Annotated in this window: 101 protein-coding genes (2 of these 101 running past the window's edge); 41 read left to right on the top strand and 60 right to left on the bottom strand. The window is 29.3% G+C overall.

The window, feature by feature from the left end; all coding sequences use genetic code 11:
* Positions 1–179, top strand: partial view of a lysophospholipid acyltransferase family protein gene (locus SHK09_RS13650; RefSeq protein ID WP_319811344.1) — the end only. 898 nt of this gene lie to the left of the window's left edge; only the last 179 of its 1,077 coding nucleotides appear in the window; the start codon falls outside the window, past its left edge; it ends in the stop codon at positions 177–179.
* Between the two features lie 82 nt (positions 180–261).
* On the opposite strand, the gene SHK09_RS13645 is transcribed toward SHK09_RS13650, so the two are convergent.
* From SHK09_RS13645 to SHK09_RS13625, 5 genes are all read right to left on the bottom strand, one after another.
* Positions 262–3,180 carry a glycoside hydrolase family 3 N-terminal domain-containing protein gene (locus SHK09_RS13645; RefSeq protein ID WP_319811343.1) on the bottom strand — a complete coding sequence of 973 codons (2,919 nt, stop codon included), beginning with the start codon at positions 3,178–3,180 and terminating at the stop codon, positions 262–264.
* 150 nt (positions 3,181–3,330) lie between these two features.
* On the bottom strand, positions 3,331–3,816 hold the full coding sequence (locus tag SHK09_RS13640; RefSeq protein ID WP_319811342.1) for an ABC transporter ATPase: 486 nt from the start codon (positions 3,814–3,816) through the stop codon (positions 3,331–3,333).
* A 44-nt stretch (positions 3,817–3,860) separates the two neighbouring features.
* Positions 3,861–4,739: a carboxypeptidase-like regulatory domain-containing protein gene (locus SHK09_RS13635; RefSeq protein ID WP_319811341.1), complete on the bottom strand. Its 879-nt coding sequence runs from the start codon at positions 4,737–4,739 to the stop codon at positions 3,861–3,863.
* Positions 4,740–4,762: 23 nt separating this feature from the next.
* The gene (locus SHK09_RS13630; RefSeq protein ID WP_319811340.1) at positions 4,763–5,590 is read right to left on the bottom strand and encodes a 3'-5' exonuclease; all 828 of its coding nucleotides are present in this window, start codon (positions 5,588–5,590) and stop codon (positions 4,763–4,765) included.
* A gap of 46 nt (positions 5,591–5,636) precedes the next feature.
* A complete protein-coding gene (locus tag SHK09_RS13625; RefSeq protein WP_319811339.1) occupies positions 5,637–6,491 on the bottom strand; it encodes a PPK2 family polyphosphate kinase in 855 nt (284 codons plus the stop codon).
* A 174-nt stretch (positions 6,492–6,665) separates the two neighbouring features.
* On the opposite strand from SHK09_RS13625, the gene trmD reads away from it, so the two are divergent.
* The 9 genes from trmD (at position 6,666) to SHK09_RS13580 (ending at position 17,738) form a co-directional block, all read left to right on the top strand.
* A complete protein-coding gene (gene trmD, locus SHK09_RS13620) occupies positions 6,666–7,343 on the top strand; it encodes a tRNA (guanosine(37)-N1)-methyltransferase TrmD (protein WP_319811338.1) in 678 nt (225 codons plus the stop codon).
* A gap of 42 nt (positions 7,344–7,385) precedes the next feature.
* Entirely contained in the window at positions 7,386–8,864 is a 1,479-nt protein-coding gene (locus SHK09_RS13615) for a glycosyltransferase family 39 protein (RefSeq protein ID WP_319811337.1), read from the top strand.
* A 113-nt stretch (positions 8,865–8,977) separates the two neighbouring features.
* A complete protein-coding gene (gene rplS, locus SHK09_RS13610) occupies positions 8,978–9,328 on the top strand; it encodes a 50S ribosomal protein L19 (protein WP_319811336.1) in 351 nt (116 codons plus the stop codon).
* Between the two features lie 681 nt (positions 9,329–10,009).
* Positions 10,010–12,235, top strand: a complete 2,226-nt coding sequence (locus SHK09_RS13605) for an NADP-dependent isocitrate dehydrogenase (protein WP_319811335.1) — start codon at positions 10,010–10,012, stop codon at positions 12,233–12,235.
* A 195-nt stretch (positions 12,236–12,430) separates the two neighbouring features.
* Positions 12,431–14,770, top strand: coding sequence for a TonB-dependent receptor (locus SHK09_RS13600; protein WP_413774283.1), 2,340 nt, complete (start codon positions 12,431–12,433; stop codon positions 14,768–14,770).
* A gap of 33 nt (positions 14,771–14,803) precedes the next feature.
* Positions 14,804–15,634 carry a DUF4249 family protein gene (locus tag SHK09_RS13595; protein WP_319811333.1) on the top strand — a complete coding sequence of 277 codons (831 nt, stop codon included), beginning with the start codon at positions 14,804–14,806 and terminating at the stop codon, positions 15,632–15,634.
* A 53-nt stretch (positions 15,635–15,687) separates the two neighbouring features.
* Positions 15,688–16,500, top strand: coding sequence for an N-acetylmuramic acid 6-phosphate etherase (murQ, locus tag SHK09_RS13590; protein ID WP_319811391.1), 813 nt, complete (start codon positions 15,688–15,690; stop codon positions 16,498–16,500).
* Complete coding sequence (locus SHK09_RS13585) at positions 16,497–16,739, top strand: DUF6095 family protein (protein WP_319811332.1); 243 nt, start codon at positions 16,497–16,499, stop codon at positions 16,737–16,739. The genes murQ and SHK09_RS13585 overlap by 4 nt, the downstream gene beginning before the upstream one ends.
* A gap of 3 nt (positions 16,740–16,742) precedes the next feature.
* Positions 16,743–17,738: a DUF6695 family protein gene (locus SHK09_RS13580; RefSeq protein WP_319811331.1), complete on the top strand. Its 996-nt coding sequence runs from the start codon at positions 16,743–16,745 to the stop codon at positions 17,736–17,738.
* Here the strand turns inward: SHK09_RS13580 and SHK09_RS13575 are convergent.
* Positions 17,735–18,235, bottom strand: coding sequence for a DinB family protein (locus SHK09_RS13575; RefSeq protein ID WP_319811330.1), 501 nt, complete (start codon positions 18,233–18,235; stop codon positions 17,735–17,737). The genes SHK09_RS13580 and SHK09_RS13575 overlap by 4 nt on opposite strands.
* Before the next feature lie 231 nt (positions 18,236–18,466).
* Between SHK09_RS13575 and SHK09_RS13570 the strand changes: the two genes are divergently transcribed.
* Positions 18,467–19,390: a hypothetical protein gene (locus SHK09_RS13570; protein ID WP_319811329.1), complete on the top strand. Its 924-nt coding sequence runs from the start codon at positions 18,467–18,469 to the stop codon at positions 19,388–19,390.
* Positions 19,391–19,943: 553 nt separating this feature from the next.
* Here the strand turns inward: SHK09_RS13570 and ettA are convergent.
* From ettA to SHK09_RS13550, 4 genes are all read right to left on the bottom strand, one after another.
* The gene (gene ettA, locus SHK09_RS13565; protein WP_319811328.1) at positions 19,944–21,635 is read right to left on the bottom strand and encodes an energy-dependent translational throttle protein EttA; all 1,692 of its coding nucleotides are present in this window, start codon (positions 21,633–21,635) and stop codon (positions 19,944–19,946) included.
* 77 nt (positions 21,636–21,712) lie between these two features.
* The gene (locus tag SHK09_RS13560; RefSeq protein WP_319811327.1) at positions 21,713–21,895 is read right to left on the bottom strand and encodes a CAL67264 family membrane protein; all 183 of its coding nucleotides are present in this window, start codon (positions 21,893–21,895) and stop codon (positions 21,713–21,715) included.
* Positions 21,896–22,007: 112 nt separating this feature from the next.
* Positions 22,008–22,553 carry a hypothetical protein gene (locus SHK09_RS13555; RefSeq protein ID WP_319811326.1) on the bottom strand — a complete coding sequence of 182 codons (546 nt, stop codon included), beginning with the start codon at positions 22,551–22,553 and terminating at the stop codon, positions 22,008–22,010.
* Positions 22,554–22,587: 34 nt separating this feature from the next.
* Positions 22,588–24,612, bottom strand: coding sequence for an NADPH-dependent 2,4-dienoyl-CoA reductase (locus tag SHK09_RS13550; protein WP_319811325.1), 2,025 nt, complete (start codon positions 24,610–24,612; stop codon positions 22,588–22,590).
* A 222-nt stretch (positions 24,613–24,834) separates the two neighbouring features.
* Between SHK09_RS13550 and SHK09_RS13545 the strand changes: the two genes are divergently transcribed.
* Entirely contained in the window at positions 24,835–26,214 is a 1,380-nt protein-coding gene (locus SHK09_RS13545) for an NAD-dependent succinate-semialdehyde dehydrogenase (RefSeq protein ID WP_319811324.1), read from the top strand.
* Between the two features lie 57 nt (positions 26,215–26,271).
* On the opposite strand, the gene SHK09_RS13540 is transcribed toward SHK09_RS13545, so the two are convergent.
* The 14 genes from SHK09_RS13540 to SHK09_RS13475 all read right to left on the bottom strand — a co-directional run bounded on the left by SHK09_RS13540 (position 26,272) and on the right by SHK09_RS13475 (position 39,130).
* Complete coding sequence (locus tag SHK09_RS13540) at positions 26,272–26,982, bottom strand: pirin family protein (RefSeq protein ID WP_319811323.1); 711 nt, start codon at positions 26,980–26,982, stop codon at positions 26,272–26,274.
* Positions 26,983–27,150: 168 nt separating this feature from the next.
* On the bottom strand, positions 27,151–28,020 hold the full coding sequence (locus SHK09_RS13535; protein ID WP_319811322.1) for a pirin family protein: 870 nt from the start codon (positions 28,018–28,020) through the stop codon (positions 27,151–27,153).
* Positions 28,021–28,071: 51 nt separating this feature from the next.
* Positions 28,072–28,509 carry a MarR family winged helix-turn-helix transcriptional regulator gene (locus tag SHK09_RS13530; protein WP_319811321.1) on the bottom strand — a complete coding sequence of 146 codons (438 nt, stop codon included), beginning with the start codon at positions 28,507–28,509 and terminating at the stop codon, positions 28,072–28,074.
* A 2-nt stretch (positions 28,510–28,511) separates the two neighbouring features.
* A complete protein-coding gene (locus tag SHK09_RS13525; RefSeq protein WP_319811320.1) occupies positions 28,512–28,760 on the bottom strand; it encodes a glutaredoxin family protein in 249 nt (82 codons plus the stop codon).
* A 4-nt stretch (positions 28,761–28,764) separates the two neighbouring features.
* Positions 28,765–29,298: an NAD(P)H-dependent oxidoreductase gene (locus SHK09_RS13520; protein ID WP_319811319.1), complete on the bottom strand. Its 534-nt coding sequence runs from the start codon at positions 29,296–29,298 to the stop codon at positions 28,765–28,767.
* Between the two features lie 84 nt (positions 29,299–29,382).
* Positions 29,383–29,778, bottom strand: a complete 396-nt coding sequence (locus SHK09_RS13515) for an OsmC family protein (RefSeq protein ID WP_319811318.1) — start codon at positions 29,776–29,778, stop codon at positions 29,383–29,385.
* Entirely contained in the window at positions 29,765–30,130 is a 366-nt protein-coding gene (locus tag SHK09_RS13510) for a DoxX family protein (RefSeq protein WP_319811317.1), read from the bottom strand. The genes SHK09_RS13515 and SHK09_RS13510 overlap by 14 nt, the downstream gene beginning before the upstream one ends.
* A gap of 264 nt (positions 30,131–30,394) precedes the next feature.
* Complete coding sequence (locus tag SHK09_RS13505; protein ID WP_319811316.1) at positions 30,395–32,086, bottom strand: hypothetical protein; 1,692 nt, start codon at positions 32,084–32,086, stop codon at positions 30,395–30,397.
* A gap of 83 nt (positions 32,087–32,169) precedes the next feature.
* The gene (locus tag SHK09_RS13500) at positions 32,170–32,682 is read right to left on the bottom strand and encodes a hypothetical protein (protein ID WP_319811315.1); all 513 of its coding nucleotides are present in this window, start codon (positions 32,680–32,682) and stop codon (positions 32,170–32,172) included.
* 41 nt (positions 32,683–32,723) lie between these two features.
* Positions 32,724–33,959, bottom strand: coding sequence for a DUF6638 family protein (locus SHK09_RS13495; protein ID WP_319811314.1), 1,236 nt, complete (start codon positions 33,957–33,959; stop codon positions 32,724–32,726).
* Between the two features lies 1 nt (position 33,960).
* Positions 33,961–34,545 (bottom strand): NUDIX domain-containing protein, encoded by a 585-nt coding sequence (locus SHK09_RS13490; protein ID WP_319811313.1) that lies wholly within the window; start codon positions 34,543–34,545, stop codon positions 33,961–33,963.
* Complete coding sequence (locus SHK09_RS13485; RefSeq protein WP_319811312.1) at positions 34,538–36,496, bottom strand: AAA family ATPase; 1,959 nt, start codon at positions 36,494–36,496, stop codon at positions 34,538–34,540. The genes SHK09_RS13490 and SHK09_RS13485 overlap by 8 nt, the downstream gene beginning before the upstream one ends.
* A gap of 85 nt (positions 36,497–36,581) precedes the next feature.
* A complete protein-coding gene (locus tag SHK09_RS13480; RefSeq protein WP_319811311.1) occupies positions 36,582–37,625 on the bottom strand; it encodes a hypothetical protein in 1,044 nt (347 codons plus the stop codon).
* Between the two features lie 164 nt (positions 37,626–37,789).
* Complete coding sequence (locus tag SHK09_RS13475; protein WP_319811310.1) at positions 37,790–39,130, bottom strand: microtubule-binding protein; 1,341 nt, start codon at positions 39,128–39,130, stop codon at positions 37,790–37,792.
* Positions 39,131–39,314: 184 nt separating this feature from the next.
* Here SHK09_RS13475 and SHK09_RS13470 point away from each other — a divergent pair, with 184 nt between their 5' ends.
* The 5 genes from SHK09_RS13470 (at position 39,315) to SHK09_RS13450 (ending at position 50,265) form a co-directional block, all read left to right on the top strand.
* Complete coding sequence (locus SHK09_RS13470) at positions 39,315–43,952, top strand: T9SS type B sorting domain-containing protein (protein ID WP_319811309.1); 4,638 nt, start codon at positions 39,315–39,317, stop codon at positions 43,950–43,952.
* A 115-nt stretch (positions 43,953–44,067) separates the two neighbouring features.
* Positions 44,068–45,696 carry an acyl-CoA carboxylase subunit beta gene (locus SHK09_RS13465; protein ID WP_319811308.1) on the top strand — a complete coding sequence of 543 codons (1,629 nt, stop codon included), beginning with the start codon at positions 44,068–44,070 and terminating at the stop codon, positions 45,694–45,696.
* Positions 45,697–46,035: 339 nt separating this feature from the next.
* Positions 46,036–46,917 carry a hypothetical protein gene (locus SHK09_RS13460; protein WP_319811307.1) on the top strand — a complete coding sequence of 294 codons (882 nt, stop codon included), beginning with the start codon at positions 46,036–46,038 and terminating at the stop codon, positions 46,915–46,917.
* 68 nt (positions 46,918–46,985) lie between these two features.
* A complete protein-coding gene (pta, locus tag SHK09_RS13455; protein WP_319811306.1) occupies positions 46,986–49,079 on the top strand; it encodes a phosphate acetyltransferase in 2,094 nt (697 codons plus the stop codon).
* Between the two features lies 1 nt (position 49,080).
* Positions 49,081–50,265, top strand: coding sequence for an acetate kinase (locus tag SHK09_RS13450; protein ID WP_319811305.1), 1,185 nt, complete (start codon positions 49,081–49,083; stop codon positions 50,263–50,265).
* 59 nt (positions 50,266–50,324) lie between these two features.
* On the opposite strand, the gene SHK09_RS13445 is transcribed toward SHK09_RS13450, so the two are convergent.
* Positions 50,325–51,482, bottom strand: coding sequence for a T9SS type A sorting domain-containing protein (locus SHK09_RS13445; protein ID WP_319811304.1), 1,158 nt, complete (start codon positions 51,480–51,482; stop codon positions 50,325–50,327).
* Positions 51,483–51,644: 162 nt separating this feature from the next.
* Between SHK09_RS13445 and SHK09_RS13440 the strand changes: the two genes are divergently transcribed.
* Both SHK09_RS13440 and SHK09_RS13435 read left to right on the top strand, forming a co-directional pair.
* The gene (locus tag SHK09_RS13440; RefSeq protein ID WP_319811303.1) at positions 51,645–52,361 is read left to right on the top strand and encodes a YebC/PmpR family DNA-binding transcriptional regulator; all 717 of its coding nucleotides are present in this window, start codon (positions 51,645–51,647) and stop codon (positions 52,359–52,361) included.
* Positions 52,362–52,606: 245 nt separating this feature from the next.
* Positions 52,607–53,872, top strand: a complete 1,266-nt coding sequence (locus SHK09_RS13435; protein WP_319811302.1) for a hypothetical protein — start codon at positions 52,607–52,609, stop codon at positions 53,870–53,872.
* Here SHK09_RS13435 and SHK09_RS13430 read toward each other — a convergent pair.
* The 12 genes from SHK09_RS13430 to SHK09_RS13375 all read right to left on the bottom strand — a co-directional run bounded on the left by SHK09_RS13430 (position 53,869) and on the right by SHK09_RS13375 (position 65,120).
* Positions 53,869–54,960, bottom strand: coding sequence for an AMP-binding protein (locus SHK09_RS13430; protein WP_319811301.1), 1,092 nt, complete (start codon positions 54,958–54,960; stop codon positions 53,869–53,871). The two genes, SHK09_RS13435 and SHK09_RS13430, sit on opposite strands and share 4 nt — an antisense overlap.
* Positions 54,944–55,918 carry a CPBP family intramembrane glutamic endopeptidase gene (locus SHK09_RS13425; RefSeq protein ID WP_319811300.1) on the bottom strand — a complete coding sequence of 325 codons (975 nt, stop codon included), beginning with the start codon at positions 55,916–55,918 and terminating at the stop codon, positions 54,944–54,946. Before SHK09_RS13425 ends, SHK09_RS13430 begins: the two co-directional genes overlap by 17 nt.
* A 5-nt stretch (positions 55,919–55,923) precedes the next feature.
* On the bottom strand, positions 55,924–56,961 hold the full coding sequence (locus tag SHK09_RS13420) for an o-succinylbenzoate synthase (protein WP_319811299.1): 1,038 nt from the start codon (positions 56,959–56,961) through the stop codon (positions 55,924–55,926).
* Positions 56,962–56,973: 12 nt separating this feature from the next.
* Positions 56,974–57,489, bottom strand: coding sequence for an SRPBCC family protein (locus tag SHK09_RS13415; protein WP_319811298.1), 516 nt, complete (start codon positions 57,487–57,489; stop codon positions 56,974–56,976).
* A 9-nt stretch (positions 57,490–57,498) separates the two neighbouring features.
* On the bottom strand, positions 57,499–58,428 hold the full coding sequence (gene menA, locus SHK09_RS13410) for a 1,4-dihydroxy-2-naphthoate octaprenyltransferase (RefSeq protein WP_319811297.1): 930 nt from the start codon (positions 58,426–58,428) through the stop codon (positions 57,499–57,501).
* Complete coding sequence (locus SHK09_RS13405; RefSeq protein WP_319811296.1) at positions 58,419–59,924, bottom strand: PH domain-containing protein; 1,506 nt, start codon at positions 59,922–59,924, stop codon at positions 58,419–58,421. Before SHK09_RS13405 ends, menA begins: the two co-directional genes overlap by 10 nt.
* Positions 59,917–60,426 (bottom strand): PH domain-containing protein, encoded by a 510-nt coding sequence (locus tag SHK09_RS13400; RefSeq protein WP_319811295.1) that lies wholly within the window; start codon positions 60,424–60,426, stop codon positions 59,917–59,919. Before SHK09_RS13400 ends, SHK09_RS13405 begins: the two co-directional genes overlap by 8 nt.
* Entirely contained in the window at positions 60,423–60,806 is a 384-nt protein-coding gene (locus SHK09_RS13395) for a hypothetical protein (protein ID WP_319811294.1), read from the bottom strand. The genes SHK09_RS13400 and SHK09_RS13395 overlap by 4 nt, the downstream gene beginning before the upstream one ends.
* Before the next feature lies 1 nt (position 60,807).
* On the bottom strand, positions 60,808–61,587 hold the full coding sequence (locus SHK09_RS13390) for a (Fe-S)-binding protein (protein WP_319811293.1): 780 nt from the start codon (positions 61,585–61,587) through the stop codon (positions 60,808–60,810).
* A 105-nt stretch (positions 61,588–61,692) separates the two neighbouring features.
* The gene (locus SHK09_RS13385; RefSeq protein ID WP_319811292.1) at positions 61,693–63,009 is read right to left on the bottom strand and encodes a (Fe-S)-binding protein; all 1,317 of its coding nucleotides are present in this window, start codon (positions 63,007–63,009) and stop codon (positions 61,693–61,695) included.
* A gap of 23 nt (positions 63,010–63,032) precedes the next feature.
* Positions 63,033–63,980 carry an MlaD family protein gene (locus SHK09_RS13380; protein WP_319811291.1) on the bottom strand — a complete coding sequence of 316 codons (948 nt, stop codon included), beginning with the start codon at positions 63,978–63,980 and terminating at the stop codon, positions 63,033–63,035.
* 54 nt (positions 63,981–64,034) lie between these two features.
* Entirely contained in the window at positions 64,035–65,120 is a 1,086-nt protein-coding gene (locus SHK09_RS13375) for an N-acetylmuramoyl-L-alanine amidase family protein (RefSeq protein ID WP_413774282.1), read from the bottom strand.
* Positions 65,121–65,212: 92 nt separating this feature from the next.
* Here SHK09_RS13375 and SHK09_RS13370 point away from each other — a divergent pair, with 92 nt between their 5' ends.
* Together SHK09_RS13370 and SHK09_RS13365 are read left to right on the top strand one after the other, a co-directional pair.
* The gene (locus SHK09_RS13370) at positions 65,213–67,912 is read left to right on the top strand and encodes a putative LPS assembly protein LptD (RefSeq protein WP_319811289.1); all 2,700 of its coding nucleotides are present in this window, start codon (positions 65,213–65,215) and stop codon (positions 67,910–67,912) included.
* A gap of 63 nt (positions 67,913–67,975) precedes the next feature.
* Positions 67,976–68,356, top strand: a complete 381-nt coding sequence (locus SHK09_RS13365) for a RidA family protein (RefSeq protein ID WP_319811288.1) — start codon at positions 67,976–67,978, stop codon at positions 68,354–68,356.
* A 78-nt stretch (positions 68,357–68,434) separates the two neighbouring features.
* Here SHK09_RS13365 and gap read toward each other — a convergent pair whose 3' ends face one another.
* The 3 genes from gap to SHK09_RS13350 form a co-directional block, all read right to left on the bottom strand.
* Positions 68,435–69,436, bottom strand: coding sequence for a type I glyceraldehyde-3-phosphate dehydrogenase (gap, locus tag SHK09_RS13360; protein WP_319811287.1), 1,002 nt, complete (start codon positions 69,434–69,436; stop codon positions 68,435–68,437).
* Positions 69,437–69,463: 27 nt separating this feature from the next.
* Positions 69,464–70,447: a 6-phosphofructokinase gene (gene pfkA, locus SHK09_RS13355; RefSeq protein ID WP_319811286.1), complete on the bottom strand. Its 984-nt coding sequence runs from the start codon at positions 70,445–70,447 to the stop codon at positions 69,464–69,466.
* Positions 70,448–70,679: 232 nt separating this feature from the next.
* Positions 70,680–75,047, bottom strand: a complete 4,368-nt coding sequence (locus tag SHK09_RS13350) for a translocation/assembly module TamB domain-containing protein (protein WP_319811285.1) — start codon at positions 75,045–75,047, stop codon at positions 70,680–70,682.
* Between the two features lie 263 nt (positions 75,048–75,310).
* On the opposite strand from SHK09_RS13350, the gene tsaD reads away from it, so the two are divergent.
* The 7 genes from tsaD to SHK09_RS13315 all read left to right on the top strand — a co-directional run bounded on the left by tsaD (position 75,311) and on the right by SHK09_RS13315 (position 83,160).
* On the top strand, positions 75,311–76,336 hold the full coding sequence (tsaD, locus tag SHK09_RS13345; RefSeq protein WP_319811284.1) for a tRNA (adenosine(37)-N6)-threonylcarbamoyltransferase complex transferase subunit TsaD: 1,026 nt from the start codon (positions 75,311–75,313) through the stop codon (positions 76,334–76,336).
* A gap of 2 nt (positions 76,337–76,338) precedes the next feature.
* Complete coding sequence (locus SHK09_RS13340) at positions 76,339–78,195, top strand: LTA synthase family protein (RefSeq protein WP_319811283.1); 1,857 nt, start codon at positions 76,339–76,341, stop codon at positions 78,193–78,195.
* A 34-nt stretch (positions 78,196–78,229) separates the two neighbouring features.
* Positions 78,230–78,898: a M15 family metallopeptidase gene (locus SHK09_RS13335; protein WP_319811282.1), complete on the top strand. Its 669-nt coding sequence runs from the start codon at positions 78,230–78,232 to the stop codon at positions 78,896–78,898.
* 77 nt (positions 78,899–78,975) lie between these two features.
* Positions 78,976–79,647 (top strand): hypothetical protein, encoded by a 672-nt coding sequence (locus tag SHK09_RS13330; protein WP_319811281.1) that lies wholly within the window; start codon positions 78,976–78,978, stop codon positions 79,645–79,647.
* Positions 79,648–79,776: 129 nt separating this feature from the next.
* Positions 79,777–80,766, top strand: coding sequence for a pyruvate dehydrogenase (acetyl-transferring) E1 component subunit alpha (gene pdhA / locus SHK09_RS13325; protein WP_319811280.1), 990 nt, complete (start codon positions 79,777–79,779; stop codon positions 80,764–80,766).
* 3 nt (positions 80,767–80,769) lie between these two features.
* Entirely contained in the window at positions 80,770–82,407 is a 1,638-nt protein-coding gene (locus SHK09_RS13320) for a 2-oxo acid dehydrogenase subunit E2 (RefSeq protein WP_319811279.1), read from the top strand.
* 66 nt (positions 82,408–82,473) lie between these two features.
* Positions 82,474–83,160, top strand: a complete 687-nt coding sequence (locus tag SHK09_RS13315; protein ID WP_319811278.1) for a GNAT family N-acetyltransferase — start codon at positions 82,474–82,476, stop codon at positions 83,158–83,160.
* 74 nt (positions 83,161–83,234) lie between these two features.
* On the opposite strand, the gene SHK09_RS13310 is transcribed toward SHK09_RS13315, so the two are convergent.
* The 13 genes from SHK09_RS13310 to hemA form a co-directional block, all read right to left on the bottom strand.
* Positions 83,235–83,969 carry a DUF6263 family protein gene (locus tag SHK09_RS13310; RefSeq protein ID WP_319811277.1) on the bottom strand — a complete coding sequence of 245 codons (735 nt, stop codon included), beginning with the start codon at positions 83,967–83,969 and terminating at the stop codon, positions 83,235–83,237.
* Between the two features lie 100 nt (positions 83,970–84,069).
* Positions 84,070–85,383 carry a dihydrolipoamide acetyltransferase family protein gene (locus SHK09_RS13305; RefSeq protein WP_319811276.1) on the bottom strand — a complete coding sequence of 438 codons (1,314 nt, stop codon included), beginning with the start codon at positions 85,381–85,383 and terminating at the stop codon, positions 84,070–84,072.
* Between the two features lie 183 nt (positions 85,384–85,566).
* A complete protein-coding gene (locus SHK09_RS13300) occupies positions 85,567–86,139 on the bottom strand; it encodes a hypothetical protein (RefSeq protein ID WP_319811275.1) in 573 nt (190 codons plus the stop codon).
* A 105-nt stretch (positions 86,140–86,244) separates the two neighbouring features.
* Positions 86,245–86,940, bottom strand: a complete 696-nt coding sequence (locus SHK09_RS13295) for a response regulator transcription factor (protein ID WP_319811274.1) — start codon at positions 86,938–86,940, stop codon at positions 86,245–86,247.
* The gene (locus SHK09_RS13290; protein WP_319811273.1) at positions 86,940–88,337 is read right to left on the bottom strand and encodes a HAMP domain-containing sensor histidine kinase; all 1,398 of its coding nucleotides are present in this window, start codon (positions 88,335–88,337) and stop codon (positions 86,940–86,942) included. The genes SHK09_RS13295 and SHK09_RS13290 overlap by 1 nt, the downstream gene beginning before the upstream one ends.
* 108 nt (positions 88,338–88,445) lie before the next feature.
* Entirely contained in the window at positions 88,446–89,351 is a 906-nt protein-coding gene (gene hemF / locus SHK09_RS13285; RefSeq protein WP_319811272.1) for an oxygen-dependent coproporphyrinogen oxidase, read from the bottom strand.
* On the bottom strand, positions 89,332–90,087 hold the full coding sequence (locus tag SHK09_RS13280) for an EI24 domain-containing protein (RefSeq protein WP_319811271.1): 756 nt from the start codon (positions 90,085–90,087) through the stop codon (positions 89,332–89,334). The genes hemF and SHK09_RS13280 overlap by 20 nt, the downstream gene beginning before the upstream one ends.
* Before the next feature lie 9 nt (positions 90,088–90,096).
* On the bottom strand, positions 90,097–90,441 hold the full coding sequence (locus tag SHK09_RS13275) for a 5-carboxymethyl-2-hydroxymuconate Delta-isomerase (protein WP_319811270.1): 345 nt from the start codon (positions 90,439–90,441) through the stop codon (positions 90,097–90,099).
* 1 nt (position 90,442) lies between these two features.
* Positions 90,443–91,471: a uroporphyrinogen decarboxylase gene (gene hemE / locus SHK09_RS13270; protein WP_319811269.1), complete on the bottom strand. Its 1,029-nt coding sequence runs from the start codon at positions 91,469–91,471 to the stop codon at positions 90,443–90,445.
* A gap of 2 nt (positions 91,472–91,473) precedes the next feature.
* Positions 91,474–92,763: a glutamate-1-semialdehyde 2,1-aminomutase gene (hemL, locus tag SHK09_RS13265; protein WP_319811268.1), complete on the bottom strand. Its 1,290-nt coding sequence runs from the start codon at positions 92,761–92,763 to the stop codon at positions 91,474–91,476.
* Positions 92,764–92,842: 79 nt separating this feature from the next.
* A complete protein-coding gene (gene hemB / locus SHK09_RS13260) occupies positions 92,843–93,808 on the bottom strand; it encodes a porphobilinogen synthase (protein WP_319811267.1) in 966 nt (321 codons plus the stop codon).
* A 94-nt stretch (positions 93,809–93,902) separates the two neighbouring features.
* Positions 93,903–95,492, bottom strand: coding sequence for a hydroxymethylbilane synthase (hemC, locus tag SHK09_RS13255; protein ID WP_319811266.1), 1,590 nt, complete (start codon positions 95,490–95,492; stop codon positions 93,903–93,905).
* Between the two features lie 10 nt (positions 95,493–95,502).
* Entirely contained in the window at positions 95,503–96,738 is a 1,236-nt protein-coding gene (hemA, locus tag SHK09_RS13250) for a glutamyl-tRNA reductase (protein WP_319811265.1), read from the bottom strand.
* Between the two features lie 205 nt (positions 96,739–96,943).
* Here hemA and SHK09_RS13245 point away from each other — a divergent pair, with 205 nt between their 5' ends.
* From SHK09_RS13245 to SHK09_RS13230, 4 genes are all read left to right on the top strand, one after another.
* Positions 96,944–97,828 (top strand): AraC family transcriptional regulator, encoded by an 885-nt coding sequence (locus SHK09_RS13245; RefSeq protein WP_319811264.1) that lies wholly within the window; start codon positions 96,944–96,946, stop codon positions 97,826–97,828.
* A gap of 10 nt (positions 97,829–97,838) precedes the next feature.
* Entirely contained in the window at positions 97,839–98,351 is a 513-nt protein-coding gene (locus SHK09_RS13240; protein ID WP_319811263.1) for a TrmH family RNA methyltransferase, read from the top strand.
* A gap of 48 nt (positions 98,352–98,399) precedes the next feature.
* A complete protein-coding gene (gene hemH, locus SHK09_RS13235) occupies positions 98,400–99,416 on the top strand; it encodes a ferrochelatase (RefSeq protein WP_319811262.1) in 1,017 nt (338 codons plus the stop codon).
* Positions 99,417–99,542: 126 nt separating this feature from the next.
* A complete protein-coding gene (locus SHK09_RS13230; RefSeq protein WP_319811261.1) occupies positions 99,543–100,136 on the top strand; it encodes a CopD family protein in 594 nt (197 codons plus the stop codon).
* Between the two features lie 33 nt (positions 100,137–100,169).
* On the opposite strand, the gene recR is transcribed toward SHK09_RS13230, so the two are convergent.
* Positions 100,170–100,787, bottom strand: a complete 618-nt coding sequence (gene recR, locus SHK09_RS13225; protein WP_319811260.1) for a recombination mediator RecR — start codon at positions 100,785–100,787, stop codon at positions 100,170–100,172.
* A gap of 94 nt (positions 100,788–100,881) precedes the next feature.
* Between recR and SHK09_RS13220 the strand changes: the two genes are divergently transcribed.
* Positions 100,882–102,315, top strand: coding sequence for a sodium:solute symporter (locus SHK09_RS13220; protein ID WP_319811259.1), 1,434 nt, complete (start codon positions 100,882–100,884; stop codon positions 102,313–102,315).
* A 93-nt stretch (positions 102,316–102,408) separates the two neighbouring features.
* Here SHK09_RS13220 and SHK09_RS13215 read toward each other — a convergent pair whose 3' ends face one another.
* Entirely contained in the window at positions 102,409–103,209 is an 801-nt protein-coding gene (locus SHK09_RS13215; protein WP_319811258.1) for a DUF1338 domain-containing protein, read from the bottom strand.
* Between the two features lie 157 nt (positions 103,210–103,366).
* On the opposite strand from SHK09_RS13215, the gene SHK09_RS13210 reads away from it, so the two are divergent.
* The 6 genes from SHK09_RS13210 (at position 103,367) to SHK09_RS13185 (ending at position 108,449) form a co-directional block, all read left to right on the top strand.
* Complete coding sequence (locus tag SHK09_RS13210; RefSeq protein ID WP_319811257.1) at positions 103,367–103,825, top strand: Lrp/AsnC family transcriptional regulator; 459 nt, start codon at positions 103,367–103,369, stop codon at positions 103,823–103,825.
* A gap of 63 nt (positions 103,826–103,888) precedes the next feature.
* On the top strand, positions 103,889–105,076 hold the full coding sequence (locus SHK09_RS13205; RefSeq protein ID WP_319811256.1) for an NAD(P)-dependent oxidoreductase: 1,188 nt from the start codon (positions 103,889–103,891) through the stop codon (positions 105,074–105,076).
* A gap of 69 nt (positions 105,077–105,145) precedes the next feature.
* Positions 105,146–105,793: a pyridoxamine 5'-phosphate oxidase gene (gene pdxH / locus SHK09_RS13200; RefSeq protein WP_319811255.1), complete on the top strand. Its 648-nt coding sequence runs from the start codon at positions 105,146–105,148 to the stop codon at positions 105,791–105,793.
* A gap of 35 nt (positions 105,794–105,828) precedes the next feature.
* Entirely contained in the window at positions 105,829–106,317 is a 489-nt protein-coding gene (locus SHK09_RS13195) for a histidine phosphatase family protein (RefSeq protein ID WP_319811254.1), read from the top strand.
* Between the two features lie 6 nt (positions 106,318–106,323).
* Positions 106,324–107,223 carry an exopolyphosphatase gene (locus tag SHK09_RS13190; RefSeq protein WP_319811253.1) on the top strand — a complete coding sequence of 300 codons (900 nt, stop codon included), beginning with the start codon at positions 106,324–106,326 and terminating at the stop codon, positions 107,221–107,223.
* A gap of 125 nt (positions 107,224–107,348) precedes the next feature.
* Complete coding sequence (locus SHK09_RS13185; protein ID WP_319811252.1) at positions 107,349–108,449, top strand: OmpA family protein; 1,101 nt, start codon at positions 107,349–107,351, stop codon at positions 108,447–108,449.
* A gap of 372 nt (positions 108,450–108,821) precedes the next feature.
* On the opposite strand, the gene SHK09_RS13180 is transcribed toward SHK09_RS13185, so the two are convergent.
* Together SHK09_RS13180 and lpxK are read right to left on the bottom strand one after the other, a co-directional pair.
* Positions 108,822–109,298, bottom strand: a complete 477-nt coding sequence (locus tag SHK09_RS13180; RefSeq protein WP_319811251.1) for a thioredoxin family protein — start codon at positions 109,296–109,298, stop codon at positions 108,822–108,824.
* A gap of 49 nt (positions 109,299–109,347) precedes the next feature.
* Positions 109,348–110,361, bottom strand: coding sequence for a tetraacyldisaccharide 4'-kinase (gene lpxK / locus SHK09_RS13175; RefSeq protein ID WP_319811250.1), 1,014 nt, complete (start codon positions 110,359–110,361; stop codon positions 109,348–109,350).
* 53 nt (positions 110,362–110,414) lie between these two features.
* On the opposite strand from lpxK, the gene SHK09_RS13170 reads away from it, so the two are divergent.
* Entirely contained in the window at positions 110,415–111,509 is a 1,095-nt protein-coding gene (locus SHK09_RS13170; protein WP_319811249.1) for a Nif3-like dinuclear metal center hexameric protein, read from the top strand.
* Between the two features lie 2 nt (positions 111,510–111,511).
* Positions 111,512–112,285: a hypothetical protein gene (locus tag SHK09_RS13165; protein WP_319811248.1), complete on the top strand. Its 774-nt coding sequence runs from the start codon at positions 111,512–111,514 to the stop codon at positions 112,283–112,285.
* Between the two features lie 75 nt (positions 112,286–112,360).
* On the opposite strand, the gene SHK09_RS13160 is transcribed toward SHK09_RS13165, so the two are convergent.
* The 3 genes from SHK09_RS13160 to SHK09_RS13150 all read right to left on the bottom strand — a co-directional run.
* Positions 112,361–114,280: a DUF349 domain-containing protein gene (locus SHK09_RS13160; RefSeq protein ID WP_319811247.1), complete on the bottom strand. Its 1,920-nt coding sequence runs from the start codon at positions 114,278–114,280 to the stop codon at positions 112,361–112,363.
* Between the two features lie 97 nt (positions 114,281–114,377).
* On the bottom strand, positions 114,378–115,136 hold the full coding sequence (gene aroE / locus SHK09_RS13155; protein WP_319811246.1) for a shikimate dehydrogenase: 759 nt from the start codon (positions 115,134–115,136) through the stop codon (positions 114,378–114,380).
* Positions 115,117–115,343: the final stretch of a DUF368 domain-containing protein gene (locus SHK09_RS13150; protein ID WP_319811245.1), read on the bottom strand. It continues 781 nt past the right edge of the window; the window shows 227 of its 1,008 coding nt (coding positions 782–1,008); its start codon lies off the right edge, out of view; the stop codon is at positions 115,117–115,119. Before SHK09_RS13150 ends, aroE begins: the two co-directional genes overlap by 20 nt.

Here is a 115,343-nt window from a genome sequence, read left to right as displayed (position 1 = left end):
TAAATCTATTTTTATGTAGTTTCTTTTATTGTTTACAAGCACATGTTCTAAGCCTATATTACGGAAATATAGTTGGTTTATTTTACTTAACATTTTCTGCTTTGCTAATTCTTATTTATGTAAAACTAGCGCCTACAAATGCTAAAAAACATATAGAATTTGTAGAAGTTAGCAAATAAGTCTAGCCCTGATTGTAGCATTTGTTTGAGCTCTTTTTTGTCTTTTACAAAAAAAGCGAGTGCGAAAAGCAGGAAATAGCTTCTAATCTATAATAGCATCTTGAATTACTTGCTGTATTTTAGTTCTCATGTTACTTCTAATTAAACCTCTGTTGTTCATATTAGGGTACACTCTGTTTGATAGGAAAACGTATACCAAACCACTTTCTGGGTCTGCCCAAGTATAAGTTCCTGTAAAACCAGAATGCCCAAAACTCTCATCAGACACACAACCACAAGTAGCTTTTACACGTGGGTTTAATTGTGGCTTATCGAAACCTAAACCTCTTCTTACGTTTTTATCTGAAAAATACCTATGGTTAAATTTATCTAACGTTTCTGTTTTTAAGTAACGTTTACCACCATAAAAACCTTTCTGCAAATACATTTGCATGATCTTACCAACATCATTTGCGTTGGCAAATAAACCTGCATGACCACCAACACCACCTAACATGGCAGCACCCATATCATGCACATAACCTTGTAATAATTGGTTTCTATAATAATCGTCTCTTTCTGTTGGTACAATTTGGCTTTTATTAAATTTTTTAAGTGGTAAATAAGTTGTTCTATCGGCTCCTAAAGATTGGTAAAACTGCTCGTCTACCAAAGTTTCTAAAGGCTTTTGATATTTTAACTCTAACGCTTCTTTAAAAATATAATATCCTAAATCGCTGTATTTATAACCAACTCTTTCTCTTTGGTCTGCATCTTTTATATATTTATAAATACTGTCTTTGTAATTCTGATTTATAAATAGGTTTTCTGCAACCTTTATATTAAATTTATTTGTCTTTGTTTTTCTGTAAAATGTAGTTAAGTTTTTATGAGTAACGCTGTCTTGTGTTGCTATATAAAAAGGTATCCAAGCTTTTAATTGTCCGAAATGAGAAAGCACTTCTTTTACGGTTACTTTAGCCTTGTTAGAATTAGAAAAACTAGGTAAAATATCTCTTAAACTTGCAGATAAAGGAATCTTGTTTTCCTCTTCTGCCTTCATCATTAAAGGTAAAGATGCTAATATTTTAGTAAGAGAAGCTAAATCATAAATATCAGAATTTTTAACTTTTAGCTTTTTATCATGTGTATGATAACCATAACTTTTTTCTAAAACAACTTTACCATTTCTAGCTACAAAAATTTGTAAACCAGGTGCCATTTTTTGCTTAATAATAGTGTCTGCCATTTTATCTATCTCTGCTAATTTCTTAGAAGATAAACCTGCAGCTTCTGGTATTGTATATTCGAATCTACTTAAATTACTACTTGCAAGACCAAAACCTTCTCTATAATTAGCACCAATAGAAACGGGTAATTTTCCTTTTGCTGTAATTGCGCCAAATAATAGTTGTGCAGAAATTTCTTGTGCCAATTTACTGTTTTGGTAAGAGACAACTAAACCTTCTATATTGGCAAAACTTTTTATTTGCAATAAACTATAAGGACTTGTAAAAACATCTAAAATAACAGATTTTTCTCTCGAAATCTCTTGCAACCAAACCAATTCTTTATTAGAAAACTTATAACTTTTCCAAGGGTTTAAATTCGATTTATGAAAACCTATAATTACATAATTATAAGGTTTTAATTTAGAAATTAGTGCGTCTAAGTTTTTATCTGAAACAACATCTATCTTCGTATAATTCTTAAGCATATTTACATAAGAACTGTTATCTGCATCACCTAACTTTACGTAAGCAATTTTTTGTTTTTCTAGATCTCTAATTGGTAAATTACCATTAATATTTTTAACTAAAGTTAAAGAGTTTTTTACCAATTCTCTATGCAACAACTCATCTTCTACTCTATTTAAATCTGCTTCTATATTTTCTAAAACAATAGGTTGGTAATTATTTAAACCTGCCCAATATTTTGCTTTTAAAATTTTTCTAACAGAAAAATTTAAACGCTCTTCTGTTAATGTTTTTGTTTCTAAAGCTTTATTAATTAGTGCAACAGAACCTGGTACATCTTGCGGAATTAATAGCAAATCGTTACCTGCTTGTATAGCTGCTAAATCTATTGCTGCAGAAGTAGCATAATTACTAGCACCTTTCATATTTAAACCATCGGTAATAATTAACCCCTGAAACCCTAATTTTTCTTGCAGCAAATTAGTAACTACATTTTTAGAAAGTGATGTTGGTAAATTTACATCTGGCTCTAAACTTGGTATATTTAAATGGGCTGTCATTACACTTGCCAAACCAACATCGAACGTTTTTTTATAAGGATATAATTCTATAGAATCTAAACGTGCTTCATCAAACTCTAAAAGAGGTAATGTATGGTGTGAATCTGACGCGGTATCTCCATGACCAGGAAAATGTTTTCCATTTGCCAAAACACCTTCACTTTGCATTCCTTTAATAAAAGCAATCGCCTTCTCTGTTACATTTTCTTTATTTTCACCAAAAGATCTATTTCCAATAATAGGATTTTCTGGATTAACATTAATATCTATTACGGGGGCAAAATTCACATGAATTCCTATTCTTTTTGCATGTTGCCCAAGATGTTTTCCAAACTGTTCTATTAAAGAATCGTTTTGTATTGCTCCTAAAGTCATGTTCCAAGGAAAACGGTACGTATTTTTTAAACGCATATCTAAACCCCATTCACCATCAAAACCAATTAGCAAAGGTACTTTTGCAGAATCTTGATATCTGTTATTTAATGCTGCCTGTTTCCTTGGCGTTCCTTGCATAAAAATTAAATTACCAACATGGTATTTAGTAATCATTTTAACAACAAAATCTTCGTGTTTTTTATCTAGATTAGAATAGGCTTGTATCATAAATAACTGTCCTATTTTTTCATCTACAGACATAGAATTCATTATACTATCTACCCAAATTTCTTGCGCAGCAAAATCTTTAGTTCTTAACGGATCTAGTCTTTGCGCGCTTAAATTACAACTTAAGGCAATTATTAATAGTAATAATATTTTATTCTTCATACTAATTTTATAATATTTTTTTGGGCGTTTTAACAGGCTTTCGCTACTCGCTTTTTTATTTTTAAACAAAAATAAAAAGAGCTCAAACAAACCGCTCAATCCCTAACGCAGCGTAATTGCTATTTTAACTATCTAATTTAAAAACAATAGTTATACCAAAAAGCGTTTATGCCAGCTTTCTTTTGCAGGAACTTCCCAATTATTTTCGAAATCTTCTTTGGTAGCTACCATATTATTAAAAACAATAGTATCTGCAGTAACTTTTTGCTCTTTAGCAAACCTTTGAAAATCTGATAGTTTTACTAAATTAATATTCTCATTATCTTTAAAAGTAACATTCATTTTATTCATTAAATCTAAAGAAAGTTCTTTTTCTAAAGCTTGTACAAAACGAACAGAACTATCTATAGAACAACCAGAAACATTATTAAAACTTTCATCTACTGCCAGCACTAAAAACTGATTGTATTTTATGGTAAATGATCCTTTTAAATCGTCTCCATGGCGTGTCCATTGGTTTATAAAGTCTTCTGCTTTTAAAGTTATAAAGGCTATATCTTTATTTGTAAATTCTCTATCTGCTTGATAAATCCAAACACGAGAATTATTTGGTAAATTTTTATATTCTGTAAACATTTTTTAAATTCTTTTAATTGTACTTATTAATAAAAACAATCTTATTAATTTGTTAGCGTTACTGATATTGCAGGCGCATATTTTTTAAAATGCTTTATTTTAGTCAAAGGAGATTTTTGCCATTTTCCTTTAACATACAAATACAGCATATTTTCTTTCTTTTTAGGATATTTTGTAAAACCAACAACTGGCGAATAGTAAGTTTCAGCATCAATATTATTTACATCTTTTCCATATTCATTAAAAGGAATAAACAATTTTTCGAAAGCTACAAATAAACCATCTTTTGGCATTTCAATATCATATTCTTCTAAATTAACAATTAGTTTTAATTCTCCTTCTTTTAAAACTAATGGCAAATTCACTTTTAATAAATCGTTATTTGGTAAACCTGTCTCTTTATCTTCATCAAAAATTCTAAATCTAAATTTAGATTGTTTAGAATGTCTTTTAGAAAAATGAATTTCTATAGTAGAAATATAATTACAGCAAGTTGTTTTCTTAGAATTCGGAAAATATTTGGCTATCATTCTCATACCAGAAGTATGTACAGCTTCCACTTTCTTTTTTACAACATCTAACGTAACACTTCTATCTATTTTTTTTGTTAAAACAATTTCTTCTAAAACTTCTGAAATAGGATTTAAAAACAATGTGTTTTTATGTAAATCTTTTGCATTAACAATAGTGTCTCTATAATTTAAACAAGAAATATGAATTTTAGATTCTAAATACTTCTTATCTATTAATAAATTAAATGCACCATTTTCTTGTGATGATATTCCTTTGTTAGAATTTAAAAAACTAATATTTGCATAAACTATTGGTTCTTTAGTCTTAAAATCTAACAGTTTTCCGCTAAAATCTATTTTCTGACTAAATACTTGGGAACTTACCAGTAAAAAGAAAATTAGTTTTTTCATCTTATTTATTTTAATAAAGTAATCTATCGTAAATTAAACTTCTGTTGTAAAGCTTGTAATTTCTCCCCATCAGACATTTTCTTTTTTGGCACAGTCATTCTATCTTTAATTTCTTTTAATACTTTTTTAGTGTACAAAGGAAAATCTGCATTCTGCATCCAATTATTATAACCTGGGTTTTCTTTAAAAACTTCTTCTACAGTTCTCCCCTTATATTTTCCAAAAGAAAATGTTTCTTGGTTAGCATCATTCATTAAAATAAAACCAGCAAAATCTGCTCTAACACCATGTGTAGAATATTCACTTAAAGCATCTACAGAGTTTTCTATATCGTCGTATTTATCTAATTGAGCCAATAAAATTTCATACGTTGCGTTTGTATCTGCTTCTGCACCATGTGCGCCTTCTAATTCTTTACCGCAGTAAAATTGATATCCTGCACTTAAGGTTCTTTGTTCCTTTTTATGAAAGATAACTTGCACATCTATTGCTTTTCTATTTTTCATATCAAAATCGATTCCTGCACGCATTAATTCTTCTGCTAATAAAGGAATATCGAATCTATTAGAATTAAAACCAGCCAAATCGCAACCTGCAATCATTTCGCTAATTTGTATAGCTAATTCTTTAAAAGTAGGTTCTGTTGCTACTTTTTCGTTTGTAATACCATGCACATCAATAGAAACTTGTGGTATTTCTACTTCCGGATTTACCAACCATGTTTTACTTTCTTTATTTCCGTTAGGAAACACTTTTAAAATAGCTATTTCTACAATTTTATCTGTTGCAATATTTACACCTGTAGTTTCTAAATCGAAAAATACAATGGGTTTTGTTAAATTTAAGTTCATTTTTATTTTTTATAATGAGATTCCTAATAAAAAGGAATTATAGCTCTTATTCGTTATTTAATTCTGCTTTAAACTCTTCAATTTTTTCAGCTACTTTATTTGGTAATTCTGGTGCTTTAAAATTGTATTTATTTAATTCTTTTTGTAATATTTCTGCCAAAATAAATCTAGCAGAAGGTTTATTATCTGCAGGAATTATAAACCAAGGCGTATTTTCTTTAGAAGTTCTGTTTAATAAATCTTGATAACAAAATTGATATTTATCCCACAACTTGCGTTCTTTTAAATCGCCAGCAGAAAACTTCCAATTTTTTTCAGGAATATTTAATCTTCTCAACAACCTGTTTTTTTGTTCATCTTTAGACAGATTTAAAAAGAATTTTAAAACAATAGTTCCGTTTTTAACTAAATGACTCTCAAAATCATTTATTCTTTCCATTCTATCATGAAAAAAAGCATCATTTAAATCTTCAATTTTTTTAATTGTCGGAATATTTTCACCAAAAATATATTCTGGGTGTACTCTTGTAACCAAAACGTTTTCATAATGCGTTCTATTAAAAACACCTATTTTTCCTTTAGCAGGTAAAGCAATATAATGTCTCCACATAAAATCATGTTTCAACTCTAATTCTGTTGGCACCTTAAAACTATGTACTTCTACACCACGTGCATTAACATCTTTAAAAACCTCTCTTATTAAGCTATCCTTACCAGAAGTATCCATTCCTTGTAAGCAAATTAGCACACTATATTTGCCTTCGGCATACATAGTATCTTGTGTTTTGCTTAATTTCTTACGAAGCTTTTTTAGCTTTTTTTCAGCATCTTCTATAACTTCTTTTGTATTAAAATCTTTAAGATTAATACTTTTAGAAACTTTATATTTATCTAAATTCATACTAGTTCTATTGAACATTAAAGGTAAAAAAAATAAACTTTTTTTCACCTTTTTAAATTTAGTTTCTTAAAAGAAATTAATTCAATAAAAAATGATATCGTTTAAATGTTATACTTAGCAAATTCTATTAAAATCCATATTTTTATAATTCCGTAAAAAGCCTACATTTGTAGCATGCGAATAGATATTATTTCAGTAGCCCCAGATTTATTAGAAAGTCCGTTTAATCATTCGATAATTAAACGTGCAAAAGAAAAAGGTTTAGCAGAAATTATTATACACGACTTACGTGCATATGGTTTAGGCAATTATAAACAAATAGACGATACACAATTTGGTGGTGGCGCTGGAATGGTAATGATGATTGAACCAATTGCAAATTGCATAAGAAAATTACAATCTGAAAGAACCTATGATGAAGTTATTTACATGACTCCAGATGCAAAAACTTTAAACCAAGGAACTGCCAATACACTTTCTCTAAAAGAAAATATTCTAATTTTAACAGGCCATTATAAAGGTGTAGATCATAGAATTAGAGATCTTTTTATTACAAAAGAAATTTCTATTGGAGATTATGTTTTAACCGGCGGCGAATTAGCTGCAGCTGTTTTAGTAGACGCTATTGTGCGTTTAATACCTGGTGTTATTGGAGACGAACAATCTGCACTTACAGATTCTTTTCAAGATAATTTATTATCACCTCCTGTATTTACAAGACCTTCAGATTTCGAAGGAACTAAGGTTCCTGAAATATTACTGTCTGGTAATTTTCCAAAGATTGACGATTGGAGAAGTGACCAAGCATATGAAAGAACGCAGCTAATTAGACCAGATCTATTAGAAGAATAACCCTCTTAAAAGTTTTTAATATTAATTTCTGAATAAAAAAAATTGAAAACGATAACGAACCTTATAAAAAGTAACAAAGCCATTTCTTGGGTTTTAGGATTTCAATTATTTAGATTGATCTTATTACCATTTATGGGCTTAATGCCCCAAGACGCATATTATTATTTATACGGCCAAAACTTATCTCTTTCCTATTTCGACCACCCAGGAATGATTGGTTATATATTACGTTTTTTTACAGATATTTTTGGGACTTCAATATTTGTAGTAAAATTTGCAGATTTTTTTGTAACCACACTAACAATTCTTAGCTTCTATAAATTAGCCTCTTATTTCTTATCGAAACAAAAGCTACAAAGAGCAATTGTTTTATTAGCTTCTACAATATTTATTTCTATTTTATCATTTAATTCTACACCAGATGTACCTTTATTATTATGCTGGACACTCAGTTTAATTTGTTTGTACAAGGCAATTTTTGAAGAAAAAAAATGGTTTTTTATTTTAGGAGGAATTGCTATGGGATTAGCTTTCGATAGCAAATACACTGCAATTTTATTACAATTAGGTTTATTCGCTTTTCTTGTTTTCTCTAATAGATACAGAAAGTTATTGCAATCTCCTTGGTTATGGCTTTCTATAATAATTTCTGTAGCTATCACTTTTCCTGTTTGGTATTGGAATTACCAAAATGAATTTGCTTCTTTTGCATTTCAATCATCAGAAAGAACAAGTTCTATAACAGAATTTAAAATTTCACCCAAAAATTTCTTTGGCGCAATTGGGCATCAAATGTTTTTATTACTGCCCATTTTATTTTTAATATTTATCACCTTTACATTTAAATATATAAAAAGAGTTTTACTTAAATTTAAGCTTCCAAGTTCTAAAACCTTATTTCTATTAGCCTTCTTTATACCTACTTTTGTTGGTTTCTTTTTACTTACCCCTATTTATTGGGTAAAATTAAATTGGATGATGCCATCTTATATTACAGGTATTATTCTAGCAGGAATGTTTATAAATAAGAAATTATTAAAAATTCAAATATTATTTTCTATTGTTTTTCACTTGTTAGTTAGCTTGCAAATTATCTTTTATTTAGCACCTATTAAAAGTGATGATACTTGGGTTGGTTGGAAAGAATTAGCATGGGAAACAGAAAAATTACAAGAAAAATTTTCAGATACTTTTGTTTTTTCTAATGATAACTATAAAACATCTGCTTGTTTAAACTTTTTTATGGATAGTAAGGTATACGCTCAAAACATAATTGGACTACCTGCTTTACACTTTGATTATTTAGGTGACGATCTATTAAGTTTAAAAGGTAGAAATGCAATCTTTATAGATTCTGATAAACGTTTTAATGATAATAAAAAATTAGGAAAAATTGACTCTTTATTAATTACTCACTTTAAAAAAGTAACAGAATTAGAGCCAATCATCATTAAAATAAACGGAAAAGAAAGTAGAAAATTTTGGGTTTTCTATTGTACTGACTATCAACCAAAAAAATAGTTTGCTTTTAATTTTATCAACTAAAAAAAAGCACTACTTTTGCAACCGCTAATTTAACCTCTGACGAAGAAATCGTGAACGTTGTTTTACAAAATTAATTAAATTAAAAGAATATGGAAGCTTTAGTAAAGTTTGTACAAGACGAATTCGTAGCAAGAAAAGAATTTGCAGAATTTGCAGCTGGTGATACAATCACTGTTTATTACGAAATTAAAGAGGGAGATAAAGTACGTACTCAGTTTTTTAGAGGTGTAGTTATTCAAAGAAAAGGAGTTGCAGCTTCTGAAACATTTACAATCAGAAAAATGTCTGGTACTGTTGGTGTAGAAAGAATTTTTCCTGTAAACTTACCTTCTATTCAAAAAATTGAAGTAAACAAAAGAGGAAAAGTACGTAGAGCTCGTATTTTCTACTTTAGAGGTCTTACTGGTAAAAAAGCTAGAATTACTGAAAAAAGAAGATAATAATCTCTTTTTACATAAATTAAAAAAAAGCGTTGTGAGAAATTACAACGCTTTTTTTAATGAACAAATATTAACAACCTTAGTTCTTAAAATATTGACTACTAATTGATTAAACTCATGCTTATCATTCAAATAAAACTTCTATTTACAACAGCGTTTACTTTTTAAGTAGCTTAGTATTCAAATACTAAGAAATTAAAAGTTGACCAATAAAGTAACGTTCTTTATAAGTTGTTCCTCCTAAATATATATAGCTGTAGAAAGTTTTTTTTGGAAGTTTAAATTTTGAAGATTACAACAGAAGTATTCATAAGAATTTTAAAATTTTTACAAACTCTTTTAAAATTAAGGATGTTTCAAAAAATGAAATAGCAAGTATAATTTCTTCTAAATAGTTGAAATATAAGTGTATTCTTATTTATTTTGTAGCAATACAAAGTAGTTTCAATAACTATTTCAAAAAAGCCATATCACAACAAGAAATTGTTTGATATGGCTTTTATTTTGCTATAAAATGTTATTCGCATTAATATTGATATTTTATTACTAAATACCTATAAAAAACACATAATTAATAATAATTAATCAACAAAAGTATCGTAATAAATTCATAAATTTGTTCCACTTTTTTACGAAAAGCATTTCGTAAAGAATAAAATAACTTTTAAAATATAAGTCACAATGAGCAAAGTAGCTAAGATTATATATACAAAGACAGATGAAGCACCAGCTTTAGCAACACGTTCTTTTTTACCAATTGTAAAGGCTTTTACAAAAACATCTAATATAGAAATTGAAGTAAAAGATATTTCTCTTGCCTCAAGAATATTGGCAACTTTTTCTAATTATTTAAATGAAGATCAGAAAGTAGAAGATGCTTTAGCTCAATTAGGAGAATTAGCAAAACAACCAGATGCTAATATTATAAAATTACCAAACATTAGTGCTTCTGTACCTCAATTAAAAGAAGCAATTACAGAATTACAAGAAAATGGTTATGCACTTCCAAACTATCCTGAAGAAATAGCTACAGATGAAGACAAAGCAATTTTAGCTTTATATAACAAAGTTAAAGGTTCTGCTGTAAACCCTGTTTTACGTGAAGGAAATTCTGATAGAAGAGCACCAAAAGCAATAAAGAATTATGCTCGTAAAAACCCACATTCTATGGGTGCTTGGTCTGCAGATTCTAAAACGCATGTTGCAACAATGACAGAAGGAGATTTTGCTCATAATGAAAAATCAATCACTACAAAAAATGCAACTTCTGTAAGTATTGTTCATATAGCAGAAAATGGAACTAAGAAAGTTTTAAAAGACAACTTAGACCTTTTAGAAGGAGAAATTATTGATGCTACTGTAATGAGTAAAAAAGCATTAATTTCTTTTTTAGAAGAGCAATATGAAGATTCTTTAGATAAAAACGTATTGTTTTCATTACATATGAAAGCTACAATGATGAAAGTTAGTGATCCTATTATTTTTGGTCATGCAGTTCGTGTATTTTTTGACGATTTATTTAAAAAACATGGAAAAACTTTTAAGAAAATTGGTGCTGATGTAAATAATGGTTTAGGAAATCTTCTTGGAAAATTAAGTGAATTACCTAAAGAAAAACGTGATGAAATTAGAGAAGAAATTAGATATGCTCTAGATCATGGACCAGAATTAGCAATGGTAAATTCTGATAGAGGAATTACAAACTTACACGTACCATCTGATGTAATTATAGATGCTTCAATGCCAGCTATGATTAGAACATCTGGTAGAATGTATAATTCTGAAGGAAAATTACAAGATACAAAAGCAATTATACCTGATAGTTCTTATGCAGGAATTTACTCTGCAACTATAGATTTCTGTAAAAAACACGGTGCTTTCGATCCTACAACAATGGGAACTGTTCCTAATGTAGGTTTAATGGCACAAAAAGCAGAAGAATATGGTTCTCATGACAAAACTTTTGAAATTGCTACTAGTGGTAAAGTTCAAGTTTTAGATGTTAATGGAAAAGTTTTAATAGAACATACCGTAGAAGAAGGAGATATCTGGAGAATGTGTCAAGCTAAAGATTTACCAATTCAAGATTGGATTAAATTAGCAGTTACAAGAGCAAGAGCTTCTGAAACACCTGCAGTATTCTGGTTAGACAAAAACAGAGCACATGATGCAGAAATTATTAAAAAAGTAAAAAAATATTTACCAGAACATGATACTTCTGGTTTAGATATTAGAATATTATCTCCTATAAAAGCAACAGAATTCACTTTAGAAAGAATTGTAAAAGGAGAAGATACTATTTCTGTTTCTGGTAACGTATTAAGAGATTATTTAACAGATTTATTTCCAATATTAGAAGTTGGTACTTCTGCTAAAATGTTATCTATTGTTCCTTTAATGAATGGTGGTGGTTTATTTGAAACAGGTGCAGGAGGTTCTGCTCCTAAACACGTACAACAATTCTTAGAAGAAAACCACTTACGTTGGGATTCTTTAGGAGAGTTTTTAGCTTTAGCAGTTTCTTTAGAGCACTTAGGTACTTCTAATAACAACTCTAAAGCATTAATTTTAGCTGAAACATTAGATGATGCTACAGACAAATTCTTAGAGAACGACAAATCTCCTTCAAGAAAAGTTGGTGAATTAGACAATAGAGGAAGTCATTTATATTTAGCTACTTATTGGGCAGAAGGTTTAGCAAACCAAGATAAAGATGCAGAATTAAAAGCAGCCTTTACTAAAGTTGCAAATGACTTAAAAGCTAATGAAGATAAAATTGTATCTGAACTAAATGCAGACCAAGGAAACGCCAATGACATTGGAGGTTATTACCAACCAAAAGAAGATTTAGCAGATGCTGCAATGAGACCAAATACTACTTTAAATGCTATTTTAGAAAGTATCTAATCTTTACAACATACATAATTAAACAAAAGCCGGTATTTATATATCGGCTTTTGTTGTTTCTATAAGTTACTAAATAATACATATTTATATGTTTTAATATCATTATAGAATTGTACTTTTGTTGTAGTTATTTAGCTAATAATTAAACAAAATAAAATGCTACACCTTAAAAAATTGTTTTTATTGTTTTTTTTGATGAGTTTATCAATACTTAGTCAAGAAAAAATTACACTTAGCGGAACTGTTTATGACAATTCTAATAATGAAACCTTAATAGGAGTTTCTATTTACTTCCCTGAAATAAACTCTGGTACCACCACAAACGATTATGGTTTTTATTCGATTACAGTACCTAAAGGAACCTATAAATTACAGATAAGCTATTTAGGTTATAGTACACGTATCGAAAACATAAAGCTAATAGATAAAACTTCACAAAATTTTAAACTAACTGAAGAAACAGAAAGCTTAGATGAAATTATTATAGAAAGTAATGTTGAAAAATTAAATCTAAAAACGCCACAAATGAGCGTTAATAATTTAACATCTTCTACTATAAAACAGATTCCTGTTGTTTTAGGAGAAGCAGACATTATAAAATCTTTAATTCTTTTACCAGGAGTTACAAGTGCAGGTGAAGGTGCTTCTGGCTTTAATGTTAGAGGTGGTGCAGCAGATCAAAATTTAATTTTATTAGACGAAGCTATCGTTTTTAATTCTTCTCATTTATTTGGTTTTTTCTCCGTTTTTAATCCAGATGTTATTAAAAATGTAAAACTATATAAAGGAGGTATTCCTGCTAAATATGGTGGCCGGTTATCTTCTGTACTAGACATTTATCAAAAGGAAGGAAACAGTAAAGACTTTAATATTACTGGTGGTGTTGGTTTGGTTTCTTCTAGATTATTAATTGAAGGTCCGTTAGAGAAAGAGAAAAGTTCTTTCTTAATTGGTGGTAGGTCTTCTTACGCACATTTATTTTTACCTTTATTTGATAACGATAATACTGCTTATTTTTACGATTTAAATAGTAAAATTAATTACCGTTTTAATGATAACAATAACGTTTTTTTGTCTACTTATTTTGGTAAAGATGTTTTTGGTATTAATGATGATTTTGTAAACACTTATGGAAACACCGTTGTTAATTTACGTTGGAACCATCTCTTTACAGACAAAATATTCTCTAACTTATCTTTAATTTATTCTGATTATTTCTACGGAATAATATTAGATTTTGTGGGTTTCGAATGGGATTCTGGTATAACAAACTTCAATCTTAAATATGATTTTAACCATTACGTAAGTGAGAAAGTAAAACTTAGTTATGGTATTAATAACATTTACATCAAATTTAACCCAGGTGAAATTATACCTAATAGAGACGATTCTGGTATTGTAGCAGAAAAACTAATTGATAAATATGCAAATGAATTTGCGGCATATATAGATGCAGAACATAAGATTAGTGATAATTTTAGATTACAATATGGTGTTCGTCTTAGCAACTTTACTCGTTTAGGGCAAGATGAATTAAATACATACGCTAATGATGAAGCTGTAATTTATAATGATGAATTTAAAAAATATGAATCTGCTGAAGCTACAGGAACAGAAAATTTTAAGAGAAGCGATGTTATTAAAAGTTTTAATAATATAGAACCAAGAGTATCTATGTCTTATACCTTAGATAATACTACATCTATAAAAGCTAGTTACAACAGAATGGTTCAATATTTACACCTTCTTTCTAACACTGCATCTCCTACTCCATTAGATGTTTGGACGCCTAGTGGAAAATATGTTAAACCACAATTATTAGATCAATATGCTGTTGGTTATTTTAAATCTTTTAAAGAAGGAAAATACACATTAGAAACAGAAGCTTTTTATAAGGATATTAAGAATAGAATCGATTACATAAATGGGGCAAATCTAGTTGCAAATGATGAGATTGAAACTATTATTCTAAATGGAAAAGCTAGAGCTTATGGTTTAGAAATGTTATTTAAAAAGAACGAAGGAGATTTTCAAGGATGGATTTCTTACACTCTTTCTCGTTCAGAACAACTAACAAAAGGTAGAAACGCTAGTGAGCCAGGTATAAATAGTGGCGAATGGTACAGCACACCTTATGATAAGACACATGATTTCTCTGTAAATGCTAGCTACAAGTTAAATGAAAAATGGAAATTCAATAGTAATTTTGTTTTTCAAACCGGCCAACCAACAAATTACCCTGTTGGGCAATATGAAGTACAAGGTTTAAATATTCCTATTTATGATGATAATCGAAGAAATGCAGATAGATTACCTACTTATCATAGATTAGATATTTCTGCTACATTAACTCCAGAAAAAAATAAAAACAGAAGATGGCAAGGTGAATGGGTTTTTGGTATTTACAATCTATACGGAAGACAAAATGCTGCTTCTTTGGCATTTAGACAAGACAGAGAAACGTTTAAAAATGAAGCTGTACAAACTTCAATTTTTGGTATCGTACCTTCTGTAACTTATAATTTTAAATTTTAAAACATCTAAGCAGTTACTAATACTATTACTCTTATGAAAAATATAAAAATAATTCCGTTTTTACTATTACTAGTTTTTGCTAATTGCGAAAAAGTAGTAGATGTAGATTTACCTACAATAGCACCAAAACTAATTATAGATGCTTCTTTTGAAGTTCTATTTGATGAAAATCCTGTAACATCAAATGCGATTGTAAAACTTAAATTGTCTGCAGATTATTTTGACGAAAATATACCTGTTGTTACTAATGCAACCGTATTCTTAACCAACTTAACAGATAATTCTGTTGTTGCTTTTTCTGATACAAATACAGATGGTAATTACACACCAATAACTTCTTTTATACCCGAAGATGATATTTCGTATGAATTAACTGTAATTTATAAAAATGAAACCTATAAAGGTAAAGCAACTAAAGTGAAATCTACCCCATTTACAAACGTTGAGCAAGGTGATAAAACTCTTTTCTCCGGTAAAGAAACCGAATTAAGAGTAACTTTTAAAGATGAGCAAATTGTAGAAAATTATTATTTGTTCGATCTTAGTAAAAATTTATTTCTTGCTATTGATGATCGTTTTTTTGATGGTTCAGATTATAATTTCTCTTATTTTTACCAAGAAGATGAACTAGAATTACCTGCAACAGTTGCTATTAAAATGTCTGCCATCACAAAACAATATTATACCTATTTCGAAGTATTAGTAAGCCAAAGTGGACAAAATTCTGGTGGACCTTTTCAAGCTGTTCCTTCTTCTCTATTAGGTAATATGATAAATACTACAAATGAAGCTAATTTCCCTTTAGGGTATTTTCATATTTCTGAAACAGATACTTATATTATCGATTTAGTAGAAAAAAACTAAAACTTCACTTTAAATGAGTATTCAAGAATACAAAAAAACAGTATTTTTGAATGATGACTTTTATAAAAATAACAGAACAAGATTCAAAATACAATCATTTAGAAAAAATGACTGTAAAAGAATTATTAAGCAACATAAATAACGAAGATAAAACAGTGCCTTTTGCTGTAGAAAAATCTTTACCTCAAATAGAAATTTTAACAACTAATATTGTAGATAAATTAAAAAAAGGTGGAAGATTATTTTATATTGGCGCAGGAACTTCTGGTAGATTAGGTGTTGTAGATGCATCGGAATGTCCACCAACATTTGGTGTTTCGTACGAACTTGTAGTTGGTATTATTGCTGGTGGCGATGTTGCTATTAGAAATGCTGTAGAGTTTGCAGAAGATTCTAAAACACAAGGTTGGTTAGATTTACAAGAACATAATATTACTAATAAAGATGTTGTTATTGGTATTGCCGCTTCTGGCACAACACCATATGTAATTTCTGCTTTAGAAAAATGTAATGAAAACAATATTCTTACAGGTTGTATTGCCTGTAATAAGAATAGTCCGTTAGCAAGTGTTTCTAAATATCCTATAGAAGTAATTGTAGGGTCAGAATTTGTAACAGGAAGCTCTAGAATGAAAGCAGGAACTGCTCAAAAACTAGTTTTAAATATGCTATCTACTGCCACTATGATTCAGTTAGGCAAAATAAAAGGCAATAAAATGGTAGACATGCAATTGTCTAATAATAAGTTGGTAGAAAGAGGTCGAAAAATGTTAGCAAAAGAATTAAATATCAACCAAAGTGAAGCTGCTATATTATTAGAAAAATATGGTAATGTTAGAAATTCTATTCAAAATTATAAAAAATGAGTACAAACATAAACTTACTAGGTAAAGGTTTAAAATACTTGGGAATTTTAATTTTTCTATTTATTGCCTCTCCTATTTCACTTACAATAGGATTTAAAGCTTTAAAAAAGTTTGAAGACACACCTAAAGAATATCTATCTTATATTATTATAGTAGTAGCTGCAATTTTAATAATTTTCACAATTTACTTCGCTTTTAAAACATTTCAAGTTTTATTAAAAGCAATCTTTAATAATTAACAAATGCAGAATTCTGATGGAATCATCATCATACTTTCGTATCCAGATACAATTGTAAGACCCGCTTATTGGGAAACTTTAAGTAGTTTTTGGCCTAAACTTGGTATTGGTGGCGAGCATGCTGTACAAGCAGGTCACGCAGCTTTACTTTTACTACATAAAAATAATTCGGAAATAAATTATTTCGATTTTGGTAGATACATTACCACATATGGTAATGGTCGTGTTCGTTGTAAAGAAACAGACCCAGAATTAGATATTACAATTAAGGCGAAGTTTAAAAATGATGTGCTTTTAAATCTGGAAGAAATTTTACTTTGGATAGAAAATCATCCTGAAAAAACACATGGAGATGGTAGATTAGTTGCGAGTGTACATGAAGAAATAGACTTTAAAAAAGCAAAAACATACATTCACCAGTTAATTAACGAAAAAGAAATTCCTTATGGTGCTTTTCTTAAAAACGGAACCAATTGCGCACGATTTGTAACCGACACAATTATTGCTTCATCAGAAAATAAAAAGATTGGTAAACAGTTAAAAAAATCGAATTTACTAACTCCAAGTCCTATTGGTAATGTAATAAAAGGAAATACGAATAACATAATTTACAACGTTTACAATCAAGAAATTAGTCATTATAAAAACAGGTCTATTGTAAAAGAATACAAAGCATCTTTTCTAAATAAATTTGAAGGAGAACCTAATTTAAAAGGGACTGAACAACCTAATTTAGATGTTTTCGAATTAAGAAAAGGAACCTGGTTAGGCGGAATAGGAAGCGGTGCTTGGTTTAAGCTCGAAGAAAAAATAGATACCTCAACGTATAAAATAGCAAGGTACAATTCTGAAGGAAAAAAAGATTTTGAAGGTTTATTTTTAATAGATAAAACTGATTTTAATCATCTAGATAAACATCAATTTACACACCCAACAAGCTGTAGAGAAGTTTATATTCAACAAAAAAACAGCACTTTTTCTTTTTTAAAAAAGAATTAATTACTTGTAATATTTACCTTTTTAGGCGTTGTAGGATTGTAACCAAAATCTGAGTTTGGTAACGATACACCTAATTGATAAATTAAGTATCCAATACTTGCATAATGATGTGTTGCATGACTTTGAGCTTGCATTAAAACTCCTGCAATTGTATAATTTGCAGTTTCTTTTCCTAAACCCATATCATCACATACTTTAATTGTAATATTAAAATCTTCTTTATTTATCTTTTTTAATTGAGAAATTACCGTTTCAAAATATAGAATACCAACACTTGTTTCCTTTTCTGCACACTCATTTCTCTCTCTTACAGAGAAATCTACAAAACCACTATCTAACCCATTTAAAACACAAGAAAAGACATCTAAAACGTGGCGCATGTGGCAGCCTATACTAGAATTGTAAGGTGCTACAGATTTATTTGAATATTGTTCATCAGATATATTTTTTAAAAGTTGAATACCTCTTTGTAAGTTTTTCTCAATAGCTTCAATCATAAAATAAACTTTCTTTAATAGTCGTAAAAAGTACTTGCAATTTACAAGTTCTTAATCAATTTAAAAAATACGTAAACAACTATATAACAACAACATAATTATTAAATTTTTAATATAACAGAACTAACCTAAACATATTTATATTTTTTTGGCACGTTATTTGAAAATAGTTAATCAAATGCGGAAGTCGAAAAGCAATTAGAGTAGACAAAACCCTTAAAACCATATATTATGAAAAAAGGTGTACTTATATTATTAGGAATGTTCATGATGGTTTCAACTGTTGAAGCCAAAAACGGCAATTATTTACCAAACAACGTTGGGGTTAATTACTCTTATGATAACTCTGTAAACTTTATAGAAAGAGGTGTAGAATTTTTTATTTTCACAAACGGAGATTTCGATTTTAACACGAATTATAATGATAGTTATTATGATTATAATGGTGTTCGTACAAAAAGAACAGGCGTAACAATAGATAGAGATTATAGAGGAAGAGTAAGACGTGTAGGTTCTGTATTTATTAATTATGATGTAAGAGGAAATGTTTCTAGAGTTGGTAATACTTATATGAGATACTATAGAAGTAGACTTACTAATGTTGGTAATTTAACTGTTAAATATAACAGATACGGAGATCCTTTTTTTTATGGAAATGTAAAAGATAATTATTACTATAATAACGGAATTAGAATAAACTTAAATTTAGGAACTATCTCTAATTACAACGATGCTTATTTTTATAAAAACGACTTTAGAAGGAACTACACAAAATTTAGAGAAGATAGTAGATATTTTTATTATAAGTCTAACAAAAACGCTAAAATAGGGAAAAGAAGTACCATCTTGAAGAGAAGAAAACCAGTTGTAACAAACAGAAACAATAGTGTTGATAAAAAGCGTGAGAATACTACTTACAGAAAAGCTAACACTAGAAGAACTACTAATACTGCAACTAATAGAGATACTAACATAAAAAGAGGTACTACTTTAGACACTAGAAGAAGAGTAGAGACCGTAAAAAAACCTATAGTTAGAAGAGGTACAACTGTAAGCTCTAAATCGAAAAAAGAGAAAACAAAAAAAACTGAAGTTAGAAAAAGAACTACAGATAAGACTAAAGAAAGAAAAGTAACTACACGAAGAAGAAGTTAAAAACAAGTGTTTATACCTATAAATCTTAAACTAATTTCTTTTAGATTTGTAGTTTAGTTATAATTATTTGCAAAAGGAGAAGTTAAAAGTCCCATTTTTTAAAATGGGGCTTTTTATTTTTTAGTAAGTTTTATTGCCCTTATAAATAACTCCAAATATAATAATTTGGTTCTTGTCTACTGTCCCCCAACTTTATAAACTAAACATTTAATTACAATAAATGGAGCTAATTCAAAAACTCTTTACTTAAACTATTTTTTTGATTAGAAACCAAAACTAAGCTCTTAAAACAAAAAAAGACTACGGAAACCCGTAATCTAATTATTATATTAATGAAAATTATTTTCAAATAAGTCTATACTTTTTTTTTTTAAAATAATAACTTATTAAAGTACTGCGATATTAGCATGAAAATTTTATTTTTTTCTGGTGGTCTAAGGTATTATAATTATAGATTCAAAAATCATAGCAAAGAAGTACTAACTATTATAAACTAAAAAAAAGCAGCTAATAAGATTAGCTGCTTTTTTTGTAAAATATAATTTCGAGAAAATTATCTAATTAACTTTCTGTATTTAATTCGTTTTGGCATTAAATCACCTCCTAAACGAGCTTTCTTGTTTTCTTCATATTCAGAGAAACCTCCTTCAAAGAAGTATACTTCACTATTACCTTCAAAAGCTAAAATGTGTGTACAAACTCTATCTAAAAACCATCTATCGTGACTAATCACAACAGCACAACCAGCAAAATTATCTAAACCTTCCTCTAATGCTCTTAATGTATTTACATCTAAATCATTGGTAGGCTCATCTAATAATAAAACGTTTCCTTCTTCTTTTAACGTCATAGCTAAATGCAAACGGTTACGCTCTCCACCAGAAAGTGTATTCACTTTTTTGTTTTGTTCACTTCCAGAGAAATTAAAACGACTTAAATAAGCACGAGAATTTACTTGCTTACCTCCCATCATTACTAAATCTTGTCCATCAGAAAAGTTTTCCCAAATAGTTTTTTCTGGGTCAATATCAGAGTGTGCTTGATCTACATATGCAATTTTTGCAGTTTCACCTACATTAAAGCTTCCTGCATCAGGAGTTTCTTCTCCCATTATCATTTTAAAAATAGTAGTTTTACCAGCTCCATTGGGACCAATAATACCTACAATTCCTGCTTGTGGAAGATTAAATTCTAAATTGTCATATAATAATTTATCTCCAAATGCCTTAGAAACACCAGTTGCTTCAATAACATTTGTTCCTAAACGTGGTCCATTAGGAATATAAATTTCTAATTTTTCGTCTGTTTGCTTTTGGTCTTGACTCATTAATTTGTCATAATTCTTCAAACGTGCTTTTTGCTTTGTTTGACGACCTTTTGCTCCTTGACGAACCCAATCTAATTCTCTTTCTAAAGTTTTTTGATGTTTAGAAGCTGTTTTGCTTTCTTGTGCCATTCTCTTAGATTTTTGATCTAACCAAGCAGCATAATTTCCTTTCCAAGGAATTCCTTCTCCTCTATCTAATTCAAGAATCCAACCAGCAACATTATCTAAGAAATATCTATCATGCGTTACAGCAATAACAGTTCCTTTATATTGTGCTAAATGGTGCTCTAACCAATGTACAGATTCTGCATCTAAGTGATTGGTAGGCTCATCTAATAATAAAATCTCTGGCTCTTGTAATAACAATCTACATAAAGCAACACGTCTTTTTTCTCCACCAGAAAGTACTCCAATTTTCTTATCAGAATCTGGCGTTCTTAACGCATCCATTGCTATTTCTAATTTGGTATCTAATTCCCAAGCATTGGCCGCATCAATTTTATCTTGTAAAACTGCTTGTTGTGCCATTAGCTTATCCATCTTATCTGCATCAGAATACACTTCTTCTAAACCAAACATATCGTTTATTTTATTGTACTCTTCTAAAATTGCAACTGTTTCTGCAACTCCTTCTTTTACAACTTCTAAAACTGTTTTCTCTGGATCTAATTGTGGCTCTTGTTCTAAGTACCCAACATTATAACCTGGTGCAAAAGTAACTTCACCTTGAAAATTCTTTTCTACTCCTGCAATAATTTTTAATAAAGTTGATTTTCCTGATCCATTTAAACCAAGAATACCAATTTTTGCTCCGTAATAGAAGCTTAAGTAAATATCTTTTAAAACTTGTTTACCTGTTGATTTATAAGTTTTAGACAACTTACTCATCGAAAAGATTACTTTCTTATCGTCGCTCATTTTTATATATTATTTTGAAAATTTATTTTTGATAAAACTGAAATTAAGAGTTCTAGATTGAAACTATAAAACTAGCTTTAAACTCTTCCTTTTAATGCATTAAAAACCCATGCAATTGCAAAAAAACCAACACCAACAGATGCAAATCCCCATCCTGCAACTTCATTGTACCTAAAAGCGCCTAGAGCAATTAAACCTAATCCTACAAGTATCATTATAAGTGTTGCCCAAGCAAGCACTGTATTCTTATTCATTCCCATAATTTGTAAATAGTTAGTTTGGGCGCAAATATCGTTATTTTTTTTTGTTTCTTAAACTCGTAGAAAAGTATAATTTTTTAAGGAGCAATAAACCAGCTTAAAGTGTACAAAATTAATAGCGGCTTCTTCCCCTACCTTGGTTATTTCTTCTACCCATATTCTGTTGTGGCGCACTATTTTGTTTAGGTTGTTTTGGTATTAATTTTCTTTTTTCTGCTTTTTGATATTTCTTCCACTTTTTTAACTGTTTCTTAGATAAAAAAGTTACCAATTCATCATTTAAGTTTTTTTCGTAAAGATCTACACTATCTCTAATAGGTAAAATAGTAGCTTCTACTTTTTTCCCAATTCTTTCAGCTAAATCTCTATTCGTGTATAATTGGTTTCCTAAAGTATTTATAGTAAGCTCTAATTCTTGAAGCTCTGGAGTATTTAAAAATGATAATTTTTTAACTTTATCATTATAAATTCTTAATAATTTAATTGTTTTATTCTTAGTAATATCATCTTTTACCTTTATTGCTTTAGGCACTTCTAAGAAATTATAATAAAAGATTTTAGCTGCATTTTTCGCATTATATTTTGGAAACTTTGGAGCCTCTTGTCCAAAAGAAAAAGAACTTATAAATAATACCAGTATAATTACTATTTTTTTCATCTATCTAATTTAAGAAACAAAAGTATAAAAAGAATTACAATTCAGCTGCTAATCTTGCACCTTGATTTATAGCTCTTTTTGCATCTAATTCACTTGCAAAATCTGCACCACCAATAACATGTACATTTTTACCCGCATCTAATAAGGGTTGGTATAATTCTTTAAATGGAGTTTGACCCGCACAAATAACAATATTATCTACTTTTAGTATTTTAGTTTCTTCATTCTGAACATAATGCAAACCTTCATCATCTATTTTTGTATAAGAAACTTCGCCAATAAACTCAACTTTCTTTTTCTTTAAAGTAGATCGATGAATCCAACCGGTTGTTTTACCTAGATTACCACCAAACTTTCCTTTGCTTCTTTTAAACATAAAAATTTCTCTTGGTGATGGTTCAAATTCTGGTTTTACACCTTCAATTCCTGATCTAGCTTTTAATGATTTATCTATTCCCCACTCCTTTAACCAAGCATCTATATTTAATGAAGTCGATTCTCCTTCATGTGTTAAATATTCTGAAACATCAAAACCAATTCCTCCTGCTCCAATTACAGCAACACGTTTTCCTACTGGTTTCTTCAATTTTAGAACATCAATATAACTTAATACTTTTGGGTTTTCTATACCTTCGATCTTTAATTCTCTTGGTTTAATACCAGTCGCAATTATAATTTCATCAAAATCAGATTTTAATAAATCTTCTTTAGAAACTCTAGTATTTAACAATACACTTACCTTATGAAGTTCTATTTGTTTATTAAAATAACGTAATGTTTCATAAAACTCTTCTTTACCTGGTATTTGTTTTGCAATATTAAACTGCCCACCAATTTCTTTACCTGCATCAAATAAAGTAACAAGATGCCCTCTTTGTGCTGCAATTGTTGCTGCAGCTAATCCTGCAGGTCCTGCACCAATTACAGCTATTTTCTTCGGTTTATTTGTTGCATTATAAACTAATTCCGTTTCATGACAAGCTCTAGGATTTACCAAACAACTTGCTACTTTCTGTTGAAAAACATGATCTAAACAAGCCTGATTACAACCAATACATGTATTTATTTCATCACTTTTATCGGCTTCCGCTTTATTTACCCATTCTGGATCTGCCAAAAAAGGACGCGCCATAGAAACCATATCTGCATCTCCTTCTGCCAATATTTTTTCAGCAGTATCTGGCATATTTATTCTGTTCGAAGTTATCAAAGGAATCGATAATTCTTCTTTCATTTTCTTTGTAACCCAAGTAAATGCTGCTCGAGGAACCGATGTAGAAATCGTTGGTATTCTTGCTTCATGCCAACCAATACCTGTATTAATAATGGTTGCTCCTGCTTTTTCAATTTCTTTACCTAATAAAACTACCTCTTCCCAAGAAGATCCATTTTCTACCAAATCTAACATAGATAATCTGTAGATAATAATAAATTCTTTACCAACAGCTTCTCTAGTTTGTTTTACCAATTCAATAGGCAAACGCATTCTGTTTTCATACTCTCCTCCCCAAGAATCTGTTCTCTTATTGGTTCTTTTTGCTATAAATTGATTAATTAAATAACCTTCAGATCCCATAATCTCTATACCATCATAACCTGCAATTTTCGATAATTTTGCAGAGTTTACAAAATCTCTAATTGTTCTTTTAATACCAGATTGTGTTAACTTAAATGGTTTAAATGGTGTTATTGGCGATTTTATTTTTGATGGAGCAACACTAAACGGATGATATCCATAACGACCTGCATGTAAAATCTGCATACAAATTTTACCGCCTTCTTTATGAACAGCAGCTGTTATTTTCTGATGTTCTTTTGCGTGCTTTTTAGTAGACATTCTAGAAGAGAAAGGCCCTGTCCAACCTTGTACATTTGGTGCTATTCCACCAGTAACAATTAAGCCAACTCCGCCTTTTGCTCTTTCTGCATAATACGCTGCAATTTTTTCTAATCCGTTTTTTTCTTCTTCTAAACCTGTGTGCATAGAACCCATTAGAATTCTATTTTTTAAAGTTGTGAATCCTAAATCTAATGGTTCAAAAATGTGCTTGTATTTCATAATATTGGAATTAAATTTACTATGCATGCATAATACTTTGCAAGATATGTTTATTTTTTGAACTTAAAAAGTAAAAGAGTTAATTACAAAACCATATGAACTAAGGTAAGCTTTATTTTCCTTTTAATTTTGTATGAAGTTTAAAATAGCATGTAGCGTAAGTATTAATCTGCTTCGTCTTTTTAACTAGAAAATATAAATAATCATCTAAAAATAACTCGCATGAGCAAAGCAAATATCACTACAACAAACCCAGCAACAGAAGAAAAAATAAATAATTTTAATTACTTGTCTGATGCTGAACTAGAAAAAAGCATTAAAAATTGTCAAGAAGCTTTTTTAGATTGGAAGCTAGAAACTTTTGAAAAACGTGCTGAAATTATCGAATCTATTGGAAAAAATTTAGCTAAAAACAAAACTGAATTATCAAAATTGATGACCCAGGAAATGGGTAAATTATTAAGTCAAAGTGAACAAGAAGTAGATCTTTGTGTTGGCATTTGTAATTATACTGCTAAAAATGGTCCTGAAAACTTAAAAGATGAACAACGTACTTTAAGTAACGGAACCAAAGGGATTGTAAGTTATTCGCCTACTGGTATTATATACGGAATTCAGCCTTGGAATTACCCTTCTTACCAAGTAATTAGATATGCAATTGTAAACTTAATGGCAGGAAACGGTGTTTTATTAAAACATGCTTCTAATGTAACAGGAACAGGACAATTATTAGAAAAAATATTTACAGAAGCGGGCTTACCTAAAGGCTTATTTAAAGCATTAATTGTTTCTCATGAGCAATCTGATACTATTATTAAAAACAAACATGTTAGAGGAGTAACGTTAACAGGAAGTTCTGATGCAGGAAGAAATATTGGAAAAAAAGCTACTTCTCAGCTTAAAAAAGTAGTTTTAGAATTAGGTAGTAATGATGCTTATGTTGTGCTTGAAGATGCAGATATAGAAAATGCAATTAAAGTATGTGTACAAGGTAGAATCTATAACAATGGTGAAACATGTATTGCTGCAAAAAGATTTGTTGTTGTAGATAAAGTGTATGATGCCTTTAAGGAAGGTTTTGTAAAAGCAATGAAAGATATAAAAGTTGGAAATCCTTTAGAAAAAGACACAGATATGGGACCTATTGCAAGAAAAGATTTAAGAACAACATTGCATGAACAAGTTGAAGAGAGTGTTGCAAAAGGTGCTAAAATTTTATGTGGTGGAAAAATACCTGACGGAAGAGGATACTACTATCCTGTTACCGTTTTAGAAAATGTAACACCAGGTCAACCTGCATATGATGACGAATTATTCGGTCCAGTTGCAGCGCTTATAAAAGCGAAGGATGAAAAAGATGCAATGAGAATTGCAAACGACAGTAAATTTGGTTTAGGTGGTGGTATTTTTTCTAAAGATATTGAAAAAGCCAAAAACTTAGCTCAGAATCATTTTGATACCGGAATGGTGTTTATAAATACCTTTGGTACAGCAAACCCTTCAATGCCTTTTGGTGGTGTAAAAGACTCTGGTTTTGGAAGAGAACACGGTGGTTTTGGAATTAAAGAATTTGTAAATATAAAATCGATTGTTATTGGATAATAAATAACATTTTGCAAACTATAAAAACCCTATTCTTTAAAAGAATAGGGTTTTTTATTACCTATTCATTGGAACATCGATAACCAATAATTTACTGTTCTTAGTTGCTCTAATAAAAACTTTTTCTGTCTCTGTAATTCCTAAAGCATCTCTTGCTTCTAAAGTTTCGTCTTCTATTGAAACTGCTCCTTCAATTAAGAAAAAATAAGCTCCGTTTTTTAATTCGTATGTTGCTTCTAAGTCTTTGTCTAAATCTATCATAGACAAATATGCTTGTTGATTTATTGGCAAAGAATCTGCTATTTGTTTGTCTTTTGGAGAAACTAAAACTTGAAATTTATTTTTTCGTTCTGCTTTATCAAACATTTTTTGATTGTAATAAGGTGTTACATTTTCGGCTTCTGGAATAATCCATAGTTGTAAAAAATTAACGGCAGCTGTTTTACTGTCATTAAATTCTGAATGTGTAATACCTGTACCAGCACTCATTACTTGTATTTCTCCTAATTCTATTGCTCGTTTATTATCCATATTATCTTTGTGAGATAAAGATCCGGAAATAGGAATAGAAATAATTTCCATGTTTTTATGAGGATGCGTACCAAAACCCATATTGGGCTGTACAAGATCATCATTTAAAACACGTAACATTCCAAAATTCATTCTTTCTACATTCTGATAACTTGCAAAACTAAATGTGTGATACGATTTTAACCAACCGTGGTTTGCTAATCCTCTTGTTGTTGCTTTGTGAATTATTTTTTTCATTTTCTTTTAATTTAAAAATCTGCAAAAAAGAAATAACTTTTATACTGTTTCTAAAAGTTGATAGACGCTCTTTTGCGTTAGGGATTGAGGCATTTGTTGAAGCTCATTTTCTTTTTCTGAAAATAGCGACTGCCGAAAGCGCGCCCCTTTTCGGGGAACGCCCAAATATTAATATAAATAGCCCATTTTACCTTGATTATAATCGCGCATTGCTTCTAAAATTTCGGTTTGAGTGTTCATTACGTATGGCCCGTATTGCGTAATTTTTTCTTTAATTGCTACTCCTGATAAAATTAAAATTGTACTTGGTTTATTTGCTATAAAATGAATGGTATTTCCATCTTGATGAAAGGTTATCATTTGGTTTTTTCCTTTTTCTAAAACAGCGTCATTATTAACTAAAATCTCTCCTTCTAACAAGTAAATTAAAGATTGATGATTTTCTGGAATGTTAATTTCTAGCTTTCCTCCTACGGCAGCATTTGCTGTAAATACATTTACTTCTGTTTGAGTATTGATAAGACCAGATTCGTTATTTTGATTTCCTGCAATTAGATTTAATTGTATTTTTTTATCGTTAGAAAATAACTTCGGAATTTGTTTTTCTTCTAAATGTTGATAATTAGGCGTCATCATTTTATTTTTTGCAGGTAGGTTTAACCACAACTGAATTCCTTCTAAATCACCTCCTTTTTTTACGAAGTCTTTGGTGGGCGCTTCTGCGTGAATAATTCCTCGTCCGGCAGTTGTCCATTGTACACCTCCTGCTTTTACAACCATTTCATTACCTAGAGAATCTCTATGCAATTGTTCGCCTTTAAATAGTAGGGTTATCGGTTCGAAACCTCTGTGTGGATGTGGACCTAAATCGAACGGATTGTTAAATTCTGAGATTGCGTAAGGGCCATAATGATGTAGTAACAAAAACGGATCTACATTTTCGATTCCTTCTGTTGGTAATGGTTGACGCAGTTTTATTGGCCCCATATTTACCAATGGACTTGCTACTTTATCTTTTATAGTTTTAAGGATTTTCATTTTATTTGCACATTACTTATTTTCCTTGGAAAATAATTTAGTAAATTTTTTCTATCTAATTTTATCTAAGAGATCGCTTAAGGTTGTTGCTTCTTCATCTGTTAAATTATCTAAAAATGAAAGGTTTTTATTATCATCTATATTAGATAATAATTCTAAACCATTTTCTGTTATCTTAACATATACTACTCTTCTGTCATGCTCACAACGTTCTCTTTCTATTAGGCTTTTATCGCATAACTTATCCATTAAACGGGTTGCATTAGGCGCTCTTTCAATCATTCTATCTTTTACAATTTGCACCTTAATTTTATCTTTTGCTCCTCGTAAAATTCTTAAAATATTGTACTGCTGTGGCGAGATTGCATAAGGTTTAAAAAACTCATTTTCCTTGCTGCTTAACCAATTTGCTGTATACTTTATATTTATTAAAGCTTTCAATTTATTGCTTTCAAATTTAGATTTTATGTCTTTAGAAATATCACCCATAATTATGCTCTTAAACTTAAATCTTGCATTATCTTATTAAATTCTTCTGTTGTTGGTGTTAAATACACTTTATCATCAACAAATAATGTAGGAAATTTTACAACTCCGCCATATAATTCTTTACTATGTTCTCTTGCTTCTGCATCTTTTGAAACGTCTTTATAAATATAATCTTCATCTGTTGAATTTAAAAAATTTTTAAATGCAACTGTATATGCGTGCCCTTGTTTTCCGTATAAAGTTATCTTCATCTTTTTATTGATTTATAGCGTTTTCAAATTTACTTATTTGTTCTTTTAATAACGTTAACAACTCTGTATTAGTTATTTTACCTTCTTTAAAATTATCTTGAAAGCTAGGTAAAGAGAAAGAAATTAATTCTTTTGCTCCTTGTCTAGAAAATCTTGCAATAGCAGTTTCTAAGACTGATAGTCCGCCTCTTTCTCCTGGTGATGTTGCCATTAATAATAATGGTTTGTCTCTAAAAACATTTCCTTCTATTACAGAACTCCAATCGAAAATATTTTTAAAAGCTGAGGCATAAGAACCATTATGTTCTGCTAAAGAAAGTATAAAACCATCGTAATTATCTAATAAAGAAGTAAACTTTTTAGCATCTTCTGGTATTGCTTTTTTATGTTCATCTTCACTGTAAATGGGTAATGTAAAATCTCTTAAATCGATTACATCAAACTGCGTGTTTTCTAAATTTTCTGCAGCAAATATTGCTAACTTTTTATTTATAGATGTTGAGCTTGTGCTTCCTGCAAATGTTAATATTTTTTTCATAATTATAAATTTTATTAGTTCTCGATACAATTACCCTGAAAAAAGTGTAATTATTAGAACTCAAATACCGTAACTAAAAACTATTTAATTTATAGTTGTAACTATTTTTGTTTCTCCTTTTACCATTTTTGCAACAGGACATTTACCAGCAAACACAATTAATTTTTTTCTTTGTTCTTCTGTTATTTCTTTTTCAAAAGATATTTCCTCCGTTAAATACGTTCCGTTTTCATCTTGATGCTGGGTAACCTTTACTGTTACCTCACCAATATGCCAACCTCTTCTTTCTGCATAGGTTCTTAATGTCATAGAAACACAACCTCCTATTGCTGCTAATAGATATTCTACAGGTGTTGCACCACTATCATCGCCTCCAGAAGCAACAGATTGATCCATTGTTAGAAAGTGATTTCTAGTTTTTGCTTCTGCCAAATAGTTTTTGTTTGTTAAAACTACCTCTGCTGTTTTAAGCTCTGCCATTTGCAATTTTCTTGCTGGTTACGTAAGATGTAATTAGAAAAACCATTGCTGCTATAGAGGCTCCTTGTTCTCCATCTCCTATCATTACATGTGCAAAAAAAGCGAATATAAATGCGAAGAAAAAACCTGCATATGCCCATTCTTTTATTGTTTTATTTGATAAAAACCATACAGCAACTAAGCCTAATAATTTTGCAATTGCATATGGGTAAATAATGTATGTTGGGTAACCAAAATTGGTAAACATACCAGCTACTGCTTCGTGATTGAAAATATACATTCCTGCAGAAAAAAGCATAATTACGGTTAATAATGCTGTAGAAATATAATAAATAATTTTTGTAGTTTTCATCTTGAATATTTTAATTCTTGACAAAGTTACATTAAATATATTTACTTTCCAAGGAATATACTTCTAAGGAATATTATCGATTTAATAAAAATAGAACACCTTCAGGTTTTTAAAATCTGAAGGTGCTTTATAATAGTTTAGCTACTCTTTTAATAATTAGCTTTAATGCTGCTAACAAATAAGTCTAGCCCTGATTGAAACGGCATCCTTTTTTTGTTTTTATCAAAAAAAGATATAGTGAAAAGTAGGAAATAGCTACAAAAACTACTGATTAATTTTAATAGAATCTATTTGTTTTTGAAGTCTTTGTATTTCTTTAACACTCTTCTCTTTTTTAGATATTAATTTAATAGAATCTAAAATAGATTGATTTTTTTCTAAAACAGTTTTCTCTTTCTCGAAATAAACGTTTGCGCCTTCACTTGTTCTCCAAGCTTCGTTTAATTGATTATAAACCTCTTCATTCCAAGTACTTGGTTTCTTAGCATTTATCCATACTACATCTCTGTATTCGCTATCTACCAAAGCTAAATCTGGTGTTGCAGAACCATCAAATTGTTCTGGGTTATCATCGCTAATTGTAGATACTGTTCCTAGAAAAAACATACGTTTTCTACCTGCAATGTTCTTTATATATGGTCTAAATTCTACGGGTGTATTCGAGCTCCAATCGTATTCTTTTTTAGATTCTTTAACTTTTAAAGGCATTGCAGAAACACCTGCATAACCTTGTTTTTTAGCTGCGTGGTTATAAAAATATAATTTATCTGTACCGTCTGCAGGAATAAAAACACTGTAACTTAAACTTGTTCTTTCATCTCCTACTGGTTCTAAACCAAACCAATGATATAGACCACTAAAAGCATCTGTTTTTGTGTCTGAAAAATCGAAATCTGTTACATAAGGTTGTGCATTTTGGTCTTTTGGTGCTGTAGGTATTTTTACGGCACTTTCCATATTCCAAGGCAAAGGATCTGAGAAACCTGCTAAGAACTTTAAACTTTCTGCCTGTAAACGAGATACTTTTTCTGCTAATGTATTTTGCTTGGTTAAATACGCGTAATCTTTCATTTCTTCTGGAGAAATATAAATTCCTTTACCTATTGTAATTCTTTCTAAATAATCTTTAAAAGTATGCTCTCCGTTTTCAATAACCATTACACCACCAAAAGTTGGATACGGAAAAAAGAAGCCTTTCCATTTTATTAAACTTACTACCTCTACCCAAGCACCTTTATCATTTTTCATATAATACGTGTCACTTGGTTCGTAATTAAACAACATCCATGGGTTTAATCGCTGCACAACTGCATTATAGGTGTTTCTACTAAACTTTAAAGATTCTCCAATAGAAAATGTAACCGGAATTCTGTTTTCTGATGAAAAACGTGGAAATGGTGTTGTACTAGATACTGAAAAAACTTCTTCTGTATTGTCTTTTATTCCTTGCCAAACATATTTCTCTGTTGGCTGAATTGCCATTGTCCATTGATTTGAACCATCTACTCTAACTAAGTGTGGTAATGAAACGTCTTTGGTTTCCCCTACAGATTCATTTGCCATTGAAAAAATATTTCTTAAGGGTTGAATTCTCTCATTTTGAGTTAAAGGAAGTTCTACGATTTCTATTTTATTTAGATCATTAAAAACATTGTAAGTTTTCATGTAATCGTAAAATTTCATGTTCCAGCCTACATAATAAACAATTCCGAAAAAGACCGTTAAGAAAATTAAAATACCTATCCTTTTTCCTGTACTTGCAGATTGTCTAAATTTTCTTAAACCAAAATATAAGATTGCAAAACACAATAAAATAATGAAAATAAATTTCCTTACAAATAATAACGCAGGTTGATAATCATCTCTTAAAAAGAATAATAACCCTAAAATTAGAATACTTAATAGAACAATTGTTTTCTTTTGTCTTGGTCCTTTAATCCAGTAATTTTTAATCATAATCTTTAAATATCCTTATCACTAATTCTTAAAAATATAACACTACTTAAAATATATTTTTGTCTTTGCAAAAATAATAAACTTTATAAAAGCCCTTTCTCTTTTAAGCGCTCTCTTGCACTTTTTTCTTTAACTTTTGTTTTTTCTATTTCCTTTTCTAAAACAACAGGTTCTTCTCCTCTTAAATCACCAACAAAATCTTTACCTTTTTCTAATACATCTTTAAAACTATCTCCTAAAGAATCTGCTTGTTCTTCTATAATTTCTGATGATTTAAAAATTAAACCCGCTAAATAAGTTCCTATTAATGTACCAAAAATCATAGAAGCAAATAAAGAAACCGTAGCAACATCTATTGGTATTAAAAAACGTGTAACTAAAATAACTATTAAGAAAAAAGAAACGATAAAAACCAATCTTAAAAGAAAATTCTGTTCATAAAAAAAACCTTTTCTATCTGTTGGTTTCATTTGTAATTCTTTCGAATTCATTAATTTATTAAAAAATCGATAAACCTTATTTGTTCTAGATTCTCTCCAATATAAAATTACTCCGAATAAAATTGCGGCGATAAATATGATAAGTTCTAATGTCATAATTTTAGCTTTAGTGCTGTTATAATTTAAGTTTATTTTTTCTAAAAGTTATTGCAAATTGTCTCAACAACCCAAACTTGGGTAGAATCTTCTAACGTTTTAAAAACTTCATAAAACTGTTCTTTGTCATACCAATACAGAAATAAAATATCTTTAGGCGCTATATTTACCAATAAATACCAAATTAAATCTTGATGATTTGGCTTTAAAGATGAATGCGGTTTGTGTAAAGCAACAAACAAATCTTTATCTAAGACATCTTTTGCTTTTAATGATTTTGAAATCTGTTTTTTGTCTAAAAACAATTCTAAACCCATTACTTTTTTACGTGCTTGTAGGTCTATTTTATTTAAATAACTTTTAAATAAAATAGGGTCTTGTAAAATATCTTTTACAGGATGTGTTGTATTTTTTAAATAAGAAGACAATATATATTTCTTAATTCTATCGTACCTTTTATTAGAAATCTCTTCTTCTAAATCTGTTTCAATAATATTATAACTTATTAATTTTTCTATTAATTCTTCATGAGAAATGTGGTACATTAAAACATCATGAATTGTATCATTTATAGCTTCGTTATACGTTTCTTCGTTTTCGAAAATTAAAATTGGTTTTACAAAATCTCTCAAAACAAAAATACCTCCAAAAGCTTTTGTATAAAATGAATCTGTTGTATAACTAATTTCTTCTAAATTAAGGTTTCGCTCTCTTAAATCGCCGTATTTTTTAGCAGATGCTAATATTTGTTGCTGAATACTTTCATCTATAAAATTAGTGCCTTCATTAAAAGTTGCTATTAATTTTAACTGAGCTTCTTTGGCTTTGTTTAAGTTATTTATTAAATGAAATTTAATAACAATATCTTTGTATTTTAAGACATCTAAAGGTTCGTAAAAAACATCTATTTTCTGGTCGAAATCTAAACAAATAGCAGCATCTCTTGTAATATCATTAATAAAATCGCCATGTTTTTTAAAAACAGCTTTCATTAATTCTTTATCGAAAGAATGAAACGGATTGTAAACTGGTAATCCTTTTTGTAACGGAGTTATTATAATTGCATGTGTGTTTGCTTCTCCATTATTTAAATAAAAAGGTTCGTTTTTTTCTTCTGCTACTTCAGGACTCCAACCAACGCCATCTATAGAAAATGAAGTTAACTTCGTTTTTGAAAAACCAAGTTTTACTAAACATTTATTATAACGTTCTACCAATTTTCCGCTAATGGAAATTGACTCACTTCTATATAAATTGGCTTTTATTAATTTTTGCATTTTAATCTAACAATTTATGAATCTGTGCATATTGCAATAACACAATAGTTCTTGTATCTACTATTTCGCCTTCATTTAGCATTCTTATAGCTTCTGTAAACGGAATTTCTAAAACTTCGATATCTTCTGTTTCACTTTCTAAACCTCCACCTTCACTTACTTTCATATCGTCTGTATATTCGCCAATAAAAAAGTGCATTTTTTCGGTTAAAACTCCGGGAGATGAATAGCCTTCATATATTTTCTTAACAGATTTTAAACGAATACCAACCTCTTCTTCTGTTTCTCTAATAATACATTGTTCTGGGTTGTCTGCATCTAATAAACCTGCCGGAATTTCAATTAAAAAACCATCTTTATTATCATGTAAAAAAGTTGGCATTCTAAATTGTTTAATTAAAACAACGGTTTTTTTGGTTGTATTGTATAACAAAATTCCTGCTCCATGGCCACGTTCATAAACTTCTCGCATTTGTTTTACCCAACTTCCGTTAGACATTTTATACTGAAATTTAAATTTATTTAACGTGTAATAATTATCAGACAATAATGTCTTTTCAATATCTTTTATTCGATTACTACTCATTATCAAATGTTTTTCTAGCTTGCAAATCGATATTTAATTGGTTTACTCTCGAATCTACTTTTCTCTTAAAATCTGTATCTGCAATAGTAGCAACATTATCTAAATAGCGCACCACTTCTTGTCTTCGTATTTCAGAAAAATCTAACCCTTTCATGTTGCTTTTCATTAATTCTTGCAGCATGTTAAACTTCGTATCGTAATTTTGTTTAAAATACGTTTCTGGGTTTTCGAACCAATCTTGTTCTAAATCGAAATCTGTTAATCGCAACGAAATTGCAGATTGTATATTTCTAACATCTCTAGATGAAAAGAAAGGAAATATTTGTTGAATTTCTTGATACAAAGTAGCAAAGAATAAATGATGATTTGTTTTATGTAACTTCTCTGCTTTATCATACGCTTGTAAAACTCTTTCTTCAGATGGTTTGGCTACAGAATTTAAAATATCTCCCATATTTTTCGCTAATCCTTGGTCTTTTAAAAACTGATAATTAGCAGGGTTTTCCATATTTACAAAATCTGGAATTGTCTTCTCAAATTTCTTCCACCAAATATAATCTTGGTCTAAAAAGTCGTGTTCTGTTCTTGCACCATCAATTTTAAATCTTCCTTGTACACGAGAAATAACAGCTTTGTCTAACATTTCTGGTAAATTAGTAAATAAACCAATAGACGAATTACCATAATTTACTGCATAAGCGCCTTCTGTATATCGTAAGAAAACACCAATTACTTCTTTTACTCCTGCAGAAACTCCTTGCGATGTTCTTTCTTGTAAATTATTTTCTGCATCGTCAATAGGTGCAAAAATTAATTTTGTTGGGTCTTGCATTGGCTTCATCCATTCTACCATTTTTTCTGCAGATCCTCCTTGAAAAGTAGAGATCAACGTATCTGGCATTGGGTGAAATAAAAACGGAATGTCTAAATTATCTGAGTGTTCTTTTAAACGTGTTGCAATGGCTGCAATTAACATCGATTTTCCTGTTCCTGGAATTCCATATCCCATAAAAACTGGCATAAAACCTCCTAATTCTTGAAACGGATTCTTCTTTGCTTCAAAATCGTAACTCAGCATTCTTTCTGTTAATCTACGTGCAAAGTGTTTTGCGTCTTTATTACCTACAATTTGTTCGAACTGTATTTTATTAAATTCTATACTTTTTGCAGTTCCAGAGAACGTATTTTCCCAACCTGAAACAGCAAAATCAGATTTTTCTAATTTATAAGTTCTGTCTACAATAGTTTCTAAATATTCTAAACTGCTTTTTCTTAATTGAATTTCATAAATTAAAGCTTCATAAAAAACAACTGTAAAATCTATTACATCTTTGTCTGATTTTACAATATCTGGATGTCCTAAATATTTATCGAAATAAAATAAAGAACACGCAATTCCTTTTAATGGTGACAATAAAGAAACTTCTGGAATACCAGCAAATTTTTGCTTCATTACAGATAAATCATCTGAAGCATGTGGTTTTAAGTCGTGTAAAATTTTATAAGAAGTTGCAAATAATTGAAAAGCAGTAGCTGTTTGCATTTTACTTTCATATTCTCGTTTCCCATTAGAGTCTAAAGCTGCTTTACGTTCGTTTAAAGAAGATAAGCCAGAAGAATCGTAATAACTATCTTTAATCCAAATTCCTAAAGTAATACCCTCTTGTACAGCATATAAAGTCTGATTTAAATATACAGGAATTGCTATAGAATCTGGTAATAAGCGTTTTTTTAAAGCTAAAATAGTTTTAGAAACTGAAGTAACCTCTACATTAGAACCAGCATTTGCTCTAGACAAATACAATAAAATAGATTGGTCTTTAGTGTCTTTATCTTTATTCTTTGCTCTATTACTTTGTTCCCATTGAATACTCTTTAAATAACCAGAAGCTTCATCTCGAAGCATATCTAATTCGTTTTGTTTTATTGGAAAAGTTGAGTTGTGTTGCATTTATTTTTCTTTTAGCAGTTTGGTGTTTTAGCAGTTAGCAACCTGCTTGCTGTACTAAACTGTTTATTTATTTTCTTTTTCTGTTTTATTTAATCTTTAAAGCACTTAATTCTATAGGAGATTTTGCTAACTTGTGTAGCACTTCTGGAGCTCTGTTATGTAATAATTGAATAATTCTATGAGGTGCTAAAACGTATTTTTGCTGAATTACGTCACTCCATTTTTGCATGGTTTGTTTTGAAAAGAAACCACCTTCTGTAAATGTTTCTCCAGAATAAACCTCGTCTATTTTTAGTGACAACGCGTACGACTCTAAAGGAATTTCTTTTCTTGCAATTCCGCCTAAAATAGCGTGTGTAATTTCATTTTCGTCTTTTGCAAACACGTTATGAAATGGCCCTAAATCTATTCTCTTAATATGTTTTGGCTGAATGTCTGGTAATTTACGATCGATATTATACGCCATAGTATCTAAAGACATTTCTCTATCTGCGCTTTCTTTTAAAGCTTGGTAAATTTTATCTCGATCTTTTAATGCATTTTTACCATCATAATCAAAATACATATAACAAATAAACGGTCTATTATGGCTTACGTCGTAAAAACTCCAACTTGTTATGTATTTATAAGAAGCGTCTTTGGGTGCTTCTAAAATTTTACCTTGTACAAACCTGTTGAAAATATATTTTTTTTCTACGGATGTATAATATACAATTGATGAAGCTTTAAATAAATCTAATCTTCTTATAGGTTCTTTTTTTCGTAAAAGTGTGTCTAAAAATTCTTCCTTTAAAATAGCTGTATTTGTAAGCTTGTCTAGATATTCATTTCTTAACTCTAAATCATTGTACAGAAACCTAAATTCTAAATAATTTGGAAAGCCAGAGTCTGTTAAATCTACTTTCATGTTGTCTTCTTCGTCATACATATATTTAATACGCATTGCTTCGATAGAGTACAAAAGTAAGTCTGAATATTGCTTAAAAATTAGCAATTCTTGTTGTGTACATAGTTTTTCTTGCTGTACACTTACAATAAGTTCTTTCAATACAAAATCTACCATTTTATGATAAAAAACATATTGTTCTTTTGAATCTAAAAGTGCAGAATCTAAAGGTGTTGTAATCATTTTATTTATTGATAATCTTTTAGCTTTTTTAAGTAAGAAATTTTGATAAGTAAGCCCGCGTTAAGGATTGAAGCGATATCCTTTTTTCTTTTTCTGAAAAAAGATTTAGCGAAAAGCCTGACCTTCTTTTGTTTTTCTCAAAAGAAGGAAACGCCCTTATAATTTTAACCTAACATATCATCATTAGAAGATTCCTTTTTAGGAGCTTCTGAAGGTTCATCATCTCCTTTTGGTGCTGTTGCATCTGAATTGTAATAGTCTTCGAAAATCTCTTTCATATCTATTCCGTAACGGTCTGCAAAATTCTTTTGAATGTCTGAATCTTTTTCTCTAATTTCATGTAAAGCCTCTGCATAAGTGCTGTAAACACCTGTCATTACTTTTTCATGAACAGGAATATTATCCATCATATCTTGACGTGCTCTTGCACTTGCAGAATGCATAGATGCTAAAGTTTCACCAATATGCTCATCTGTTTTTACGCCTAAATGCTCTAAAATTGCTGCAAATTCTTGATCTGTTCTTGCCTTTAACGCAACAATATAACCGTCGTAATACTTTAGTCTTTCTTCGGTATCACTCTTTAATTTTGCTCTATGCGTTTGTAAATTAGAACGTAAAGAGGTTAATACTTTAATAGTTAAATTATGTTTGTGCACAAAACTATCTTTAGACGCAGCTAAAGTTGTGTACGCATTTTTAAGACCTTCTAACTCTTCTACTTTTTGTTCTAGTGTTGTTACTTTTCCTATTGCTTCTGAGTATGCAGTAGATTGCTTGTCTGAAATTTCTTCTAATTCTTGACGAGATTGTTTTAACAATGCATATTCCACTTCTAACTTATCTTCTACTTCCTTTTTCTTTTCTAATGCTTTTGTATGATTTTTAGAAGCTTCTACAATTGCCGTTTTTAACTTTTCTTCTACTTCTTTAATTTCTACTTCTCTGTTTTTTAAACGTGTTACTGCCGCTTGAGATTTAAAAGAAAGTTCGCCTAATAAAGTTTGAATATCTGCACTTTCTATACGAACTTGAAACAATGCTTTTGCTTTATTGTCTGCACCTGCACGTACTTTTTCTGCAGCTTTAAATTCTATTTCTTCTTTTTTAATTTTAGATTTTCTTCCCCACAAATTATTCCACCAAGTATCTTCTTTATTTTGTGCGTCTTCTAACTCTATTCTTGCTCTTTCTAATGCTTTTTGGGCATCATCTATCACTTTTTGTTCATCTGGGTTTAAAGCAGAAAAACCTTCGAATTTTATACCTACTTCGTCTTGGTAATCTGTTAAATCTTTAATTGCATCTAACAAAGAAGTTCTATCTTCTTTTGCCATATCTACAACGTCATCTAATGTTGCATTTAATATTTTCTGACGCTTTTCTGGGTCTTCTTCTTGTGAGAGCTTAGACTTCATGGTGTCTATTGCTTTCCCCCAGTTTACATCTACTTTTTCTGTTTTTTGTGTTGAATTCGTTTCTAATAAATCAAAATCATCAGACATATTGTATTTCGTTTTTAAGTTGAACAATTTTTTAAGAGTAGCAATTTCGTTATTTTTTTTTAAAAAAAACAACATTTACTTTAATTATATGTAGCTGTTAAGCCTTATTTGTTACAAAAAGTTTAATATTATATTAAAATTATTATTATTTTTAGCAAGTAATTTTACTTTTAGAATAAGAAAAATGTTCATAAACAAATTAACTTTTATATTTCTTGCAATAATATCCCTTATTTTTATTGAAAATACACAAGCACAATTAAGTAAAAAACATTTTATACCTCCTTTAACTAGTGCAGAATTTGGTAATGCTAATCCAGAAAATCAATACTTTTATATCTCTACACCTAGTCTTAATAAGGTTTCTTATACGATAACACCAGTTGGACAACCAAGTTCTAGTATTATTAGAGGTGTAGTATCGAAGACAAACCCAAACGAAGTCTTTATTGGGACAGGAACAAGTCAATTATTTGTAGAGTCTTCTAAAACAAGTACAATTACCAACAATAAAGGTTACATTATAGAAGCAGATAACGTAATTTATGTATCTGTTAGAGTTTTAGCTGGTGGAGGCGCACAAGCTGGCGCATTGGTAAGTAAAGGTGCTTCTGCTTTAGGAGATACGTTTAGAGTTGGTGCTTACACAAATGAAAACCCAGGTACAAATTACTTAAATTTTGTATCTGTAATGGCTACCGAAAACAATACAAATATTACCTTTTCAGATCTACCTAAAGGGATTTCAATAAAAAATTACACAGGCTCTTTACCTATAAATATTAATTTAGACGAAGGGGAAAGTTATATTGTGGCTACTAATAGCTCTGAAAGTATTGTTAATAGAGATGGCTTAATTGGTGCTCTAGTAAAATCTAACAAACCAATTGTAGTAAATTCTGGTTCTGCAAATGGTAGCTTTCATAACGGAGGCGGCAGAGACTATGGTTTTGATCAAATTGTAGGATTCTCTAAAGTAGGTAGGGAATATATTTTTGTAAAAGGATTTGGAAATAATGAGTGGGAAAATGTACTAATTGTAGCTCATTTAGATAACACATCTATAATAATTAATGGTACAAGTAGCTTTAGAACTATAAATGCTGGTGAATATGTATTAATAGAAGGAGATTCTTTTAATTCTTTGGGTAATATGTATGTAGAAACTACAAATCCTGTCTTTGCATATCAAGGTATTGGTGGTATTGGCTCGGGTGCGCTACCTAATGAGGCGAACCAAGGTTTATTTTTTGTTCCTCCATTAAATTGTGAAAACAGAGGTAATGTAGACAACATACCATTTATTAGAAATATAGGTACAACTGTTTTTACTGGTGGAATATCTATTGTTACAAACAAAGGGTCTGACATAAAAATAAATGGTCTACTAATAACTAGCTTGCCACCTACCAGCCCTTTAAAAATAACAGGACCGTTAATTGTTACTGGTAATGATAAATATGTAACTTATAAAATTATTGGTATTGATAGTGAAGTAAGTGTAGAAAGTACAGGAGAATTATACTGTTCTTATTTTAACCAAAATGGTTCTGCAACCTCTGGTGGTTATTATTCTGGTTTTCCTTCTGCACCAGAAATAACTTTTAATTCTAAAAACCCTTCTTTAGGAAACTGTATTCCAAATGTTGTTTTAGAAGTTTCTAATAAAGGTCTATACGACTCATATGTATGGCTTTTTGATGATGAATCTGGTGGTGGATTTAAAATAACAAGTAATACATCTTCATCAATTAAACCAAGTACTCCTGGAAAATACAAATTAAGAGGTATTATTAACTGTACAGGTACAGTGTTTGAATCTGCAGAAATTCCTATTAGTATTTGTCCTGATGATTATGATGGAGATTTAGTGATAGATAATTTAGACATAGATATTGATAATGATGGTATTTTAAATTGTGAAGAATCGAAAGGAAATGCAATATTAGACTTATCTAATAAAACAAAACCTATTGTGCTTTTTAAAGATGGAAGTACTAATAACTCAATCTCTTCTGGTTCTTATACTCAAACAAATTCAAATGGTACAAATAACACCTTAATAGGTAATAGTTCTGGTAATTTTACTTCAACTTTAAATACAGCAAAAACATCTAATGCTTCTTATGAATTAAATTTCTTAGAAAACGTTAACTTTAAATTTACTCAAGATAAAAATATAAATCATGAAATTTCGGCTAGCGAATTTTTCACTATTAAAATTAGTCCAAATAATAAATCCATAACATTATTAGACCCAGACAATCAACTATTAGTAGACACAAACTTTGATAATTCTTATGAATCTGGTAATACTTATTTTTCTGCTTCAATAATCCGTTTTAAATACGCAGCAAACTTAAATGGTACAGAAGCAACTTTTAAATTTGTAGCTGATAAAGTAAAACAAGTTATTTTTGAACATAATTCAGATATTCTAACTGTAAATTCTGTTTTTAACGGAACTATAAGTTTAACTTGCTTTGCTCTGGATTCTGATAATGATGGAATAGAAGACGCTATAGATTTAGATTCTGATAATGATGGCATACCAGATTTTTTTGAATCTACAGCCCAAGACGTCTCTTTAACAAAAAATGATACAAATTCAGATGGTTTAGATGATCTTTTTAACACAGTAATCCCTAACCAAGATACAGATAAGGATAGTGTTTTTAATTACTTAGATATAGATTCTGATAATGATGGTATTTATGATGTTATAGAAGGTGATAATGAAATATTAGACACTAATAAAGATGGAGTTATAGACGATGCAAATAATACTACTGTTGGTAAAAATGGTTTATTAGATGCTTTAGAAACCTTTAAAGATTCTGGTATCTTAAAAATCGCCATTAAAAACTCAGACAGTTCATCAACAGTAATAATAAACAGAGACCTCTTTTTTAATTTTGTCGATTTAGATTCTGATGGAGACGATTGTTTTGATACAAATGAAGCTGGTTATACAGATACAAATAAAGACGGTCTTCTAGACACTTCAACCTTTGCTGTAAATAATAATGGAAAAGTAATAAATAATTTTGATGGCTATACTAGCCCGAATTTAGATTATATAACTGCAGCTCCAATAATATTAAACACACCATTGAAAGATATATCTTCTTGTGAAAACAGTACAACTAGTATTATTATAGATTCTACGGCAGATGGTTATCTATGGGAACTTTCTATAGATAATGGATCTACATGGAATTCTATTACGAACAACACAACATATAACGGCACAGCAACTAATAATTTACAAATAACGAACACACCTTTTAGCTTTAATAATTATCAATTTAGAGTTCTACAAACAAAAATAGGAAATGCATGTAATAAAACATCTAATGCAATTATACTTAATATTAATCCTTTACCTACAATAAAGAATTCTATTGTTTCTATAAAACAATGTGCAGATAACTCTAGTAAAAATACCATTGTAAATTTAACCGAAGCAGAAATAAACATTTCTAACAACTCAAAACATACATTTTCTTATTTTAAAACGAACGCAGACGCTATTGCTGGAACTCCAGAAATAACAGATAAAGAACATTACACTGTAACTACTGGTTATGCAGAAGCATGGGTAAGAACAATATCCGAATTTAATTGCCATACAATCTCAAAAATAGAAATTACAGGCGCTTTTCAAAATGAAATTCTCTATGGAAAAACTTTTGAAGCATGTGATGACTTTTTAGATAAAGAAGGTAATAACTCTGCAAGTAATTCTGATTCTGATGGTATTGCTAATTTTGATTTTAGTATCGCTAAACAAGAAGTAATAAATAAATTTCCTATTGTAATTCGATCTGAAATTCAAATTTTATTCTATGAAACCGCAATAGATAGAGACGCTAACTTAAATTCAATTTCAGATATTTCTAAACACAGAAACAACAATGAAATTATATACGCCTATAATCAGACTATTTACATCAAAATAAAAAATAAAAACAATAATAATTGCTTAGGAATTGGACGGTTATTTTTAAAAACGAATGCAATTCCACAATTTTCAGTTGAAGGAGAAGCACCAGATAAACCAATAACTATTTGTACAGAAAACATACCTTATACTTTAACTGTAGAAAAACCTGCTGATTCTTACGATTATATTTGGCAAGACAAAAACGGAAATAAAATTGGTGGAAACACACAAAGTATTCAGATAAATGAAGGTGGAAGCTACACAGTAACAGCTAATAGTAGAGACTCTAAAACTTGTTCTAGAACAAGAATAATTGTAGTTCAAAAATCTAGTTTCGAAACTTTAAATGAAAGTTTTATAACTATTACAGACGACACATCTGGCAGTAACTCTAATTTAAATATTCAAATAAATATTTCTACAGATGCAATAGTTAAAGAGAAATTTGAATATTCTTTAGAAGATGAAAACGGTGTACTTATTCGCTCTTTTCAAGAAAGTAATATTTTTAATAATATAGAAGGTGGTATCTATAATGTTATTGTTAAAAATAAAAATGGTTGTGGTTCTTCTCAGTTGATTGTTTCTTTAATTCAATATCCAAAATTTTTTACACCAAATGGAGATGGTATAAATGATACTTGGCTTATAAGAGGCGCAAATAAAATATTTTATAAAAACACAAACATTAATATTTTTAATAGATATGGAAAATTAATGGCAGAAACTCCTATTGATAGTAAAGGTTGGGACGGAACTTTTAATGGAAAAACACTTCCATCAGATAATTATTGGTATTCTATTCAGTTAATTCCTATCGATACTTCAAAACCAATAATTAATAAAAAAGGAAACTTTTCTCTGCTAAGAAAATAAATACTGCAATAGACTTAATAACAAGATTCTTTAGATTTAACTAAATACTAAAAATCACTATAAGAGAATCACAACAATATTTCTTAATTTAGCACAAACTAAGAAATGAATTCCTATGGATATCAACTTCAATAAAAACGAAGATTATAATAAACTTTTAGCCTCAGATTTACGCAAACGTTTTGTAAAAGTAAAACTAGGTGGTGGTCAAAAAAGAATTGATAAACAACATGAGAAAGGAAAAATGACCGCTCGTGAAAGAATAGATTACCTTTTAGATTCTAAAGCAAAATCTATAGAAATTGGTGCTTTTGCTGGCGAAAACATGTACAAAGAACATGGTGGTTGCCCTTCTGGTGGTGTCGTTGTGAAAATTGGTTACATAAAAGGAAAACAATGTATTGTTGTTGCAAATGATGCAACAGTAAAAGCAGGTGCTTGGTTTCCTATTACCGGAAAAAAGAACCTACGTGCACAAGAAATAGCTATCGAAAATAAATTACCAATTATATACTTAGTAGATTCTGCTGGTGTTTATTTACCAATGCAAGATGAAATTTTTCCAGACAAAGAACATTTCGGACGCATTTTTAGAAACAATGCAATTATGAGTAGCATGGGAATTACACAAATTTCTGCAGTTATGGGAAGCTGTGTTGCTGGTGGTGCTTATCTACCTATTATGAGTGATGAAGCTATAATAGTAGACAAAACTGCTAGTATTTTTCTTGCTGGTAGTTATTTAGTAAAAGCTGCTATTGGAGAATCTATAGACAACGAAACTTTAGGTGGTGCAACAACGCATTGCGAAATTTCTGGTGTTATAGATTACAAGGCTAAAGATGATAAAGATGCTCTTGATAAAATAAAATTTATTGTCGATAAAATTGGTGATTATGACAAAGCTGGTTTTAGTAAAACAGCATCTTTTCCGCCAAAAGAAAAAGAAGATGATATTTTTGGAATTCTACCAAAAGAAAGAAACGCACAGTATGATATGTTAGAAATTATAAAGCGTTTGGTAGATAATTCTGAATTTGAACAATACAAAGAAGGCTACGGTAAAACAATTATTACAGGTTATGCTAGAATTGATGGTTGGGCAGTTGGTATTGTTGCTAATCAAAGAAAATTAGTAAAAACTAAAAAAGGAGAAATGCAATTTGGAGGTGTAATCTATAATGATTCTGCAGACAAATCTACTCGTTTTATTGCCAACTGTAATCAGAAAAAAATACCATTAGTTTTCTTACAAGATGTTACTGGATTTATGGTTGGTTCTAAATCTGAACATGGTGGTATTATTAAAGATGGTGCTAAAATGGTAAATGCCGTTAGTAATTCTGTAGTACCAAAATTTACAATTGTTATTGGTAATTCTTATGGTGCTGGTAATTATGCAATGTGTGGTAAAGCTTATGACCCAAGATTAATTGTTGCGTGGCCTTCTGCTGAATTAGCAGTTATGAGTGGTAATTCTGCAGCAAAAGTTTTATTACAAATTGAAACTGCTTCACTAAAGAAACGTGGCGAAGAAATTACACCAGAAAAAGAAGCTGAGTTATTCGACAAAATAAAATCTCGTTATGACGAGCAAATTTCGCCTTATTATGCTGCTGCAAGAATATGGACAGATGCTGTTATTAATCCGTTAGACACAAGAACTTGGATTTCTATGGGAATTGAAGCTGCAGACCACGCTCCTATTGAGAAACAATTTAATATGGGTGTTTTACAGGTGTAATTTTGACTGATTAAAAAAAAAACGACTATAAATTGATTATGAAGAAAACTACAACCTTATTTTTAACGTTACTAATAATTTTTGCTTTTACAGAAAATAGTGAAGCTCAATTATGGAAAAGACTTAAAAAGAAAGATTAACCGTTATTGGTAAAGGAAAAGCAGAACCTTTAAATAGTAATAGTTCTCCTGAAGAAAAAGCGAATAATAGACGTGTTGCCTTTGTAAAAAAATAAAAGAAAAAACTATTTTCTAGAATAACTTTATAAGGGTTTTGTACAATGTGCAAAACCCTTATATTTTATAAAACTATATTGTCTTAGATTAAAGAAAAAAAGCTATGAAAAAGAAAAGCATTTTATTTATTCTCTTGTGTATCTCGTTAAATATTTATTGTCAAAAAGAAAAAAGTATTAAAGTTAGATTTCTAAAAATTGAAGATTATCGAAAAAAGTATCCTCATAAAAAAATAGATCTCAGTAAACAGGTTTTTCATATTTATAAAAAAGATACTTTAATTAAAGATGATGATAAAAGGTACATTAATGCAAAATCTGTAGCATATGAACCTAAAGATTCTTTATTTTTAGAAACATATAAAGACATTGTATATCAAAAATATCAAGTTTCAAGTGAAAAAAATCAACATATGAAACTATGGAAAGAACCTTTAAAAATTTATTTTGCTCCTTCACTAGACCAATTTTATAAGAACAAAATAGAGAATGCAGCTAATAATTTATCTAGAAATATAGATTCCTTAAATATTAATTTTGTTAAAAATATTAAAGATTCTAATTTCATTATTTATCAAATAGACGATAAAAACTCCACAGAATATTCAAAAGAATTAGAAAACAGTAAATATGTAGACTACTATATCTTTTGGAAAAGAAATAAAATTTATGACGCTAAATTAAAATTAGATATAACAAATTTTAAAAATGTTAGTAGAGAAATTAATGCCAATTATCTACTCATAAATTTTTATAAAACATTAGGTAGATTTTACAATACTTCTAAAGTACCATGTGAAAGTGTATTTTCTACTTGCAGATCTAATAATAAAAAATTAACAGCTTTTGATTTAGAAATTATAAAATACCAATATTCTTATGGCATTTGTAAATTTACGAACTTAAAAGATTTTGAAGAAAATCATACAAAAGCAAAAAAGAGATTAAGTAAAGGTGAAAAAATGATATTTCTGCACTTAGAATAATTAATATGACTAATATCACAATTAGTCCTTTTTTTATGCATTATTTTTGCACCATAATATAATAAAACATGAGTAAAGCAATATACATTACTACTGTAGAGTCTGATAGTGGTAAATCTTTAATATCATTAGGCCTATTAAGAATGATGTTAACCAAGTCTGCTAAAGTTGGCTATTTTAGACCTATTATTAATGAAACTGATAATAATGGTTATGATGAACACACAAATACAGCCATTAATTTTTTCAATTTAGAAATCGATTATAAAGACTGTTTCGCTTATAAACAAAGTGAAGTTGTAGAATTGTTAAGTGAAGGAAAAGAAGATGAAGTAATACATAATGTTATAAAAAAGTACAAGAAATTAGAAGCAAATTACGATTATGTTTTAGTTGAAGGTACAGATTTTTCTGGTGAAGGTGGTTTTACAGAATTAGATGTAAATCTAATGATCGCTAAAAACTTAAATATACCAGCATTAATTGTAGGCTCTGGAAACGGAAAGAAAAAGAAAGATTTTATAAACACAATGCAACTTTCTTACAACTCTTTTATTAATAAAGAAGTAGATGTAATTGGTATTATTGCGAATAAGATTGAAGTAGATGAGGTAGATTATATTCGTAAAGAATTAATAAAAAGTTTTCCAGAAAAACTTCAGATAGATATTATTCCTAAAATAGATTTCTTGTCATTTCCTACTGTTAAAGAGGTTTTAAAAGCTTTAAACGGACGTGTATTATTTGGAGAACAATTTCTTGAGAACGCAATTGGTAGTTATAGTACAGGTGCAATGCAGCTTAGAAACTACTTAACTAGAATAAAAGAAAACGCATTAGTAATTACTCCTGGAGACAGAGCAGACATTATTTTAGGTGCTTTACAAGCAAATGCTTCTAAGAATTATCCAAAAATTGCAGGTATAATATTAACTGGTACTTTAATTCCAGAAGAATCTATATTAAAATTAATAGAAGGTGTGCAATCTACTGTCCCTATTATTTCTGTAGATGGAGGAACTTTTAGTATTTCTAACAAAATTGGTGCTGTAAAATCTAAAATCTATTCAACACACAACAAAAAGATTCTATTATCTTTAGATACTTTTGATAAGTATGTAAATGCAGAAGGATTAACAAATATCTTAACATCGCACCAATCTTATAGGTTAACACCTAGTATGTTTCAATATAACTTATTGCAAAAGGCAAGAATTGTAAAAAAACACATTGTTTTACCAGAAGGAGAAGATGAAAGAATTCTTAAAGCAGCAGCACGTTTACAATTATTAAATATTGTAAATTTAACTTTATTGGGCGATCGAAATACGATTCAATTAAAATGCGATCAAATTGGTCTGCAGATAGATTTAGATGCTTTAAACATATTAAACCCAGAAGATTCTATTTATAATAAAGATTTTACGACCACATTATTTGAAGCAAGAAAGCATAAAGGAATGACAGAAACTACCGCTGCAGATTTAAGTAGAGACGTTTCTTATTATGGTACTTTAATGATTTTAAATGGTCTTGCAGATGGTATGGTATCTGGTGCAATTCACACAACAATGCACACTATAAAACCTGCGTTACAGTTAATAAAAACAAAACCTGGTGTTTCTGTAGTTTCTTCAGTATTTTTTATGTGCTTATCCGACAGGGTTTCTGTAATGGGAGATTGTGCAGTAAATCCAAATCCAAATGCAGAACAACTTTCTGAAATAGCTATTTCTTCGGCTGCTTCTGCAGAAGCTTTTGGTATTGAAGCAAAAGTTGCCATGTTGTCTTATTCTTCTGGAAGCTCTGGTAAAGGAGAGGAAGTAGAAAAAGTTAGAAAGGCAACAGAATTAGCAAGGTTAAAAAAACCAGATTTAAAAATTGAAGGTCCTATACAATATGATGCTGCTGTAGATATGTCTGTTGCAAAAACTAAAATGCCAGATTCTTTAGTTGCTGGTCAAGCATCTGTACTAATTTTCCCAGATTTAAACACAGGAAATAACACTTACAAAGCAATACAAAGAGAAACCGGAGCTTTGGCAATTGGCCCAATGTTACAAGGTTTAAATAAGCCCGTAAACGATTTAAGTAGAGGTTGTACAGTAGATGATATTTTTAACACTGTTTTATTAACTGCCATTCAAGCAAACCAAGAATAATATGAATATTTTAGTTTTAAATGCAGGTTCTTCTTCCTTAAAATATCAAGTAATAGAAATGCCAAGTCAAACTGTAAAATGTGTTGGTTTGGTAGAAAGAATAGGAATGGTAGACGCCATTTTTACACACGAAAAAGAGGGTAAGAAGTATGCAGAAACGTTGCCAATTTTAAATCATAAAATTGGTTTAGAAAAAGTTACAAAAACATTATTAAGCTCAGAAATTGGAGTTATAAATTCTGTTGATGAAATTAAAGCTGTTGGCCACAGAGTTGTTCATGGTGGTAGTAAATTTAGTAAAACAGTTGTTGTAGATAAAGAAGTTAAGGTTAGTATTCGTAATTTATTTGATTTAGCTCCTTTGCATAATCCGGCAAATTTAACAGGAATAGAAATTGCTGAAACAATTTTTACAAACGCAACACAAATTGCTGTTTTCGACACGGCTTTTCATCAAACAATGCCAAAAGAAGCATATCAATACGCAATACCAAATACATATCTAGAAGAACACAAAGTAAGAGCTTATGGTTTTCATGGCACAAGTCATAAATATGTTTCTGAAAAGGCAATTGAATATTTAGGTAAAAATTCTTCAAAAATTATTACAATACATTTAGGTAATGGTTGCAGTATGGCTGCTATTAAAGATGGTAAATCTATAGAAACTTCTATGGGATTCTCTCCAACTAATGGCTTAATTATGGGTACAAGAGCTGGTGACATCGACCAATCTGTTATTTTCTTTTTAATGAAAAAATTAAATAAATCTGCAGATGAAGTTAACAATTTATTACATAAAGAATCTGGAATGAAAGGTTTAACTGGTTTTTCTGATTTAAGAGAGATTGAAGAAAAAGCTGGTAAAGGAAACGAAAATTGTATAAACGCATTAAAATTAGCTAGCCATAGAATTAAGAAATTTATTGGTTCTTACACTGCCATTCTAAATGGTTTAGATGCTATTGTTTTTACTGCAGGAATAGGAGAAAACTCTAGTTTAATGAGACATATCTCTTGTGAAAACTTAGAATTCTTAGGCATTAATTTAGATGAACACAAGAATGAAATTCGTTCTAAGGAAATTCGTGAAATTCAATTAGAAACATCTAAAGTTAAAATTTTAGTGATACCTACAAATGAAGAAATTGAAATTGCAAAACAGACTTATGAACTTTTAAAATAAAAAAAGCATTTCTGAATAACAAAACTCAGAAATGCTTTTTAATAAAATTATCAAAAAACTTAATTTTTAATAATTCTTTTACTTGCTATTTTACCCTCAGTTGTTTTCACTTTTAAAATATAAACACCTTTAGATAAGTTTCTAATATCTAATTCTTTTTTATTTGAAGAGAAAACCTTTCTTCCTAAAACGTTAAATAAAACGATATTTTCAACTTTAGAATTTGCAGTATCAATAGTTATAAAATCTTTTGTTGGATTTGGATATGCTGTAAAGCTTAAAGTAGCAAAATCACTTACGCTTGCAGTAGGTTCGTTTCCATAATAATATGTAGTTCTGCTATTAGTAGAAGATTTTCCTGAAATTTTATTCACAACACTGAAAGTAGGAAAAAGAACATCAAGACCTGTTTTATCTCTGAAAGGATGTGAAAAACTAGACATTAATTTTGTAGTATCAAAAGTTATTGTTACTAAAGGTTGCACAGTTAAAATACCATTATCTAAATAAGATTCTATCTCTGTAACCGTATTTCCATTAGCATCATAGGTATATTCAGATTTGTAATCAGTTGCCCAATTTGTGCCATTCCAAATTTGTCCTTCATCAATAATAACTCTATTATTACCATCATAAGTAAAAATAGTTCTGTCTGAATCAACCCAATTTGTACCATTCCATTCATCCGATTTTGAAACACTAACATTTCCATTTGAATTATAACTAAAAGTTATTCTAAAGGAATCTTCTTGTCCAAGAAACCAAGTAGAACCATTCCATTCATAACCAATTGCAGAAGAAAGTCTATTACTAGTATATGTCAAATCAAATTTACCCTCATTTACCCAATTAGAATTTAAAAATGTTTGGTTTAAAATTTGACTTAAATCTCCATTAGAATTATAAGTATTTAAAGTTCTTTCTTGTGTTCCTGTGATATTGCCATTTACATCATAATTTTCATAAGTTTCTGCAATAACCTTATTATTTGAATTATAAGTATAAATGGATGCGTAAGATTTAACCCATTGAGAAGTTTGCCAATACAAATCTACTGATTTTGTCAAATTTCTGTTATTATCATAAGTATATTCAATTTTGTTACTAATAATCCAATTTGCACCATCATAATATTCCTCTATGTTAGAGGTAAGCTTGTCTTGACCAACCATAAAAGTTGTCATAAAAATAAAAAGTAATAAAGTATTTTTTTTCATAATTGTATTGTTTTTAATTATTTTTAAAAATATTTATATAAAATTGTAAAAACAATACCTAGTGTTAGGTATATTTTGATAAGAAATCAAGTTTCAAAATAATTGTGAAACCCCTTTCAAATTTTTACATTTGCTATTCAACATATTTATAAAAAAACAGAAATGGGTAGAGCATTCGAACTAAGAAAAGGACGCAAGATGAAACGTTGGTCAGCAATGGCAAAAACCTTTACTAGAATTGGTAAAGATATTGTAATGGCTATTAAAGATGGTGGTCCAAATCCTGATTCAAATTCTAGACTAAGAGCTGTTATGCAGAATGCAAAAGCTGCAAACATGCCTAAAGACAATGTAGAAAGAGCTATTAAAAAAGCTACTGATAAAGATACTGCAAACTATAAAGAAGTTTTGTTCGAAGGATATGCACCTCATGGAATTGCACTTCTTTTAGAAACTGCTACAGATAATAATAATAGAACAGTTGCTAATGTTAGATCTGCTTTTAATAAGTGCGATGGAAACCTAGGTACTTCTGGGTCTGTTGTGTTTATGTTTGACCATGTATGTACATTTACTCTTAAAAAAGAAGATATTACGGTAGACTTAGAAGAACTAGAGTTAGAATTAATAGATTTTGAAGTTGAAGAAGTTTTTGATGATGAAGAAGGAATAATTATTTATGCTCCCTTTGAGCAGTTTGGTGCAATACAATCTTTCTTTGAAGAAAACAATACAGAAATATTATCTTCTGGCTTTGAAAGAGTTCCTACTACTACAACAAAACTAAATGAAGAACAACAAGCAGATGTTGAAAAACTTTTAGAAAAATTAGAAGAAGATGATGATGTACAAAATGTATTTCATTCTATGGAAATGTAAAACACTCTCCACATATTCTATAAATACAAAAAGTCGTGATAATTAAATCACGACTTTTTTGAATCTTCAATGTAATAATTTCAATCCCCCAATCTAGTTATTACAGAGTCTCCTCATAACTTCTTCAAATATAGATATATTTTACACTTTAACAATATTATAACACCAACTAAACTACAACATTTACTTTTTTATTGTATAAATTCTACTACATTTACACTACAACAATACTTACAAGCTTAAAAATGAAAGAAATAACCTCACTGAGAAATATATTTTTTCTATTATTTATTTTTCAAGGTACCACCTATTTTTCACAAGATATTATAGTTAAAGATCAAGATTTTTGGCATTATTATGACAATGGTTACTTAGAAAATGACTGGATAAATCTTACTGATTTTTCTAATTGGAAAAAAGGAAAATCTCCCTTAGGTTATGGTGATAAAAAAAACAAGACAGAACTTAATTTTGGTAATAATAAAAAGAAAAAACATATTACTAAATATTTTAAAAAGAAATTTTTAATAGATAACAAGTATGTTGCTTATGAATTTAAATTACAAAGAGATGATGGCGCAGTAGTTTATGTTAACGGAAAAGAGCTATTTAGAGATAATATGCCCAACTCTACAATTAATAACACAACAATAGCTATTAATACAGTTAAAGGAGAAGATGAACACAACTTTAAACAGCATTTTTTTGATAACTCTATTTTTAAAAATGGAGAAAATATTATAAGTGTCTCCGTACATCAGTCCTACGAATACTCTAGCGACTGTATCTTTAGTTTAGAAATAATTGGGCATAACAATACAGATGTTTTATCTTTTGTTGTAGATAACAAAAATAAAACTAACAAAGAATTAGAAGTTAAGATAAAAGATTTAAACTCAAAATTTGAATATGAAAAAATCCTACTTCAAAAAGAAAGCATAGAAAACACTAATTATAACTTAAAGGTTTTAGTTTTTTTAATTAGCATACTCTTTATCATATCATTGTTTGCTAATTATTTTATAATTCAAAATTTGAAGAAAAAGAGTTTAGAAAAAAACATGAAATTAAAAAATCTAAACTCTGAAGTTTTATCTAAAGAGAAAGAAATGATCACCTTAACTACAAATCTACTTCATAATAAACAATATTTTAAAGAAATAAAAGCAGATTTAAAAGGTATAAAAACAGAAGAAAAAACTGTTATAAAAGAAATTACTAGTCAGATTGATCATGTTTTAAAAAGAAATGAAGAATGGGACACTTTAAAGGAACATTTTAATGCTGTACACGACAATTTCTACGATAAACTCATCGAAAAACATCCTTCTATTTCTGAAACAGAATTAAGACATTGTATGTTTATAAAACTACATATGCAAACAAAAGAAATAGCAAGAATACTTTCTATAGACCCAAGATCTGTACAAACAGGAAGATATAGAATTAAAAAGAAAATGAATTTAGATGAAGATGAAGATTTAAGGAATTATCTTCTAAACTTAAGTTAAAACTTAACTAAATCCAACGTTTTATTACGTTGGATTTTTTTTGTCTCTGTTTCTATAAAATGATTTATAAAATAGATTTCTTTAGGAACCTGAAACTTAGATAACGATTGTAGATTCTTAATTTTAGTTGCTAAAAGTTTTTTTAATTTTAATTCCCCATTCCCCTTATATTCAACAATAAGAATTAATTTCTGCCCTAATTTCTCATCGGAATTACCAATAACAAAGAAACGTTGTGTTATAATTTTAGATAGTTTTTCTTCAATTTTTTCTGGATGTAATTTTATTCCACCAGAATTAATAACATTATCAAATCTACCTAACCACTCGAATTGAGTATCAGAAATTAAACGAACAACATCATTCGTAAAAATAACTTCATTTGAAATTTTATCGTTTTTTATAACTAAACAATTTCTTTCATCTCTATAAATAGTTGTGTTAGGCAACGTTTTATAAAAAGATTTCTTAGAAAAATTCTCTTTTAATAATTGTAAATTATTTAATTGCTTAACAGCTATATGAGTAATTGTTTCCGTCATACCATAAGTAGCAAAAACATGTGTAGAAACACTTTGTAATTTTTCTTGCAATTGATTAGAAACAACTCCACCGCCAACAATTAGTTTTTTAATTAAACTTAATTTACTTAAAGAACTCTCTACTTGTAAAGGCACCATTGCAGAAAAATCGTAATTAGTAAAAACATTCTTTAAGGGCTCTGAATTTGATAAAACAACATCTAAACGCCAACCTAAGGTAATTGCTCTTACAAGCATCATTTTACCCGCTATATACGCTACAGGTAGACATAATAAAGCAGTTGTATTTTCTTTTAGATCAAAAAACAATCCTGTTGCAAAAGCAGAATGCTGCATTTGTGTTTTTTGTAATTGTATGAACTTAGGTTTCCCTGTAGAACCAGAAGTTTGCACAATAACAAATTCTTTACTAGAAAACCAATCTTCTAAAAAAAGATGAATCTCATTAGAAAAATTGCGTGTATATTTAAGTAATTCATTAATGTTAGCGAACGAATTATTATTTAATTTAAAATCTTTATGAAAATTATTATTCTCCAATTTCATCTAAAACTCTATAATTTTCTTTTAAATTAATTGGCTGTGTAATTTTACCTGTTAATTTTTCTTTCCAATTAGACCAACCATATTTTTTAGAAAAAATAAATAGCATTAAAGGATATAAAACAAAAACAGGAAAAAACATTTCCCAAGTTACAGCTGGCTCAGAGGTATCGATATACAAAGCATCTGTCTGAAAAACCGTCCAATCTGTAGTTATTAAAAAAGCCGCAGTAATATTATTAACTGCGTGTAAACCCAAAGAAATCTCTGTTCCTTCATCCATTAAAGTTACAATTCCGTAAAACAAACCTGTACCAATATAAAAAACCATGGTAATTTGCCCCAATTTTGCAACCTCTGGATTTGCGCCATGTAACAAGCCAAAAACTACTGAAGTAATAAGTAAAGGAACCCATCTATTTTTTGCCAAAACACCAATTCCTTGCATAAAATAACCTCTAAAAAGCAATTCTTCTAAACTTGTTTGAAAAGGTAAAAACAAAAATGAAATTGCTACTAAAGTAAAAAAAGGAGTTGCATTAAAATTCCAAGTAAAATTTTCTGGTGCTAGTAAAATACCAACAAAAGACATTGCTACCGCTAAAATACCCCAAACAAAAAAACCGTAAAAAAAACGCTTCCAATCAATTTTGTCTCTACTAGTAATTAAAGAAGTAATGGTTCTTTTGTGTATATATTTTACTCCAATAAAAAGAAAAATTAACCCTATAAAAAAAGTAAGAATCATTAAAAACAGTAAGAAATTTTTATTTAAGCCAGCTGTCATAAATCCATCTTCTGCAAATTCAGAAAACTGAGTCATATTTTCTGATTTTGCTGCTGCTGCCATTAATAAAGGAAAAGCACCAATAACCTGCCAACCTAAAACCACTAATATAAATGTTAAAACCCAATGATACCATTCGTTTTTACCTTTATATGCTTGTTCTATATAATTCATGTTTCTTATAAGTTAAAATTCCATTTTCTGGAAGTATTGTAATGCAGTGTTCCGTTTTTTACTTCTAACGGACTTTCAAAATTATTAGTAAACAAACCTCCTGTTCCTAAACCTTGGGGCAGCTCATTCTTTAAACTGTGCGTAAATTGTGCAATTGCATTTAAACCAATATTACTTTCTAAGGCAGAAGTTATCCACCATTTTATATTTTTGCTTTCAGCTAAATCAATCCATTCTTTACTTCCAGAAAAACCACCAACTAAACTTGGTTTTAAAATAATAAATTGCGGTTTTACAGTTGCTAATACTTTCTTTTTTTCTTCGGATGAAAAAACACCAATTAACTCTTCATCTAACGCAATTGGTAATGGCGTATTTTCACATAAAAAAGCCATTTCTTGTAATTGACCTTGTTTAATTGGTTGCTCTATGGAGTGAATATCTAATTCTGAGAGTATTTTTAACTTATCTAATGCATTTTCTGGTTTAAAAGCACCATTTGCATCTACTCTTAATTCTATTTCATTAGAAGAGAACTCTTTTCTTATCGATTTTAATAACATAATTTCTGTATTAAAATCTATGGCACCAATTTTCATTTTTATGCAAGAAAAACCGGTTTCTAACTTTTCTTGAATTTGAGATTTCATAAACTGCTTATCTCCCATCCAAACTAAGCCATTAATAGCTATTGCTGAATTTCCTTTGGTAAAATCTGAAGGAAATAAATTAAACTTATCTGTACTTTCTAATGATAAAAAGGCTTGTTCTAACCCAAACTGAATAGAAGGAAACTCGATACATTCTTTTAATAAAAAATCGAGTCGTAAATTTATGTTTTTACAGACCCAAATTAATTTCTCTTCATAATTAGGAACATCGTCTATACTTAAACCACGAAACAAACCTGTTTCGCCAATACCAGTTTTACCATTTTTTTCTAAAAGAATAAACCATGTTTCTTTTGTTCTTAAAACTCCACGGGAAGTTCCACTAGGATTTTTAAAATTAAGAATGTATTTTTTATATACTGCTTTTATCAACCTAAAATAGATTTATTGTTTTTCTACAAACGTTTTAAAATTATTTAAATACGATTGGTCTTGTTTTTGAAAAGTACCTTTAAAATAAGGAAACATACATGCCATTATAAAAGATTCACTTTGGCATCTAGCGTTTAAGGTAATTATTGTTTTTCCATTTTCCTCAGAAAAAAGAAAATCGTCTTTCTTTAACATGTTTTCTGCATCGTAAAAAAAAGTAACTTTTTCATTAGGCACATATGCCATAATTTTTTTGGTCATATTTATTTCTTGTCCTTGGTTTAAAACCACAACATTATAAATATTACCTGTAATACCTGGGTTGTTATTTACAACTTCTACAGATTGAATATCTGGAACCCAATTTTTAACACTATCAATTTCCATGAAATTACTAAAAACTTCGTTAAGTGGTTTTTCTATAGAAATTTTTGCTGAATAACTAGTGTCTTTAATAACCAAACCAGTTGCTAAAAAAGCCAAAACTAAAACAGAGATAATAATTAAAATTACTTTTATTGTTTTCATATATAAATTTTAAAAAAGTTGTCCTATTCCTAATAGAACAGCAAATAAAAAGGTGCTTAATGCTACTTTTTTTAATTCACCATCTAACGCTGCAGGAATGTTATTTTTTGATACTGTTATTGCATTTTTTATTAATGGAATAAATGCCACTAAAAAGATACATTGATAAATAGATCTAAAATCTAGAAACACGAAAACCAAAGCAGCAATTAATGATAAAATGATTAATAAATAATGATATATTTTTGCTTTATCTGTTCCTAATTTTACTACTAAAGTATTTTTATTATTCTTTTTATCTTCTTCTCTATCTCGTAAATTATTCAAATTTAAAACTGCAGTACTTAATAAACCTACAGATATTGCTGGTAAAAATATTTTAAAGTCAATTTGTTTTGTAAACAAAAAATAACTTCCAACAACGCTTAATAATCCGAAGAAAAGAAATACAAAAACATCTCCAAAACCGCTATAACCATAAGCAGAATTACCAACTGTATATTTTATAGCCGCTGCAATAGATGCAATACCTAAACCAAAAAATAAAATTGAAAGTCTGAAGTTCTCACTACCAAAGGCAACGAAAATTAATAACAAAGCAATAATTAAGGTGATAATTGTAGTAATTATCATTGCCATTTTCATTTGCTTTGGCGTAATTGCACCAGAAGAAACCATTCTTGCTTCTCCTATTCTATTTGTATCAGAACCTTTTATTCCGTCTCCGTAATCGTTTGCAAAATTAGACAAAACCTGAAAACCAATTGTGGTTAAAATTGCTAACCAGAAAATAGGAGATTCCCAAATTGAAGTTTTCACACCATTTATTGTTAAATTATTTACAAATTCATTACCTAAAACTGCACCAACAATTATCCCAGAAATAGATAAAGGAAGCGTTCTTAATCTTGCTGCTTTTATATAACTTTTTACATCCATGATTTCTTACTAGTTTCTACTTTAAATAAAGTGTAATTATATATTTTTTGTGCTTTTTCTAAGGGTATGCAAGGTAGTTTTATTTTACCAGATGCAGTCTGAAAAACTAAATCTGCAACGTTTTTTCTCACTTGAAAAATAGTTTGTTTCAATTCTATATTTTGTACTTTAAAAAAAGGCAAAAAAGTTTTGTGTGTTTCTACTATTCCTTGACCAACTAAAAGTAATTCTTCATTAAAAAGGTAGTATCGTTTTCTGAATTTTAATTCGATAATAAAAATAAAAAGGAGCACTAAGATAATGTTTACTAAAAAAACATAATTATTTTCAACTACAAAATACAAACCTATATTTAATGCCACAAAGAAGAAAACGCTTCTAACATACATTCTATATTTAAAATATGAATGTGAATAATTCTTATTAATACCTTCTAATATTTCTCCTGGAAAAAGCAATGTTTTTATTGCAGTAACCTGTTCTTTATTACAACCAACAATCTTAATAATCTTATCTTGTTTCTTTTTTACTTTTCCGCTAATAGCCTGCTTAAAAGTAATAAATGAAATACCTAACCATTTTTTTATTGGATTGTGAGAAATAGTAATGTGCTGTACTTTATCTTTCTTTAAAATAACAGATTTCTTTGTTGTTAAACCTTGATAAATTTCTAATGCGCTATTCTTTACAAAAACAGTTAAATTAAAATGTCTAAGCACAACTCTAACCACAGAACTTAAAACAGCAACAACCGTTAAAGAAATAAGCAAACCTATTATTAAAATAACGCTTGTTTCTAATGCAGAAGTATTATTAGATATAAAGTCTTTTAACTGCTCTCGTTTACCTAAACCTTTAACTAGTTCATCTATTTGTTGATAAAAACCAACTAAAATTGCAAATAAAAGCAACAAACTCTGTAAATGATTTTCTGTTATACTTACTTTCATTAAAGCTAAAAAATCTACTTTTAATAAAGGTTTTTCAACAACTTTAGTATCTATCTCAGATTCTGTTACATTATTATTAAAAATTGTAATGGCTTGTTTTAAAGCACTCGCTTCTTTAAAAGATAATGCTTTTATAGATATTTCTGCTTTACTAGAACCAGCAGTTTCAAGATTTACTTCATGAACATTTATAATTTGCTGAATAATATTTTGCTTAAAATTAATGTTCTGAATTCTATCAAAAGGAATAGAAGTATTTGTTTTTTTTATGATTCCTTTCTTTAAAATAAAATGTTGATTTTCTATTTTAAATTTAAAATTTTTAAAAATTAAAAAAGCTCTAACCAAGAAAAACAATAACAAACCACCAACACCTAAATAAATGTAAAGTAGTACTTCGTCTGAAATTTTAGAAAATTTTTGAATGAAAAGAAAAAGTAAAACCCAAAAAGCTTTTAAAACTTTGTATAAGATGTTTAGATAAATTACAAGAATTCCTTTTTTAGATTGCCTTCTAAACTGGCTAAAGTTCTCTGTATTACCCATCTATTTTATTACTGATGAATTCTTTAATTTGCTGCGCTTCCTCTTTTAAAAGTCCGCTAATTTTTAAATCGTCACTACTATCTCCTGCAGTAAAAACACTTAGAGAAACCAAACCAAAAAAACGAGAAATAGGTCCTTGATCAATTTCTACATGCTGTATTCTATTAAAAGGAACTGTGGTTAAACTTCTAAAGAAAACACCTTTTTTGTAAGAAATATCTTTTTCTCTAACGGCATATTTTCTCTTTTTAAAACCAATAATTTTTATGGTAAATATTATAACTAAAAGAATAGCAATTATAAGATAAATCCAAATTGAATATTCAGATAATTCGAAAAGATCTTTATAATTAATAAAAAAAGCTGCTACAAAAAGCGCTACAAAAACTAAACTTATATTTATAATTATAACTCTTAAATACTTGTTATTTATCGATTTAAAATCAATTTTAGTAATATCTGGAAAGGAAGTAACTTCTATATTTTGAAAAGAATCTATCATATAGCTACTTCAGACAAAGCATCTTGAATGTGAACTCGTAAACCATCTCTTATTGCTTGCACAAAAGCATCTGGATACTTACTTAAAATACTTCTACGAAATGCTCTTGCTTCTTTGTAAGTTGCAAACTCACCTAATCTATATTTAATAAAGCTATCTTCTATATAAATAGTAACACCTTCTAGGTTTTCGAAGGTTTCATTCTCGTTATGTAGTGCTGCTATTTGAACCGTAAACAAAATTTTATTTTCTACTTCGTTCTCTATTATTGTACTTACTTTATTTACAATAACAGGTTTAGATTCTTTTTCTGCAGCATTATTTTTTGCGCTTGTAGAAAAAGCTGTTATTAAAAGGAAAATTAAAAAAAAATGTTTCATCTTATAAGTTATTTGCTTCTGCAATTAATTCTGCAATATCTTTTACCACAACTTCGCTTTCCTTTTCTTTAAATTTAATACCATCTGTCATCATAGTATTACAATAAGGGCAACCTGTTGCTATAATATCTGGCTTGGTTTCTAAAGCATCTTCTGTTCTTAAAACATTAATTTCTTTATCTCCTTTTTCTGCATCTTTAAACATTTGTGCTCCTCCAGCACCACAACATAAAGCTGTAGTTTTGTTGCGTTTCATTTCTGTTAAATTAACACCTAACCTTCTAATTAAATCTCTTGGAGATTCATAAACTTCATTTGCTCTACCTAAATAACAAGGGTCGTGAAAGGTTACTCTTTTACCTTGAAGTGTTGTTTGATCTATTTTTAAACGACCTTCTGAAATTAGATCTTGTATAAACTGTGTGTGATGAAAAACTTCATACTTACCACCTAAACCTGGATATTCATTTTTTAGAGTATTGAATGAATGAGGATCACAAGTAACAATTTTCTTTACTTCATAACCATTTAAAACTTCAATATTCATCATTGCTTGCATCTGAAACAAAAATTCGTTTCCAGATCTTTTAGCTGCATCTCCTGTAGATGATTCTTCTGTTCCTAAAACCGCAAAATTTACGTTTGCTTGATGTAATATTTTTACAAATGCTCTTGATATTTTTTTTGCTCTATCATCATAACTTCCTGCTGCGCCAACCCAAAACAACACTTCTGGTTGTTTTCCTTGAGCTAACATTTCTGCCATTGTAGGTACGTTCATATCTTTTGATGTTTATTCTTGTAATTGTTTATTCATGTAATTATTTGTTCTTGCTTCGGTTTCTTAAAAAAACCACTCGAACGAACATTTCTCTAAAACTGTAGCCTAATCTTCTTTAGCCCAGTTTAATCTGTCTTGTTGATTATACTGCCAAGGAGCTCCGTTATTTTCTATATTAGCCATCATAGAGTTTAGTTCTTGTGGTGCAGCACTTTCTTCCATTACCAAATATCTTCTCATATCCATAATAATAGAAAGAGGATCTATATTTACAGGACATTCTTCTACACAAGCATTACAACTCGTACAAGCCCAAAGTTCTTCTGGTGAAATATAATCGTTTAATAATTGTTTTCCATCATCTTTAAAAGTACCTCCATTTGCATCGATATTTCTACCAACTTCTTCTAGACGATCTCTTGTATCCATCATGATTTTTCTTGGAGACAATTTTTTACCTGTTAAATTTGCAGGACAAGCAGATGTACATCTACCACATTCTGTACATGTATAGGCATTTAAGAGTTGCATTTTATTTAGATCTAAAACATCTGATGCACCAAATTTCTCTGGCACTTCATCTTCTGCTCCTTCTGCAGGTGCAGCGTAAGGATCTGCATCTGGATCCATCATTAACTTTACCTCATTGGTAACAGATTCTAAATTATTAAATTGTCCTTTAGGTTTTAAATTTGCAAAAAACGTATTAGGAAAAGCTAATAAAATATGTAAATGCTTCGAATAATATAAATAGTTTAAGAAAACTAAAATACCTAAAATATGAATCCACCATGCTGTTCTTTCTATTGTATGAACTGCTTCCGGAGAAAAGCCATTAAATAAAGGTGCAATAAACTGACTTATAGGATTTCCAATTCCAGCTTGCTGAAAAGTAGTATCTGTAGCATTCATTACTAAGAAAAGTGTCATTAAAACCATCTCAAAGTATAGAATTATATTTCCATCCATTTTTGGCCAACCTTTCATTTCAGAACTTAAGAAACGTTTAATATTTGCTATATTTCTGCGTGTCCAGAAAAGAATAACAGCTACAAAAACTAAAGCTGCTAGAATTTCGAAAGTTGCAATTAAAAAGCCGTAAACAGCATCACCTATAAAACCTTGAAAAACTCTATGTGTTCCTAAAATTCCATCGATAATTATTTCTAAAACTTCTATATTTATAATAATAAAACCTACATAAACAATAATGTGTAAAAAACCAGAAAAAGGTCTTCTTACCATTTTAGATTGCCCTAAAGCAATTTTAAACATGTTTTTCCAACGTTGTGGTTTATTATCTGTTCTATCTATACTTTTTCCTAGATTTATATTTCTAAAAAGTTTGCGAATATTCATCACAAAAAAGCTGATACCAGCAATTAATGCGATTGCAAAAAGGATGTTTGGTAAGTATTGCATTTAAATAGTGCTAATGGTTATAATTAGTATTTTATTTCCTCGCCATAAGGTTCTGGACTTTTTCCAAAGATAGAGAAATGAATATATCTTTTTGGATTTAGCTTTATATCTCTTAATAATTCTTCTAGTTCTCTTGTAGCAGCTTCTAAATTATCGTACATTTTTTTGTCGTTAATTAGCTTACCAATAGTACCGTCTCCAGAATTAATTTTCTTAGACATTTCATTAAAATTACCAACAGCTTCCTCTGCTTTTCTAATAATCTTATTAAAATCTACCGTATTTAAACTGTCTGATACTTTACTAAAATTCTCTGTAATATTTTTAGTGTTTTCTAAAGTAATCTTCAAGTTTTCTTGATTATCAACAACCATAGAATTTACAGCTTGTATCGTTTTTCTAATATCTGAGATTGTTCCTGCTAGATTAGAAACAGAACTATTAATTCCGTTAATAGTTTTGTCATTTAAAATCTTATTAACGCCGCTAAACAAAGTGTCTGCTCTTACAATTACTCTTTCTATTTTTTGTTGAAGCGGGTTTAACCTTTCTCCAATAGAAGTAAATAAGCTTTCTTCCATCTCACCTTCTAGTAAATCTCCAGAAACAGCTGTTTCACCTTCATAATTAGGAATTACAGCTAAATTAGAACCACTTAAAGGATTGGGTGAATATATTTTGACGATACTCTTTTTAGAAAATTCAAAATCGTTATTTACTATAAAAGTAACTAATAGATGTCCTCTCTTTTCTTCGCTTCTATCAAATTCTATTTTATCTACCTTCCCTACTTTTAAACCGTTAATTGTCACAGGACTAGACTTAGAAAGACCTCCGATTTTAGCATATTCAACTTTAAAAGTACGTGAACCTGGATCTAATAGATTTTGTCCTTTAAGGAAATTAAATCCCCAAACTGCAATAACAATTATAATTACTGCAACAATTCCCGTTTTTAATTCTTTAGACATGTTTAGATGTTTTGCAACAAAATTACTAATAATTTTTATTAGAATCCGTTAATTTTATGGCCTTTTTAAGGCATCTTGAATAGAGATTTTTTTACCGTTTTTTAAAGCAATAATAAAAGCAGTTTTATATCCTTTAGATTTTGCTATTTTCATCGATTTTTCGGCAGAACTATAAGAGGAAGTATTTCCGTAGTAATATTTATAAAAGCTACCTAATTGAATTCTTTCGATATTCTTTAAACCTTTAAAGTTATAAGATTTAGTTGCAATTCTATTTTTTCCTGATGCAACTTGTACTTTAAATTCAATTTCACTTGCAGAATTTATAGTTGTAACATCTTCTATAACCGTATTTAATTTTAAATTTTTAATATAATTATAAATAGCGTCTGCAATTTCGTTTGCCATTTTTGTTTGGCCAGAATTAGAGTTTAAGAACCTACCTTCTTTTTTGTTTGTTAGAAAACCTAGTTCTATTAAAACACTTGGCATTATTGTTTCTCTTAAAACTTGAAAATTATCTTGTTTTACTTTTCTATTATTTCTTTTCAACTTAAAAGTAAAATTATTCTGAATTAAACTAGCAATAGCTAAACTCTTATCTAAATTTTCTTCTTGTAGTAATGACAAACCAATTACAGATTCTGCTGAATTAGGATCGAAACCCTTGTATTTATCTTGATAATTATCTTCTAATAAAATTGCCGCATTTTCTCTTTTAGCAATTTCTAAGTTTTTTTTATTACCTCTTAAACCTAAAACAAAAGTTCCTGCACCATAAGCATTAGATGTATGAGAATCGCAATGAATAGAAACAAATAAATCTGCTTTTGCATGATTTGCAATATCACCTCTCTTCCATAAATCTATAAAAACATCTTTATTTCTAGTAAAAAGTATTTTAACATCTTTACGCTGTTTTAACTTTTCACCAACTTTTAGAGCTACTTTTAATGCAATATTCTTCTCTTTATATCCGTTTCCTAAATTACCAGGATCTTTACCTCCATGACCGGCGTCTAAGACAACCACATACTCTTTTTGAGCATAGATTGACACGCTGTTACATACTAATATGAAGAGCAGTAGAAAAATAATTTTACTTTTGATAATATTTTTGTGTTTTTGTTGGGATTGCATCAATAAAATTTAACTAATTTTGAATTCTTAAATTTGATGTTTCAAATATTACGCCAAATTTATATTCACATACAAAAATAGCATTTAAAGCATTGCAAACAAACCTATCATACATACTTTTATTTTGCATCTTCTTTTTCACAAAGCTAGGTTTTTCTCAGGATATAAAAACGACAAAAAAAATAACAATCCCTTTAATAGAAAAGGATACCATTCCTTTAAGAAAAACAGATAGTACTTTTTCTATAAAAAAAGATTCTTTATTACTTAAGAATAGAGACTCCATTTCTTTAGATTCTATAAAACCAAAAGAAACTATTGAAGATATTATTACGCATGTTGCAAAAGATTACACCATACAAAATGCTAAAAACAAAACAGTAACACTTTATAATGAAGCCAATATTACCTACACAGATATAGATTTAAAAGCAGGTATTATTGTTGTTGATTATATTAAAAATACACTTTTTGCAAAAGGAATTATAGACAGTACAGGTTATACACAACGCCCTGTTTTTAAACAAGGTAGTGAAGAGTCTGAACAAGATTCTATCATTTATAATTTTAAATCTAAAAAAGCTTTAATTTATGGTTTAAAAACCAAGCAAGGAGAGATGTTTACTTTTGGTGAAAAAACTAAAAGAGTAAACGATTCTACAATTTATGTAAGAGATATTAAATTTACTACATCAGAAAAACTAGACTATTATATTGGTACAAGTAAAGCTAAAATAATTCCTGGAAAAAAAATAATTGTAGGTGGAAGTCTACTTTATATTGCAGACATACCAACACCTATTTATTTACCTTTTGCATATTTTCCTATTACCCAAACTAGTGTTTCTGGTTTTTTAATTCCTGCTTTTGATACAGGAAGTAGTGATAGAGGTATTGGTTTTCAAAATGGTGGATATTATTTTGCTATTAATGACTATGTAGATTTAGGAATTACTGGAGATGCATATTCAAACGGAAGTTGGGGTTTTAGAGCTAGTTCTAATTACAATAAAAGATATCGATTTAATGGTGCCTTTAATTTTAGCTTCGAAAATAACATTAATGGTATTCGAGGTTTTGATGATTATTCCAAAGCAAATAATTTTAATATTAGGTGGAATCATAACCAAGATACCAAAGCGAGCCCAAACTCTAGATTTACAGCTTCTGTAAACTTAGGAAGTAGCAAGTTTTTTAGAGAATCTCAAAATCAATTTAACGTTGCACAAACACAAACAAATACATTTAATTCTTCTATAAACTATAGTAAAACATTTGTTGGTACTCCTTTTAACTTAAATGTTACGGCTCAACATCAACAAAATACAAATACAGAACAAATAACGATGACGCTGCCATCTTTAAACTTAAACATGAACAGAATCTACCCTTTTGCAGGGAAAGATGGCGTAAAAAAGAATCCTATTCAAAAAATGGGTTTTAACTACACATTAGATGGTAAATATTTAATTAATACTACAGATGATGATTTCTTGACAGCTAAAATGTTTGAGACTGCAAGGGCAGGTATGCAACACAAAACAGGAACTAGTACAAATTTAAAAGCTTTTAAATATTTTACGGTTTCACCAAGTGTAAACTATGAAGAAACTTGGCAATTTGATTATATTCAGAAAGACTACGACGTAACAGAAAATGTAATTGTAACAGATACATTAAGAGGTTTTAAGAGTTATAGAGAATACAATGCTGGCGTAAGCTTATCTACAAATATCTATGGTACTTTTAACTTTAAAAAAGGAAGACTAAAAGCTATAAGACATACTTTTAGACCTTCTATTTCTTATTCTTACAGACCAGATTTTAAAGATAAATATTTAAAACAAGTACAAGCTAGTAATAATCCTAGTGACATTCAAGAGTATACTGTCTTCGATCAAGGTATCTATGGAGGACCGTCTTCTGGATTAAGTAACTCTATTGGAATCTCATTAAATAATGTTTTAGAAGCTAAAGTAGCCTCGAAAGACCCAAATAGTGATGAAGAAGATGAAAAAATAACGCTTTTAAACAACTTAAACTTTAGTAGTTCATACAATATAGCAGCAGATAGTTTACGTTGGTCTCCAGTGAGTTTTTCTGCAGGAACACGTTTATTAAAAGATAAGTTATCTGTAAATTTAAGTGGATCGTTAGATCCATATAAAGTAATAGAATCTTCAACAGGTTCTCTTATTAGAGTGAATCAATTTAATTCTAATTTTTTAGGTTTAAGATTAACAAATGCTAGCTTAACAGCAAATTATTCTATTTCTAGTGCAGATTTTAAAAAGGATAAAGAAGGAGGCAAAAAGGATAATAACAGAGATCCTAATAATGCAACCGATGTAATTGGTGCAGATATAAATCCTACAGATAGATTTGGACAGACAAACAACGGAATAAATAAAAAGAAGGAAGACAAGAATAAAACTGCAAAATTATATAGAGCAGACATACCTTGGTCTATAAACTTAGCATACTCTACAAACTATATAAACAACGGTATAGACGGCGGAAGTATTGGTGTGCATAGTATTATGTTTAGTGGTAATGTAGAATTATCTCCAAAATGGAAACTAGGTTACTCTTCTGGTTACGATGTTAAAGGCGGTGCTTTTACTTTTTCTAGATTTAACTTTACAAGAGATTTAGATAGTTGGAATTTTAATTTTAATTGGGTTCCTTTTGGTACAAACTCTTCTTACACGTTTTTTATTGGTGTAAAATCTTCTATTTTATCTGATCTTAAGTGGGATAAAAATAAACCACCAGATAGAACATTGTTTTAAGTATCTAAAACAAACCTAGGTTAGCATAACTTTGCAATTCTTATACCTTTAAAACTATAATCAATGAAAAAAATAATAACAACTACAAAAGCACCTGCACCTATAGGACCATACAACCAAGCTGTATTAAGTGGAAATACACTATATACTTCCGGACAAATTGCTATTAATCCTGAAACAGGAGAATTAAATTTAGCCTCTATAAAAGAAGAAACAACACAGGTAATGGAAAACTTAAAAGAAGTTTTAGCAGCTGCTGAAATGACTTTTGAAAACGTTATTAAAACATCTATTTTTATTTCTGATATGAATAACTTCGGAGAAATAAACGCTATCTACGCAAAGTATTTTAATGAAGAAACGGCTCCTGCAAGAGAAACTGTAGAAGTAGCAAACTTACCTAAGTTTGTAAATCTAGAGATTAGTGCAATTGCAGTAAAATAAAAAACACCAAGTGTTAAAAATAAAAAAAACCTGATAGAAATAAATCTATCAGGTTTTTTATTGCTTATATTTTGAATGCTACAAAGAAGCAGAATATTCAATTAAATCTACAATTTTAGTAGAATAACCAATTTCGTTATCATACCAAGAAACAACTTTTACAAAGTTATCATTTAATGCGATACCTGCATTAGCGTCAAAGATAGAAGTACGAGTATCTCCAACAAAATCTTGAGAAACTACTAAATCTTCTGTATAACCTAAAACACCTTTCATTGGCCCACTTTCTGAAGCAGCTTTCATAGCAGCACAAATTTCTGCATACGTAGCTGGTTTTTCTAATTTTACTGTTAAATCTACAACAGAAACATCCATAGTAGGAATTCTAAACGCCATACCAGTTAATTTACCGTTTAAAGCAGGAATTACTTTCCCTACAGCTTTTGCAGCTCCAGTAGAAGAAGGAATTACATTACCAATAGCAGAACGTCCACCTCTCCAATCTTTCATAGAAGGACCATCAACAGTTTTTTGAGTTGCAGTTGCAGCATGTACAGTTGTCATTAAACCTTCTGAGATTCCCCAGTTGTCATTTAATACCTTAGCAATAGGAGACAAACAGTTAGTTGTACAAGATGCGTTAGAGAAAATTTGTTGATCTGCTTTTAATTCTGTGTTATTTACACCCATAACAAACATTGGTGTATGATCTTTAGAAGGTGCAGATAAAACAACTTTTTTAGCTCCTGCAGTAATATGCTTTCCAGCAGTTTCTTCTGTTAAGAAAAATCCAGTAGATTCAATTACATATTCAGCACCAACTTCGTTCCATTTTAAATTAGCAGGATCTCTTTCTGCAGTAATTCTAATTTCGTTTCCGTTTACAACTAATTTACCGTCTTTTACTTCAACAGTTCCATCAAATTTACCGTGAACAGAATCATATTTTAACATGTAAGCTAAATAATCTACATCTAATAAATCATTAATAGCTACAACTTGTACATTATCTCTTTTTACTGAAGATCTGAATGCTAATCTTCCAATTCTTCCAAATCCGTTAATTCCTATTTTTATCATTTTTTTTAATTTTATTACTAATTAATATTATGTTGTCATTATATCAGAAACTCTTAAAAGTTCTTGATTAATAGAATGACCTCCTTTTATTGCTTCAGCAATACTAGAACTTATTACTTCATTATCTTTTAAGCCTACCATTAAATTGGTTTTACCATCTAACAATAACTCAACAGATTTTACACCTAATCTACTTGCTAAAACTCTATCAAAACAAGAAGGAGAACCTCCTCTTTGCATATGACCTAAAACAGAAACTCTTACATCATATTCTGGTAAGTTTTGCTCTACATATTCAGCTAATTGATAAACGTTTCTACCAGACTTATCTCCTTCTGCAACTACAACAATACTAGATGATTTCCCTGTTCTTCTACTCTTTTTAAGAGATTCTAACATTCTATCTAAACCTAAATCTTCTTCTGGTATTAAGATCTCTTCTGCTCCTGCTCCTACTCCTGCATTTAAGGCAATAAAACCAGCGTCACGCCCCATTACTTCAACAAAAAACAATCTATTGTGTGAAGATGCCGTATCTCTAATTTTATCTATTGCTTCTACTGCAGTATTTAAAGCTGTATCATAACCTATTGTATGAGAAGTACCAAAGATGTCGTTATCTATGGTTCCTGGAATACCAATAACAGGAAAATTATATTCTTCATTAAACACAACAGCTCCTGTAAAAGAACCATCTCCACCAATTACAACCATGGCTTCAATATCGTTCTCTTGCAAATGCTCATAAGCTTTTGCTCTACCTTCCTTTGTTCTAAATTCTTTAGAACGTGCAGATTTTAAGATAGTTCCTCCTTTATTAATTATATTATTAACACTTCTTGCTGTTAACTCTACAAAATCTCCATCTATAAGACCTTCATAGCCTCTGTATATTCCTACACAACTTACACTGTAATAAGCACATGCTCTAACTACAGATCTTATTGCTGCATTCATCCCTGGAGCGTCTCCTCCAGAAGTCATGACTGCTATTTTTTTTATTTTTTTCATATTATATATTGTAAAATTACTGTTTTTAAAGCATTTAAATAAAAAAATCTACGAAATCGTTTTAGCCTTTCCTCCCTTTATTTTAAAGGGTTTTTTACTCAGCTTAACTAAATATTAAGGTATTTTAACGCTATTTAATCTAGGGAATTTAAAGCTTTTAAAAAGAGATTTCATCTTTATAAGATCAGTTAAAATTAAGGTATTTGTTAAGGAATAGTTTCAACTACAAATCTTAATTACCACCAAAATCATCAAGCTTTTTAAGCTTTGTTTTAATAGTGTCTTTTGAGGTACTCTTTCGCTTAATTAAGTTCTTCTTTTTCTTTAAACCTAATTTTTTAAGTAAACCAGAAAGTGTGTTAAAATTTACTTGATAAGACAAACCAATACCTTGTGTATAACCTTGGTCTTCTGTTGTATATTGAATTTCATTTTGCCTATTAAAAATAATACCTCTAAAGCTACCTTCTTTATTTAATAGAACTTCAACCTTTACCTCACCAACAACACTAGATTGTGTTTGCGTACCAATGGGAACACCTACTTTTCCATTAATTACCACCCTTTCACTTACTTGTGTACTTACAGATAAATCTACTTGATTGTCTGTGTTTAATCGATCTAAATCGCTATTACTTTGCCCTTGTTGATAATCTACACCTAATTGAAATTTACTATCCGGACTATTTAAAAGACTAGAAAAAGCTGCTGCAATTGCACTCGAAGCTGTATTTGTTATTGTTGCATTTGCATCAAAATTAACTTTATCTGGATTTGCAAAATTACCAAAAGCTAAAAGTGAAATAAACTGAGTTGTTTTTTCATTTACGTTATTATCATTTAAAATAAACTCTAATTCGTTTGCAATTGTAGGATCTACATTTGTTAGTTGAATATCTAATTCTTGTTTCGAATCAAATAAACCTCCAGTAATTCTAGCCACTAAGTCTACCTCTATATTTCTATTCGAATTAAAATTCTCTAATAAAACTCCAGGATTCGCTTTTGCTTTATAAACTGCAGTTACATCTAAATTTGCGTCTGCAGGGTTTCCATTCCAAGAAACGGTTCCTCCTTTTTGAATTACGAATGGTTTGTTTACAAAGCCACCATATTTAAAATCGTAGACACCATTATCTACAATATAATCCCCAAACATTTTAAATTTCCCTCTAGTGTTAATTTCTATTTGAAGATTCCCAGATCCTCTACCAGATAGTTGACTTCCATAAACCTCATCAATTACAACCTGTGCAATAGCATCCTTTGTAACTTCTAAATCAATTTTTAAAGTAAGCCCTTTCAAAGCTTCTAAAGCAATTTCTTTTTGACGCTCTTTTACCTTTGTTTCATCTGATTTAAAATGAATAAGACTATAACTATCTACCGTTTCTACATCCTTTAAAGGAAGTACAAAAATAGTTCCTGGCATTGTTTTGGCATTAAACTCGATAGTTAATCTATCTGTTAAACCAAAAATATCTGCAGAACCATCTATAAACGCAGTACCGTAATACAAAGCTTCTTCTGTATTTTCGGTATCTAAAACCATTAGATTATCGCTCTCTATTTTCAATCTTAAAAACCATTTTTTAAAATTAAAATGAGAAATATCTCCTTTTAAAATACCTTTTGTTTTATTTTTAGTATCTAATAATTTAAAGTCTTCTAAAATAAAAGATTGTTGCTGTAAAGTAATTACAGACTCTCCTTCGAAATCATAATCTACATTTAAATAAGGAAACTTTAAACCCGCATTTTTAAGTCGAAGTACTCCTTCCATATCTGGGTTACTTAAAAAGCCTCTTAGGGTAAAATCACCAGATGCTGTTCCTCTTAAAGAAGATAAAACATCTTGTCCTAGAGGACTAAATGCATCTAATTTAAACTCTTCTAAAAACACATTTAAATCTATTATTGGTCTTTTTGCTGAAAAATCTAAAACACCACTTGCAGCAATACTTTTAACATCTTTATTCTCTATAGATAAATCTACATTGTATTTTTCGTATGAATTCTCTCCCTTTACATTGATAAATAAGTCTCCTTGTTTAAAATCGTTTACTTCAAAATCTCTAACGGTTAAAGAACCTTCTGGAGCATAAGTACCTTTTGTCTGTACAAAATCTAAATGACCAGAAAGTGCCCCTTTTAAAGCTAAACTATCTATAACTGGTAAAAAACTTTGAAGTTTTACTTTTGTAAAATCTGCTAATAAAATTTTATCTTCTGTACCTTTTAAATCTCCTATAAATTGAACTTTTTGTTCTCCTGAAATTAACTTAAACTGACTAAACTTAAATTCATTCGTTTTTAAATCGAATGTAATTTTATCTGTATTCTTTTCGTCTGGGTTTATGTGCCACGTATTTTCTTTGAATATAAATGATGATTTTTCGAAACCTAAAACAGATTTTCCTTCAGGATTAAAGGTGTAGAAAAAATCGAGATTAAAGTCTTCATTTTTCTTGTCTCCACCTTTAAAAATAGACTTAAAATACAGTGTATCATTTTCTGTTCTATTTAATAAGTTTAATTTAGAAATATTATAATATTCTGTATGTACTTCGTCTGCTGTTAAAGATGTATTATAAAGAGGGTTACTATTATCTGTTCTTAATGAAATCACCTTTACTTCTGTACCGTAAGCATCTATTCTTGGTGAATTAAAACTTAAACGAAAAAGGTCTTTATCTGAATTTATTTTTCCTTTAATTTTTGTCTTATCATCTATAGATACTTTAGGGAAAAATACATTTACAATCTGATTATAAACAGTAAAATTAAAATCTAAAAACTGATTTGATGCAACTTCATAAGGCTTGTAGTTTGTATAAATACTACCCAAAGCATTTTGAGCAACTTTTGGTAATTCAGAAAACGAAAATTTACCTGTTATATAACCTTGTGCAATATCTTTAGAAGCAACATCTATGGTTTTTATACTATCTTTTAAAGAAGATGTTACCGTAAATTCTTTAAAACTATATTCTTTTTTCTGATTTGTGTATAACACATTTTTAAAGATTGCTTTTCCTACAATATCATCTAACGTATTTCCTTCTATATCTAATTCTATTTTTCCTTTTACAATAGAAATAGTGTCTCTTGTAAAAAGGTTGGTTTCTTTTAAATTTAAATAAGAAATATCAGACTTAAAATCGAACTTTTGTACTTCAGATGATAAATCTGCTAATCCGTTAAATTTCATCTTAAAATTAGTATCGTCAATAACTAAATCTCCGTCGAACTTATTGTTTTGATATTGCCCATTAGCAATAATATTTTTATAAGTATAGCTATTAAAATTAAGTTCAGAAATATTACCTACAAACTTTGTATTTATATTTTCTAACTTAAAACCACTACCATTTACAGCTCCTTTTAAAGACACTTTTCCAAATAAAGGATCGTTAAAAAACTTACCTATATTAAAATCTAAAAGCTCTACATCACCAATATAAGCCGCAGTATCTATTTCATCTATATTATTAATTTCTAAATCTGAAATTACACTACCAATTTGAGATTGCAAATCTACAGTAGCTTTCATTTTAGAAGGAGTTACATTTATTTTTCCTCTAATACTAAACTGACCTAGTTTACCAAATTCTGAAGGTAAATTTTTACCTAATAAATTAGGCAATATATTTTTAAGTTCGCTGTAAGTTGCAGTTAAATTAGTTAAATCTCCATTAAAAACAAAGCCTCTTTCTGTATTTACAACATTTTTAAAGGATAAATTTCCTTTTAATTTTATTCCTTTTTGGGTTGATAAGTTTAAGTTATTTAAATCGAAATTATTTAATTTCCCTTTCATTTTACCTGAAAAAGAAATTACATCACTACCATTTAATTCTTTATAAAACTTTTTTAAATCTTGTACTTTTAAGGTACTCTTTTCAAAATTTGCTGTAATATTTACTTTATCATTAAAATTAATTAAATCTTCTCTTTTGTATGTAAAAAGTATATTACCAATAACACTAGAGCTTTCTGTTTCTAGTTTGGTATTATCAAAATTCATTGCCGTTTTGGTAAACTTATAATTGGTAGTTAAATTAGTTACCTGCAAACCTTGGTTGGTTCTAAAGTATAAACCTCTTGCATTTGTAGAAAAGTCAGCCCCAATAATAGCCAAATCTTGGGCATTACCACCAATGTTTGTTGCAGAAAAACTTAAGGGTGTTTTGTTGTTTTCATTTATAAGTTTAAAATCTAAATTTTCTACATAAACATTGTCTGCTTTTAGAGTAAAAGGTGACGCTAAAGAATCTTTTGGTGTATCACTTTTAAAACTATCTATAAAAATAGCCATATTATCATCTGCTTCACCTTTATAGGTTTTCATATAATAATAACCATCTTCTAAAGTTATAGCATCAAATAGAAGTTCACTATTCAGAACTTTTTTCGCATTTAATAAAGAGGTGCTTAATTTTTTTACAAATATTAAAGTATCTTTATGATGGTCTCTAATTTCAACATCTTTTAAGACTATACTTCCTAAAAAGGATAGGTTTACTTTACCAATACTTAAATTGGTACCAAAGTCTTCATTAATTTTATTTGTAGCGTAGTTACCTAACTTTGTTTGCACAAAGGAGGTAGAAAGTAAAATACTAACTAACAGTAGAAAGAGCACTATGTACCCTAACCATTTTAATATTTTCTTTCCTAATGTTTTAATGACGATATGTTTTAGTATTATTCACAATATTTAAAGGAATTTAATCAAAAATATTGCCACGTATTACAAAGAACGTGCAATTTTAACAAAGAATTAAATTTCTATTCTTAAAAAAAGGAAAATCAACCTAAAATTATACTTAATTTTGCTAAAAATCTATTTTCTTCTAACTCATGAAAACACCTGTTTATATTTTAGGTATAGAATCTTCTTGTGACGATACTAGCGCGTCTGTAATTTGCGACGGAAAAGTGTTAAGCAATGTCGTTGCCAACCAAGAAGTACATTCTAAATATGGTGGTGTTGTACCAGAATTAGCTTCTAGAGCTCACCAACAAAACATTGTACCAGTAGTACAACAAGCTTTAGAACAAGCAAACATTACAAAAGAAAAATTGTCTGCAATTGCTTTTACAAAAGGTCCTGGTTTAATGGGTTCTTTACTAGTAGGTACTTCTTTTGCAAAATCTTTAGCTTTAGGTTTAGATATCCCTTTGTTAGATATAAATCATATGCAAGCTCATATTTTAGCACATTTTATAGAAGATGAAGACAGTAAAATACCAACATTTCCTTTTATCTGTTTAACTATAAGTGGCGGACACACACAAATTGTAAAAGTTACAGATCATTTTAAAATGGAAATCTTAGGAGAAACAATAGATGATGCTGTTGGAGAAGCCTTTGATAAATCTGCCAAAATTTTAGGCTTACCATACCCAGGTGGACCTTTAATAGACAAGCATGCAAAATTAGGAAATTCGAAAGCGTATAAATTTACAAAGCCAAAAGTTGGCGATTTAGATTTTAGTTTTAGCGGATTAAAAACAGGAATTCTCTATTTTATTCAGAAACAACAGAGAATTAACCCTAATTTTATTGAAGAAAACTTAAATGATATTTGCGCTTCTATACAATTTACAATTGTAGAAATTTTAATGGACAAATTAAAAAATGCTGTTAAACACACCAATATAAAACATATTGCTATTGCAGGTGGTGTTTCTGCAAATTCTGAAATTAGAAATCGATTAGAACTAGCCGAAAAACATTTTGGTTGGACAACCTACGTGCCTAAATTTGAATTTACAACAGACAATGCTGCAATGATTGCAATTACAGGATATTTAAAATATCTAAATAAAGATTATGCAGATGTTTCTGTAACAGCAAAAGCACGTTTAAAAGTTACCGAGTAATAATGAAAAATTTAAAAAACAGACTTTTATTTAATTTCTACTACTTTCTTTTATGGATTGGTTATTTTCTTTTTGCTCGTTTATTTTTCTTACTTTTCTATTTTGATAAGACCCAAGAGTTAGGCTTTAATACTTCTATAAAAACCTTTTTATATGGTTTACGATTAGACATTTCTTTTGCTGCTTACCTCTGTTTAATTCCTTTTTTATTACTTGTTTTTTCGATATTTATAAACCCAAATAAAATTGGAAACATTACAAAATGGTATTCTTATACGCTAATAATAATAATTACCTTATTATTAATTATTGATGCTAGTTTATATGAATCTTGGGGCGTTCGTATAGACACTACTTTATTCGCATATATAGACACACCAGAAGTTATGATTGCTTCTGTGTCTACTTTTCAAATGATTTTTGGCCTTCTATTTTGGTTTGTAACTTCTTTTATATTTATTAAAATATTTAAAAAATATATCAATAAAAATATTAAAAAATTAAATTTAGAAAACAAGCTTCAAGCACCACTTTTTTTATTGATAACTGCTGCTCTTATAATTCCTATTAGAGGTGGTTTTCAAGAAATACCAGTAAACCAAAGTAACGTTTACTTCTCTAATAAAATGTTTGCAAATCATGCTGCTATTAATTTTATATGGAATTTCTCTAATACACTTACACATAGAACTGGCAACACCAACATTTATAAGTCTTTCGATGCTGAAACTGCAAAAAATATTATTAACAACACAAGAAATACACTTTTAGAAGCAACTACAGATTCTATTTTAAACACCTCGAAACCAAATGTAATTCTAATTATTTGGGAAAGTTTAACAGCTAAAGTTGTTGGTTCTCTTGATGGGGAAGCAAACGTTACAGAAAACCTAAACAGACTCTCTAAAGAAGGTATTTTATTTACTAATTTCTATGGAAATGGAGATAGAACAGACAAAGGAATTCCTGCAATTTTAAGTGGCTATTACCCTCAGCCTGTTAAAAAAATAATGCGAATGCCAAACAAAACAAGAAGTTTACCAATGCTACCAAAACAAATGAATGCTTTGGGATACAAAACTTCTTTTTATTATGGTGGCGATCTAAATTTCGGGAATATGAATACCTATTTAAGAAATGCAGAAGTATCAGAAATTATAGATGGTAGTGAGTTTGACAAAAAAGATTGGAACTCTAAATGGGGTGCTTTTGATGATGTTTTTATGAAGCGTTTTTCAAAAGATTTATCAACAAAACAGAACAAACCTTTTTTTAAAATTGCATTAACTTCAACTAGTCATGAGCCTTATGAACTAAATGATACTTATAAGTTTGGAAAAGACTCTCAGGATAATTTATTTAGAAGCTCTCATGCTTATACAGACAAAGTTATTGGAGAATTTATCACTTTTGCAAAAAAACAAGACTGGTACAAGAATACATTAATTGTAATTATGGCAGATCACGGCCATAGTTCTCCAAAACATGAAGGCGAATACTTTTCTCCTAAAAAATTTAGAATCCCAATGCTTTGGTTAGGTGGAGCTCTAAATAAAAAATCAATAAAAATAGATAATATTACCAGTCAAGTAGACTTTTCGTACACTTTATTAGACTTGTTAAAAGGTGATAATTCTAATTTTAAATTCGGTAAAAATCTTTTTAATACTTCAGAAGACCAATATGCACATTATGTTTTTAATAAGGGATTTGGCACACTTACCAAAAACAGTTTTTATTTATTCGATTACGTAAATAGAAAATCAATTGTAAAATATGGTAAAGATGCAAACAAACTAGATTCTTTAGGAAAAGCGATAACACAAGATTCTTATCAAGATTTTTTAGATAGAAAGTAATTTAATATCAGCCATTTTCTTTATTTTTGATTTTATGAAGAAAATATTTTTCACTACCTTATTACTTACAAGTTTTATATTTAAAGCACAAGATCTTCCTAAGGGTTTTGTTTATTTAGAAGACATAGCTCCTTCTATAAAAGTAGAGTTACGCTACCTATCTAACAATAACTTTATAGGAAAACCAATTGAAGGTTATAAAAGTAATTGCGTTATTATAACTAAAGAAACGGCTGTTTTATTAAAAAAAATTCAACAAGAATTATTAAAAAAAGAATTAAGTCTTAAAATTTTTGATGCCTATAGACCACAACAAGCTGTAAATCATTTTGTAAAATGGGCAAGAGTTTTAAATGACACCTTAATGAAAAAAGAATACTACCCAAATGTAGCAAAGTCAACACTTTTTAAAAAAGGTTATATTGCTTCAAAATCTGGTCATTCTAGAGGTAGTACTGTAGATTTAACAATTGTAAATACTAAAACAAATAAAGAATTAAACATGGGAAGTCCTTATGATTTCTTCGGAATAAAATCTCACCCATTCAACCAGAGTATTACAAAAATAGAAAAACAAAATAGAATGTTGCTTCGCAAGGTAATGGTAGATAACGGCTTTAATCCTTACAAAAATGAATGGTGGCATTTTACACTAAAAAAAGAACCTTTTCCTAAGACATATTTTAATTTTCTAATTAATTAGTAAGTTTTAACAAATTCTAAACAATTTCATTTTAAATCGGCATTATATTTGCTTTAAATAGCTAGAAACTAATCTATATGAAACATAAAATTAAATTTTTTACTTTTATTATTTGCCTATTATTTACAACTACTTTCTTTGCTCAATTAGATAAAAATAATGGCACAAATGAAAAGGGTAAAATAAAAGCGGTGGTTTTAAGCAACTCTAAAGTAATTGAAAAACCTACATCTATTGAACTAAATGGAAATAACGGTTTTAAAAAAGCTTATGACAAAGAGCAAGAAAAATTAAAAGAAAAACAAGACGAAGATAACTTAAATAATAAAGGAATTATTTCTAAAAAACAATTGAGTGAAGCTCGTTTTTTAAAAGCTTTTAAAAAAATAAACGGCCAATATATTTATCCTGTAATAGACCAAGATTTGGGTAGTTTTAGAACAAATTCTGCTAGTGTAAATATTATTTGTAGAGATTTTCAATACCCTGATGGAGATAGAGTTACAATAATGGTTAATAACATACCGGTTGTAACAAACATTATCTTAAAAAAAAGGTATCAGAGTTTTACAATTCCTTTAGAAATAGGTATTAATAAAATTTCTTTTGTAGCTTTAAACCAAGGTACTTCTGGCCCAAACACAGCAGCATTTAAAGTATATAATGATGCAGGTATGTTACTTTCTTCTAATGAATGGAATTTAGCAACAGATGCAAAGGCAACATTAGTCATTGCTAAAGACAAATAAATAGTCAACGAAATCGATTGAGTTAAATCTCTAAAATCATTTTTTTTTATTCTACTTAAAAAAGTTATTTTTGTATTTCGATTATTAAAAATTAAAACCAAATAATCTCAACAAACAATTATCACTAGTATGAAAAAAATCACCAAACAGACCTACTTAGATTGGTACAAAGACATGCTTTTTTGGCGTAAATTCGAAGACAAATTAGCCTCAGTTTACATTCAACAGAAAGTAAGAGGTTTCTTGCACTTATACAATGGTCAAGAAGCAATTTTAGCAGGTGCATTGCATGCAATGGACTTGTCTAAAGATAAGATGATTACTGCTTACAGAAATCACGTGCAACCAATTGGTATGGGAGAAGATCCTAAAAAGGTGATGGCAGAATTATATGGAAAAGTAACAGGAACATCTAAAGGAATGGGTGGTTCTATGCATATCTTTTCTAAAGAATTTGGTTTTTATGGTGGTCATGGTATTGTTGGTGGACAAATACCTTTAGGTGCAGGTTTGGCATTTGGAGATAAGTATAAAGGAAGTGATGCTGTAACATTAACCTGTTTTGGTGATGGTGCTGCAAGACAAGGTTCTTTGCACGAAGCTTTTAATATGGCTATGCTATGGAAATTACCAGTAATTTTTATTGTTGAAAATAACGGTTATGCAATGGGAACTTCTGTAGAAAGAACTGCCAATCATACAGATATTTGGAAGCTTGGTTTAGGTTACGAAATGCCTTGTGGACCAGTTGATGCAATGAACCCAATAAAGGTTGCTGAAGCAATTGATGAAGCAATTCAAAGAGCAAGACGTGGAGATGGACCAACTTTCTTAGAAATGAAAACATATAGATATAGAGGTCATTCTATGTCTGATGCACAGCATTATAGAACAAAAGACGAAGTTGAAGAATACAAAAAAATTGATCCTATTACGCAAGTTTTAGATATCATTAAAGAAAACAACTACGCTACAGAAGATGAAATAGCAGCAATTGTTAAGGATGTAAAAGATAGAGTTAATGAATGTGAAAAGTTCGCAGAAGATTCTCCTTATCCAGAAGTTCAGCAAATGTATGATATGGTATATGAACAAGAAGATTATCCTTTTATAAGTTAAGATATGGCTACAATTATAAATATGCCCAGACTAAGCGACACCATGGAAGAAGGTGTTGTGGCAAAATGGTTAAAAAATGTTGGTGATAAAGTTGAGGAAGGTGATATTTTAGCTGAAATTGAAACTGACAAAGCTACTATGGAATTTGAGTCTTTCTACGAAGGAACTCTATTATATGTAGGTATTAAAGAAGGAGAAACTTCTCCTGTTGATGTTTTATTAGCCATAATTGGTGAAGAAGGTGAAGATATTTCTGCTATTATAAGCGGTAGTAACGAATCTGATAAAACAGAAGTTAAAGAAAAAAAAGAAGAAGAAGAAGAAGTAGCAAAAGAAGAAACTACAACAGAAGTTAACGCTTCTGAAAATTCTGTTGCTATTCCTAATGGAGTTGAAGTAATAACAATGCCTCGTTTAAGCGATACTATGACTGATGGAACTGTGGCAACATGGTTAAAAAAAGTTGGAGACGCTGTACAAGAAGGTGATATGCTTGCTGAAATTGAAACAGACAAAGCAACAATGGAATTTGAATGTTTCTATGAAGGAACAATCTTATACATTGGTGTACAAGAAGGAGAAACTGCACCAGTAGATAGTTTATTAACTATTATTGGTCCTGCAGGAACCGATGTGTCTGCAATTGTTGCAAATGGTGGCGCTGCTTCTTCAGATGAACCTACTGTAACTTCAGAAAAAAAAGAAGATAAAAAAGTAGAAAAATCTTCGGAAAAAGTAGAAGAGACAAAAACAGTTGTTGCGTCTAACAATACTTCTAACGGACGTATTTTTGCTTCTCCATTAGCTAAAAAAATTGCTTCTGATAAAGGAATTAATTTAGCAGATTTAAATGGTTCTGGTGAAAACGGAAGAATCATAAAAAAAGATGTAGAAAACTATACACCTTCAGTAAAAGTAGAGGCGGCTCCTGCTGCTACAACTACTGCTTCTTCTAACGTAGAAAGCTCTGAAGAAGTTAAGAATTCTCAAATGCGTAAAGCAATTGCAAAATCTTTAGGTAATTCTAAATTCACTGCACCAGATTTCAGTTTAAATATTGAAGTTGATATGGACAATGCAATGGCTTCTAGAAAAACTATAAATGCAATTCCAGAAACAAAAGTATCATTTAACGACTTAGTTGTAAAAGCATGTGCGATGGCATTAAAAAAACATCCACAAGTAAACACATCTTGGACAGATGCAAACACAATTTATCACAGTCATATACACGTAGGTGTTGCTGTAGCTGTAGATGATGGTTTATTAGTACCTGTTATAAAATACACAGATCAATTAAGTTTAACTCAAATTGGTGCTGGGGTTAGAGATTTAGCTGGTAAAGCAAGAAACAAAAAATTAGCTCCTGCAGATATGCAAGGAAGTACTTTTACTGTTTCTAACTTAGGTATGTTTGGTATAGAAAATTTTAACTCTATAATAAACCAACCTAACTCAGCAATATTATCTGTTGGTGCAATTGTACAAAAACCAGTTGTTAAAGACGGACAAATAGTTGTTGGTAATACAATGAAATTAACTTTAACTTGCGATCACAGAACTGTTGATGGCGCTGTAGGTGCACAATTCTTACAAACATTAAAAACGTTTATAGAAAACCCTGTTACTATGTTGGCATAAGTTTTATAAAACTATATTTCATAAAAAAGCTCGCAATTTGCGAGCTTTTTTTATATATTTATTTTAATGAAAAAATTAGAAGAAAAACTAAAAAACCCTGTTTGGTATTCCCTAGATGAAACTCACAATAAGTTTCTTATAACCTATGATGGCACTCAATTCTACCAACCAGATATTTGCATATTTGGTTCGTTTTTTTATGAAAGTAAAACTGCAAGCGCATTAAATGAATATGCAAAAATAGCAGAAAGATTCTTTTTAGTCTCAGAAAAACAAATACCAACAATAGATACAGATTATGTTGTTCTAGAGAGAAAAATAGAAGGTTGTCAAATGGTGCTAGAAAAACTTCCAGAAATTAATATTACAGAAGATATTGTCTTACTAACAGAAAGTCATATAGATGAAGTTTACAACTTAATCTGGTTAGTAATGCCTGGGTTTTATCAAAAAAAAGGTTTTAAAATGGGGAAGTTCTTTGGGATTTTTAAAAACAATAAACTGGTATCTATAACTGGCCAAAGAATGCAAACAGAAGATTTTATAGAAGTAAGCTCTGTTGTTACACACCCAGATTACACAAGAAAAGGATATGCTAAACAACTTGTTGCATATACTACAAAAGAAATTTTAAAGGAGAATAAACTACCTATATTACACACAAACAAAGGAAACTCTGCTATTCCTCTTTATGAAAAATTAGGTTATAGATTAACCCGCGATATGAATTGGTGGTTATTCCGAAGAAAGTAATATCACTAAATAAGAAAAAAAAAGCCTTGAGAAAATCTCAAGGCTTTTTTAATTATAAAAATAAATTATTATAATTATATTTTAGTCGTAGTGCTCTTTGTAGAAATTTTCATGTCTATTCCGTTTGCACTTAAAGCCATTTTTATGTTAGCAGTATCTTGTATCCCTGTCTTAATATCAACTATTAAGTTTCCTGTTACATCTCCTGTTCCAACACCAGAAACGCTTCCTGTAATATCTATATATACTTTTCCTGCTTCTATTTTAGAAACCGTATAAACAGTTTTTACATTCATTCCTTGTTCGTTTGTTTCGTCTGACCAAGTAGAACCAACAGAAATTTTTTCTTTTGGATATTTTACACCTTTAGCCTGCTTTGTAAACTGATCCATAGCTGGGTTAGATGGCTCAACTCTAGTTTCTATAATATCACCATCGGTAGACATTTTAGAAAGAATATTAGCTTTCATCATTGGATCGAACTGTTTCTTCATCATTTTACCCATTTCATCTAAATCTTCTTCTTTCATAGAAGAATTAAAACTCATAGCCATACCACCTTGAAGCATGTTCATATCTATAGTTTTAATTTTAGACTCTGTAGAAATAGTATCTCCTACTCTACTAGTCACAACCATATTCATAGTCATTTTCATGTCTACACCACCTTGTGCACCCATGTCTTGAGATTGATCTAACTTTACAAGTAAAACATCACCTTTTTTATAATTAGCTCTTAATAATACAGATTCTTGTGAAATAGCATTAAAAGTTGTTGCTAACACAAATAAGAATAACAATTTTTTCATTTTTTAAATTTTTATTGATTTATGAGCTACGAAAATAACGATTTGAAACAAAAAAACGCTCGAAAAATTCGAGCGTTTTAAAAATTATATGAAATTAATATTAGAAATCTTGATTTACATCCCAAGATTCTAAGATATCTTTTAAAGTTTTAATAAACATACCACCTAAAGCGCCATTAACAACTCTATGGTCATAAGAGTGCGAAACAAACATTGTCTGCCTAATTCCAATAAAATCTCCTTCTGGCGTCTCTATTACAGCGGGTACTTTTCTAATAGCACCTAATGCTAAAATAGCAACTTCTGGTTGGTTAATAATAGGAGTTCCTGTAACAGAACCAAAACTACCAACATTTGTTACAGTGTATGTTCCACCTTGAATATCATCTGGCTTTAATTGATTATTTCTAGCTCTTACAGCTAAATCATTCACAGCTTTAGTCATTCCTACTAAATTTAATTGATCTGCGTTTTTAATAACAGGTACAATTAAATTACCATCTGGTAAAGCAGCTGCCATACCTAAATTAATATTTTTCTTTTTAATGATATTATCACCATCAATAGCAATATTAATCATTGGATATTTTTTTATTGTAGCTGCAACAGCATGCATTAAAATTGGTGTAAAAGTTAATTTCTGACCTTCTCTTTTAAAGAATGCATCTTTAACTTTAGTTCTCCATCTTACAATATTTGTTACATCTATTTCTATAAAAGACTGTACATGTGCAGAAGTTTGTATAGAATTAACCATGTGTTTAGAGATTAATTTCCCCATTCTGGTCATTTCTATGACTTCATCTTGTCCATTTACAGAAGCTGTAACTACTTTTTGTTCTTCTTTCTTAATTGGTTTAGAAACCTTTTCTTCAACTACTTTAGCAGTTTTAGCAGTCGGTTTTCCATTCTCAATATATAATAAAATATCTTCTTTAGTAACTCTACCATCTTTACCAGAACCAGAAATATTTTCTAATTCTTCCATAGAAATATTTTCTGTTTGAGCTATATTTCTAACTAAGGGTGAATAAAATTTACCCGAATCAGAATTTTTAGATATTGGAGTTGAAACAACCTCTACAGCTTTTTCAATCGTTTTTTCAACCTCATCAACTTTAGAGTTTTCTGCTGGTTTGCTAGTTTCCACTTTTATAGTTTCAGAACCTTCACCTTCAATCTCTATTATTGCAATAGTTTCTCCAACAGCAACTACGTCATCTTTTTGATATAAAATCTCTACCAAAGTTCCTTCTACTTCAGAAGGCACTTCAGAATCTACTTTATCTGTAGCAATTTCTACCACAGCTTCATCCAATTCAACGGTATCTCCAACTTCTTTTAACCAAGAAGTTATCGTTGCTTCTGCAACACTTTCCCCCATTTTAGGTAATTTCAATTCAAATCTCGCCATTTATATCTGATTTTACAGAATGCAAAAGTACTAAAATTCATTCATTTTACATCAAAAAAAGCAAGTGAAAATTGTAATTAATAAAAAAGTTATTTTAAACTATTCACAATAAAAAAAAATAAAACTGAATTATATTTAATATAACTCAGTTTTTATCTTATTTTTTAAATATTTGACAACAAATTAATTATTTTTAATTAAACTTCTTCGCACTTTTTCTAATTCATTTTTTGCTCTTACTAATTCCTTTTCTGCAGTAATTAATTCTCTTTCTGCTATTCTTTTCGCATCTTCTTTAGAATCTGAACCAGAAATTAGATCTTTAACCTCATCTCCCAAAGCATTCATTACTTCAAGAGTTTTAGAATTAGAAAACTCTTTATCTGCATATATTTTTAATGTATTCTCTGTTAATTTACATTCGTATAATTTATTTCCATTTTTAATTTTTGTCCATATATATTTATCTCCAGAAACTCTAAGATTAGAATTGCCTAATTTATCTACTAATAACTTTTTAAGAACTCCTGTTTTACTTTCATTAAACCTTGCTGTAAGCTTGTAGATATTATTATTTCTTTTTATTGATATTGATGAGTTTTTTTCTTTATTATCTGTATCAAAAGAAAAGGAATACGAGCTGCTTTTTGTTGTTGAAGTAATTTCTGGTGTTTTTGGTGGTTTTGGAGTAACCTGTGAGAATAGACTACTAATTGTAAAAAGACTAATAACTGTTGCTAAAATAATGTGTTTCATAATGTTGTTTTTTAAATTATTATGAGACAAATGTATCTACGAAAATGACAAAAAAAAAAGAATTATAAACCGTTAACTTTCGATTAACGTTAATTAGAAATCATTTTAACCTACCTTAAACTCTAAGCCAATTCCCCTAGTACTTTTTATAGAAATTGAGTTATCTCCTTTAAAATACTTACGTATTCTACTAATAAAAACATCCATACTTCTGCCCGTAAAAAAATCATCATTTTGCCAAACAGCTTTTAAAATTTCTTCTCTTTTTAATACTTGATTTTTATGTTCGTATAAAAAAAGAATTAATTCTCCTTCTTTTTCTGTAAGCTTTAGAATTGTACCATTAATTTTTAACTCTAATCTTTTAGTATTTAATTGGTAATTGCCAATATTAAAAACTTCATCTTTAATTATTAAAGTTGATACTTTTTGAGTTCTTTTTAAAATATTATTTAGACGTAAAACCAATTCATCTGCTTCAAAAGGTTTTACTATATAATCGTCTGCTCCCAATTTTAAACCCTTTAATTTATCTTCTTTCATTTTTCTTGCGGTCAAGAAGATAAATGGAATTTCTGGGTTTATTTTAATTATTTTTTCTGCTAAAGAAAATCCATCTAGTTTTGGCATCATCACATCTAAGACGCAAATATCAAAATTATTATTTGCAAAAACATGTAGAGCTTCTTCACCATCTTTTGTCCATTTTACAGAAAAACCAGACATTTCTAAATACTGTTTCAAAATACTACCAAAATCAATATCATCTTCCGCTAATAAAACGTGCTTGTTTGTCTTCATTATTTTACGGGTATTATAACAGTAAAAGTACTTCCTTTATTCTCTTCACTTTCAACAAAAACCTCGCCTTTGTGTGCTTTTATAATTTGATGTGTATAATATAAACCTAATCCTAGACCTTTTACATTATGCACTTCTTTATTACCCACTCTATAAAATTTATCAAACAAAAATGCTAGATGCTTTTTTGGAATTCCAATTCCATTATCTTTAATTGAAATTGTAAAATCCTTTTTAGCATCTACATTTATATCAATATTTAAATTATCTTTTCCATATTTAACTGCATTTTCTAGAATATTCAAAACAGCAGTAGTAAAGTAAAATTTATCAATTATTATTTCTGCATTTATTATAATATTTTTGTTAAAAGTTATTTCTTTCGAATCTAAAGAAAGCTGAAAATCATCTACAATCATATTCAAATAATCGCTAGCGTTTACAGTTTCCTTGTTCAATTTAATTTCTTGGTAACCTAATGAATTATTCAACACTTCATCTATCAATTTCTGTAAACGAATATTTTGTCTTTCAATAGTATTTATTGTATTTTCTATAACTTTTGGTTGCATTTTTATTTCTTCTTTCTTTAGCATTTTGGTTGCTAACGTTAAAGTAGACAAAGGTGTTTTTAATTCGTGCGTAATATTATTTACAAAATCAGTTTTAATATCTGCTATTTTCTTTTGAGTAATTAAATTTTTAATTGAATAATATAAAAGCCCAAAAACAAATAAAAATATAATAACAGATAGTATTAATAAACTTGTCATTCTTCTAAAAACAATTTTCTCCCAACCATCAATATTCATTCTATCTTCTGTTTGAAATTGCAAATTAAAAGTTACAGATTTTCTTTTTCCGTTTATTTCTCTTACAAAACTATGATCTGTTAACCACAAAGAATTACTTACATTATGGCTATCTTTATTAGAAAAATTTTTACCTAATAAAAGAAAAGACGGTTTTGTTGCAGATTGAAAAAGGGTATCATTTTTAACACCTAAACTATCTAAAAGAATAATTGTTTTAACTTTTTTTTGAAACTTTAAATTATAACCAATGTTTTTTGATTCAATTTCCTTTTGATAATTTTCTATGTAAGAATTATTAATAGAATCTGTTTTTTTATGCAACATAATTAAAACATCTTCTTTAGAAATCTTTTTCACATAATAATCTGCTACAACATTTAAAAAGTAATTTTGCCAAACATCATTAATAGAATCTAAACTTGGTGATACGTCATCTATTCTAGAAATAGATTTCTTTGTTTCAGAAATAAAAACGTCTTTTTTTAATTTATAAGTATTATTAATTAAGTAACCCTGAACTAAAGAAAGTGATAACAAGCCTAAAATAGAGGCAATAATTAGAAGTTTAATTTTTTTGCGCATTTTCAAAAATAAGAATTCCTTTTTCTTATCAAGAAAAAAATGCAGCATTAACCTAGCATTAACTTAAAAGTAAAAAAGGCAAAACGATTCGTTTTGCCTTTTTTACTTTTAAGAAACCCAATCTTTAGGATTCTCTAAAATTTCTATCAATCTTGCTTCTTCAGAACCTTTATCTGGCAAATGATTATATTTCCATTGTACAATTGGTGGTAAACTCATTAGAATACTTTCTATTCTTCCGTTGGTTTTTAACCCAAATAAAGTTCCTCTATCATGTACTAAGTTAAATTCTACATAACGACCTCTTCGTACTTCTTGCCAATCTTTTTGTGCTCTAGTAAAGTCTATTTCTTTTCTTCTCTCTACAATAGGAACGTAACTTTCTAAAAAACTGTCTCCAATTTCTGTTACAAAGTTAAACCTATCTTCAATAGAAAATTCTTCTGTTTCTTTTTGATAATCGAAAAACAAACCTCCAATTCCACGTGCTTCTTTTCTGTGAGAGTTCCAAAAATATTCATCACAAACTTTTTTAAACTTCGGATAAAACTCTGGGTTATGTTTATCGCAAGCTGTTTTACATGTTTGATGAAAGTGAATTGCATCTTCATCGAATAAATAATACGGAGTTAAATCTTGCCCACCACCAAACCATTGCGTAACAATGTTTCCTGCATCGTCATACATTTCAAAATAACGCCAATTAGCGTGTACAGTAGGTATAAATGGATTTATTGGATGTAAAACTAAACTTAAGCCGCAAGCAAAGAAATTACCTTCCTTTACCTTAAATTGCTTTCTTAAGGCTTCTGGTAATTCTCCAAAAACTTTAGAAATATTTACACCTCCTTTTTCAAAAATAGCTCCGTTCTCTATAACACGTGTTCTTCCACCGCCACCTTCTTCTCTCTTCCAAAGATCTTCTTCAAATTTTGCTACTCCATCTATAGCTGCTAACTTAGAAGTAATAGTATCTTGTAATTTTTCTATATATTTATAAAACTGATCTTTCATTTTCTTTATTTAATAAGGCTACTGTTTTTACTGATGCTGCAGTTACAGAAAGTGGTAAAACAATAATAATTCCTAAAATAGGTATTAATAAACATAACATAAAAACAATTCCATTTCCTATGGAAACGCCCTTATTTCTTCCAACAAAATTAATGCTCTCTTTATAATTTAAATGTCTTTCTAAAGTATAATCCATATTTCCAAAACCTGCATAATACGCTTGAATTAAAAATAGTAAAATAGTAGAAAAGATATTTACTATGGGAATAAATTTTAGTAATAAAATAGGAATTGTAATAAGAATTTCTTTTCCTAAATTTCGAATATTAATTCGAATACCACGCCATAATTGTTCTTGAAAAGTAGTTTTTCTATGTTGATGTTTTAAACTTCCATTAAGATGAATTTCTATCTTTTCTGAAACAGGACTCATAAATGGTGCAGATAAGGCTAAAACAATATGTTTGTATAAAATTAGGCCAATTACTAAAACAAAAATAGCTCCAAGAACAGAAGTAAAGGTAGTAAAAGCTTCTTTTCCCCAATCCCAGATCCATATTTTTGCTAAAAACACACCAATATTATCAGACAAACCATATGCTGTAAAACCAATAATTGTTGCGGTTACAATGCTAATTACAATGGGAATTATAAAGTATTTCCAGAGTTTTAATTTAGAAATTAAACCCAAAGAACCTGCGTAGGCTTTTATTGCTGAAAACACATTTTTAATCATCTTAGAACTTTAAATCATTGATTTGTTACAATAAGTTGCCATTTCGAAATCTCTAATATTTATAGAAATTATTGGCACTTCTGGGAACAAGGTATTTAATGTAGTTACAATTGCATTAGAAAGTTCTGCTTTATCTTCCTCCAATCTTCCTTCCATAATATTACCAAAAACATGAATAAAATCTGCTTCACCTCCAAGAACTAAAGAGTGCTTAAAAGGATTTAATCTAACTTTAATATCATTTCTATCAAATAACCCAGTAGAAAAAGCTGTTTCGAGAACAGCTTCTAATACTTTTTTAGGATTCTGAATTTTTAATATATTTTCTGAACAATCTAAAATAAAATGTGGCATTCTAGTCTGCTTTATACTCTTTTACGGCATCTACAAATGCTTTCGCATTTTCTAATGGAATGTTTGGTAAAATTCCGTGACCAAGATTTACAATGTATTTGTCTTTCCCAAATTCATTTATCATTTGATGTACCATTTTTTTAATTTCTGCTGGCGGAGAAAACAATCTCGATGGATCGAAATTACCTTGTAAAGTAATATTTCCGCCAGATAAATAACGTGCATTTCTTGCAGAACACGTCCAATCTACACCTAAAGCAGAAGCACCAGACTTTGCCATATCATTTAACGCAAACCAACATCCTTTACCAAAGGCAATTACGGGTGTAATGTCTTTTAATGCATCTATTATTTGCTGCATGTATTGCCATGAAAATTCTTGATAATCGACCGGAGATAACATACCTCCCCAAGAATCGAAAACTTGTACAGCATCTACACCAGCTGCTACTTTTGCTTTTAAATATGCAATAGTTGTATCTGTAATTTTTTGTAATAAATTATGTGCTATAACAGGGTTTGTAAAACATAATTCTTTTGCTTTATCAAAGTTTTTAGAACCTTGTCCTTGTACACAATAACAAAGAATTGTCCAAGGCGAGCCTGCAAAACCAATTAATGGCACTTCATCATCTAGCTTTTCTTTGGTTGCTTTAATAGCTTCCATTACATAACCTAAAGATTCATGAACATCTGGTACAATTACACGATCTAAATCTTTTTGAGTACGAATTGGATTTGGTAAATAAGGTCCGAAATCTGGTTTCATTTGTACCTCAATATTCATTGCTTGAGGAATTACCAAAATATCTGAAAATAAAATTGCAGCATCCATTCCGTATCTTCGAATTGGTTGTACTGTAATTTCTGATGCTAATTCTGGTGTTTGGCAACGTGTAAAGAAATCGTATTTCTTTTTTATTACCTGAAATTCTGGTAAATATCTTCCTGCCTGACGCATCATCCAAACTGGTGGTCTGTCTACAGTTTCTCCTTTTAATGCTCTTAAAAATAAATCGTTCTTTATCATATCTATATTTTTGAAACTGCTAACATTGCTTTATCTACTGCTTCTGCTATTTTTTTAATGTCCTTGTCTGTTAAAGCAGATGATAAAAACCATGCTTCAAACTGACTTGGAGGTAAGAAAACTCCGTTTTTTATCATTTCCCAAAAGAAAACTGCAAACTTATCTGTGTTAGATGTTTGCGCTTCTTTAAAATTAGTAACAGTAGTTTTTGTAAAAAACGGATTTAACATAGAACCAAATCTATTTACAGTTAAATCTACATTATACTTCTTGGCAGTTTCTAATAAAATTACTTCTAAAATACTACCTGTTTCTTCAAACTTTTTATAAGGATTCTGTTTCTTAAGTTCTGTTAAAGTAGCAATTCCACCTGCCATTGCAATTGGATTTCCACTTAACGTTCCTGCTTGATACATTCCTCCTAAAGGTGCAACTTCTTGCATAATTTCATTTCTTGCACCATAAGCTCCTACAGGAAAACCTCCTCCAATTACCTTACCTAAACAAGTTATGTCTGCTTCTACACCTAATAATTCTTGTGCTCCACCAAACTTAGAACGGAAACCTGTCATTACCTCATCTGCAATTAATAACGCTCCCTTAGTTTCTAAATAAGCTTTTAGCTCCTTTAAGAAATTATCTTGAGGAATTACAACACCCATATTTCCGCAAATAGGCTCAATAATTACTGCTGCAATATCATCATGTTCTTCAAAATGTTTTTTTATACTATCTAAATCATTATAAGTAGCAATTAAAGTGTTTTTTACAGCTCCTTCAGGTACTCCTTTAGAACCAGGCAAACTTAATGTTGCCAAACCAGAACCGGCTGCAACTAATAAAGAATCTTGATGCCCATGATAACATCCTGCAAACTTTATAATTTTATCTTTACCCGTAAATGCTCTTGCCAAACGAACTCCACTAATAACAGCTTCGGTTCCAGAATTTACAAAACGAACTTTATCCATTCCAGGAAAAGCATCACAAACAATTTTTGCTAATTTTATTTCAGCCTCAGTAGATGCTCCAAAAGAATAACCATTTTTTAAAGCTTTATCTACTCCTTTTTGTACTTTTTTATGACGGTGACCTAAAATCATTGGTCCGTAAGAAAGAACTAAATCGATAAACTCATTACCATCTACATCTGTAATTTTAGTTCCTTTTGCTTTTTTGATAAACAAAGGGTTTCCACCAACTGAAGAAAAAGCTCTTACAGGAGAATTTACTGCTCCAACAAGATTTACCAATCCTTTTTTATATAATTTTTCTGATTTTTTGAATTTCATTTCTTTAGTTTTTTGTCAATTCCAATACTCTGGAAGAGTCTACTTATTAATCAAGAGGTTACTTGACTATCCTATAAATTTATTTCTTCAACAGAACTTTAGCTGCTTCTTTAGCAAAATAAGTAATAATAATGTCTGCTCCTGCTCTTTTCATAGACAGTAAACTTTCCATCATTACTTTTTCTCCATCAATCCACCCTTTTTCTGCAGCTGCTTTTACCATTGCATATTCTCCACTTACATTATAACATGCAATTGGTCTGTCGAAATTATTTTTTAAATCTCTAATGATATCTAAATAAGACAATGCTGGTTTTACCATTAAAATATCGGCTCCTTCTTGATCATCAAAGGTAGCTTCACGCATTCCTTCATCTCTGTTAGATGGATCCATTTGATACGTTCTTCTATCTCCAAAAGTTGGTGCAGAATCTGCAGCATCTCTAAAAGGACCATAAAATGCAGATGCATATTTTACAGAATACGCCATAATTGGCAAGTTTACAAAACCTGTATTGTCTAAAGATTGGCGAACCATATCTATCGTTCCATCCATCATACCAGAAGGTGCAACCATATCTACTCCTGCTCTTGCATGAGACACAACTTGTTTCGCTAAATTTACTAATGTAGCATCATTATCAACATCATTATCATGTATAATTCCGCAGTGACCGTGTGAAGTATATTCGCAAAAACAAACATCTGTTATTACATATAAGCTTGGGTAATTTTTCTTGATAAAACGAATTGCTTTTTGCATAATTCCGTTATCATTCCATGTTTCTGTTCCTTCTTCATCTTTATGAGAAGGAATTCCGAATAATAAAACGGCAGGAATGTTTAAAGAAACAACCTCATCTAATTCTTTAGAAATTCTATCTAAAGAAAAACGTTTTATTCCTGGCATTGAAACAATCTCTGTTTCTATATTTTCTCCTTCCTCAATAAAAAGAGGATATACAAAGTCGTCTACAGAAAGTCTAGTTTCTTTAACTAATCTTCTAATTCCTTCTGATTTTCTAAGTCTTCTTGTACGAAACATAAAGTTTATTTCTTTGTTTCATTACGAGCATAGAGAAGTAACCTGCTTCTTAAACCGGAGATTGCTCCGTCATTTTTTCTCGCAATGATATTTTTTATTTTGAATAATATGTGTTTACTAACTTTAAAACACTTTCTACGTCTGGCATATTAGCTACCTCAACTTTGTTAAAATGCTTTCTAGCTTCTGTTGCTGTAGTTTCTCCAATACAAAAAGCAACTCTTTCTGTTGAATTTTCTTCTAGATAACTTTCAATTCCTGATGGACTATAAAATAAAACTCCAGAAATATCAGCATCCATTTTTACTGGATTTATCATTGTTTTATAAGCTTCAACTTCATTTACAGTAATTTCATGTGCTTGTAAATACGTTGGTAAAACATCTAACCTAACATCACTACAGAAGTAAGAAACTTTTTTTATTTCGGTTTCTTTTGCTATGTATTCTGCTAATTTTAAAGCATTTTTTGCTACGTGTGTAACTTTACCAATTCTATTTTCAATTAATTTCTTAGTTCTTCTACCAACACAGTAAATATTTTTGAAATTAATTTCATCTTTAGTAAATGAATTTAAAATTGCTTCCACACCATTTTGACTAGTAATTACAACATTTTCATGCTGAGTTTTCATCACTTTAGCAGGAATTCTATTAAAACGCATTTTAATAAAATCGCTATCTTTTACACCAATTGAAGAAGATAAAGTTTCTTTTTGAAGTTCAGAAAGTTTCTTTGTAGAATAAACAGTAGCTATTTTAGCTTCAGCTTCTTCATCATCTTTCATTAACTCTTTTCCTCCTCTATTAATTATATAGTCTGCACAATCTTTTGCTAAAAATTTGTGGCTTCCTAATTTTGCAGTTTTTGCAACTCTAATTTTCTTAGAACCGTCTTTACTTAATAGAACACCTTTAAAGTTTACTTCTTCTGTTCTGGCATCTACATAAGCTAAAGCACCAATTGGTGCAGTACAACCTCCTTCTAACAGACGTAAAAACTCGCGTTCTACACCAACACAAACCTTAGTTTCGTGATGATTTAATTGTTCACAAGCATCTAGTACATAATCGTCCTTTTCTAAAGCGGCAATCATAATAGCACCTTGTGCTGGGGCAGAAATCATCCAAGGAAGATCTATTGCTCCTTCTGGCATTATACCAAGTCTTTCTAAACCTGCGGCAGCAAAAACAGCTCCATTCCAAGTTTCACTATCTTCTAACTTTTGCAAACGTGTATTTACGTTTCCTCTTAAGTTTTCTACTTTATGAGTAGGATAACGATTTAACCACATTGCTCTTCTTCGTAAACTTCCAGTAGCAATTAATCCTTCTGGTTCTCCAAAAAACTCTTCGTTTCCTTTTAAAATAATAACATCATTATAATTACCACGTTTTAAAACAGCAGCTTGTACTATTCCTTCTGGTAAAGATGTTGGTACATCTTTTAATGAGTGTACCGCAATATCGATATCGCCATTTAACATTGCAATATCTAAATTTTTTGTAAAAATCCCTGTAATACCTAATTCATACAAAGGTTTATCTAAAACGATATCTCCTGTAGATTTTATAGGTACTAAAACAGATTCGTAACCTAATTCTGCTAATTCTTTGCTCACTTTATTAGCTTGCCAAAGCGCCAATTGGCTATCGCGAGTACCTATTCTTATTATTTTTTGCATGGGTTTTTAATTATGATTGAAACACTTTCTGGATTACTTCTATACTTTCTGAAACAGAAGTATCTTCATCTTTTAAATGTTTAACAAACTGTGTGGTAATTTTTTGAATAAAACGTGAAGTTAAAATTTCTGCTTGATTTTCGTCAAAGTTACTAATTTTCTTCTTCTGAAAATTAATTTCATCATTTTTAATAATTTCTAAAGATTGCTTTAGAGCTGCAATTGCAGGCGTAAATCTTCTATGATTTAACCAACTATTAAATTCTTCTTTATGTGTTTCTATTATTTGTTTTGCAAACGGAATTTCTTGTTGACGAACCGCTAAAGTTTCATCTGTAATTTTAGAAAGTTCATCTACATTTACTAAAGAAACACCTTTAAAATCTGCAACTTCTTTTGCCACATTTTCTGGCATAGACAAGTCTAAAATTAAAATTTCTTTAGAACTAGAAACTTGTTCTTTTGTAATTGTAGGTTTATTTGCACCTGTAGAAACTATTAAAACGTCGGCTTTAGAAACCTCTTCGTTTAAATTTTCTATTTCAGATTTACGAATAGATTTGTGTTCTTTAACAAATTCTATCGCTTTTTCTTCTGTTCTGTTAATTAAACAAACTTGTTTATTTTGCGTGTATTCTGCTAAATTCTTACAAGTATGTTTTCCCATTTTACCCAAACCAAAAACTAAAATATTTTTAGAATTATAGTCTGGTAAATTTTTAATAATGTATTGAACAGCTGCATAAGAAACAGAAGTTGTTCCCGAGCTTAATTTTGTATCGTTCTTAACACGTTTACTCGCTTGTAAAACACAGTTAACCAAACGTTCTATATAAGAATCTGTAGTTTTTAATTCTTTTGCTAATTTAAAAGACTGTCTTAATTGACCAACAATTTCGTAATCTCCTAAAATTTGACTTTCTAAACCTGTACCAATTCTAAACAAATGACTAATTGCTTCTTGGTCTTTATGTATATTACAGATAGCATTAAATTCCTTTACTGTACCTTCAGAAAACTCGCACAATAATTCTATTAACAAACAAGGGCGATTTGCAAAACCAAAAATTTCGGTTCTGTTGCAAGTTGAAATTATAAAAATGGAAGTTATTCCTTTTTCTTTAGCTGCATTTAAAAGTGCGGTTTGGTTTTCTTTAGACACAGAAAACTTACCACGCATTTCTGCATCTGCTTTTTTATAACTTACGCCAATATTGTAAAAATGCTCTTGTCCTAATTCCTTCATAAATTCTAAAAGATGCTGCAAAAATAAAAACAACCATCATAAAAAAGTATCGCTTAAAGAACTTTTAATAACGTTCTATGTTTTTTAGTCGTTTTTTTTTTATCAAACTTGTAAAAAGCCTTATTTTTGTTGTGCTAACAAGTAATTTTACTAATTTTATATAGAATGATTCTAAATAGAAGAAGTTTAAAAAATTAAGAATACCATGTTTAAAAATGTCGGAGAAAGTTCTTTTGAAGAAATCAACTTAGGAAAAGGTTTTTATGTACTTCATTTTCAGAACGAAAGCAAAGAGGTTGTTAATTTCGAAAGAAAAATAGACAGCACATTCATTCAAATGCATTTCTGTTTGCGCGGTAACTCTAAATTCTTGTTTAATACAGGCGATTATTCTTTCGATGTGTTAGATAATAGGTCTATCTTATTATACAACCCACAGAGAACATTACCTATTAATTTAGAGATTCAACCAAAAACAACTTTGGTTTCTTTATTAATTTCTATTGAAAAATTTCACTCTTTATTTTCTAAAGAATCTGGTTACATTCCTTTTTTAAGTGATGAAAACAGTAATAGAAAATTTTATGACGACACAGAAATAAAACCAACAGAGTCTATTGTTTTGCAACAAATTATAAACTCTAACATTAATAGCTCTATTAAAGAGTTATATGTAAAGGGTAAAATTTACGAATTATTAAGTCTTCATTTTCAGAAAGAAGAAAATACAGATGCAGAATATTGCCCTTTTTTAGTTGATGAACAAAACGTTCTAAAAATTAGAAAAGCAAAAGATATTATAATTTCTAGAATGTCTGAGCCACCAAGTTTACAAGAATTAGCTACAGAAATTGGCTTAAATTTAAAAAAACTAAAAGAAGGTTTTAAACAAATTTATGGCGACACGGTATATAGTTTTCTATTCGACTACAAAATGGAACATGCCCGTAAATTACTAGAAAGCAACCAATACAATGTAAATGAAGTTGGTTTACAAGTTGGTTACAGTACAGCAAGTCATTTTATTGCTGCTTTTAAGAAGAAGTTTGGTACAACACCAAAGAAATATGTAATGAGTTTGAATAAATAGCATCAAAAAATTGGAACAACTAACACACTACGACATAGAAAATAATCAAAAACAGTTTCCAATAACAATTGTTTGCGATGCAATTAGAACACCAGAAAATATAGGAATGTGTTTCCGTATTTCTGAAAGTTTTGGTGTTGAAAAAATATATTTTCACGAAATTTCACCTTCAACAGAAAATAGAATTGTTAAGAAAACCGCACGAAATACAGTAAACCAAATTAAACATGCTTCTTACAGCGATTTTGACGCACTTATAAATCAATTAAAAACTGAAGGAAACACAATAATTGGTATAGAAATTACTGATAAAAGTATCGATATTCAAGATTTTAATTTTAAAAATTATGAAAAAATCGTACTACTTTTGGGTAGCGAAAGAAACGGAATTGAAAACATAGATTTAGTTGATAAAACTGTTGCTATACCAATGTTTGGTAGAAACTCTAGCATGAACGTTATACATAGTTTGGCAATTACATTATACGAAGTAACCAACCAACTAACATTAAATAAAAAATAAAATAACCTAATAAAAGCTTAATATTTATCAGCTTTTAAACTTAAAGAAATGAAAGGAATATTATTAAATAATTTAGGATCACCAGACTCTACAGAAACAAAAGATGTAAAAAAATATTTAGGTGAATTTTTAATGGACGAGCGTGTAATCGATATTCCATTTTGGAAACGCTGGATCTTAATAAAAGGAATCATTTTAAAAGTTCGCCCTAAAAAATCTGGTGCAGCTTACAAGAAAATTTGGTGGAAAGAAGGTTCTCCTTTAGTTGTAATTTCTGAAAGATTTACTAAGAAAGTATCAAAAAAAGTAGACATTCCTGTAGAATTAGCAATGCGCTACGGCTCTATGTCTATGGAAAAAGGAATTAAAAACCTTGTAGACAAAGGCGTAACAGAAATAATGTTAGTACCTCTATACCCACATTACGCAATGTCTTCTTTTGAAACTGTTGTAGTTTTAGCAGAAGAAATTTTAGCAGAAAAATACCCGGAAGTAAAATTAGATACTCTACCTCCATTTTACAACAGACCAGATTATATAAAAGCGATGAGCGATAATATTGCAAATCACTTAAAAGGGTTTGATTATGATCATGTTTTATTTTCTTATCACGGTATTCCAGAACGTCATATAAAAAAATCTGACCCAACAAACAGTCATTGTAAATTAGATGGTTCTTGTTGCGAGCGAAATTCTGTTGCACACCATACTTGCTACAGACACCAATGTTTCGAAACTACAAAAGCAATTGCCAAAAACTTAGGTTTCGATGAAACCAATCATAGTAATTCATTTCAATCTCGTCTATTAAAAGACCCTTGGTTAAAACCTTATACAGATTTCGAACTAGAAAAATTTCCAGGTTTAGGAAAGAAGAAGTTAGCAGTTATTACACCAGCTTTTGTTGCAGATTGCTTAGAGACTTTAGAAGAAATCGCTATGGAAGGTAAAGAAGAATTTTTAAAATTTGGAGGTACAGATTATAAACACATACCATGTATGAATGACAACGACGATTGGGTAGATGTTATGGTTTCTTGGATAAATGATTGGAAAAATAAATAATAAGAAGCTATTTCCTGCTTTTCATTATATCTTTTTTAAGAAAAATAAAAAAGGATGCCATTACAATCAGGGCTAAACAGTTTGCGAACAAATTACAAAACTATAAAATTTAATACATAATTATATATGGATTTCCTATACGTAAAATCATTACACATCATCTTTGTAGTTACTTGGTTTGCAGGTTTATTCTATATTCCTAGATTATTTATTTACCAAACAGAAGCAGAAACAAAACTAGAACCAGCAAAATCTATTCTACAAACACAGTACAAATTAATGACAAAACGTTTGTGGTACATAATTACATGGCCTTCTGCTATTTTAGCAAGTTTCTTTGCTTTTTGGATGCTCTACCAAAGTCCAGAATACTTATCTGAACCATGGATGTTGGTAAAACTAGCATTTGTTTTAGCCTTATACTTCTATCATGCCTTTTGTCATAATATTTACAAAAAACTTCAGAAAGACATTGTAAAATACTCTGCATTTAAACTTCGTGTTTTTAATGAGATTTCAACCATTATTCTATTTGCAGTAGTTTTTTTAGTAACTGTAAAAAGTGCTATTAATTGGATTTGGGGCGTTGTAGGAATTATTCTTTTTGGCGTTTTAATGATGCTAGGAATAAAACTTTACAAAAAAATTAGAGAAAAAAGATCTTGGGAAAAAGCAGAAGCTGCAGCTTTAAGCGATAATGATAAAAAAAGTAATCAATAATTATTTTTAGCTGTAATACTAAAAAGCGAAACTCTAACTTCTAATACTCTGCTCAAAAGGTATTCTATTCACAATAGATCTACCAAGCGTAACTTCATCTGCATATTCTAATTCATCACCAACAGAAATTCCACGCGCAATTGTAGATGTTGTAATTTCAAATTTTTCTATTTGTTTAAAAATGTAAAAATTAGTTGTATCTCCTTCCATCGTAGAACTTAAAGCAAAAATTAACTCTTTAATTTCTCCGTTTCCAACTTTATCAACCAAAGATTCTATTTGTAAATTCTGAGGACCAATACCTTCAATAGGCGAAATTTTCCCTCCTAAAACATGGTATAGCCCTTGAAACTGAGAAGTACTTTCAATAGCCATTACGTCTCTAATATCTTCTACAACACAAACAATATCTGCATTTCTTCTAGGATTATTACAAATATCACACAACAAGGTATCAGATATATTATGGCATTTCTCACATGTTTTTACATCATTTCTTAAATGCACCAAAGCTTCAGATAAAAACTTAGTATTGTCTGATGGTTGCTTAAGTAAATGCAACACCAAACGTAACGCAGTTCGCTTACCAATTCCTGGCAAACGTGAAACTTCATTCACAGCATTTTCTAATAATTTCGATGAAAAATCCATAACTGCAAATTTAACTCTTTAAAGAGAAAAGAATCAATAAAAAAGAGAAAAGACTTCTAAAAAACATATATTCGTAATACTAATTAAAACTTTAATGAAACCAGAATATATCATCCTATTAATTGTTACCTACTTTGCTGTTTTAATCTTTATTTCTTACATAACAGGAAAATCTGCAGACAACAAAACATTTTTTAAAGCAAACAATTCTTCACCTTGGTACTTAGTTGCTTTTGGTATGATAGGTGCTTCGCTTTCTGGTGTAACATTTATTTCTGTTCCTGGTTGGGTAGAAGGCCAAAACATGAGTTATTTTCAAATGGTTTTGGGTTACGTAGTTGGTTACGCTGTTATTGGCTTAGTGCTACTACCACTCTATTACCGTTTAAATTTAACTTCAATCTACAGTTATTTAGAAGATAGATTTGGTAAATACTCATACAAAACCGGCGCTACTTTCTTCTTAATTTCAAGAACAATTGGGGCTGCTTTTAGACTGTTTTTAGTTGCTAACGTATTGCAATTATTGCTATTCGATGGTTACGGAATTCCGTTTTGGGTTACCGTATCTATTACCATACTTTTAATTTGGTTATATACTTTTAAAGGAGGTATAAAAACAATTGTTTGGACAGATACTTTACAAACACTTTTTATGCTAATTGCTGTTGGTGTTTGTATTTATACAATTTCAGACGAGATGGAAATTAGCAACATTTTTACATATGTTGCAGATAGCGAATTATCTAAAACCTTCTTTTTCGATGATGTAAATGCTGGTAATTATTTCTGGAAACGTTTTCTTGCTGGTGCGTTTGTTGCCATTGTTATGACTGGTTTAGACCAAGACATGATGCAAAAAAACTTAACTTGTAGAAACTTAAAAGATGCACAAAAAAACATGTTTTGGTTTACAATTGTTCTTGTTATTGTTAACTTCTTCTTTTTAGCTTTAGGTGTTTTATTAACAGATTTTGCTCAGAAAAACGGTATTGATGCCCATAAAGACGAATTGTTTCCAATAATAGCCACCAAAGGTAATTTAGGTTTAGCTACAGCTATTTTCTTTTTACTAGGTTTAATTGCAGCTGCATATTCTAGTGCAGATTCTGCTTTAACATCTTTAACGACTTCTTTTAGTATCGATATTTTAGAAATTGATAAACAAGAAGACAAGAAAAAACAAGAGAAAACAAGAAAGAAAATACATGTTCTATTCTCTTTTATATTAATAGCTACAATTCTTGTTTTTAAATATTTTATAGCAGATGAAAGTGTTATTTCTAAAATATTTACGTTTGCTAATTACACATATGGTCCGTTATTAGGTTTATATGCTTTTGGCTTGTTTACCAAAATAAAAGTGCAAGATAAAATGGTACCAATTATTTGTTTAGCATCTCCGTTTCTAACCTATTTTCTAAATTACTTAGCTCTAGAATATGCTGGTTTCGATTTTGGTTTCTCTCTTTTAATACTAAACGGATTTATAACATTTATAGGTTTGTTCTTATTTAAGAGAAAATAGAGCACATAAGAATAATATCAAAAAAAAGAATCAGAATCGTTAACGATTCTGATTCTTTTTTTTGTAAATCTAAATTGAAACGATGTCAATTTATTATTTCATGTCTGTACTTTCGAAAATTTTATCAGCAGAACCCGCAATAAAACCAGAAAACAAGGCACCGTTTTTCATAACATGTCTATATGCAAATTCATAGTAACAAGAGGTTATTTCTTTAGTTACTTCTTTAAATGCAATAGGAATTCTGTCTGCTAAAACACTAGATTGTTCTAAAAATTCTTCTGGTGTTCCTTTAATCTCTCCTCCAGAAGTATTCATCTTAAATCCGTTTTCTTTTAAAAACAAATTAACCTCTTGCAAAGAACTAAAAGTATCTAATTCATTAACATCTACAGTAAAATGATTAGAACAAAAGCCGTTTACATACAACCAAGCTGCATATTCTGTTTCTGCTTGTAGTTTTTCGTATACATTAAAACTAGGTTGCTCCCACAATCTTCCTTTAAAGACAAGTTCTCCAGAATTCAATTCACTTTCAGAAATTGAATCTATCATTTTCTTTACCTCAGCTTGTAATTCACTTGAAAACTCAGCAACTTTTAATTGACTAATAAATACTCTAGGCAAAGTTTTATCTGTTGCATGCTCAAAATGTTTTGCATACAATTTCTTAGCAACAAAAGTATAATCGCCACATTCTACATAACCAGCCGCTAAAAAAGGTTTTGCTAAAACTTCTATATTCACACGAGGATCATCAAAAGTTCTAAAAGCAACATGATCATTAATAATTTTATTTCCTTTTTCTGTAAATAAATCTTTTATTTTTTGTGCAGACGGAGTTCTTTGCGTGTACTCCTTCCATAATGTTTCAAAAATTTCAGTTGTAGTCATTTTCTATTTAATTTATACCTCTAATATAAATCAATTTACTTCATAAATAAACCAATCATAAGTAATTTTACATTTATAAAAATGATTTTATATCAAAATGATTTTATAAATTGCTTTCTAAAGGTATTTTGACCTAAATCTAACCAAACTAAGTGCAATGGAGAATCAAATTGACTACATAGACAAGCAAATACTTATTAAGCTGCAAACAGACGGAAGAAAAGCATTTTCTCAAATAGCAGAAGAACTAAATATTTCTAATTCATTGGTGCATCAAAGAATTAAAAAACTAACAGATTCTGAAGTAATTAAGAATGCAGAATTTTTACTAGATGAAAAAAAATTAGGATACAAAACTAAATCTTATACAGGAATTCGTTTACGTGAAGCGCGTTTTGCAAAATCTGTAATGGAAGAATTAACTAAAATTAATGAAATAGTAGAATGTAATTACGTTTCTGGAAATTATGCCATTTTTATTCTCATATTTGCACGAGACAATGAACATTTACGTGAAGTATTATACGAGCAAGTTCATTTGATTAATGGCGTTTCTGGCACAGATACATTTATATGTTTCGATACTGGTTTTAAAAGGAATATTCCCATCGAATAATAGTAAAATTTAAAATAATTTTTTATTGAAAATTAATAGCAACAGTCTACATTAAAAAACAATATGAGAAAAACAATTTCAATTATTGGCGGCGGACCTTCTTCTTTACTTTTAGCTGCTTTTTTAAATACAGAAAAGTTTGACATTACTATTTATGAAAAAAATAAAACTGTTGGTAGAAAATTTTTAGTTGCAGGAAAAGGTGGTTTTAATCTTACACATTCAGAACCAATTTCTAATTTTATAGAAAAATACACACCAAATAGTTTTTTAGAAAATTCTTTATTAAGCTTTACAAATGATAATTTTAGAGAATGGCTAAACTCTATAGGAATACCAACATATGTAGGTAGCAGTAAAAGAATATATCCTGAAGAAGGAATAAAACCAATTACCGTTTTAAATACAATTATAAAGCATTTAAAAACAAAAGGAGTTCATTTTAAATACGAACATATTTTTTCTGGTTGGAATCTAGAGAACAATATTCTTATAAATAATAAAATAATAACTTCTGATTATACCGTTTTTTCTTTGGGTGGCGGAAGTTGGAAAATTACAGGATCTGATGGAAATTGGCTAAATACTTTTAAAGAAAAAGGAATAAAAACAATACCTTTTGAAGCTTCTAATTGTGCTTTTAAAATTAATTGGAATTCTAAATTCATAAAAGAAAACGAAGGAATTCCTTTAAAAAATATTGCAATTTCTTGTTTAGAAAAAACACAAAAAGGAGAAGCTGTAATTACCAATTTTGGTTTAGAAGGAAACGCCATTTATGCATTAAGTCCGCAAATTAGACATCAATTAAAATCGAAAGGAAAAGCAATTATTTACATCGATTTTAAACCTACTTTAAACTTAGAGAAAATTATAACTAAAATTAAAAAATCTGGTTTTAAGAATACTACACAAATTTTAAAGAAAGAATTAAAATTAAGTAACTCTCAAATAGATTTATTAAAAAACAATCTTTCTAAAGACGCTTATTTAAATTCAGAAATAATATCAAAAAACATTAAAAAATTCCCTTTAGAAATTACTGGCTTAGGAACTTTAGATGAAGCTATCTCTACTGTTGGCGGTATCGATTTAGAGGCAATAGACGGCAATTTTCAATTAGAAAAAATTAAAAATCAGTATTGCATTGGCGAAATGTTAAATTGGGACGCACCAACTGGAGGTTATTTACTACAAGCTTGTGCAAGTACAGGTGTTTATCTTGCAAAACATATGAATAAAACGGAATAAAAAAACTATCTTTTTGTGTGTTTAAACTCGTAAAATATTCAGTATTTTTACTGTACACAAATAAATTAAATGTCTAAAGACTTATCTAATTACCGTAAATCTTACGAAAAGCAAGAACTTTTAGAAAGTAATTGTCCAGAAAACCCAATGGAATTATTTCAAACATGGTTTAGAAATGCAGATGAAACTGATGCTGTAGAAGAAACTAATGCAATGAATATTTCTACTATTGGTAAAGATGGTTTTCCTAAAAACAGAATCGTTTTATTAAAGAAATTTACTTGGGAAGGTTTTATTTTTTACACCAACTATACATCAGAAAAAGGAAAAGCAATAGAAGAAAACAACCATATTTGTTTGTCTTTCTTTTGGCCAGCTTTAGAACAACAAATTATAATAAAAGGTATTGCAGAGAAACAAGTAGAAAACCTATCTGATGGTTATTTTGAGTCTAGACCAGATGGAAGTAAACTAGGTGCTTGGGCTTCTAACCAAAGTACAGTTGTAGATTCTAGGAAAGAATTAGAACAAAGTTTATTAACTTTTGAAAAAGAATTTGAAGGTAAAGAAATTACAAGACCACAACATTGGGGCGGTTACTTAGTGAAACCTATTTCTATAGAGTTTTGGCAAGGGAGACCAAATAGACTACATGATAGAATTAGATATCGTCTAGAAAAAGATTTTTCTTGGAAAATAGAAAGATTAGCGCCATAAATTTTTATATTTACCCAACACAACTAAAAAATTAAATGAAAACACTTTATATTGTTAGACACGCAAAATCTTCTTGGGAGTATTCTGGAATAGAAGATATTGATAGACCTTTAAAAAAGCGTGGTATTAAAGATGCTCATTTAATGTCTAAAGTTTTGTCTAAAAAAATGGATAAACCAGACGTCTTTATTACCAGTAGTGCAAATAGAGCTTTACATACCGCAGTTATTTTTTGTGAGAACTTCGGTTTTCCACACGCAAACCTTCAAATAAAAAGACAGTTGTATAGTTTTAGCGATGGTTATTTAGTAAAAACGGTAAATGCTTTAGATGATGCATTTAATTCTGCAATTATATTTAGTCACGATCATGGTATTAATACATTTGTTAATGAATTTGGAAACAAACCGCTAGCACACGTACCAACTTGTGGTGTAATTGCATTACAATTTCAAGAAAAACACTGGAAAAACATAAGAAGAGGAAAAACTATTTTTGCAGAATTTCCTAAAAACCATAAATAATACATTTTGTTAGAAATAAAAAAATTAGCAGCAATTGATATCGGTTCTAATGCCATAAGATTACTAATTTCAAACGTAATTGTTTCTGAAGATAGAGAGCCTCAGTTTAAAAAATCTTCTTTAGTTCGTGTTCCTATTCGTTTGGGAGCAGATGTATTTGTTAACGAAGGTATTATTAGTGATGCTAATGTTAACAGAATGATAAACGCAATGGAAGCTTTTAAACTACTTATGAATGTGCATGGAGTTGAAAGATACAAAGCGTGTGCTACCTCTGCAATGAGAGAAGCCTCTAATGGTAAAGAAGTAACAGATAGAATTCTTGCAGAAACAGGTGTAAAAATCGATGTTATTGGAGGAAAAGAAGAAGCAGCTATTATATCTTCTACAGATTTAAACGAACTAATTGAAGGAGATAACTCATATTTATATGTAGATGTTGGTGGTGGTAGTACAGAATTCACGCTATTTTCTAAAGGCGAAATAATAAATTCTAAGTCTTTTAAAATGGGTACTGTTCGTCTCTTAAACAATAAAAAATCTGTTAATAAAGAAATTTTTTCTAATGTAGAAAAATGGATTAAGAAGAATACCAAAGATTTAAAAGGCGTTTCATTAATTGGTTCTGGCGGTAACATTAACAAAATCTTTAAAATGTCTGGCAGAACAGAAGGAAAACCTATTTCTTTTATTTATTTAAACGCTCAGTATCAGTTCTTAAAGAACATGTCTTATGATGATCGTATCTCTGAACTGAGTTTAAACCCGGATAGAGCAGATGTTATAATACCTGCAACAAAAATTTACTTATCTGCTATGAAATGGAGTGGTGCTAGAAAAATTTATGTCCCAAAAATTGGTCTTTCAGACGGAATCATTAAAAGTCTCTACAACAACACCTTATAAAAATACTTTTTAAGATTTCTTTAACTTTTTTTTAACATTTATTTTTTTATTGTATCTTTATAGTGACTTTTAAAACTATTTAGAGTCTTACTAAGTGAACGATAAATATTAAAAACTAATTACCCATGAAAAAAATTTTACTAAGTGCTACATTATTAATGTTCGGCGCGGTTGCTTTTGCACAGGATTTACCATCAAACCCAGAACCAGGAAAATGTTATGTACGTTGTAAAACTCCAGAAGTTTGGAAAAATGAAGATGTAACTATCGAGATTGCTCCTGCTTACAAGAAAATAGTAACATATCCTGCAACTTACGAAACTGTTACAGAAAGAGTATTAATTAAAGAAGCAGACCAACGTTTAGTTGTTGTACCAAGTGTTTGGGAAACTAAAACTGAATCTTATACTGCAAAAGAAGATGCTAACAAATTAAGAACAATCAAAGCTACTTTTAGCCCAGATTCTCAAGTTATTGAAACTAAAGCTGCATCTGCAGTATGGGAGATGAGTGAAAAAGCACCTGATTGTGAATCAAGTGATCCTAATGACTGTAGATACTGGTGTTATAAGCCAATTCCTGCACAATTTGTAACTGTTTCTTTAACAACTTTAAGTTCAGATGCTACTACTGCTTCTGCTAAAGTTCCTGGATATGATAAAACATATACTAAGAAAGTAATGGTTTCTGGACCAACAACAAAAACTATCGATGTACCTGCTGTTTATGGTTCTATCAACAAAGTAGTTTTAGTTAAAGATGCTTACCAAGAAGAAGTTACTGTTTCTGCAAAATACAGAACTGTTACTAAAGAAGTTTTAGTTAACAAAGGTGGTTTAACTACTTGGAAAGAAGTTGAATGTGAATTAGTTAACAACACTCCGTTACCAATTAACTGGAACTTAGGAAGTGCAACTTTAACTAATGGTGCAAAAAGAATTATTGACGCTCGTTTATTACCAATCTTAAAAGATGGTGTTGCTGTAGCTATTGAGTCTCACACAGATTCAAGAGGAACAAAAGAAAACAACCAAAACTTATCTGAAAGAAGAGCACAAGCAGTTACAAACTACTTAATTACTAAAGGAGTTAATCCTAGCCAATTAACTGGAAACGGTCTTGGAGAGTCTAAATTAACTAACAGATGTGCTGATGGTGTTTCTTGTACAGAAGCACAACACAGAGCAAACAGAAGAACTACTTTTAGAGTTATCAATCAAAAATAATTCGATTTTATATTGAATGGAAAAACCGAAGCAATTTGCTTCGGTTTTTTTTATACCTATTTTTTTTTTATAAAGTTATAGGAATAATATAGGAAGTTAATTGTACTAACACTATTAAACAGAAGAATAAATCTATCCTAAAGAGTATCTATATATGTTTATTTAAAACGCATTAACTAATATATAAAGAAGCTATATTTTAATCATCTCAATAAAACTAGAGGCTATAAACGCCTTAAACTTTTATTAATAAGAGTTAGATTAAAGTTTTAATTAAACAGCAAGATAGATTTGTAAAAACAAGGTTTTAAGACTTGTGCGCACAAAAAAAACCGAAGCTATTAACTTCGGTTTTTTTTTGCTTTTTATTTATTAATAATTTTCTATTACAGACTGTATAAATGGATAATAGTATTCTGTAAGAATTAATCCTTTTTTATAACCAATCATTTTTTCTTGATGATTTATAAAAACTAATGTTGGGTATGATTTTACTTTATACTTGCTTATTAACTTATAATTTTCTTCTAGCATTTTAGGACTAACAAGATCTTTATTTCTTGGGTTATTTGCTTCATATAAGATTAAATCTTTGTCTGCAATTGCCTTAAATTTCTCTGAATGAAATAATTTCTTATCTAAAATTTTACAAGGACTGCACCAATCCGATCCTGTAAAATAAATTAAAATTGGTTTCTTTTCTCTTTTCGATTTTTTTAAAGCTTTCTTAAAAGAAGATTCCCAATTAACAGGAACAATCTCTTCTAAAGCTAGAGTTTCTATACTTTCTTGAGCAGAAATACAATTAGATAATAAAATAATAACAGAAAATATAAATAGTTTTTTCATTCTAATGATTTGTTCTAAAATATCAATAATAATACCAAATTTAAAGTTTTTATTTTAAATGGTTATTTATAAGCAAATTAAATGCTTTATTTTCATTATTTAAAAAAGAAGTTTCGATAGGTAAATAGTATAAATCATTAATATGATCTTGTAATCTCACGTAATCTTTTTCGGTAGTTAAAATTATTTTAGGTAATTTCATATCATCAAATTTCTTTTTTATAGCTGTAATTTCATTACTCGAAAAATGATGATGGTCTGCGTACTTTAAATGATGAAACTTAACTTTTAAACTTTCTAAATAATTTATTAAAGGAGCAGGATTTGCTATTCCCGTGATTAATAAAACGTCTAAATTCACTAGATCTAATGTTGAAATCTCTTTTGAACCTAGAACTTTATCTGCATAAGAAATACTAGTAAAAAATACTTCTTTGTTAAATTTACGCAATTTTAATTTTATAGAATCCTGATTCTTTTTCGATAAATTATAAGGACATTTAGTAACCAAAATTACATCTGCCCTATTTGCTCCTTGTCTACTTTCTCTTAAATTACCTGTTGGTAAAAGAAAATCATCCACAAATAAATCAGCATACTTTGTTAGTAAAATATAAAAACTTCCTTTTACTTTTCTATGCTGAAAAGCATCATCTAGTAAGACAACATCTGGTTTCTTATTCTTAATTAAACTTGTAATACCTTCTACTCTATTTGCATCTACTGCAATACTAATATCATTAAACTTTTTAAAATATTGTAAAGGTTCATCTCCAACATCTGCCGCAGAATGATTTTTATTCAATAAAACAAAACCTTCTGTTTCTCTTTTATAACCTCTACTTAAAACAGCTGTTTTAAAATTATTTTTTAATAATCGAATTAAATATTCAATTTGAGGTGTTTTACCCGTTCCTCCAACACTTAAATTACCAACAATAATTACAGGTATTTTAAATGATGTTACTTTAAAAATACCAACATCAAAAAAAAAGTTACGTATTCTAGTAACAAAATCATATAATACTGCAAACGGAAAGAGTAAAAATCTAAGTACTTTCATTGGGGTAAAAATACATTAAAAATGTTAACTTTGGTTTTAGAAAAGATAACCGAATGAATATAAAAGAAGTAACAAATTATTTAGAAGAATTGGCTCCTTTAAATTATGCCGAAGATTTTGATAATGTTGGTTTACTCGTAGGAAACTACCAAACAGAAGTTACAGGAATTTTAGTTACACTAGATACTTTAGAGGAAACTGTAAATGAAGCAATTGCTAAAAAATGTAATTTAATTATTAGTTTCCATCCAATTATTTTTGGTGGATTAAAAAAACTAAACGGGAATTCTTACGTTGAAAGAGTCGTTCTAAAGGCGATAAAAAATGATATTGCTATTTATGCTACACATACTGCTCTAGATAACTCTAAAAATGGCGTTTCGGCTAAAATGTGCGAAGTTTTAGGTTTAGAGAATACACAAATTCTAATTCCTAAAAAAGGGATTATAAAAAAACTAACCACTTTTGTGCCAATTAAAAATGCAGAAAACTTAAGAAATTCTCTTTTTAACGCAGGTGCAGGTGATATTGGTAATTACGACAAATGCTCTTTTAACATAAATGGAGAAGGAACATACAGGGGAAACGAAAATTCGAATCCTGTTGTTGGAGAAAAAGGGAAACTTCATACTGAAAAAGAAACAAGAATTAGTGTTGTTTTTGAGAGTAAAAATGAAGCCTCTATTTTAAAAGCTTTAAATAAAGAACATCCTTACGAAGAAGTTGCATATGAAATAATTACAACAGAAAATGTGCATCAAGATATTGGTATGGGAATGATTGGTGAACTGCCTGTAGAAATGAACGAAAAAGATTTTTTATCATTTTTAAAAGTAACAATGAAGACCGATTGTGTTCGTCATTCTGAACTAATCAATAAAAAAATAAAAAAAGTAGCTGTTTTAGGCGGTTCGGGTAGTTTTGCTATTTCAAACGCAAAAAGAGCTAAAGCAGACGCTTATGTGAGTGCAGATTTTAAGTATCATGAATTTTTTAAAGCTGAAAAAAGCATTTTATTGGCAGATATTGGTCATTATGAGAGCGAACAGTTTACAAAAAACCTTTTGGTTGACTATCTTACGAAAAAATTCAGTAATTTTGCAGTCATTTTATCAGAAAAAAGTACGAATCCAATTTATTACATATAAACATGGCAAAGAAGAAAGAAATTTCAGTTGAGCAAAAATTAAGAGCATTGTATGATTTACAATTAATAGACTCTAGAATTGATGAAATTAGAAACGTTAGAGGTGAATTGCCTTTAGAGGTTGAAGATTTAGAAGATGAAGTTGCCGGATTAAATACCCGTATTTCTAATTTAGTTGAAGATGCTACTAATTTAGAAACTGAAATCACTAATAAAAAACAAGCAATTGAAGATTCTAAAACTTTAATGGCTAAGTACGAGGAACAACAAAAAAATGTTAGAAATAACAGAGAGTTTGATTCATTGTCTAAAGAAATGGAATTTCAAGATTTAGAGATTCAATTAGCTGAAAAAAGAATTAACGAGTACAAAGCTAAAATTTCTCAGAAAAATGAAGTTATAGATGGTACTAAAGAAAAATTAGCGAAACAAGACAAACATTTAGGTCATAAAAAAGCTGAATTAGATGCTATCTTAAAAGAAACTGAAAAAGAAGAAAAACTTTTAGGAGAAAAATCTGAAGAGTTTGCTAAATCTTTAGATGCACACTTATTTGCTGCTTATACAAGAATTAGAACTAAGGTTAAAAATGGTTTAGCAGTAGTTGCAATCGAAAGAGGTGCTTCTGGAGGATCTTATTTTACAATACCACCACAAGTTCAATTAGAAATTGCAAATAGAAAGAAGATAACTATAGATGAGCATAGTGGACGTATCTTAGTTGATGCTGCATTAGCTGATGAAGAGAAAGAGAAAATGGATAAATTATTTTCTTAATCTTTTAAAATATTTCATAAAAAAACTCGAAGCTTAGCTTCGAGTTTTTTTTTGTACTTATAATTTTCTTGTAATCTAATAATCTAACTTTTTAATATAATTTAGTTTCTCTTTCCAAATATCTAAATCTTCTTTAAACTCAAGTACTCTTTTCTTAACATTTAAAACCAAAGGATTGTCATCTTTAGCATTAGAAAAGAAACCTAAGTTATTTTCTAACTGTTGCATTTCTTTTACAACCTCATCAATCTTCTTTCTAACAAATAATTGTTCAGAATCTAGCTTTCTATAATCTTCATTAGCAGCTAAACCATCTACAACATACGTAAACTTTAACATAGAAACTTCTTTCTTATCTAAAGATAAACTTTCTAGCAACCTATCTATTTGCTTATTAAATTTCCCTTCTAAATGTCTAACATTTCTAGGCAATGGTCCTAACTCTTTCCAAGTATTAATAGCTTCTAAAACACTTTCTTTAGAATGCTCTTTTTCTTCTTTTAAACTCTCTAAATAAGCTTTTTTAGCATCTACTAAAGCTTGTTGTTCTTTACTTACTGCATTTTTTTGATCGTGATATCTATCGAAATAAGCATTACAAGCAGCTTTAAATTTTTTCCAAATATCATCAGAAAATTTTCTTGGTACATGACCAATTTCTTTCCAATCTGATTGAATTTTTTTCATTGCCTCGGTTGCAACAGCCCAATCTTCACTTTCTTTTAAAGATTCTGCAACTTCTATTAATGCTTGTTTCTTTTTTAAGTTTTCTTGTTGTTCGCTTTTTTCATCTTTATAAAAATGATTTTTCGAACTGTTAAATTTCTTTGTAGCTGTTTTAAACTTTTGCCAAACTTCTTCGCTTTTAGCATATGGTAATTTACCTACATTAAAATATTCTTGTCTTAATTTCTCGACATCATTAATACTATTTTGCCAATCTTTGTGAGATTTGTTACCAGAAGTATCATAAGCATTTAAACGCGCTATAACCTCTAATTTTTTAGTAATAATCTCTTGATATTTAGACTTCATATCACGAAAATGTTCGTGGCGTTTGTCGTGTATTTTTTTTGTTGCAGCACTAAATTTTTGCCAAACGTCTTCTCTAACATCTTTAGCAACAGGTCCTATATCTTCTTTCCAGATTTTATGTAAATCTTGTAATTCTTTAAAAGCATCATTAACATCTGTAGACGCTGCTAATGCTTCTGCTTTTGCAACAATTTTAAGTTTTTCTTCTAAATTATTCTTAAAATCTAAATCTCTAAAATCATTGCTTAAGTGAAGTAAATCATAAAAACGCTCTACATGATGATGATACGTTTTCCATGTATCATTATAACGAGTTTTAGAAACTGGCCCAATAGAACGCCAAGAATCTTGTAACACTTTAAAATCTTTATACATAGTGTTTGCGTCTGCATTCTCTATAAGATTTTTTAAACCTTCTATAACTTCAAACCTTTTATTAAGATTGTCATCCATTTGCTTTTCTATAGCGTTGTAATGAGCATCTCTTTGCTTTTTATAATCTGAAAGCAACGTATTATATTCACCTTTTAGAGGGCTAGAATATTGAAAATCTATTGTATTCCCTCCTTCTTCAATAAATACTTTTTTCTTTTCTGCTAATAAAGCACCAAATTTTGCATTAAACGCATTTTTTATAGCGTCTACTTGGTCTTTAATTCTATTAACAGGATTGTTAGATAATGTATTTTGTAACTCTTTAATTAAATCTTCTAAAGATAAAACAGTATAATCTAAAGCAGCAGCCTTCTCTTCTTTTACCTCATTTTTCTCTGCTTCTTCTGCTACAGAGTTTTCTACTTCTTCAATTGCTTTAGAATTCTCGTCTACTGTTTGTACAACAACTTCAACTGTTTCCTCAACAACCGCAGCCTTTTCCTCCTTTAAATCTAGAGTGTCATTAACAGCTTCTTCTACTTTTACTACCGTTTTTTCAACGTTTTCTTCATTATTATCTAACATATCTACAATGTTTAAGTTCGTTTAATAATACATTATTATTATAGTTTATAAAGATACTGACAACTTACTAGTTATACAAAAACTAGAGCTATAATTATTATTTGCTTTTATTCCAAATTCGCCAAGATTCTTCTGCTTGTAATTCTAACATTTCATAACCATTTTTTATGGCAGCTCCTTTTTCTTTTCCTTTAGACAAGAAAGTAGAAACTTCTGGGTTATAAATTAGATCGAACAATAAATGTTTATCCGTTAGAAATTGATAAGGTATATTTGGCGATAAATGTATGTCTGGTGAAGTTCCTACAGGTGTACAATTTATAATTACATGGTATTTAGAAATAACTTCTTCTGTTAAATCTTGGTAAGAAATTTCTTTTTTTTCTGAAGGATTTCTAGAGACAAACTTGTATTTAATATTGTTCTTTTTAAGAGCATAAGCAATAGCTTTAGAAGCACCACCAGTTCCTAAAATTAAGGCGTATTTATGATGCTTTTTTAAGTAAGGAAAAATTGAGTTTTCAAAACCTACAACATCTGTATTGTATCCTTTTAAATTACCCCTTTTAGTAAATTTAATTGTATTTACAGCTCCAATTTCCTCTGCTGTTTTATCTAACTTATCTAAATATTGTATTACCTCTTCTTTATAAGGAATTGTAACATTAATACCTTCTAAGAACTCTTCGTTCTTTATAATTGAAGGAAAATCTTTAATACTTGCTAAATCAAAATTTTTATAATGATTTTTCTTTAAATCTAACTTCTCAAATTTTTCTGCAAAATATCCTCTAGAAAATGAATAGGAGATATTTTTACCTAAAAGACCAAAAACTCTATTTCTTTTTTCTTCCATAATAATCTATTATTAAAATTAAAGCAACACCAATTATAATGTAAAAAATGGCTAACCATGTTTCTGTTAATGAAAAATCTGGTATAAAACGATTATAGTTTTCAATAATTTTATGCCCTTTTTTATCTAAAAGAAACTCATTATTATAAACTAAATATATCGCTTTTTTCCAAGGCCAAACAATACCCAAAGAACCTGTTATAAACC

This window comes from Polaribacter sp. PL03 (assembly GCF_033875165.1).
Lineage (GTDB): Bacteria > Bacteroidota > Bacteroidia > Flavobacteriales > Flavobacteriaceae > Polaribacter.
The sequence above is the reverse complement of the archived record's forward strand: the minus strand, read 5'-3'. Positions and strand labels throughout refer to the sequence as shown.

Excerpts from the sequence above, each read along its gene's own strand:
- SHK09_RS13645 (WP_319811343.1), bottom strand. The coding sequence starts at position 3,180 with ATGAAGAATAAAATATTATTACTATTAATAATTGCCTTAAGTTGTAAT.
- SHK09_RS13640 (WP_319811342.1), bottom strand. The coding sequence starts at position 3,816 with ATGTTTACAGAATATAAAAATTTACCAAATAATTCTCGTGTTTGGATT.
- SHK09_RS13635 (WP_319811341.1), bottom strand. The coding sequence starts at position 4,739 with ATGAAAAAACTAATTTTCTTTTTACTGGTAAGTTCCCAAGTATTTAGT.
- SHK09_RS13630 (WP_319811340.1), bottom strand. The coding sequence starts at position 5,590 with ATGAACTTAAATTTAACAAAACCCATTGTATTTTTCGATTTAGAAACT.
- SHK09_RS13625 (WP_319811339.1), bottom strand. The coding sequence starts at position 6,491 with ATGAATTTAGATAAATATAAAGTTTCTAAAAGTATTAATCTTAAAGAT.
- trmD (WP_319811338.1), top strand. The coding sequence starts at position 6,666 with ATGCGAATAGATATTATTTCAGTAGCCCCAGATTTATTAGAAAGTCCG.
- rplS (WP_319811336.1), top strand. The coding sequence starts at position 8,978 with ATGGAAGCTTTAGTAAAGTTTGTACAAGACGAATTCGTAGCAAGAAAA.
- SHK09_RS13605 (WP_319811335.1), top strand. The coding sequence starts at position 10,010 with ATGAGCAAAGTAGCTAAGATTATATATACAAAGACAGATGAAGCACCA.
- SHK09_RS13600 (WP_413774283.1), top strand. The coding sequence starts at position 12,431 with ATGAGTTTATCAATACTTAGTCAAGAAAAAATTACACTTAGCGGAACT.
- SHK09_RS13595 (WP_319811333.1), top strand. The coding sequence starts at position 14,804 with ATGAAAAATATAAAAATAATTCCGTTTTTACTATTACTAGTTTTTGCT.
- murQ (WP_319811391.1), top strand. The coding sequence starts at position 15,688 with ATGACTTTTATAAAAATAACAGAACAAGATTCAAAATACAATCATTTA.
- SHK09_RS13585 (WP_319811332.1), top strand. The coding sequence starts at position 16,497 with ATGAGTACAAACATAAACTTACTAGGTAAAGGTTTAAAATACTTGGGA.
- SHK09_RS13580 (WP_319811331.1), top strand. The coding sequence starts at position 16,743 with ATGCAGAATTCTGATGGAATCATCATCATACTTTCGTATCCAGATACA.
- SHK09_RS13575 (WP_319811330.1), bottom strand. The coding sequence starts at position 18,235 with ATGATTGAAGCTATTGAGAAAAACTTACAAAGAGGTATTCAACTTTTA.
- SHK09_RS13570 (WP_319811329.1), top strand. The coding sequence starts at position 18,467 with ATGAAAAAAGGTGTACTTATATTATTAGGAATGTTCATGATGGTTTCA.
- ettA (WP_319811328.1), bottom strand. The coding sequence starts at position 21,635 with ATGAGCGACGATAAGAAAGTAATCTTTTCGATGAGTAAGTTGTCTAAA.
- SHK09_RS13560 (WP_319811327.1), bottom strand. The coding sequence starts at position 21,895 with ATGGGAATGAATAAGAATACAGTGCTTGCTTGGGCAACACTTATAATG.
- SHK09_RS13555 (WP_319811326.1), bottom strand. The coding sequence starts at position 22,553 with ATGAAAAAAATAGTAATTATACTGGTATTATTTATAAGTTCTTTTTCT.
- SHK09_RS13550 (WP_319811325.1), bottom strand. The coding sequence starts at position 24,612 with ATGAAATACAAGCACATTTTTGAACCATTAGATTTAGGATTCACAACT.
- SHK09_RS13545 (WP_319811324.1), top strand. The coding sequence starts at position 24,835 with ATGAGCAAAGCAAATATCACTACAACAAACCCAGCAACAGAAGAAAAA.
- SHK09_RS13540 (WP_319811323.1), bottom strand. The coding sequence starts at position 26,982 with ATGAAAAAAATAATTCACAAAGCAACAACAAGAGGATTAGCAAACCAC.
- SHK09_RS13535 (WP_319811322.1), bottom strand. The coding sequence starts at position 28,020 with ATGAAAATCCTTAAAACTATAAAAGATAAAGTAGCAAGTCCATTGGTA.
- SHK09_RS13530 (WP_319811321.1), bottom strand. The coding sequence starts at position 28,509 with ATGGGTGATATTTCTAAAGACATAAAATCTAAATTTGAAAGCAATAAA.
- SHK09_RS13525 (WP_319811320.1), bottom strand. The coding sequence starts at position 28,760 with ATGAAGATAACTTTATACGGAAAACAAGGGCACGCATATACAGTTGCA.
- SHK09_RS13520 (WP_319811319.1), bottom strand. The coding sequence starts at position 29,298 with ATGAAAAAAATATTAACATTTGCAGGAAGCACAAGCTCAACATCTATA.
- SHK09_RS13515 (WP_319811318.1), bottom strand. The coding sequence starts at position 29,778 with ATGGCAGAGCTTAAAACAGCAGAGGTAGTTTTAACAAACAAAAACTAT.
- SHK09_RS13510 (WP_319811317.1), bottom strand. The coding sequence starts at position 30,130 with ATGAAAACTACAAAAATTATTTATTATATTTCTACAGCATTATTAACC.
- SHK09_RS13505 (WP_319811316.1), bottom strand. The coding sequence starts at position 32,086 with ATGATTAAAAATTACTGGATTAAAGGACCAAGACAAAAGAAAACAATT.
- SHK09_RS13500 (WP_319811315.1), bottom strand. The coding sequence starts at position 32,682 with ATGACATTAGAACTTATCATATTTATCGCCGCAATTTTATTCGGAGTA.
- SHK09_RS13495 (WP_319811314.1), bottom strand. The coding sequence starts at position 33,959 with ATGCAAAAATTAATAAAAGCCAATTTATATAGAAGTGAGTCAATTTCC.
- SHK09_RS13490 (WP_319811313.1), bottom strand. The coding sequence starts at position 34,545 with ATGAGTAGTAATCGAATAAAAGATATTGAAAAGACATTATTGTCTGAT.
- SHK09_RS13485 (WP_319811312.1), bottom strand. The coding sequence starts at position 36,496 with ATGCAACACAACTCAACTTTTCCAATAAAACAAAACGAATTAGATATG.
- SHK09_RS13480 (WP_319811311.1), bottom strand. The coding sequence starts at position 37,625 with ATGATTACAACACCTTTAGATTCTGCACTTTTAGATTCAAAAGAACAA.
- SHK09_RS13475 (WP_319811310.1), bottom strand. The coding sequence starts at position 39,130 with ATGTCTGATGATTTTGATTTATTAGAAACGAATTCAACACAAAAAACA.
- SHK09_RS13470 (WP_319811309.1), top strand. The coding sequence starts at position 39,315 with ATGTTCATAAACAAATTAACTTTTATATTTCTTGCAATAATATCCCTT.
- SHK09_RS13465 (WP_319811308.1), top strand. The coding sequence starts at position 44,068 with ATGGATATCAACTTCAATAAAAACGAAGATTATAATAAACTTTTAGCC.
- SHK09_RS13460 (WP_319811307.1), top strand. The coding sequence starts at position 46,036 with ATGAAAAAGAAAAGCATTTTATTTATTCTCTTGTGTATCTCGTTAAAT.
- pta (WP_319811306.1), top strand. The coding sequence starts at position 46,986 with ATGAGTAAAGCAATATACATTACTACTGTAGAGTCTGATAGTGGTAAA.
- SHK09_RS13450 (WP_319811305.1), top strand. The coding sequence starts at position 49,081 with ATGAATATTTTAGTTTTAAATGCAGGTTCTTCTTCCTTAAAATATCAA.
- SHK09_RS13445 (WP_319811304.1), bottom strand. The coding sequence starts at position 51,482 with ATGAAAAAAAATACTTTATTACTTTTTATTTTTATGACAACTTTTATG.
- SHK09_RS13440 (WP_319811303.1), top strand. The coding sequence starts at position 51,645 with ATGGGTAGAGCATTCGAACTAAGAAAAGGACGCAAGATGAAACGTTGG.
- SHK09_RS13435 (WP_319811302.1), top strand. The coding sequence starts at position 52,607 with ATGAAAGAAATAACCTCACTGAGAAATATATTTTTTCTATTATTTATT.
- SHK09_RS13430 (WP_319811301.1), bottom strand. The coding sequence starts at position 54,960 with ATGAAATTGGAGAATAATAATTTTCATAAAGATTTTAAATTAAATAAT.
- SHK09_RS13425 (WP_319811300.1), bottom strand. The coding sequence starts at position 55,918 with ATGAATTATATAGAACAAGCATATAAAGGTAAAAACGAATGGTATCAT.
- SHK09_RS13415 (WP_319811298.1), bottom strand. The coding sequence starts at position 57,489 with ATGAAAACAATAAAAGTAATTTTAATTATTATCTCTGTTTTAGTTTTG.
- menA (WP_319811297.1), bottom strand. The coding sequence starts at position 58,428 with ATGGATGTAAAAAGTTATATAAAAGCAGCAAGATTAAGAACGCTTCCT.
- SHK09_RS13405 (WP_319811296.1), bottom strand. The coding sequence starts at position 59,924 with ATGGGTAATACAGAGAACTTTAGCCAGTTTAGAAGGCAATCTAAAAAA.
- SHK09_RS13400 (WP_319811295.1), bottom strand. The coding sequence starts at position 60,426 with ATGATAGATTCTTTTCAAAATATAGAAGTTACTTCCTTTCCAGATATT.
- SHK09_RS13395 (WP_319811294.1), bottom strand. The coding sequence starts at position 60,806 with ATGAAACATTTTTTTTTAATTTTCCTTTTAATAACAGCTTTTTCTACA.
- SHK09_RS13390 (WP_319811293.1), bottom strand. The coding sequence starts at position 61,587 with ATGAACGTACCTACAATGGCAGAAATGTTAGCTCAAGGAAAACAACCA.
- SHK09_RS13385 (WP_319811292.1), bottom strand. The coding sequence starts at position 63,009 with ATGCAATACTTACCAAACATCCTTTTTGCAATCGCATTAATTGCTGGT.
- SHK09_RS13380 (WP_319811291.1), bottom strand. The coding sequence starts at position 63,980 with ATGTCTAAAGAATTAAAAACGGGAATTGTTGCAGTAATTATAATTGTT.
- SHK09_RS13375 (WP_413774282.1), bottom strand. The coding sequence starts at position 65,120 with ATGCAATCCCAACAAAAACACAAAAATATTATCAAAAGTAAAATTATT.
- SHK09_RS13365 (WP_319811288.1), top strand. The coding sequence starts at position 67,976 with ATGAAAAAAATAATAACAACTACAAAAGCACCTGCACCTATAGGACCA.
- gap (WP_319811287.1), bottom strand. The coding sequence starts at position 69,436 with ATGATAAAAATAGGAATTAACGGATTTGGAAGAATTGGAAGATTAGCA.
- pfkA (WP_319811286.1), bottom strand. The coding sequence starts at position 70,447 with ATGAAAAAAATAAAAAAAATAGCAGTCATGACTTCTGGAGGAGACGCT.
- tsaD (WP_319811284.1), top strand. The coding sequence starts at position 75,311 with ATGAAAACACCTGTTTATATTTTAGGTATAGAATCTTCTTGTGACGAT.
- SHK09_RS13340 (WP_319811283.1), top strand. The coding sequence starts at position 76,339 with ATGAAAAATTTAAAAAACAGACTTTTATTTAATTTCTACTACTTTCTT.
- SHK09_RS13335 (WP_319811282.1), top strand. The coding sequence starts at position 78,230 with ATGAAGAAAATATTTTTCACTACCTTATTACTTACAAGTTTTATATTT.
- SHK09_RS13330 (WP_319811281.1), top strand. The coding sequence starts at position 78,976 with ATGAAACATAAAATTAAATTTTTTACTTTTATTATTTGCCTATTATTT.
- pdhA (WP_319811280.1), top strand. The coding sequence starts at position 79,777 with ATGAAAAAAATCACCAAACAGACCTACTTAGATTGGTACAAAGACATG.
- SHK09_RS13320 (WP_319811279.1), top strand. The coding sequence starts at position 80,770 with ATGGCTACAATTATAAATATGCCCAGACTAAGCGACACCATGGAAGAA.
- SHK09_RS13315 (WP_319811278.1), top strand. The coding sequence starts at position 82,474 with ATGAAAAAATTAGAAGAAAAACTAAAAAACCCTGTTTGGTATTCCCTA.
- SHK09_RS13310 (WP_319811277.1), bottom strand. The coding sequence starts at position 83,969 with ATGAAAAAATTGTTATTCTTATTTGTGTTAGCAACAACTTTTAATGCT.
- SHK09_RS13305 (WP_319811276.1), bottom strand. The coding sequence starts at position 85,383 with ATGGCGAGATTTGAATTGAAATTACCTAAAATGGGGGAAAGTGTTGCA.
- SHK09_RS13300 (WP_319811275.1), bottom strand. The coding sequence starts at position 86,139 with ATGAAACACATTATTTTAGCAACAGTTATTAGTCTTTTTACAATTAGT.
- SHK09_RS13295 (WP_319811274.1), bottom strand. The coding sequence starts at position 86,940 with ATGAAGACAAACAAGCACGTTTTATTAGCGGAAGATGATATTGATTTT.
- SHK09_RS13290 (WP_319811273.1), bottom strand. The coding sequence starts at position 88,337 with ATGCGCAAAAAAATTAAACTTCTAATTATTGCCTCTATTTTAGGCTTG.
- hemF (WP_319811272.1), bottom strand. The coding sequence starts at position 89,351 with ATGAAAGATCAGTTTTATAAATATATAGAAAAATTACAAGATACTATT.
- SHK09_RS13280 (WP_319811271.1), bottom strand. The coding sequence starts at position 90,087 with ATGATTAAAAATGTGTTTTCAGCAATAAAAGCCTACGCAGGTTCTTTG.
- SHK09_RS13275 (WP_319811270.1), bottom strand. The coding sequence starts at position 90,441 with ATGCCACATTTTATTTTAGATTGTTCAGAAAATATATTAAAAATTCAG.
- hemE (WP_319811269.1), bottom strand. The coding sequence starts at position 91,471 with ATGATAAAGAACGATTTATTTTTAAGAGCATTAAAAGGAGAAACTGTA.
- hemL (WP_319811268.1), bottom strand. The coding sequence starts at position 92,763 with ATGAAATTCAAAAAATCAGAAAAATTATATAAAAAAGGATTGGTAAAT.
- hemB (WP_319811267.1), bottom strand. The coding sequence starts at position 93,808 with ATGTTTCGTACAAGAAGACTTAGAAAATCAGAAGGAATTAGAAGATTA.
- hemC (WP_319811266.1), bottom strand. The coding sequence starts at position 95,492 with ATGCAAAAAATAATAAGAATAGGTACTCGCGATAGCCAATTGGCGCTT.
- hemA (WP_319811265.1), bottom strand. The coding sequence starts at position 96,738 with ATGAAGGAATTAGGACAAGAGCATTTTTACAATATTGGCGTAAGTTAT.
- SHK09_RS13245 (WP_319811264.1), top strand. The coding sequence starts at position 96,944 with ATGTTTAAAAATGTCGGAGAAAGTTCTTTTGAAGAAATCAACTTAGGA.
- hemH (WP_319811262.1), top strand. The coding sequence starts at position 98,400 with ATGAAAGGAATATTATTAAATAATTTAGGATCACCAGACTCTACAGAA.
- SHK09_RS13230 (WP_319811261.1), top strand. The coding sequence starts at position 99,543 with ATGGATTTCCTATACGTAAAATCATTACACATCATCTTTGTAGTTACT.
- recR (WP_319811260.1), bottom strand. The coding sequence starts at position 100,787 with ATGGATTTTTCATCGAAATTATTAGAAAATGCTGTGAATGAAGTTTCA.
- SHK09_RS13220 (WP_319811259.1), top strand. The coding sequence starts at position 100,882 with ATGAAACCAGAATATATCATCCTATTAATTGTTACCTACTTTGCTGTT.
- SHK09_RS13215 (WP_319811258.1), bottom strand. The coding sequence starts at position 103,209 with ATGACTACAACTGAAATTTTTGAAACATTATGGAAGGAGTACACGCAA.
- SHK09_RS13210 (WP_319811257.1), top strand. The coding sequence starts at position 103,367 with ATGGAGAATCAAATTGACTACATAGACAAGCAAATACTTATTAAGCTG.
- SHK09_RS13205 (WP_319811256.1), top strand. The coding sequence starts at position 103,889 with ATGAGAAAAACAATTTCAATTATTGGCGGCGGACCTTCTTCTTTACTT.
- pdxH (WP_319811255.1), top strand. The coding sequence starts at position 105,146 with ATGTCTAAAGACTTATCTAATTACCGTAAATCTTACGAAAAGCAAGAA.
- SHK09_RS13195 (WP_319811254.1), top strand. The coding sequence starts at position 105,829 with ATGAAAACACTTTATATTGTTAGACACGCAAAATCTTCTTGGGAGTAT.
- SHK09_RS13185 (WP_319811252.1), top strand. The coding sequence starts at position 107,349 with ATGAAAAAAATTTTACTAAGTGCTACATTATTAATGTTCGGCGCGGTT.
- SHK09_RS13180 (WP_319811251.1), bottom strand. The coding sequence starts at position 109,298 with ATGAAAAAACTATTTATATTTTCTGTTATTATTTTATTATCTAATTGT.
- lpxK (WP_319811250.1), bottom strand. The coding sequence starts at position 110,361 with ATGAAAGTACTTAGATTTTTACTCTTTCCGTTTGCAGTATTATATGAT.
- SHK09_RS13170 (WP_319811249.1), top strand. The coding sequence starts at position 110,415 with ATGAATATAAAAGAAGTAACAAATTATTTAGAAGAATTGGCTCCTTTA.
- SHK09_RS13165 (WP_319811248.1), top strand. The coding sequence starts at position 111,512 with ATGGCAAAGAAGAAAGAAATTTCAGTTGAGCAAAAATTAAGAGCATTG.
- SHK09_RS13160 (WP_319811247.1), bottom strand. The coding sequence starts at position 114,280 with ATGTTAGATAATAATGAAGAAAACGTTGAAAAAACGGTAGTAAAAGTA.
- aroE (WP_319811246.1), bottom strand. The coding sequence starts at position 115,136 with ATGGAAGAAAAAAGAAATAGAGTTTTTGGTCTTTTAGGTAAAAATATC.